The sequence below is a fragment of the Paenirhizobium cremeum genome (genome assembly GCF_047553425.1).
GTDB classification, from domain to species: Bacteria; Pseudomonadota; Alphaproteobacteria; order Rhizobiales; family Rhizobiaceae; genus Allorhizobium; species Allorhizobium cremeum.
The window spans coordinates 1,719,558-1,832,455 of the sequence record NZ_CP180217.1; the positions used below are offsets into that span (position 1 = coordinate 1,719,558).

Below are 112,898 nucleotides of genomic sequence, written 5' to 3' on the forward strand. Positions count from 1 at the left end.
GGCGCGAATGGCACCGGCGACGCGAGGAGGATCGCGCCCTCGAGGCGATGCCTTTCGATCTCAGGAAAGACCTCGGCTGGCCTGCCGGCGACACGGCGCGTCCGCGATCCCGTTAGTCACATTTGCGACAGGCCCGTTGCCCCGGACATGCCGCCAATGACGGATACGGGTGAAGGTTTTGCTTTGATCCCTGCGATCGCAGTCGAATTCCCGATGAATTTTCAGTCATCTGACGAAATTTCCCGGCCCGGGCGGAAATCTCCTTCCGCCCGGGCCGAACTTTGAAAAAATGTCGCGTTTCCGATGTCCCGTCGGAAAAACCGCCGCTTTTCGTCACTATGATGTCGCATATCGGCAACCGGAAAGCGCCGTTCCACGCAAGGAATGGGAAAAACGTGGGAACAATGGGCATCGACATGAACAAGCAGACCAAGAAGCGCTCGCTCGTCTTTTTTCTGGTACCGCATTTCACGCTTCTGCCTTTCGCAGGTGCGATTGAAACGCTGCGCATCGCCAACCGCATGCTCGGTTATTCCGCCTATGAATGGCGCCTTGCCTCGGTCGACGGGCAGAAGGTCTATTCGTCGAGCGGCATCGCCATGGAGGTCAATTCCTCGCTGGCCGACGAACGGCGCTTCCTCTCCGGCGAAAACCGCCCGAGCATGGCGATCGTCTGTTCCGGCATCTATGTCGAGGAATTCCACAACAAGTCGGTGAACGCCTGGCTGCGGGAAGCCTATAACCGCGGTTGCGCCGTCGGCAGCCTCTGTACCGGCGCCCATGTGCTGGCGCAGGCGGGGCTGCTCAACGGCAAACGCTGCGCCATCCACTGGGAGAACCTTCCCGGTTTCTCCGAAACCTTCCCGCAGGCGGAGGTCTATGCCGATCTCTATGAAGTCGACGGCAATCTCTACACCTGCGCCGGCGGCACGGCCTCGCTGGACATGATGCTGAACCTGATCGGCCAGGATTTCGGCGAGGGTCTCGTCAACCGCGTCTGCGAGCAGCACCTGACCGACCGCGTGCGCAGCGCCCATGACCGCCAGCGCCTGCCGCTGCGCGCCCGCCTCGGCGTACAGAACTCCAAGGTCCTGTCGATCATCGAGCTCATGGAAAACAATCTGTCGGAGCCGCTCTCCCTTCTGGAGATCGCCGATGATGCCGGCCTGTCGCGCCGTCAGATCGAGCGCCTGTTCCGCCAGGAGATGGGGCGCTCCCCCGCCCGCTACTATCTCGAGATCCGTCTCGACCGGGCCCGCCATCTGCTGGTCCAGTCGTCCATGCCGGTCGTCGAGGTGGCGGTCGCCTGCGGCTTCGTATCCGCCTCGCACTTCTCCAAGTGTTATCGCGAACTCTACAACCGTTCCCCCCAGCAGGAACGCGCCGAGCGCAAGCTGACCATGTCCACCAATCGCACGGGCGTCGTCGTCTGAGGTCGCAGCGCCTGCGGCGTCAAAGACCGCCGCCGGTAATCTCCTGGCCGTCAGGCGGCAGGATAACGGGATTTTCCGTCCCGATCCCGTCGACCACCGGCTGGGCGGTCGTGCCTTCGGCAATCGCCATCGGCCCCTGCGGCACGAGGATCTGCGGTGCGACCGGTTCCCTTGGCTCGGCGGACGGGGCCACGCCGAGTTCGGCGTCGATGTTGATGCCCTCGGCGGGAATGTCGTAAGCGCCTCCCGCCGGTGACGAAAGCGCTTCCGCGCCCGGCTCGGCTGGCGGCAATGCCATCCCCTCGCTCGACGTCATCTCCGTTTCGGCTGTCGCGCCACTGTCCAGGCCTGCGAGATTGGGCGTATCGAGATAGTCTATCGCCGCGCTGCCTTGGTTGCCGCGCACCGGTTCCGCCGCGTAAGCCACCGGCGATCCGGCGGGACCGAGCAGTTGCCTGCCGGCATCGACGTCCTGGACGCGGCCTTCGAGTTGCCGGTCGCTCGTGGCGGATCGCGTGGGATTGGCCGCAATGTCCTGGGGCGGCATGACGCGGTCGCCGGTGCACGAGGCAATGGCCGCGGCCGGCAGGAGGACCAACGCGGAACGTTGCAGAAAGGAAGACGCCATACCAAAATCCGTCTGCTTGAGCCTGAAACCGGCATGCACAGAGAATAGACGCGAGCCGTTAATGTTTCGTTTGGATTTTAGTCAATGGCGACCGGCTTTCGGCACGATTGCCGGAACCGATTCGGGAAATGGCGCTTCGGCGTCTCGAAGCCGCTGCGGCATTCCGGTCGGTTTTGGCGCTTGTGCAGCCCGCAGTCCCGTGCCTAGATCCGGTGCATGTCAATCCTTGCGCATAAGGGGGATCTTCCATGCCGGCTCCGCGTCTCGTCGCAGCTCTTGGCCTGCTCGTGTTCACTGCCCTGCCCGCCCTGTCCGCCGAGTGCGAAAGATGGAAGGCGGAGGTCTGGGACGTCGAGGGCGGCAGGGCGATGACCGCCCACGTCTGCGCCCCCGTGACGGACGGCGACCGGGAGGCGATGCTCTATCTGCAATGCGGCGAGCCGGGCATGCTGGCGCTGAGCTATGACGACGGCGGCCGGGGTGATCCGCCTGGCGGCAATCCCGAATGGAGCGGACCGGTCGTCATTTCCAGCGACGCCGGGAAACGCGAGGAAACCTTCGTCTACCAGGCCATGGACGGCACCCTTTTTCTCCCCTTGCCGCAGGACGGCCCGGTTCTCGCCATGGTGAAGAGCGGTTCTTCGATCACGCTCGCCCCGCGCGAACCCGCGTTCGGGACGCGGACCTTCACGCTCTCCGGCTCCTCTGCGGCGCTGGCGAAGCTTGCCTCGACCTGCCGGAGGAACTGATGTTCCGGAAAAACGAAAACCGCCGGCAGGGCCTCCCGCCGGCGGTCGATATCGGTCAGGCGTGTCAGGCTGCGTGACGCCGTCCTGTTCCTTCCGCACCCACCCGCAACCGTGACAGCAGTTCGCGCAGATGCCGGCTTTCCTCCGCCAGCGTCTGGCCGGCCGCCGAGGTCTCCTCGACCATGGCGGCGTTCTGCTGCGTCATCTGGTCCATATGGTTGACGGACGTGTTGATCTCCTGCAGCCCTGTCGCCTGTTCACGTGCCGCGGTCGCGATCGAAGCGACGTGGTCGTTGACCTCGTTGACCAGTTTCTCGATCTCGACCAGTGCTTCCCCGGTGGAGCGGACCAGCGTAACACCGTTCCCGACCTCGGCCGCCGAGTCGTGGATCAGCGTCTTGATCTCCTTCGCCGCATTGGCGGAACGCTGGGCAAGCTCCCGCACTTCCTGGGCGACGACCGCAAAGCCGCGGCCGGCTTCTCCGGCCCGGGCCGCCTCGACCCCGGCGTTGAGCGCCAGGAGGTTGGTCTGGAAGGCGATTTCGTCGATCACCGAGATGATCTGGTTGATCCGGTTGGACGAAGCCTCGATCCGCCCCATGGCATCGACGGCATTGCGCACGATCTCGCCGGAGCGGTTGGCGCTGAGCTTGGTTTCGCTCACCTTGTCGCGCGCCTCTGCGGCGCGTTCGGATGCGGTCCGGACGGTTGCCGTGATTTCGTCGAGCGCGGCGGCGGTCTCCTCCAGCGCGGCTGCCTGCTGCTCGGTCCGGCGCGACAGGTTGTTGGTTGCCTCGCTGATACCGCCCGCGTTCTCGCTGACGATGTCGCTGGTGTGGTTGATGGCGGAGATGACGCCGTTCAGCGCCGAGACCGCCCGGTTGAAGTCCTGCCGCAGCTTTTCGTAGTCAGCTCCGATATTGCCGACCTGCACCGTCAGGTCGCCTTCCGCTAGGCGTTCGAGAGCCGTGCCGATTTCGCCGATCGCGAGGTTCTGCCGGTCCGAGGCGCTGCGCAGCACGTTTTCGTTGTTCTGGCGTTCGGAATCCAGGTGAGCCTGCTGTTCTGCTTCCCGTTCGCGCAACTGAATACGCTCCCGAACGGATTCGCGAAGCACCAGCAGGGTGTCTGCCATGCCGCCGATCTCGTCCCTGCGGCCGGCATCGACGATCTCCGTGTCCACCCGTTCCTCGGCGATGTCGGCCATGGCCGCCTTCAGGCGGTTTACCGGCTTCACGACGCTGCGCACCACGGCATAGGCGCTTGCGACGACGATGACGACGCTTGCCAGGATAATGGCGCCGAACCACATGGCGTTCTTGTAGAACATCGCCTGCAGATCGTCCGCATAGACGCCCGTTCCGACGATCCAGCCCCAGGGAGCGAAGCCGACGACATGCGAGAATTTCTCGACCGGCGCCTCGGCACCGGGTTTCGGCCAGTAGTAATCGACATAACCCTCGCCCTTTTCCTTCACGATGCGGGCGAACTCGACAAAGATGCGCTTGCCGTTCGGATCCTGCATCGAGGACAGGTCCTTGCCGTTCAGTTCGGGCTTGATCGGATGCAGGACCATTCTGGCATCCGTGTCGTTGATCCACAGATAGCCATCCTTGCCGTAGCGCATCGCGCCGATCACCTCCTTGGCCTTGGCCTGGGCTTCGTCGCGGCTAAGTGTGCCGGCCTCCTCCATCTTGTGATACTTTGCAAACACGGCCAGAGCCGTCTGGTCGATCGATGCAAGTCCCGCGCGCCGCTCCGCCGCCAGCGTCTCGTAAGAGCGGAAAAGGCTGAATGTCAGCGTCGCGACGAGCACGCCAAGCGCCAGCGCCACAAGCAAATAGAGTCTGATGGAAATACCGAAATTTCTCATTGAAACGTCCCCCGAAAATGTATCGGAGATCGTTTCATCGTCAAATTACGAAATCTGTAAATTGGAATATGTGAATATTTGTAGGCAATAAATCATAGTCGCGGCGAGCGGTCGCTCTTCCATTGTATGGCGCCAGCATATCTCCTAGCCTGTATCTACGACGATTCCGCCGGGCGTCCCTCGCCGCCGGACCATATGCAAGACAGGAAAGCGAAAGATGAGCGGCGAAGCCAGGCCCACCGGCGAATTGACCTTGCGAACCCTTGCCATGCCGGCGGACGCCAATGCGGCCGGGGATATTTTCGGCGGCTGGGTCATGGCGCAGATGGACCTTGCCTCGGGCATCCGTGCCGCCGAGCGCGCGCACGGCCGCGTGGTCACTGCCGCAGTCCGGGAAATGGCCTTCGCGCTACCGGTCAAGATTGGCGACACCCTGTGCATCTATACCGACGTGACGAAGGTCGGACGCACGTCCATGACGCTTTCCGTCGAGGCCTGGGCGCAGCGCTATCTCACGCACACGCTTGAAAAGGTCACCGAGGCGACCTTCGTAATGGTCGCGCTCGATGGCGAAGGAAAACCGACACCCGTTCCGCCGGCCTGACCCGGAATCGGACGAAGCGCGGAGCCCGCAGCATCATAGCTCAGGCGCGGAAAATCAGGGCTGCACCGACCGCAATCAGCGCAAAGCCGAAAAAGTGGTTGATGGTGAGCGATTCCTTCAGCCAGAAGACCGAAAATCCGGAAAAGACCAGCAGTGTGATGACTTCCTGAATGGTCTTCAACTGCGCGGCCGAATAGACCTGCGCGCCGATCCGGTTTGCCGGAACCGCCAGGCAATATTCGAAGAAGGCGATCCCCCAGCTGATGAGGATGGCGCCAATCAGCGCCGAGCTGCGGAACTTGAGGTGTCCGTACCAGGCGAAGGTCATGAAGACGTTGGAGAGAGACAGCAGCACGATTGGCCAGACGGCGGCCGGATTGACGAATGACATGGAGTGACCCTGCAGAAGATGCGGTTGGTTTGACTGTCGCGTTCGTGGGAGAATCGAAGGCGCGACGGTTTGCATGAGACATGCAGCAATATGACAGCACGTCCAGTCTCGGTGATCGCGAGCGTTGTTCGTACCTACCCTAAAATTCGGTAGCGTACAAAAAAGGTCCCTTTGCGATCAATCGATTACCCCAAAAATGGGGTGGGCGGCCGTTAAATGAATCTTATCGGAATCGTGTCAGGATCATGGCCGGTTCTGATATTCAACGACTTTTTTGCTCATTTTCATTTTTCAACCGGATTGCCGCATTGACCCAGAACGCCAAGCCGATTGCTGCGAAGTTTCTGCCGGAGATCCGCAAGGCTCAGGCAACACACCTTGTTGAAGGACTGCCGGCCACCCTCTCCTTTAATGCCCTGATCTCGGCCTCGACAGCTGTCCTTGCCTTTATTGCCCACGGTGCCTCGCTCTCCGTATCCCTCTGGTTCGCCGTCCTGCTCGGTACGCTGGCCCTCCGTCTCGTTGCGTGCCGTAGGCTCCTGCGCTTTCACTGGATCGAGACCCGGCCCGAGTATGCCCTGCGGGTGCTCGTCGGGGGAGCGTTTCTTTCGGGTCTTGCCTGGGCGGCCCTTCCCTACTGCGTTCCGGGTTTCGATCTCTCCAATATCGGCGGATTGCTCATTCTCGTGATGATCGGCATTTCCGCCGGCTCGATTCTGCGCGGCATTGGCGACACCCGTGTGGCACTCACCTTCTCGCTTCCGATTCACCTCTCGATTCTCCTGGCCCTGCTCAACATTGGCGGCATCTTTTCCGCCCTCATGACCATCAACGTCCTCGGAATGATGCTGGTGATGATCCGCTCCAGCCGGTCGGCCGAGGCCGTCTTCATCAGCAATATTGTGAGCAAGCTCGAAGCGACGGAACTGGCCCAATCGCTCGCCATCGCCAATGACGAGATCCTGCAGCAGAACGCCCGTCTTGAGACGCTTGCAAATCGCGACACCACGACGGGTCTCGCCAATCGCATGTATTTCAACGGCCGGCTGCTCGGCGATATCGCCGAAGCCTCGGTAAAGGGAGGCGAGGTCGCGCTGCTGATCGTTGATCTCGACCGTTTCAAGTCCATCAACGACACGCTGGGCCATAGCGCCGGCGATGCGGTGCTGCGCGAGGTCGGTCGCCGCCTCAGCGAGATAGTCGGGAACGACGGACTGATCGCCCGCCTCGGCGGCGACGAATTCGCGGTCGTCACCACAGGCCCCGACGCATGCGATCGGGCCCTCGCCCATGCCGGTCGGCTGATCGAGGCGAGCGGTGCGCCGATCGCCTATGGCGGTGCGCAATCTGTCGTCGGGCTCAGCATGGGACTGGCCGCCTTTCCCACCCATGCGCAGAGCGCTGAGGAACTTCTCGCCTGCGCCGACATGGCTGTCTACGAGGCCAAGGCCAAGGGCCGCCGCCAACTTCAGGAATTCGATCCCGGCTTGAAGGAGCAGGCCGACCGGCTGCGGCTGATCGAGCAGGATCTCGAACAGGCCATTCTTTCCGGTCAGATCGAGGTCTGGTTCCAGCCTCAGGTGCGGCTGGACAGCAACGAAATCTCGGGCTTCGAGGCATTGGTGCGCTGGTATCACCCCCATATCGGCTTCATTTCTCCGCCGGAGATCATCTCCGCGGCCCAGTCCATGCACTTGGCCGAGAAGCTGACAGGCCATATCGCCGCCGCCGTATGCCGCATGCTCAACCGCCTTCCGGGACTGGGATTGCCGGACGCCACCGTTGCCCTCAACATTTCGCCGCGTGAATTCGCCCTCTATTCGGTCGCCGATATGCTGGAACTGGTCACATGCCAGCATGGCATCAACCCGGCCCGTCTGGAAATCGAGATCACCGAAGAGGCGATCCTCGACACCGAGGGAGCCGGCGAGCAGCTGAAGCGGCTGGAAACGGCCGGATACAAGCTTGCGGTCGATGATTTCGGCATGGGCCATTCCTCCCTCGCCTATCTCATCAGCCTGAAGATCGACCGGCTCAAGATCGACCGCAGCTTCGCCAGGGGCGTTGCCGGCTCCCGCGCCAATCAGGATCTCATCGCCGCCCTTGTCGGCCTTGGCTCTGCCCTGTCGCTCGACATCGTCATCGAGGGCGTCGAGACGGAGGAGGACGCCGCGATCCTCGGCATGCTCGGCTGCCGCATCGCCCAGGGCTATCACTTTGCCCGGCCGATGCCCGTGGAAAGCCTGCTCGGCTGGATTGCCGGCCACCGCGAACAGACCGCCGCCCGCAAGGCCGTCGCGTGAGTGTTCGATAGGATCGGTCTTCCCGCTGCCCGAGGGTTTTACCGCCGGCTTCCTCCTGCCAGCGTCGTGTCAGTTACCCGACTGGCCGTTGCTTTTTTGTTCCGGTTTTTCGGCCGCGCCCCCTTTCCTTTGGGGAACGGATTCTCCATATTCGCGGCATGGCCAGATCACCGAAGAATTCCCCGTCCCCTTCCGGTTTTGAAGAGGCGCCGCAGGCGTCGTTCGAGGGCGCTCCGCTTTCCGGCAGCGTTTCCGACTGGGTAAAGCAGCTCGAGGCCGAGGCGGAAGCCTCGACCGTGGAAAGCCAGCGCGAGATTGCCTCCAAGGCGGGCAAGCACCGCAAGAAGATCGAGATCGAGGCGCGCAAGCACGCCGAGAAAGTGGCGCTGGAGAAAACCCAGAAGACCGCCAGGAACACCACCGCGACGAAAACCTCCCGCGGCGTCTCCATCGGCGCCTCCTCCGATCCGAAGACCCGCGCCGCCGCCGGCCTCAATCCGGTTGCGGGCCTCGACGTTTCGCTGGAAGAGGCAGGCGCTTTGGCCAAGGGCGGCGTCACGGCCACCGTCGATGCGCTGGCAAAGCTGATCGAAAGCGGCAATCCGCTGTTCAAGCACGGCGAGATCTGGACGCCTCACCGTCCCGCGCGCCCGGAAAAGTCGGAAGGCGGAATCGCCATCCGCATGGTCTCTGACTACGCGCCGGCCGGCGACCAGCCGACGGCCATTCGCGACCTCGTCTCCGGCATCAAGGACGGCGAGCGTTCCCAGGTTCTGCTCGGCGTCACCGGCTCGGGCAAGACCTTCACCATGGCCAAGGTGATTGAGGAGACCCAGCGGCCTGCGGTGATCCTCGCACCCAACAAGACGCTGGCGGCCCAGCTCTATTCGGAGTTCAAGAACTTCTTCCCCGACAACGCGGTCGAATATTTCGTCTCCTACTACGACTACTACCAGCCCGAGGCCTATGTGCCGCGCTCGGACACCTATATCGAGAAGGAATCGTCGATCAACGAGCAGATCGACCGGATGCGCCACGCCGCCACCCGGGCCATCCTCGAGCGCGACGACTGCATCATCGTCGCCTCGGTCTCCTGCATCTACGGTATCGGCTCGGTCGAAACCTATACCGCCATGACCTTCCAGATGACCGTCGGCGACCGGCTCGACCAGCGCCAGCTTCTCGCCGACCTCGTGGCCCAGCAGTACAAGCGGCAGGACATCAATTTCACCCGCGGTTCCTTCCGGGTGCGCGGCGATACCATCGAGATCTTCCCGGCCCACCTTGAGGATGCCGCCTGGCGCATCTCGATGTTCGGCGACGAGATCGAGACCATCACCGAGTTCGACCCGCTGACCGGCAAGAAGACCGGCGACATGAAGTCGGTGAAGATCTACGCCAACTCCCACTACGTCACCCCCCGCCCGACGCTGAACGGCGCGATCAAGGCGATCAAGGACGAGCTGAAGCAGCGCCTCGCCGAGCTGGAAAAGGCCGGCCGCCTGCTGGAGGCCCAGCGCCTCGAACAGCGCACCCGCTATGACGTCGAAATGCTCGAGGCCACCGGCTCCTGCGCCGGCATCGAGAACTATTCGCGCTATCTCACCGGCCGCAAGCCGGGCGAGCCGCCGCCGACGCTGTTCGAATATATCCCCGATAACGCCCTGATCTTCATCGACGAATCCCACGTCACCATCCCGCAGATCGGCGGCATGTATCGCGGCGACTTCCGCCGCAAGGCGACGCTGGCCGAATACGGCTTCCGCCTGCCGTCGTGCATGGACAACCGCCCGCTGCGCTTCGAGGAATGGGACGCGATGCGCCCGCAGACGGTTGCCGTCTCCGCCACCCCCGGCGGCTGGGAAATGGAACAGGCCGGCGGCGTCTTCGCCGAACAGGTCATCCGCCCGACCGGCCTGATCGACCCGCCGGTCGAGGTCCGTTCGGCCAAGACCCAGGTCGACGACGTGCTCGGCGAGATCCGCGAGACGGCCCAGAAGGGCTACCGTACCCTCGTCACCGTGCTCACCAAGCGCATGGCCGAAGACCTCACCGAATACCTGCATGAACAGGGTGTCCGCGTCCGCTACATGCACTCGGACATCGATACGCTGGAGCGCATCGAGATCATCCGAGACCTGCGTCTCGGCGCCTTCGACGTGCTTGTTGGTATCAACCTGCTGCGCGAAGGTCTCGACATTCCCGAATGCGGCTTCGTCGCCATCCTCGATGCCGACAAGGAAGGCTTCCTGCGTTCGGAAACCTCGCTCATTCAGACCATCGGCCGCGCCGCGCGAAACGTCGACGGCAAGGTCATCCTCTATGCCGACCAGATCACCGGCTCGATGAAGCGGGCGATGGACGAGACCGCCCGTCGCCGCGAAAAGCAGATGGCCTACAATCTCGAACACGGCATCACGCCGGAATCGGTCAAGGCGAAGATTTCCGACATCCTCGACAGCGTCTACGAACGCGACCATGTCCGCGCCGACATCTCCGGCGTCGCCGGCAAGGGCTTTGCCGATGGCGGCCATCTGGTGGGCGCCAACCTGCAGGCCCATCTCAACGCGCTGGAAAAGCAGATGCGCGATGCCGCCGCCGACCTCGACTTCGAAAAGGCCGCCCGCCTGCGCGACGAGATCAAGCGCCTCAAGGCCGTCGAACTCGCAGCCATGGACGATCCCCTGTCGCGGGAGGAAGCCCAGGCCCAGGAAAAGGGCACCGGAAAGCCCAGGGGCAGCGCCTCCACTGGCTCCCTCGAAGCCGGCGATCCTGCACCGGATGACGCGACGGATGCCGCAAACGCGACGACCTTCCTCCCCCCTGTGGGGAGGGTTGGGGAGGCGAAACCCGACGAACCCCGCATCTCCCTCTCCGGCCGCTCGAAAACCGGCAGGCCGGAAGGCCGGGGCTCGTCCTACTTCGAAAAGCCCTCGCTCGACGACATGGGCCCCGGCACCGACATGGCCATCCCCGCCGGCAAATCGCTGTTCCGGAAGAGTGAGGAGCGGTCCGCGCAGCGGAGCAATCGATCCGGTGAATCGATTGCAGAGACGAACGCCCGGAGCCCAAGCGACGGGCCTAAGCGCTCCTTGTTTAGAAAGAATACTCTCGACGAAATGACAGTCGGCCGCACCGAAAAACCGGTCACCGGCAGGATTCCGGAGAAGCCGGCAGGCACGACCAGCTCCCTCTCCCATGTGGGGAGGGTTGGGGAAGGGAAACCCGACGACCCCCGCCCCATCATCCGCGCCAAGGCCGGCGTCGGCTCCTACGAGGACGAAGGCGACCAGAAACGCAAGAGCAGGACGAAGGGGAAGACGGGACGGCCGGGACGATGACAGCTTCTTGCTGCTCAGCTAGCGTCTGCAATCTGCTTCAGGCAGCTGCCAATTTGAGCGACTTGATGATCGAAATAAGTAACAGAAATTGTCATTTTATTTCTTAAATAGTAACCTGGAGAGGTAGACGATCTGGGAAGATTAGCGAAGTTCAAAACTTTCTTCTTAAAACTCGCCTTGCTCTCAGAACTGCGGTGTGCGATGTGATTTCTCACCGCATACGCCTGTCGAATCGACGCTTTTTGAACCTCCGTTAAGCTAACAAAAGGCCATCCATTTTTTAAATACACCTTGGCGATCTTTTCCATTTGCTCAACAGGCAGAAGTTGAAAGTATCGATTATTTCCTAGAAGCAGCCTTTCCGCCAACGCTCTATTTTGAGGGGCAAATATACTCCTAATTCTACCTTTTGAATCGTGTGCCATTATTAGATTCGTCTTCATCAACTCGACAAGCTCATTTTCAAAAGCAACGAATATGTTGAAGAACGACAATTCGTAGATTGCCTCAAGCTCAGTAACAGGGAGAACACCATCGGCTTGGAACTGGAGCTGCCGCGCGAGGAGCTTTCTCGCGCGCTTAACTTTCACCTGGAAGTTTTTTACGTGATCAGATGGCTGCATGCTGAAACAGAAAATCGGAAACAGACTTCTGGTTGCTTAGACGGTTAAAGCGACTTGCAAGTGCCACACTTACATTCTCCGGCAAATTGTTTCTGTTTTGAATTCGCTCTCCCACGTTGATAATCGCGCGAGCGCGCGCCTTGCTCAAGGGAATATCGGCATCCTCAAGCCTACGGACGAGATGAAACAGTTGCAGAAACATCGAAGAATTTGAATAAACGCTGGTGGCGACGTTTTCACCAAAGTTCGACTCGATTGAATGCATCACTGAGTGGAAGCGCTTTTCAACTTCGTCCTGCCGAGGAAAATCGTCATCATAATTCTTATAGTATTTTTCAATATTAGCTTGAGTTCTTTCGAAAAGACCATCGATCAGCGTTATCAGAAGGCTGCTGGTGAACTCAACTTCCTTCATTCTCGCTATTTCAATCTCCGAAAAAAGCTTCCACTCACGCCAACGGTTTAGATTCGAATGAGCCAGATCATAGCTAGCAATCTTGAAAGCTCCAAAGTATTCTGCGTTTCTCAACTCTTGATCATTGAGCTTCGATCCAGTCGAATTCATCCTAGCGAAAATGCTTAAGACCTCAGAATCGCTTGTATCGGTAGGGAGGACATGAACACTGAATTGATAAGATAGTATTCTTTTCTTTTGATGTGCATTTAAATCGGCGAAAAATTTACCGGATAGGTCGGTGTTGTGCTTTTTTTGTACAGTAAAATAGTCCCGCTCTCCCCGATCACTAAGGCAGTCAACGTCTACGTACGCGAGAAGGGTTCTCAATCTCTGCTGACCATCGACTACCTCCCTCACAGTCGAGAGGGTCTCGACGTCCGTGCGCTCTCGCAGGAATATGATCGGAACTGGTAAACCTCGGTAGACGGTATCGATGAAATAAGACTTCTGAGCCTTAGTCCATACGCTGCGCCTTTGAAAGCTGGGACTTAGTTCTAGCGCGGCTGCTTTTTGCCAACTCAGAAAATCAGCAAACGAAAATGTAGTGTGCTTGATGTCCCATTCTCTAATCATGTATCGCCTGTCTATCTTAGTGCATTCCGGTGGAACCGCCGGAGGCTAGCTGGTTATGGGATCATGGACAAGGATCTAGCGCTCAAACAAATCTTAGAATGTTGAAGGCAGAGGGTCCTGACATGTCATGTTAAGAGGATTCGAGAACGGCCTCAGTCAATGCGCATAACCCGGTCACACCTATCACCTACCCAATCGGAGGGACGTGCCTCAGAGGCACACCCACAAGCCGCCCACACCGTCGCGAACATCCAGACGACGGAACAAACAAAACGGCGGGAGCCCGAGCTACCCCCCTTCAATCAAACCGCTCGTCGATATGCTCGACGGTGTCGGAGACCATCGAGTCGATCACGACATGCGACAGCAGCGAGGGGCCGACGGCCCAGAGTGCCCGCATATGGTCCGTGTCCTCGTGGCGGCGATGCGCGGCTTCGCTGGTGAAGGCCTCCGCGAGAAGGATGCGGTCGGGGTGGCCCGGCATCGGTACGAGTTCGATATAATGGCAATCGGGGTCGAGGCGGCTCTTTTCCAGATGGTCCCGCGCCGCCTCCAGATAGGCCTCGCGTTTTCCCGGCTTCGTTTCGAAGAATCCGACAATCAGCTTCATGCTCTCCTCCTTCGCTCTGGCTGCAAGCGTGATCCCGATGGCGGCGGCTGGCAAGGGCAGCAATCTGCCGGTTCGATGAACGATGTCGGAGAGGAAGGCCTACCCCTTCACCACCCACTTCCCCAGCACGAACACCGCCACCCCAAGCCCGAAGAGCGGCCCGAGCACGCCGAAAAGCTCCGGGTCCTGCCAGGGCATAGGGATGCGGACATCGCGGCAGCCGGTCGTGTTCATGCCGCAGCCGAAGGCGGCAACCCAGTACCATCCCGCAATGGCGGCGGCCATGATGGCAAGACCCAGCGTCATCAGCCCGATCCTCAAGATGCGCATGCCATTTTCCTCCTGTGCCGCCTGCCCCGTTTTCGGCGCAGGCCGCCGGTCGCAAACCATGTTGCGGGTGGGATTGCTCCGAAGAACTAGCCTGTAATAACGGCAAGCGGCATAAATCGGGCGTCGGTGCGAACAGGCGCATCCTCCTTGGCCGTAACCGCGATCCCCGCTTTCCCGCAAAATCCCCGCCCTTATCTCCCGTGCCTACAATCCATCCGTTCCGTCGCGGATACACCGGGTGTGCGTGCCCGGCGAGGCGGAACCGGCGCTGAAAGGTTCGGGCGATCGCAGGCCCGGTCTTTCGGGGTCCGTGCAAACTGGTCTCCCTCCGGCGACGTGGGGACATGGGAAGGCCTCGGACGGCTGAACCCCATGTCGGCCCTGACGGCGCGCCGGACGCGCCTGCAAGGCGTCAGAGACCGGCGGTATCGGGTGGTCCCGGGCGTCCGGCGGTGAAAGCCGCAGCCCGACGGACGGAAACTCCTGGGAACCGCCGGAGCAGAGGGACCGACCGCGCGGATAAAAACCGCCGAACGGGGCGCCGGAAGGTGTCACATCTTTTTACTTTACGAGGCAGCTTCCAGCGCCCCGTCCGCATCCCCTTCGCCGAAAGGCCGAAAAGGGGAACCGAAATGAGGAGAACCACGGCGGGAGACCGCGCGTGAAGGTTTTGGCGCGTCCGGATGACGGACGGCCCTCCCCCCATCCGCAAGCCGGATCGACGCGAAGGAGCAAGGACATGACCGGGAATTCCGAAAACACCACCCCGGACGCCATCGCGCCCGACAATGCCGCCGAACCCGATCCGGTTCGTGACTGCATCGCCCTGATGACCGCTGACGCCCTCGGTATCTCCCGTATCTGCCTGCGGCGCGCCTGCCGCCGGCAGCGGCATTGCGGGGTCTGGTTGCCGGATTATGATGAGACCGATTGCGCCGCCTTGCTTACGGAACAGCAGCGCGCCCTTTACGATGCCTTGCGCGTCGAAGCCGAGGTCGTCATCAGACTGCTGATCGCCCACAGCCCCCTGCCGCCGCCCTCGCCCGATCCGGCTCAACGCTGGCTGCAGGAGGGGACGATGCGCATCGTCTTCGACACGCTCACCCGTTTCCACATCGAGCGCCCCCTGCTGCGGTTCCTGGCCAGGGACTGGCTGCGCCAGGAGCCCGCTTTGCTGCAGGGCGACATGCTGGAGCGTTTCGAGGCGCTGATGCGGATCGCCCGCGCTGAACCCGATCGGCCCGCGACGGAGGCCCCGTCCTGTCCCGATGAAACGATAGCCGCGAACACGCAACCGCCCGCCGGAGAATGCGTCGCGCCGCCCGGCCCGCCGTCAGCGGATGCATCGTGAAAACATCGGGATGGCGCGAGAGGCGCGCCGTTCTCCCCTCGCCCGCAATCGCGCCTATTCGGCGGCCTTGGGCAGAGGTTCCGGCTCCAGCTCGTAGGAATAGCCCTCGAGCATGGTATAGGCCCGCTCGATCGCCTCGATCTGCGTCTCGGCGGTGCGGATGGCGTCGGTGATGGATTGCGTGCGCGCCTTCAGCATGGAGCCGAGCACATCCGCCTCCGGCCGGCGGCCGATACGGTCGAGATGCTGGCGCACCCGGGCGCGATGGCGTTCCAGCTCGAGAATATGGAAGCGCGTCTTCAGGATGTCGTCGGTGAGCTTGCGGCGGAGCCCCGCCACGGGGTCGAAACTGCCGGGCTCGCGCTCGTCGAGGATCATGTCGTTGACCAGCGTTTCCAGCATCATCAGGCCCTTGAGATCGGCGGTATCGGCAAGCTGCGGGTCGTAGCCGGTGTCGTCATAGACCTTGCGCCGCACCGGGTCCTTGAGCAGTTCGTAGGACGCCGTCACCCTGGCGAAACGGTCGACATCGCCGCCGCCGTCGGGATGCTCGGTCTTGGCGATCTTGCGATAGGCGGCCTTGATCGCCGCGTCGTTCGCGTCGCGGGAAAGCCCGAGCAGCTGGTAGGGATCGATCACGGTGGCACCTGTCTTCGGCATTGCTAAATTTGCCCCCGCGCCTTCCTAGCCCGAAGGCGGGCGCTCATCAACCCCGAAGGCTCCTCGTCCGGCCCGTTCCTCCCCTCAAATGTCAATGGATTCAGTCGTTTGACCAAATGCAAACACGCAATGGCCCTGTTTTCGCCCTTGCCTTTTCGGTGGAAAACCCTTAATTCTCGCGTCGTTCGGGCATTAATGATCCCGGAGACTGGACCGATTGTAGTGACCGTGTCATGCGGTCTTTGGGGGCTTTCTCCCGCTGGTAGACGTTCTTTCCCCGTTATCGCGACTTCCGACTGGCCCTTTCGCGAAAGGGCATAAACGCCCTCGCTTCCGGTCCGCCGAAAGCGAGGATAGACAAAACTAAGGGACAAGGAACTTCTCCCATGGCCACCAAAGGCACTGTAAAATTCTTCAATCAGGACAAGGGCTTCGGCTTCATCACTCCGGATGGCGGCGCTAAGGACGTATTCGTCCACATCTCCGCTCTCCAGGCTTCCGGCATCCAGTCGATCAAGGACGGCCAGCAGGTCACCTTCGACACCGAGCCGGACCGCATGGGCAAGGGCCCGAAGGCCGTCAACATCCAGCTCGCCTGATTTGCGGGTTGCTTCCGGCTCAACCGGAAGCCTGAGATGAGACATGAAACGGTGTCCTTCGGGGCGCCGTTCGCATTTCCGGCTACTCGGCGGCCACCTGAACCTTCGGCCCGCCGGCGATGTCGACTGAAGCAAAAGCGGCCGCAATGACCTCCGGTCCGGCGCTCGCCCTCGTCGCATCGGTGGAAAGGATCTGCCGGTAGCGTCGCGCGCCTGCAAAGCCCTGGAACAGCCCGACCATGTGCCGCGTGACATGGGAAAGCCGTCCGCCATCCGCCATTACCCGTTCGGCATAGGCCATCATTGCGTCACGCACCGCGTGCCAATCCGGCTCCTGTGCCGGTTCGCCATAAATCTTCTCGTCCACGCCGGTCAGCATCGTGGCATTATGATAGCTGGCGCGTCCAAGCATCACCCCGTCCATCACCTCAAGATGCCGGGAGGCTGCCTCGAGGCTGTCGATACCGCCGTTGATGCCGAGGAAGACGTTGGGGTTTTCCCGCTTCATCCGGTAGACCAGCTCGTAGTCGAGCGGCGGGATTTCCCGGTTCTCCTTCGGGGAGAGCCCCTTCAGCCAGGCCTTGCGGGCATGGATCCAGATCGCATCCGCGCCGGCCCCGATCATCCGGGCGAGGAAATCCGGTAGAACCTCGGTCGGCTCCTGATCGTCCACCCCGATCCGGCATTTGACGGTGACCGGCACCGTCGCCACCTTTTTCATCGCGGCAGCGCAGCCCTCGACCACCTCGGGTGTCTGCATGAGACAAGCCCCGAACGTCCCCGACTGCACGCGGTCCGAGGGACAGCCGACATTGAGGTTGAACTCGTCATAGCCGTAGTCGGCCGCAATCCGCACGGCCTCGGAAAGCTTCGCCGGATCAGAACCGCCGAGTTGCAGCGCTACAGGATGCTCCTCGGGTGAAAAGCCGAGCAACCGGTCGCGGTGCCCGTGAATGATCGCATCCGCGACGACCATCTCGGTATAGAGCAACGCCCGCCCCGTCAGTTGCCGATGGAAATAGCGGCAGTGACGATCCGTCCAGTCGATCATGGGTGCAACCGCGAAGACTTTTCCGCGATTAAGATATTGATTTTTCATATTTTTCCAAAGTTGCACAAAACGCTATCTGCGTGTGCCGTAGGACATTTTGGAACACTCTCTATCACGATCAACCATTTGAATCCATTGAAAGCCCTTCTCAAGTCATTTCCCAACTGCACACGGATCTGCACAGATAAAGCAGGGGTGGATGCACATGAAAAACGAAATAATTCTAGGAAAAATCCGGCAGGCCGGTACTGCATACACCGAGGGTATCACCTTCGATTGAATGCCCTTTTCTTGCTTCTAGGAAGGTTTCGGCTTGGACCTGGTGAAAATTTTGAATCCGATCCCCGCCTCACCGCCTCGGTGTCGGGAAACATTTCGACCATTTTATCGACTGCGGCACCGAGGATCGCTGTACAGAATTCCAGAACCATCCCTAGCGCATCTCGATCGAAGCCATTTTCTAACCCGGTGCCGCGACCATTTGGCTCCATGCGATAGAATGTGAATGACAGCACATGAGTATATTGTGAAAGGTAATTCCAGAAAAAATCGTAGTCGGCTTGATCTAGACCTACAGCTTCAATCACCTCCTTTTGTGGCGTGATCATTATAAACTTGCCCGCTAACAGATCCTTCTTCAGCTTCGCATCTAGCGCCAAGAAATATGGAATTTCATTAAGCCTTGAAATAATTTCGTCAGCTTGTCCTTTGAGGCCATCAATTTCCTCGGAAGGCAATATATGCGGTAGGATCTTTATGCGCTTCAAGCAGTCGTATAGGTGCATTACGTTTATGAACGCGCGCTGTGTATCGATATCTGATGGTGCATCAGCCAGATATCTAAAAAGCAGATAGCCTTCTAATATTGAGCGCGCATGAGCGGCGACAGAAGAAACGTCCCAAGTCTCGAAGTCTTTTCTCACCCATCTGGAAATCGGTAGAGCACACATCATTGCCCGGGCGTGCGCACATATCCGTGTAAATACATGCGTACTGTAACCGACGGCGGGCATTTCCAGTCTTTGGGCGGCTGCCTGGCTAACAGCAATAGCCTCACAAACCACAGCGTCAAATTTTCGAAGCCTTTCACGGTAGTCGTCCCGCGATAACGTCCCACTCGCGTGATCCGCTGCGTCTTTCTCATTTTGCATAAAGCGCCCCAGCATCATCGTCTAATCTGTTAGAGATTATTCAACCATCTGGATGGCTGCACCAAATTTACACACGATTATACAAGCAAATAAAAAACCAATAAAAATCAATAACTTAAAAATCGTCTGTCCAGTCGATCATCGGCGCGACGGCAAAAACGGGAGCCTTGAAATAATTGCCACTTTCTTTTTTCTCAGGCGCCTGCAATCGTCTTTTCTCCGTTCGGTTCTCGCTCGCTCCGCGCCCGGTCCGTCGATTGCGGCGCGGTACCCGTGACAATCTCCCGACTGGAATCGTCATGGGCCAAATCAGGATGCGGTCAGGTTTGCTATCGCCGCGCCCAAGCCAAGGATGGCTGCATCGGCCGGATGCCACGCACACGGGGTTATGCGGCACGGCGTCACTTACCATGAGACGGGAACTTTTGATAGGCGGCTGCCAGCCCTGCGTGATCTCCAATACCGGCAAAGCGACACACGGCGTTGTTTTCCGGCCTGGGCACGCAGACCGGGCCCAGGCTGGAGCTTTCAGATCCGCACCCTCTTCAGGCGAAGCGCGTTGCCGATGACACTGACGGACGACAAAGCCATCGCTGCCGCGGCAATGATCGGCGACAGCAATACCCCGAAGGACGGATAGAGCAGTCCGGCGGCTATGGGAACGCCTGCGGCGTTGTAGACAAAGGCGAAGAACAGGTTCTGGCGGATATTCGCCATTGTGGCGCGGCTGAGTTGGCGAGCCCGGACGATACCCATCAGGTCTCCTTTCAGAAGCGTGATGCCGGCGCTCTCCATGGCGACGTCCGTCCCCGTTCCCATGGCGATCCCGACGTCAGCGGCCGCAAGAGCCGGGGCATCGTTCACGCCATCGCCCGCCATGGCGACGATCCGGCCTTCCTGCCTCAGGCGCGACACGATCTTGCTCTTGTCTTCCGGCAGGATTTCCGCCTCGACCTCGGCGATCCCGAGGCTGCGGGCGACGGCGACCGCCGTCGTCCTGTTGTCCCCCGTCAGCATGACGATGCGGATACCCTCGTCCGCCAGGGTTCTCAAGGCCTCCGGCGTCGTCGATTTAATGGGGTCCGCGATCGCGAACAGGCCTTCGATCCTTAGATCGGCAGCCATGAAGATGACCGTCGCGCCGTCGTCCCGCAGGTCTTCGGCGACAGATGCGAAGGTCGACACATCGATATCGTGTTCCTCCATGATCCTGTGGCTTCCGAGAACGATCCTTCGTCCCTCGACAAGTCCTGTCACGCCCTTGCCGACGGGGCTGTCGAAGTCTTCCGCGTCGCCGAGCGTCAATCCCCTCTCACGGGCGGCATTCACGATCGCGAGCGCCAGCGGGTGCTCGCTGGATCTTTCCAGCATGGCAGCGGTCCGCAGCACCTCCGTCTCGGACAATCCCGCAGCAGGAACGACCTTTGTCAGCCGGGGACGGCCCTCCGTGAGGGTGCCAGTCTTGTCCAGCACCAGGGTATCGACCTTCTCGCATCTTTCCAGCGCCTCGGCGTTCTTGATGAGCACGCCAAGGCTCGCGCCCCTTCCAACGCCGACCATGATCGACATCGGCGTCGCCAGTCCCAAAGCACAGGGGCAGGCAATGATGAGGACCGCGACTGCCGCGACGAGCCCGTGCGCGAAGCGCGGTTCCGGGCCCAGCGCAGACCAGACGAAGAACGATGCAAGAGCAACAAGGATGACGACCGGAACGAACCAGCCGGAAACCTGGTCAGCGAGACGCTGGATCGGCGCACGCGACCTTTGGGCGTCAGCCACCATCTTCACGATCTGGGAAAGCATGGTGTCGGCGCCGACATGAGCGGCTTCCATGACGAAGCCACCAGTCTGGTTCATGGTGCCGCCGATCAACCTCGATCCGGGTTCTTTTGTCACCGGCATGGATTCGCCCGTAATCATGGACTCGTCGACTGAGCTGCGTCCTTCCTTCAGCACTCCATCGACCGGCACTTTTTCACCGGGTCGAACGCGCAGCATGTCGCCGACCGCGACCGATTCGAGTGCCACGTCCTCATCGGCTCCGTCCGAGCGAACGCGTCGCGCGATCTTCGGTGCGAGATCGAGAAGCGCGCGAATGGCGCCCCCGGTCTGCTCGCGTGCGCGCAGTTCGAGAACCTGCCCCAGCAGAACGAGCACCGTGATGACGGCGGCAGCCTCGAAATAGACAGAAACCGATCCGTCGGACCCACGGAAAGTCGCTGGAAAGACGCCAGGCAGAACGGTTGCCGCGACACTGAAAATCCAGGCCACGCCCACGCCCATGGCGATGAGCGTGAACATGTTGAGATGGCGACTCACGAGCGAACGCCAGCCCCGTTCGAAAAACGGCCAGCCAGCCCACAATACGACAGGCGTCGCAAGTGCGAGCTGGATCCAGTTGGACGTCTGCGGCATCAGCACGCTGTGGAGATTGGCAAGATGTCCGCCCATCTCCAACGCCACCACCGGCAGGCTCAGGATCAACCCGATCCAGAACCGCCTGCTCATATCGGCATATTCTTCGCTGCCGTGCTCGCCGGTGGTGGGCATTTCGGGCTCGAGCGTCATTCCGCAGATGGGGCAGTTTCCGGGCTCGTTCTGCCGGATCTGCGGATGCATGGGGCATGTGTAGACCGTCCCCTTCGGCAATTTCCCGTGGGTTGTCATCGAAGGGGGCCGCGGGCCGGAGGCATGCGCGTGACGGTGGGGGTTCTCCCCGCCTTTATGGTCAGGCTGATGAATGTCTCGGTCTTCGCTCATACCAGCCTCCTCAGCCCGCCTTGCCATAGTCGACGAAAGTCATCATCCCGGCAGCCATGTGATAAAGATGGTGGCAGTGCAGCGGCCAGCGTCCCGGATTATTGGCATCGAACTCAATCGCAACCTGCGCCATGGGCGGGAGCATCACCGTATCCCGAACGGCGCCGTTGATGGCCATACCGTCGATTGCGGTCACCTGGAAATGATGACCATGGAGATGCATAGGATGGGCCATCATCGACATGTTGCGCATCGATATACGGACCCGCTGTCCTTCGACGATATCGAGCGGTCCTGAAGCATCGATCCCCCATGTGTAGGCTGCCATGTCGCCACCCAGCGTCAGATCGAAGTGCCGATCGGCCCGACGCACCGGAAGGGGCGAAAGGCTCTGCAGCCTCTGCTCCAGCGACAGGTCGAGAACCGGTCCCTTGTCGGCTCCCGACGTTTCGAGCTTTCCGACACGGGAACCCGCGGTTGCCAGAACAATGCCGGTCCTATCGACTGCCCCCTCGCGAAGCGCAAGAACCGGAAAGGCTCCTCCCTCTGCCGGCATGTTCAGTCGGATATCGGCTCTCTGGCCCATTGACAGAGGAAACCGCCGCGCGCGGACCGGCGCGACGTCCTGCCCGTCGACCGCAATGAGTTCACCTTCCAGCGGCCCGGTATCGATCGTGAACCCGGTCGCCGTCGCGCCATTGATGATGCGCAGCCTGACGCGCCCACCGCGCTCGACCCTGACGATCTCCGGATCGTCAAGGGTTCGGTCATTCGCCAGATAGGCGTCGTATTCGATATCGTTGAGATCCATGCCTGGCATGGACATCATTGGCATGCCGGAAGCCGTTCCACCGCCCATCTGGTGACCACCATGCATCATCATCATCGACGCCATGCCGCCATCGTCCGAGGGCATGGCGTGGGCGCCCCCGCCCGACTGGAGTTCGGACAGCAGCTCTTCAGGCGATCTGAAGGAAAAGTCGTGGAGAAGAACCACGACCTCCTGCTCGTCGCGAGCCCGGTCCTCGGCCGTGCGGACGATCAGGGGAGCCGCAAGCAGGTTCTGCTCCTGTAGTGTATGTGCATGCATCCAGTGGGTGCCGCCCTTGCCCGCCGGAAAATCGTAAGCCCGCGTTTCCTCCGGTTGCAGCAGCGCGGCCGGATTGCCGGGAACGCCGTCCATCGCCCAAGGCGGCGTCAGACCATGCCAATGGATCAGGGTCTCTTCATTCGTCTCGTTGCGCAAAAGAATGTTGAACGAGCTGTCGGCGTCTAAAACCAGTCCGGCCGCGCCGGTATTACCGGTCAGCCCGAAGACGGTTGCCGCCTTGCCTTTGACCTCCAGTATCCGCTTGCCGATAACCAGATCGCTGGGTCTCGAGCTTGCTGTCGCCAGCGCACTCCCCAAGGGTGACAAAGCCACAGAACCCATGGCGAGCGTTTTCAGAAATTCTCTCCGATACATGATATCTCTCTCGATCCCGGTCGCCGGAACGACCGTGCTGTTGACAGGAAATGTCCGCGCAATGCGCGTGCTGTCAGGCAGCGGATCGAGGAGGGTGTCGTCCCGGAGCGGGAGATTGGCCAGCCAGGCGGATCGTCGGTCCCAAGGCACCGGTCGTGCGATCGAAGATCGCGAGAACCGTGGCGATCGGATGCATCGGGGGAGCGCAGAGGCCGCACGCGCCTCGACAGCAGTCTCCGCGGGCCGCATCATGGTCCACGGCTCCATTGTCGGACGCGTGACGGTGAACGCCCGCCATCTCATCCGGTCCAGCGCAGAAATGCGAGGTGGCATGGGATTGCGCGGCAGAGAAAACGACGGCCATCGCCAGCGCGACCGCCACCGCTTTCAACCACCTCTGAAACCTGCAGGCCGCGCCCATTGACGTCTCTCGCTAACGACGATGCCACCATAGGCACCTTCCAGTTGGCCCGGATTGATTTCGGTCAACCGGGGCATAGACGATACAATGCACCTTCCTATCGTGGGAAGGTCAAGAGGCCTTTGAACCGGGTGCATGTCGAACTTCGAACCGGCAGTATCCGAAAATACGGGATCGCGCTTACAAACCAGTGACAATCGAATAAAAACAAGGAAGGACGAAAAAATCAGAGAAGGCCGAGTTCGGCGAGTTCCCGCTTCAGGTCTTCCGGCATCTCCTCGATATTGGCGCCGGATGCGCCGAGGTCGCGGGGGGCGGCGTCGGCTTCCAGATAGCGCCAGCCCTGGAACGGACGGCGAGGTGCTGGCGTCACCTCGATCACCTCCGGTCCGAGGATCAGTTCACAGCGCGAAATTCCATCGCCGCCGGTAAAGGTCTTGATGTCGAGAAGCTTCTGGCGCGCCGCCACCTGCCCCTTGATGATCCAGTAGAGCGAACCGCCGTCCAGCAACTCCTCAACGCGCTTCGGTACCATGCGCGTCACATGGCTGGAATGGGGCTCGAGACCCGCCGCAACCGCAATGAGCGCCCTCTCGGCCACCCAGTCACGAAGATCCTGAAGGGAGTCGGCGCCAACGCAGAGCTTGATGAGGTTGAGTGTCATGCCTGCGGTGATAATCCGATGACCGCCCACGTCAAGGGGCAGATGCAGAAGCAGACGGTGTCTCGTTCCGAAATGGGCGTAGGGATCATCTAAACAAGCGCGGCTTCGCTCCGCATTCCCGCACGCGTGGTAAAGCTGCCGGGCGGCAGGCCGACATGGCGGCGGAAGGCAGTGCTGAAGGTGCTGGCCGAGCTATAGCCGACCCGTCTCGCGACCTCGCCGAGCGCCACTTTTTCGCTGCGCAGCAGGTTCTTTGCGACGGTCATCCGCCATGCCAGCAGATATTCCATCGGCCGTAAGCCAATCATGCGGCTGAAACGGTCGAAGAAGGCCGAGCGGGACATGCCAGCCTGCCGGGCGAGGTCCGGCACCGTCCAAGCCCGTTCGATATCGCCATGCATACCGCGCAACGCGGCTGCTATCCGGGGATCGGCAAGACCGCGCAGGAGACCCGGCTGCGCTTCCTCAGTCGGCGCCGCCCGAAGCGCCTCGATCAGCAGGATTTCGACGAGCCTCTGGAGAATGAGGTCGCGGCCTATGTCTTCGCGTGCCGCCTCCTCGCCGAGCAGACACACCAGTTGCGTCAGCCGCCGCACCCCGCGGATGCGGATCATGCGCGGCAGAAGGGAGACGAACAGCCCGGCATCTTGCGCATCGAAGGAGAACCAGCCGCCGAACTGCCTGACATCGGGAGGCCCATCCTGCCGGCCGTGTCGGATTTCCCTATCTGGTGGCAGCACCGTTTTCGGATCGATGTGCAATGGCTGCGCAGGGTCGAGGCTGGACATCGTGAAGGATGGCGTAGCCGGTAGAAGCACGAAGTCGCCCTCCTCAAGGGTGACTGGCTGTTCTCCGCTGACGGCCAGACGGCATCGCCCCTCGATAACGGCGCAAAATCCCGGCTGACCGAAATCGGCGTAGCGCACCGCCCAGCGCCCCGCGCCGCTGATCCCTTTGGAGAACACGGCGCGTGGGCGGAGAAGCTGGATAACCTCGGTTAGTGGATCGGCCATATCGGACTTTTGCAAATGAAATACGGACTATTGATCGAAGATAGTCCTGATTATGTCGGGTACAAAGGTCTCGTCAACAGCGAAACCAGGAGACCATCATGAAGACCGTACTGATTACCGGCTGCTCGTCAGGCTATGGATTGGAAACCGCCCGTTACTTCCATGAAAAGGGCTGGAGTGTCATCGCCACCATGCGTGAGCCCCGCGAAGGCCTGCTGCCGACGTCAGAACGCCTCCGCCTGCTGCCGCTGGACGTAACTGACCCCGAGAGCATCTCGGCAGCCATTGAGAAGGCGGGGCCGATCGACGTTCTGGTGAACAATGCCGGGATCGGCGTCGTCGGCGCCTTCGAAGCCACGCCGATGGCCCATGTCCGCAAGGTCTTCGAGACCAACACCTTCGGCGTTATGGCCATGACACAGGCCGTCATCCCGCAGATGCGCGAGCGCCGGTCCGGCGTTATCGTCAACGTCACCTCGAGCGTGACCCTTGCGGCAATGCCGCTGGCTGCGGCCTATACAGCCAGCAAGCAGGCGATCGAAGGATTCACCGGGTCGCTGGCGCATGAACTGGCCGCCTTCGATATCCGCGCGAAGCTGGTGGAGCCGGGCTATGCGCCGACCACGCGGTTTGCGGCAAACACCGACATTCCTGTCATGGACCTGATCCCGGAATCCTATGCCGAATTCGCCGGACCGATCTTTGCCGGTTTCGCCAATCCGCCGCTGACGACAAGGGAAAGCGACGTAGCCGAGGCGATCTGGATGGCTGCCAACGACACTTCGGACAGGCTGCGTTATCCGGCAGGCGCTGACGCCGTGGCTCTGGCGAAGGTCGCCTGATCCTTGGGCAATCCTGCCCTTTCAGCCTCCGGCGGGCGCCGCTGCGGGCGCCATCAACATTCGACGACGTTGACGGCAAGGCCGCCGAGCGAGGTTTCCTTGTACTTCTCGTTCATGTCGTTGCCGGTCTGGCGCATGGTCTCGATCGCTGCGTCGAGCGGCACGAAATGTTGCCCGTCGCCCTTGAGCGCCAGCGAAGCGGCCGTGACCGCCTTCACCGCGCCGAGCGCATTGCGTTCGATGCACGGTACCTGCACAAGGCCGGCGACCGGGTCGCAAGTCATGCCGAGATGGTGTTCCAGCGCGATTTCCGCGGCGTTCTCGATCTGCTCCGGGCTTCCGCCCATGACCGCTGCAAGGCCGGCGGCCGCCATGGCGGAGGCCGAGCCCACCTCGCCCTGACAGCCGACTTCGGCGCCGGAGATCGAGGCGTTGTGCTTGATGATGCCGCCGACGGCTGCGGCGGTCAGCAGATAGTCGCGGATGCCGTTCTGGTCGGCATCGGGATGAAAATGCAAGTAGTAGCGGATGGTCGCCGGGATGACGCCGGCGGCACCATTGGTCGGGGCGGTAACGACGCGTCCGCCGGCCGCATTCTCCTCGTTGACGGCCATGGCGTAGACCGACAGCCAGTCATTGGCGAGCAGCGGATTCTGGCGATTGCTGCGCCATTCCTCCTGCAGCTTGTCGTGAATGGATCTTGCCCGCCGGCGCACGTTGAGCCCGCCCGGCAGCTTGCCTTCCTGCTTGAGCCCCCGGTCGATGCAACCGCTCATCGCATCCCAGATCCGGTCGAGGCCGGCATCGAGGCTTTGACGATCCATCACCGTTTCCTCGTTGGCGCGCTTCATCTGGGCAATCGTCAGGCCGGACCGCGCAGCCATGTCCAGCATCTCCCTGGCGGAGGAAAAGGGATAGGGCACCTTCCGGCCGCCACTGTTCTTTTTCGCCGCCTGCATGGCCGCAAGTTCGGTATCGGTGACGACGAACCCGCCGCCGATCGAATAATAGACCGTGGTCAGCAGCATGCGGCCGTCGCGGTCGAGCGCGGAAAAACGCATGCCGTTGGCATGGCCGGGCAGAGGAGTTTTCTTGTCGAAGACAAGATCGTCCTTGGGCTGGAAGGCATAGGCCGGATGACCCGGCGGTTGCAGCTTCCCGGTCTTTTCGACCTCTTCGACGATTGCATCCATGCGGTCGGGTTCGATGCTATCGGGCGCTTCGCCGGTAAGACCGATAATGACCGCCCTGCCCGTCCCGTGACCGATGCCGGTATAGGCCAGAGACCCGTGCAGGCTGACCTTCAGCGCCGCCACATGCGCCCCGTGCGGCCGCGGCCAACTGTCGGAAAGAATGAGGTCGAGGAAACGGTTCGCAGCGGTCATCGGCCCCATCGTATGGGAGCTCGAGGGCCCGACGCCGATCTTGAAAACATCGAATACCGAAAGAAACATGAGACTCCGACCCGCCCGCGCACAGATCCCTAGGCTTGCATGGCGCAGTCCTGGCGACCGCGACCCGATTCAGGATCAACCGATATATAGTGATTGAAAGCTAGAATATCACCGATGGCGAATGCGTCGGCGGACCGACATCGGCTTTCACCGTCGCGACATGCATGCCGCGCACCGAAAAGAAAACAGCGCGGGCTTTTGACCCGCGCTGTGAAAGAAAAACCGGATACGTCCGGTTCAGATGCTGCCAAAAAGATAAGCGAGGCAGAGAATGCCTGCAAATCCCATCAATGCACGAAATGTGACGCTCCAGCACGATTTCTGGATACTGTCTTCCATATAGGCTCCGCTTGTCATCCATGGTTGGCAGAAAGCCGTCCCCCGACCGCCTTCTTGACGTCGATCTATTAAAATTCGCCGGACTTCGCAACTGCAAAAAAGGCAAAACAAAGGCACCTTTGGCATGCCAGCCATGCTTTGGACGCATGGAGCTACGAAATATCAATAACTTGGCGTTGCGTTCATCTTCTTACGTCAATGAGCCGGCTGTCATATTTTTGTCGAAAGTCCTGACGCGCAACGCCGGCCTTGTGGAAAATCGCATCGTGCGCTTAAAACACTGCGAGGAATCGACCGGAGCTCCGCCATGACCCTTGCCGATTATTGCGCCCTGATCCTCTTTGCGGGTCTATGGATCGGTTACTCCTGGATCACCGGCCAGGCGCGCATCCTTTCGCGCAGCAGCCTGACCCAGGTCATGGCCGAACGCCGCCGTGCCTGGATCATGAATTCGCTGAAACGCGACCTGAAGATGATCGACACCCAGATCCTCGCCGGTCTTCAGAACGGTACGGCCTTCTTCGCCTCGACCTCGATCCTTGCGATCGGCGGCTGCTTTGCCCTTCTCGGACAAACCGACAAGGTGGACTCGGTGTTGAGGGACCTGCCCTTCGTCCTGCCGGGCGGACGCACGACCTTCGAGATCAAGGTTTTCGTGCTGACGGCAATCTTCGGCTATTCCTTCTTCAAGTTCGGCTGGTCCTATCGCCTCTTCAACTACTGCACCATCCTCTTCGGGGCGCTGCCCATGACGGAGGAAACGCGCAAGGACCCGGAGGCCGCGGAAAAGGCGGCAGAACTTGCCATCCGCATGAACATCATCGCCGCCAGCCATTTCAATGCGGGGCTCAGGGCGCTCTTCATGTCGATCGGCTATCTCGGCTGGTTCGCGAGCCCCTATCTCTTCATGGCCACGACGACGACGGTTTTCGTTGTGCTGATCCGGCGGCAGTTCTTCTCCGAGGCGCGGCTTGCGCTTCTGCAGGCGCCCGTGCCATGAAAAGGCCGCCTTTGGCGTCTCTGCCAAACGGGCGCCCTCGCCGCTCGTGCGGGGTGTTCCACCGACCAAGGATCACCAACTAGGGGCCACCCGACAAAGGGCGTCCGAACAGGCCCCCAAACAAGGGCCCAAACAAGGGATTGACCGTGCAGTCCTCCTCCGAGCGCACAGACGAAGCCTCGGCGCATCCCCGCATCGGCGCACTGGACGCCGCCCGCGGGATCGCGCTGATCGCCATGGCGACCTATCATTTCAGCTGGGACCTCGAATTCTTCGGCTATCTCGACCCGGGCACCTCGACACACGGCCCGTTGAAAATCTATGCGCGCTGCATCGCCTCGAGCTTCCTGTTCCTGGCCGGCTTCAGCCTCGTGCTCGCCCACTATCCGCACCTTCGCCTTCAGTCCTTCCTGAAGCGCCTCGGCGTCATTGTCGCGGCGGCACTCGCGATTACGGCCGCGACGGCCATCGCCACGCCGGACGGGCTGATCTTCTTCGGCATCCTCCACAGTATCGCGGCGGCGAGCCTGCTCGGCCTGCTTTTCCTCAGGGCGCCGCCACTTGTCACCATGGCCGCGGCGGCGGTCGTCATCGCCCTGCCGAACCATTACCGGTCGGAGCTCTTCGACGCCCCGTGGCTGCTCTTCCTCGGCCTTTCGGAACATCTGCCGCGTTCCAACGACTATGTGCCGCTGTTTCCCTGGAGCGGAGCCCTGCTGCTCGGCATCGCCGCCGCACGCATCGCCCGCGCTCGGGGTTGGCTGGAAACATTCGCCCGACTGCCGGAAGGCCCCCGCTGGCTGCGCTGGGCCGGGCGCCACAGCCTGATCGTCTACCTGGTGCACCAGCCGGTGCTGATCTCCATCGTCTATTTGATGTCGATCATTGTGCCGCCAGCGGAACCCGATCCTATTCAGTCCTATCTGGCGAGCTGTCAAACGGCCTGCCAGGCGGAGGGAAGCGAAGCGGGGCTATGTACCCGTTTCTGCTCCTGCACTCTCGACCGGTTGCAGGAACAGTCACTGCTGGCACCGCTCCAGTCCGGCGCAATCTTGCCGGATCAGGATGAGCGGATATTGAAGCTTGCGCGTGAGTGTTCAGCCATCGGTCAATGACGGGATCTGACCATGAATGCCTATCGATTGAAGCCGTTGCGGTATCCCTGGCCGCCGGTCCTCTATGCCCTGGCCATCGCACTGGCCTTCTTTGCCGATCGCTATGTCGGGATACTGCCGGCCGCGCGAGGCGACGGTTACTTCTTCATCACCGCAGGCGGGCTGCTGGTGGCGATCGCCATCGCCCTCGACCTTTGGGCGGTGAAGACCTTGCTGGATTGCCACACCACCGTTCTGCCCAATCGCTGCGCCCAGCGCTTGGTGACCACCGGACCGTTCCGCTTCACCCGCAATCCGATCTATCTCGGCTATACGCTGCTGACGGTCGCCTTCGGCCTGCTGACCGGCAATGCGTGGTTCTTCGTCGCCGCCATCACGGCCGCGGCCCTGACCACAACGGTTGCGATCCGCTGCGAGGAAATGCATCTTCTCGCGCGCTTCGGCGCCGATTTCGAACATTACTGCCAGCACACGCGGCGCTGGATCTGAGAGGAAGGCCGCGCTGCCGGGCAGCCAGCAGGTCAGGTGCCGACGCCGATCTCGACAAGGCGCGTAAGGCAGGCCTCTTCGGCATTGTCGAGTTCCGCCAGCGTCTCGTCGATATCGCGGCGCTTCTGGCGAAGCTCCTCGCGTTTCTCGTCGATGCGCTTCATCATCAGCTTCAGCTGACCGACCTCGCCCGGCGGCTCCTTGTAGACGTGGATAACTTCACGGATTTCGGCTATGGTGAAGCCGATCCGGCGTCCGCGCAGGATTTCCTGCAATAGTCGGCGGTCGGCTGCGCGATAAAGACGTGTCCGGCCACGGCGCTCCGGGTGGATCAAGCCCTCGTCTTCATAGAAGCGAAGCGTCCGGGTTGAAACGCCGAACTCACGTGTCAATTCTGTTATACTGTAATACTTCTTCACAACCGAACCGTTTCATTGGGGAAACGGTATAATATTGACTTTTACGTACAAGTCAATTTTGGTCGCTTCAGCTCGACATGAACCACCAGGTGGCAAGCCCGAGGAACGAGAAGAAACCCGTTGTGTCGGTGATCGCCGTCACAAATACCGCCGAGGAAACGGCTGGATCGGCCCCGGCCCGGTGCAACAGTATGGGGATCGTGATGCCGGCCATGGCGGCGGCGAACATGTTGATGAGCATGGCGGTGGTGATGAGGCCGCCGATCGAGACGTCCTGGAACCAGAGCGCCGCCACAGTGCCCACCAGACAGCCGAACAGCACGCCGTTGATGAGGCCGACGCCCGCCTCGCGCCGCGCCACGCGCCAGGCGTTGTGAATGTCGAGATTGCGGGTGGCAAGCGCCCTCACCGTCACCGTCATGGTCTGGGAGCCGGCATTGCCGCCCATGCCCGCCACAATCGGCATCAGGATGGCGAGCGCCACCACCTGCTCGATGGTCGCCTCGAACAGCGAGATGACGGAAGCAGAGACGAAGGCGGTGAAGAGGTTGACCGCGAGCCACGGAACGCGCGAGCGGGACGTCTCGACGACACTGTCCGACAGCTCTTCGTCGCCGACGCCGCCGAGGCGCATCAGGTCCTCCTCCGCCTCCTCCTGGATCACGTCGACCACGTCGTCGATGGTCAGCACACCGACCAGCCGCTCGTTCTCATCGACAACGGCAGCAGAAAGAAGGTCGTACTGCTCGAAGAGCTGGGCCGCCTCTTCCTGGTCCATCTCGGCCGGGATGGGATGGGTGGTCTCACGCATGATGGTTTCGACCTTCACCTGACGCTTGGTGCGCAGGATGCGGTCGAGATCGACGGTGCCGAGCAGCTTGAAGGTCGGATCGATGACGAAGATCTGCGTGAAGGTCTCCGGCAGGTCTTCCTCGTCGCGCATGTAGTCGATCGTCTGTCCGACCGTCCAGAACGGCGGAACGGCGACGAATTCGGTCTGCATGCGCCGGCCGGCCGAACTTTCGGGATAATCGAGAGCCCTGCGAAGACGCACCCGCTCGGTGAACGGCAGCTGGGCGAGAATTTCCTCCCGGTCCTCGTGATCGAGGTCTTCGAGAATGTAGACGGCATCATCCGAATCGAGATCGCCGATCGCCGCGGCGATCTGGGCATTGGGCAGATGCTCGACGATCTGCAGGCGGATCGCCTCGTCCACCTCGGTCAGCGCCGTCAGGTCGAAATCGTCGCCGAGCAGCCGTACCAGCGCGATGCGTTGATCGGGCTGGATCGCCTCGATCAGGTCACCGAGTTCCGATTCGTGCAGACGCGCAACATTCTGGCGCAGGAACAGAAGATCGCGATCGGCGATCGCCGCCCCGACCATGGCGAGAAAGTCGGAACGGATAGAACCGTCCTCCGCATAGATATCGGCGGCGTCGTCCTGAGCGGTGCGGATGCGGGTTTCTTCGCCGGTCTCCGTCATCTTAGCGCCCTCGTCTCGTTCTCATGGCTTGCCCGGCTTTCCGGCCGAAAAGGAGAATGGCGTCAAAAAACGCTTTGTCAACAACCGCATAGGCTCACCCTGAGGCGAACTGTGCAAATGCGAACGCTTCCTGCTAACCTATTGGCGGAACGAGGTCCAGCAATCCCCTGCAAGAGGCCTGAACACGTCCGGAGAAGGGTGACGCCCTGCCCCTTTTTTCAAGGAAATATCCAAGATGAGCATTCGCCCGATCGTCCGCTTTCCCGACCCTCGGCTGAAGACCCCGTGCCGGCCGGTCACCGTTTTCGATCCGGCCCTGAGACAACTGGCCGACGATCTCTACGAGACCATGAAGGCGGCACCCGGCGTTGGCATCACCGCCGCCCATATCGGCGAGCCGCTGCGCCTGGTGGTGCTCGATCTGCCTGAACTCGGCGGTCGGCGCGACTATGCCAATCCGGAAATCCTCTCCTTCTCGCCGGAAACCATGGAGCATGAGGAAGGCAGCGTTTCCATGCCGGGCGCCATCGAAACGGTCATACGCCCGAGGAGCGTCGAGATATGCTACGATGACCTCGACGGCTCGAAGCGAGCGGAAAGGCTGGAGGGGTTTCCGGCCATCTGCATGCAGCATGAAATCGACCAGCTCGACGGCATCTTCTGGCTTCAGCGCCTCTCCCGGCTGAAGCGGGAGCGCCTCGTCAGGAAATGGGAGAAGGGCCGGCCCTGATTTCGCCGCGACGGCCGAACCGAACGGCGAGCCATGCGTTTCGATAAAACCGGTCGGCAAGGAGGTCTCGATGGCAAACGGCAAGCGCAAGGACGAACTCTCCCGCGAGGAGGACTACCGCGAATTCGAGCAGCGCGATCTGGAGGACGGCTGGCCTTACGACGACGATTCGACGTCCGACACGGCACCGGTCGACAATACCGCCTATGGCGAGGACGGCGAAAATTCCGGCCGCAGGCGCCGCGAAGGATATGGAATCACCAACGCGGACCGGAACGGCAACGCACCTTTTTCGGAACGGCCCGAACTTCCCGAAACGGGAGACGAACGTGGAGTTGAAGACGACGACCAGCTCGAATCGGATATTGCCGCCGTGATCGAGAACGAGACGGACGTGAACCTCGATGCCATCGACATTCATGTGGAAGGCGGCGTGGTGACGCTTCGCGGCGAGGTCGACACGGTGACGGAGCGACGGCTGGTGGAGTTGAAGGTTCTCGGCGTCAAGGGCGTCCGGCGCGTTCGCAACCACATCAATACAATCGGCACAGACAGTCACATCCCCCGCGATGCCGAATGAGGACGCTCAAAAAGGAAAAGCCGGCTTGCCTTTCGGCGTGCCGGCTATCGAATTGATTTTCCGAAGAAAATGGTGCGGTCGAGAAGACTCGAACTTCCACGGGTTGCCCCACAGCGACCTCAACGCTGCGCGTCTACCAATTCCGCCACGACCGCATCGTGGTAGGGCCGACTTGCGTCGACGGGGGTGCATGTAGCAAAAGCATTTTGGGTGCACAAGAGCGTCGTGACAGTTTTTTGAATTTTCCTCCGGCGCCTGTTGATGGCCCTGTCCACGATGCCCTTGAAACGCCGCGTCTTTGTTGCCAAGTAGAGGAAAAATGAAGGCTTTTCCCATGCAGCGCACCGAAATCTCCACCGAAATGCACGCCATCGAGGGATCGCCGCCGGTCAGATGGCGCATTTCCGAGGGTCTCGTGCCCTATGATGTCGCGGTCGCCGAGATGGAGCGACAGGTTGCAGCGATTGCCGACGGTGAAGCCGACGAACTCGTCTGGCTGCTGGAACATCCGCCGCTCTATACGGCCGGCACCAGCGCCGACTCGGCCGATCTGATCGATCCCGACCGATTCCCGGTTTTTGCGACGGGGCGCGGCGGCGAATACACCTATCACGGTCCCGGCCAGCGGGTCGCCTATGTGATGCTGGACCTGAAACGCCGCCGCCAGGACGTCCGCGCCTATGTCGCGGCCCTCGAAGAAGTGGTCATCCGCACGCTGGAAAAGATGAATGTGCGGGGCGAACGCCGCGAGGACCGCGTCGGCGTATGGGTGCGCCGCCCGGAAAAGCCGCTTCTGCCAGATGGCACGATGGCGGAGGACAAGGTAGCCGCCCTCGGCATTCGCCTGCGCCGCTGGGTGAGCTTCCACGGACTGTCGATCAATGTCGACCCGGATCTCGGGCATTTCTCGGGTATCGTGCCCTGCGGAATCACCCAGTATGGCGTAACGAGCCTCGTCGACCTCGGCCTGCCGGTGATGATGGCGGACGTGGATATCCGCCTCAGGGAAGCCTTCGAGGAGGTCTTCGGCGAAACGGTGCGCGACGGTGCGCAGGAAATCGCTGCCTGACGGAACAGGCCCCGGCCGTTGAACCGCGACGCGGCTGCGATTTCACCGCGACGTTTCGATGTTCTCTCGCGACTCGCATCGTCGCGGAACCGGAGCACGCCTGTGTGTGGCATGCCCTCGACAAGCGGTCAGGCCTTGGCGGCGCAATTCAGCGCCTTTTCCTCTTCTTCGTAACGTTCGATCTGGCGCGAAAGCGACTGGATCAGCCGTCCGCATTCCTGGTGAAGCTGGTCGAGATGGGCAAGCTGCAATCGCATGGCCTCGAGCGGCAGCCGCCTGTCATGATCGTCCGGACCGATACCGACGCCGGTCATCAGCCACATCGGCGACACGCCGAGAATGCCGGCAAGGTTGAGAAGCCGTGTCGGCAGGGGCTCCGCCCGGTCCGCCTCCCAGCCGAGCAGGGTTTCGCTGGGAACCCCGAGTTGACCTGCGAGCACATCCGGACTGATGCCCGCCGCATCCCGGGCCGCCGAAAGCCGCCCGCCGAGCGTATCGTCGCTCGCATCGGGAAAAAGCGTCAGCCGATTGCCGGGAATGAGAATGTCCATGATATGCGTCTCCCTTCATCCGCAACGTGAGGCTGTCACCTACCCGTGGGGCGTAGTCTCCACGCCTCCGGCGCCACCCGGTTCAAGATATGGGCGATGCCGATGTTTTGCCACCCTGTCGCCGCCATCGGCTGGCGACAAGTCGCCATTTAGCCCCTTCGGCCGGTTCGCAACTTGATCTCGATCATCCCCCATGCTTCATGGTGGCTTTCCTGAAAGCCGTTGCCATGTCCCAGTCGAAGCCCCCATCCCTTCAGAACCCCGTGCAAGGCCAGAACCCCGTGCACGGCATGGCGCTGATGGCGATGTGCATGCTGATCCTGCCGTCGATGGATGCGATCGCCAAATATATGGCGACCTACGAAGGCATGTCGCCCGGCCAGGTCACGTTTTACCGTTTCTTCTTCCAGCTTGCCTGCACGCTTCCGCTGCTCTTCGCCCTGAATGGCTGGTCGGCATTGTCGGCGAAACGGCCCTGGCTCAATCTCCTGCGCGGCGTCCTGCACGGTGCAGCGAGCCTGATGTTCTTCATTGCAGTCAAATACATGCCGCTCGCCGACGTCTTTGCCATTTATTTCGTCGAGCCCTTCATCCTGACGGCGCTGTCGGCGCTCTTCCTCGGCGAAAAGGTCGGCTGGCGTCGCTGGCTCGCCATCGTCGTCGGCTTCGGCGGCGCCATGATCGTCATCCAGCCCAGCTATGAAATCTTCGGCCTGAAGGCGCTGCTGCCGGTCGCATGCGCCTTTCTCTTCGCGCTCTACATGTTCCTCAACCGCGCGGTCGGAAATGCCGATTCGCCGATGACCATGCAGACCATGGCGGGCCTCGGCGGCACGGCCCTGATGGCGGCGGCGCTGCTTGCCGGCAATCAGACGGGCGAAGCGGACTTCCATATATCGCTGCCGCAATCCTGGCTGGGACTTCTGCTGCTCGTTCTGCTGGGCACGATATCCGGCTACATTCATCTCCTGGTCGTGCGCGCCTTCCGCATGGCCCCGCTCTCGGTGCTGGCGCCGTTCCAGTATTTCGAGATCATCGCAGCGACTATTTTTGGCTATTGGCTTTTCGGGGATTTCCCGACTGTCTCGAAATGGGTCGGAATTTCAATCATCGTCGCCTCCGGACTGTTCATTCTCTGGCGCGAGCACACCAGAGCGCAAGAAAGCCAACAATTTGAACGATCTTCGTAAGGAGCGGCTAACCGCCCTTGTTGGCACATTGGAAACATGCCGTTGCTAGAAGCATCCTCGGTTTCATGATGAAACAGGGAAGAAAAGATGAGCGAATTTCGTCTCTCTTTTCCGGCAAATGTGATCGCCGGGAAGAACAGGCTATCGGCCGAAGACATTTTATTATTGCGAAAATATTCGTTCCCGTTGGGTATCCGGACCACCGACGATGTCGTGACATTGCTCGCGCTCAACAATTCCTGTCCCGACAAATGCGAGGAATGGAACAGCTTCTTCATCGAATCGCTGACCGCCTTCATCGTGGAGCATTGTTATCCGCAGGGCAGCCTCGACGACATCAATGTCGAATGGATGAAGTGTGTTCTTTCCACCGGCGGGACGATCGAGACACCGCTCGAACTCGCCGTGCTGTTGCACGTGATCGACGTTGTTCCCCATGTCCCGCCGTCGCTGCGGGTCTTCGCACTGGATCAATTGCGCATTGCCCTGGCCGAGAATGCCGGCGCGCTTTCCACCGAACGTTTCCCCTCGGACGGTATCACCGCCTATGATCTCGCCTATCTCGATCGGGTGCTGCGCAGCGCCTTCGACGGCGGCGTCCTGCGGCTGACCGAACGCGAGCGCGACGCCCTCCTCGCCATCGAGGCCGCGGCTTCGAAGGCTTCAAGTCATGTCCGCTGGCGCGATCTTCTGGCCTCAGCGGGACGAGACATCGCCTCTTCTCCGCGACCGACGACGGAGGACCTTTCGAACCGCTGGCTGAAGGTTCCGGATCACGTCTTCCTGGATGCCGAACAGGTTGCCTGACGCCGGATATCACCTGTATTTAACTGAAGTCATTTGAATTTTAGAGAATTCTTTTACCGCAAGCCAAGATTTCCTGCCTAGACTTTGCCTTTCGCAAAGGTGCGGCAGGCGCTTGCCGCGGGAGAAATCGGTGACCGCATTCCACACGGCCTTCCTGCTGCTCGGCCTCAATCTCGGACTGTTGTGGCTGCTGCTGGCAGCGCCGCTCGGCAGCCGCACGATCACCGTGCGCCGACACCTGAACAGGCGGGCCGAGGAGATCTGGGACATGGTCCGGCCCGGCGGCGGAATGGCGAAATGGCATCCCGCGATCCTGTCCAGCCGGCCGCTGGAGGGCACGCCCGATCGTCTCGAACTCTCCTATCGCCAGCCTGACAGGCAGGGCCACCCGGTTACCCGAATCCTTGCCGTGGACCGCACCGGCGTGACGGCGCAGGGCGAATTCCGCTGCGAACTGCGCATCGTGTCCGACAGCGCGCTCGACGCCGAATTCTGGTCCGCCTACCGCGAGGTGCGCCGCATCGCACCAGCCGAAGCCGGCTCGGCGATCGTCATCGAGCAGACGGACCGCTATCGCGGCCTGGCGGGTTACCTCTATCGCTACTTCACACTCCGCCGCGAGATAAGCGCACTGGAGGATTTTCTGGAGGGACGCAAACCCGTCGCCCACAAACGTTTCGAGCATCCGCTGATACAGACGGCGCTTGCCGTAATCTCCACGTTTCTGCTCTGGCCCTTCTTCGGCATGAATTCGAACGGCCTGATGATATCGGCCTTCCTGACACTGGTGATCGTCTTCCACGAGCTTGGCCACATAGTCGCCTATCGCGCCTTCGGCCATGAGAGCGCCCGGATGATCTTCGTGCCGCTGCTGGGCGGGATCGCCATCGGCGGGCGCCCCTATGACAGCCGGTTCGAGGTGGCGACCTGCGCGCTGATGGGCGCCGGCGTGTCGGCCTTTCTCGTGCCGATCCTGATCGCCGCCCATCAGTCCGGCTTGGAAGCCGGCCCGATTTTGGTTTTCCTGCTGATTCTCGGCGCCTTCAACCTCCTCAATCTCCTGCCGATGTACCGTTTCGATGGCGGGCAGATGTTGCGCCAGATATTCCGCGAGCCGAAGGCGCTGGCGCTCGCATCCTTCAGCGTGACCGGCGTCATCGTCTGGACGGGCTGGCGCATCGGCCTGCCGTCCCTTGCCCTGTTGGCCGCGCTGTCGGTCTTTACTCTGCTGAGTCTGATTCGCACCGGTAGGGCAAAGCCCCGGCATCGACTTGCCGCAATGTCCCCGCCCGAACAGCTGATGACGGGTTTCGGCCTTTACGCCGCACTGTCCATCCACGTCTACGCCGTCGTCTACGCCTGCGACCGTCTGTTCGGCTGACACGGGGGCATGACTGGTCAGGCGGGATTGACGGCTTGACAGGACGCCCGCCGGAGGCTCCAAGGGTGACATGGACAAGATCAATGCGCCCCTCCCCGCCGGCTATTCGCCGGTACCGCCCGGCATGCTTGCCAACGTCGTTACCTGCCTCGAAATGCGCGCACGTCCGCCGGTCAAGGCCGATCCTCCGGCGGGATCGCTGCGGCTGGAACGCTGGAGCGAACCGGATCTCGACGCTTACCGGGATCTCTTCCGGCGTATCGGCGAGGAATGGATGTGGACGTCACGGTTGGTCATGCCGGACGAGGACCTGAAGGCGATTCTCGAACATCCCGGGATCGAGGTTTTCGCCATGCGCGATGGCGAGAAGAGGGTTGGCCTCATGGAACTCGATTTCCGCAAGGAGGGCGAATGCGAACTGGTCTTCTTCGGGCTTGTGGCAGAGGCTATCGGCAACGGGGCCGGCAGGCTGATGATGAATGCCGCCATCGCCAATGCCTGGTCGAAGCCGATCGGCCGGTTCTGGGTTCATACCTGCCACTTCGACCATCCGGGCGCGGTCTCCTTCTACCAGCGCTCGGGCTTCGTGCCCTATGCCTTCTTCGTCGAAGTCAGTGAGGACCCTCGCCTCACCGGGCATATGCGCAGGGATGCCGCCGCGCATGTGCCGCTGATCGAGGCCCCGTGACATGGCGGTCGATGCCGCCGATTGACTTTTGACAGGCGCAGGAAAACCAGCACCACCCCTTGAGGCGGTCTACTGCGCATGCAACATACCGACACCATTCCGAATAAAGGGAGAAAGCGCCATGGACGTTCGCGCCGCAGTCGCCATACAGGCCGGAAAACCGCTTGAGATCATGACCGTACAGCTCGACGGCCCGCGTGCCGGCGAAGTGTTGATCGAGGTGAAGGCGACGGGGATCTGCCATACGGATGATTTCACGCTGTCGGGCGCCGATCCGGAAGGCCTGTTTCCGGCGATCCTCGGCCATGAGGGCGCGGGTATCGTCGTCGATGTCGGGCCGGGCGTCACCTCGGTGAAGAAGGGCGACCACGTCATCCCGCTCTACACGCCGGAATGCCGCGAATGCTATTCCTGCCTGTCGCGCAAGACCAATCTGTGCACCTCGATCCGCGCCACCCAGGGTCAGGGCCTGATGCCCGACGGCACCTCGCGCTTTTCCATCGGCAAGGACAAGATCCACCACTACATGGGCTGCTCGACCTTTTCGAACTTCACCGTGCTGCCGGAGATCGCCGTCGCCAAGGTCAATCCCGACGCCCCCTTCGACAAGATCTGCTACATCGGCTGCGGGGTGACCACCGGCATCGGCGCCGTCATCAACACCGCCAAGGTCGAAATCGGTTCGACGGCCATCGTCTTCGGCCTCGGCGGCATCGGCCTGAACGTGCTGCAGGGCCTGAGGCTTGCCGGCGCCGACATGATTATCGGCGTCGACATCAATCCGGACCGCAAGGCATGGGGCGAGAAGTTCGGCATGACGCATTTCGTCAATCCGAAGGAGATCGGCGACGACATCGTGCCCTATCTGGTCAACCTGACGAAGCGCAACGGCGACCTGATCGGCGGCGCCGACTACACCTTCGACTGCACCGGCAATACCAGAGTGATGCGCCAGGCGCTGGAAAGTGCCCATCGCGGCTGGGGCAAATCGGTCATCATCGGGGTCGCCGGCGCCGGCCAGGAGATCTCGACGCGGCCCTTCCAGCTCGTCACCGGCCGCCAGTGGATGGGCACGGCCTTCGGCGGCGCACGCGGCCGAACCGACGTGCCGAAAATCGTCGACTGGTACATGCAAGGCAAGATCCAGATCGACCCCATGATTACCCACACCATGCCGCTCGACGACATCAACAAGGGATTCGAACTCATGCACAAGGGTGAATCCATCCGCGGCGTCGTCGTCTATTGAAGGCCCTGCCCGCCTATACCGTCGATGTGCGGAGACTGGACCGGTTCTCCGCCATCGAACTTTATGACATGCTGAAAATGCGTGTCGACGTCTTTGTCGTCGAGCAGCAATGCGCCTATCCCGAACTCGACGGCAACGATCCCGAATGCCTGCACCTGCGCCTGATGAATGGTCCGGAACTTCTCGCCTGCGCCAGGCTTTGGCGACCGCAAGCGGACGCAAACCCGCGGATCGGCCGGGTGACGGTTTCACCTGAGCATCGGGGAAAACGTCTCGGCGAGGCGCTGATGCGGGAAGCGATCTGCGAATGCGAGAAGGCCTATCCGGACGAACCGATCGAGCTTTCCGCCCAGGCGCACCTGCAGCGCTTCTACGGCTCGTTCGGTTTCAGGCCGATCTCCGATGAATATCTCGAGGACGGAATCCCGCATGTCGACATGTTGAGGGATCAACGATGATCTATGTCGATGCCGACGCCTGTCCGGTGAAGCCGGAAATCCTGAAAGTCGCCGAGCGACACGGACTGGAAGTGACATTCGTTGCCAATTCCGGCCTTCGCCCCTCGCGCGATCCGATGGTGAAAAACGTCATCGTCTCCAACGGGTTCGATGCCGCCGACGACTGGATCGCCGAACGGGCCGGCCCCGGTGACATCGTCGTTACGGCCGACGTGCCGCTGGCCGGTCGCTGCGTCGCCGCCGGTGCGCAGGTGACCGGACCGACCGGCAGGGTCTTCGACGCCACGAATATCGGCATGGCCACCGCCATGCGGGACCTCGGCGCGCATCTGCGCGAAACCGGCGAAAGCAAGGGTTACAATGCCGCCTTCTCGCCGCGCGACCGCTCCGCCTTTCTCGAAACGCTTGACCGGCTCTGCCGCAGGGTCAAGAAATGACAGAACGTCTTTAGGAAAATGGCGATGAAGCAGGGAGGAAAGCGATACGGCATCGACCGGCGGCATCGGCCGTTCGTCATCGCCCTGTTGCTGGCGTTGGTCACTCTGCCGATCACCATACCGCTCGTTCCCGGCTTCACGGTGGAAATTGCGGCCATCGTCTTTTTCCTCGGCTATCTCTCGCAGATCGCCCGCCGCATGCCGGCGCTGACCGCTGCCCATTTCAGGGCAAGTGCCGAGGTTGATGACGCCCCGGCGCTTGCCATCATCGCGGTGACGCTGCTTGCCGTTGCTGTCACCGTCATTTCGCTGTTTCTGGCGCTCAACCATGTGACAGCCTCGACCGGCTGGACCCTCGGGCTTGCCTTCTGCTCGGTCATTCTCGGCTGGATGACAATCCACACCATGGCCGCGATGCACTATGCCCATCTTTTCTGGCGCCCGGAGAGCACGGAGGAAGGCGCGGACAACCGTGGCGGACTGGAGTTTCCCGGCACCGAAGAACCAAGCGGCTGGGACTTTCTGTATTTCTCCTTCGTCATCGGCATGACCGCCCAGACTTCAGACACCGAGATCACCACGACACACATGCGGCGCATCAACCTGCTGCATGCGATCGTTTCCTATTTTTTCAACACCGTGCTTGTCGCCGCCGCCGTGAATGCCGCGGTTTCACTGGCAGGCTGATCTGCTGCATCAGAGGTATTGTCATGAAAATCATCTCCCAGAACACCGCCTTCGACGGCATGCAGGGCGTCTTTTCCCACGACTCCGAGGCTTGCCGGTGCGAGATGACCTTTGCCGTCTTCGTACCGCCGCAGGCGATCAAGGAAAAGCGGCCGGTCCTCTGGTATCTCTCGGGCCTCACCTGCACCCATGCCAACGTCATGGAAAAAGGCGAGTATCGCCGCATGGCTTCCGAACTCGGCCTCATCATCGTCTGCCCCGACACCAGCCCGCGCGGCAACGACGTGCCGGACGAACTGACCAACTGGAAGATGGGCAAGGGCGCGGGCATGTATCTCGATGCGACCGAAAAACCCTGGTCCGAGAACTACCAGATGTACACCTACATCACGCAGGAACTGCCGGCGCTGGTCGCCGAACACTTCCGCGTCGATATGGACCGGCAGGGCATCTTCGGCCACTCGATGGGCGGCCATGGCGCCATGACCATCGCGCTGAAGAACCCCGCAACCTACAGGAGCTGTTCGGCGTTTGCGCCGATCGTCAGCCCCTCGACGGCCGACTGGACGCCCGACGCCTTCACCAAGTATCTCGGCGAGGATCAGGCCGCATGGCGGCCCTACGACGCCTGCGCGCTGGTCGAGGACGGCGCGCGCTTCCCGGAATTCCTGATCGATCAGGGCAAGGCCGACAGCTTCCTCGAAACCGGCCTGAAGCCCTGGCTGTTCGAAGAGGCGATCAAGGGCACGGACATCGGCCTGACGCTCCGGATGCACGAGCGCTACGACCACTCTTATTTCTTCATCTCCACCTTCATGGACGATCACCTGAAGTGGCACGCCGAGCGCCTCGGCTAAGCCGGCTTCACCTGTCAGACAAAAAGGGCGGCCGCGAGCCGCGCTTTCCTTTCAAAGCCTGCGATAGACGAACCAGTCGAAATCGGCGGGCTTTGCGCGCCCGCTGATATCGAAGGCGAACATGCCGACAAACGCGCCGGTGAAGGAGCCATGTTCTCCGCGCCCGCCCTCGTCTGAGACCACGCCGGCATCGAGCGCCGGGCCGATCGACTGCCAGCGATCCTCACCGGCCGCGCGCCAGAAGAATTGCGCCGCGTTGTCGATGACCTCCAGGGCGAGATCGAGCGCTCCCTCCGGCACCGGAATGCTATGGCCTGCCGGAAACTCCAGTCGTCCTTCCGGATAATCGCCGAGGCAGGATAGGATCGTCAGGACACGGCCGAGCTTTTCATTCAGCGTCATCCCCAGCGCGTGGAACTTGTGGCGATTATAATAATGAGTCAGTCCGGCGACCTGCTGATAGGTGTCCGGGTCGAATTCGACCCTCGTCTCGGCCCGGAAGCAATGATCCTCCTGCCGCCGGGCGACGAGCGACTGCTCGAACCAGGAACCGATGCTTTCGCGTCCGAAGAGCCGAAGATGTCCGGGGCGTCGCGTCAGGCTGAAGAGACGGTAGGGTTCTGGGGTTCTGAGCCACTGGAACTCTTCCGGCAGTTTCACGCCATGGAAATCGCTTCGGACGATTTCCGGACGTTCGCTCCGGGTCACCGTAAAGGGCGCCTCGACGCTGACCGCGGGTACCGGGCCGCCATCGGCGAGATAGAGCCAGCCGTCATCCCGCCAGACGCATTTCTGGATCGCCGTTTCGCGGCCGAGCGTGCATCTCCGCAACGGAGGAAGCGGCCGTCCGCAAAGATGGGTGTGATAGGCCTCGCCTTCCGGCGTTTCGACATATTGGCCGTGCCCTGCCCTCTGCAACGTTGCCTGCGGGTGGTCCTTCGCGGTGATGAGATGCACCTGCGGATGCGTCTCATAGGGGCCGTCGATCGTCCGGGACCGCGCCATGGTTACGGCATGGTCGTAGCCCGTGCCGCCCTCGGCCGTCGTGAGATAGTACCAGCCGTCGCGCTTGAAGAGATGCGGTCCCTCCACCAGCCCGAGCGGGCTCCCCGCGAAGATGTTCTTTACCGGCCCCGTGAGCGTCTTCGAGACCGGGTCCCATTCCTGCAGCAGGATACCGTCGAAGGCCGGGTGTTTGGGCGAACCGCCATAGCTTTCGGACCGGTGGTTCCACTGCATGTTGAGGAACCACTTGCGTCCGTCGTCGTCATGGAAAAGCGAGGGGTCGAAACCGGAAGAGTTCACATAGACCGGATCGGACCATTCCCCATCGATCGAGGACGACGTCACGATGTAGTTGTGGGCGTCCTTGAAGTTACCGTCGAAGCGTTTGACGTCGGTATAGACCAGCCAGAACAGGCCGTCGGAAAACGACAGGCAGGGCGCCCATATACCGCAGCTGTCCGGATTGCCGCGCATGTCGAGCTGGCTTGCCCGCTCCAGCGGGCGCCGCACGAGCCGCCAGTTCGCCAGATCCCGCGAATGATGAATCTGCACGCCCGGATACCACTCGAAGGTCGAGGTGGCGATGTAGTAGTCCTCTCCGACCCGGCAGATCGACGGGTCCGGGTTGAAACCCGGCAGGATGGGGTTCAGGATCATGCATTCTCCTCCAAAATCGCGAGACCCCCTCTGGCCCACCGACAGAGGGGGTATCCAGTCACAGCTTTATTTCTTCCGTCTCGGCGGCCCTTTGCGCTCGGCCGACGCCGCCCAGATATTGATGTCGGCGTCTCTGGCGTAGACATCGATCTCGGCCAGTTCCGCCTCGGAAAACGCACTGTTTTCCAGAGCCTTGACGCAGTCCTCCACCTGCTCCGGCCGCGACGCGCCGATCAGCGCCGAGGTGATCCGCCCGCCCCTGAGCACCCAGGCGAGCGCCATCTGCGCAAGCGTCTGTCCCCGCCGTTCGGCGATGGCGTTGAGCGCGCGGATATTTTCGAGGTTGCGCTCGTTGAGGAAGGCCGGATCGAGCGAACGGTCGAGCGCTGCGCGGCTGCCGGCCGGAATGCCGCCGAGATATTTCGATGTCAGCATGCCCTGGGCAAGCGGCGAGAAGACGATTGCGCCGACACCCAGTTCCTCCAGCGTGTCGACGAGGCCGTCCTCCTCGATCCAGCGGTTTATCATCGAATAGCTCGGCTGGTGGATGAGGAGCGGCGTGCCGAGCGATTTCAATATGTCGTATGCGGCACGCGTCCGGTTCGAATTATAGGAGGAAATGCCGATGTAAAGCGCCCTGCCCGAGCGCACGATGTGATCGAGCGCCGCACAGGTTTCCTCGAGCGGTGTGTCGGGATCGAAGCGGTGGGAATAGAAGATGTCGACGTAATCGAGGCCGAGCCGCTTGAGGCTCTGGTCGCAGGATGAAATGAGATATTTCCGGCTGCCCCATTCGCCATAGGGACCCGGCCACATGTGATATCCGGCCTTGGTCGATATGACCATTTCGTCCCTCAGACCGGCGAAATCTGTTTTCAGGATTTCGCCAAAGGCCTGTTCGGAGGCGCCGCCGGGCGGGCCGTAATTGTTGGCGAGGTCGAAATGGGTAATGCCGAGATCGAAAGCTTTCCGGCAGATCGCCTGCTTGGTGACGTGCGGTGTCTCGACGCCGAAATTCTGCCAGAGCCCGAGCGATATCGCCGGTAGTTTGAGGCCGCTCCTGCCGCAGCGATTATAGGTCATCCGCTCGTAGCGGTTCTCGGCCGGTTGCCAGATCATGAAGGTCTCTCCAAATGCAATACTCGTTGCCGCAGGACACAGGGCCCAGACTGGCCTGCCGGCTCCCCCCACAAGCGGGGAGAAACCGTGGGGATGCGGCATTTCCCCAGGAGCGTGAGCTTAACCCAGCCATCCGGGAAATCCATCGTCGGGCGCGCCTACGCCCCTCCCCTTGTGGAGAGGGTTAGGGAAAGGAAATCACCGCAGCAGCGCCTGCGCCTCCTCGATACCGAGCGCCACTGGCTGGGTGCAGGTGGTCGAAAGGGTGACGAACTCACCCGTCTCGCCGGATTTCAGGATGGAGGTCATGACATCGACGCCATGCAGCGCGCGGTCGAGCGAGCAGCGGGCATCCCGGCCATCGAGAATCGCCACGGCCATGTCCGCAAGGCCGGCCGTACGGTAGTTGGCGCGCGGCCCTTGCGGGCTCTCCTGGTTGTCGATGCCGAAGGGATGGTCCCAGGCGTCCAGGGGCGCAATGTTCTTGTCGCGGCCGGAAGCTTCCACCTTGCCGCCGAAGAAATTCGGATCAGGCACATAGAGCGAGCCGTCCGTGCCGTAGAGTTCCATGTTGCCGTGGCGGTGGGACCAGACGTCCCAGCTTGCCGAGAGCGTGACCGTCGCGCCGTTTGCGAACTCCAGGAGCGCGTGGATGTTGGTGGGTGTCCTGACGGGGATCACCTCGCCGGCGCGCGGCTGGCTGGTGATGGTGCGCGTTTCCGAGGCCATGGAAGTAAGCGCCGCCACCCGCTTCACCGGCCCGATCAGGTTGATGAGATTGGCGATGTAGTAAGGTCCGAGGTCGAGGATCGGCCCGCCGCCCGGCAGGAAGAAGAAGTCCGGATTCGGATGCCACATCTCCATGCCGGGGCTCATCACATGGCAGGTGCCCGAAGTGACGCGGCCGATTCCACCGTCATCGATGAACTTGCGGGCAAGCTGATGGGAGCCGCCGAGGAAGGTATCGGGCGCGCAGCCCACCGAAAGCCCCTTTTCCTTGGCGATCCGGCGGAGTTCCTCGCCGGCCGACAGGCTGAGCACCAACGGTTTTTCCGAGTAGACATGCTTGCCCGCCTCCAGGATACGCTTGGAGACGGCGTAATGTGCATCCGGGATCGTCAGGTTGACGACGATGTCGAGCTCGTCGTTCGCCAGCAGTTCGTCCAGTGTCTGCGCCTTGACGCCGTATTCCTCCGCCCTGATTTCCGCGGCGTTCATGTTGAGGTCGCTGCAGGCCAGCACCTTCAGCCCCTTGAAGAGCGGGGCAAGTGAAAAATAGGTGGTCGAGATATTGCCGCATCCGATGATGCCGACGCCGAGTTCGCGTGCCATGGGAGTATCCTGAGAGTCCGGGTGTCAGTAGGTTTTGAAGGCATCGATGGAACGCGCGATCAGGCGGCCGATGTCCTTCGGATTGTCATGTTCGAGAATATAATGGGCCACACCATAGGGCCTGAGCGCCGCCATGAGATCCTTCCATGGTACGGTACCGTGCCCGACATCCGCCCATCCGTCCTCATCGGTATTGGTACCCGCCGCGGCGATGTCCTTGACGTGGACGGCGGTGATCCGTTTGCCGTAGCTCTCAATCCAGGCAAATGGATCGGCCTTGCCGCGGATGATCCAGGCGATGTCTGCCTCCCAGGAGAGTTCCGGCCCGCCGGCGAAGATCTGCTCCTGGGGCGTCGAGCCATCCGGGAGCGTCGCGAATTCGAAATCGTGATTGTGCCAGCCGAAGACCAGACCGGCATCACGGAACGGCTTGCCCGCCTCCTGCAGGCGCTTGCCGAAGGTGAACCAGCCGACCTCGTCCTTCGGCCGGGCATCCGGCATGAGATAGGGGCAATAAACGGCCTCGATCCCGAGCGCCTTGACGATCTTCAATGCCCTGCCAGCATCGCCTTCGAGCATATCGAGACCGAAATGGCCGGTCGGCATGGTGAGCCCATTCGTATCGAGTTCCGCACGGAGCTTGTCGAGACCGGTATCGTCGAGCGAGGCATACATCGCGCCATAGCCTTCCACATGGGTGTAGCCGGCTTCTGAGAGTTGCGGAAAGATCGCGGAAAAAGGTTGGAAATTGCGGGCGCTGTAAAGCTGGAAACCAAGCTTGGTCATGGGGTTATTCCTCTTATTGCTGGGCTGGACCTTGAGAGTGCCGCGCCCGGTTCTGTGTAAAATCGTTCAGCCGGCTGAGTGGCTGCCCTGAAGGTCGTAGACGGTAATTCCCGGAAGCGCGCCGGCGGCGAGCGGCACGGACGGCTTGAAGACGATGCGGCGCATCTCGCCGGCGTGGAGGTCGAAGGCATTGTCGGAAAACCGACCGCCGACATCCGCTTCCAGCATGACGAACAAGGCGAGGCCTTGCGCGCTGACGGCGATTTCGAAGGAACCGCCTCCCGTCTCGGTGACCGCGGTCTCGAGACCGGCCGGCCTGAGCTCCAGCGCCTTGTAGGTGTCGGTAACGTAGTGCCCCTCGCCGGTCATGCCGTTCGATGCCGTGAAGCTCCAGGCGAGAAGGCAGTCGACGGGAATGTCCGTTTCCTCGATTTCGACCAATGTTCCCGCCCGGTCCGGCGGGCAGATGCCACTTGTGCTCCGGAGTGGAATGCGTTCACCGCCCAGTGTCAGGGCAAACAGCGTCAGGTCGATTGCGACCGGATCGGCCGTGTCGTTGACCATGGAGATTGCGATGCGAGTGCCGTCGGCGGCCGGAATGGCCGCGACGTTGACCGGCTGGAAGAACCGGCGCGCCATGTAGTGCATCGCCTTCCAGCCGCCGCCATAGTCGAGGCTCGACCAGGAGGCGACCGGCCAGGTGTCGTTAAGCTGCCAGTAGAGCGTGCCCATGCAATGGGGTTTCAGCGAGCGCCAGTAATCGACGGCCGTGCGGATCGCCAGTCCCTGCTGGATCTGCGAGAGATAGACGAATCTGGAAAAATCGCTCGGGAAACGGAAATAGCGGAACATGGTGCCGGCGATCCGCTCGTTGCCGCCGGCATTCTTCTGGTGAAGCTCGATCACCGGGGAGGCTATGTTGAGGTCGGCCTCCTCCGCAAACCCGCGGATAACCGGCAGCGACGTATAGGACTGGAAGCCGAACTCGGAGCAGAAGCGCGGCTTGACGCTGCGGTAATTGTCGAACGACTTGTTCTCGTGCCAGACCGACCAGTTATGCATGTCGCCGGAGCCGTCTGCATGCCAGGCGTCGCCGTAATCGAGATAGCCGGATGCGGGGCTCGACGGCCACCAGATGGCCTGTGGAAACGCCTTCTTCACGCCCTGTTCGATCGTCCGGTTGAGCCTGTCATAGGCGACGAGATAGCGGTCGCGGTTCCTGACCGATTCCGGGAACCAGGTGAGAGCGCCCACCAGTTCGTTGTCGCCGCACCAGAGTGCGATGGACGGATGCGAGGAAAGTCGCCGGACCTGATAATCGACCTCCTGGGCGACGTTCGACAGGAAATCCTCGCTGCACGGATAAAGGTTGCAGGCAAACATGAAGTCCTGCCAGACCATGAGGCCGAGACGGTCGCAAAGATCGTAGAACCAGTCGGCCTCGTAGAAACCTCCGCCCCAGACGCGGATCATGTTCATGTTGGCTTCGACGGCCGAGTTCAGGAGGTCTTCCGTCTTGTCCCTGTCCGTGCGCGAATAAAGTGCGTCGGCCGGTATCCAGTTGGCGCCGCGGCAGAAAATTTCCCGGCCGTTGATCCGGAAGGCAAAGCGGCTGCCGGCCTCGTCCGCATCGGTCAGGAGTTCGATGGTCCGAAGCCCGATCTGCCGGGTGACGGTCTCGCCGGGAATGTCGATGACGAGAGCGTAAAGCGCCTGCTCGCCGCTGCCCGCCGGCCACCAGAGCCTGGGGCTTTCGACATGAAAGACATGGCTGATCCGGGTCTCCCCCGCGGCAATGCCGCAATCGAGCCTCACTCTTTCGCCGGCGAATTCGAAATGGACGGGCACGACGGCCGGCTCGGCCGAAAACAGCGTCAGCGTGACATGAAGATCAACACCGCCGTCTTCGAGGTGAACCTGCTCGGTTTCGACATGTTCGATCCGCGCGGGATCGAGCCTCTTTAACGCGATCGTGCCGTAAAGGCCGAGCGGTGCGACGGCGATATTCCAGTCCCAGCCGAAATGGCACTGCGGCTTGCGCAGCATGTTGCCGTTCGGGATCGGTGAATTGCCGTCATGATAGGGAATGTAGAAAGGCTGCCGCGCCTGCCGTTCGGCACCGGCTGCAATGCTCGAATGGAAATGAATTCGAATGCGGTTTTCGCCGGGTTCGATTGCCTCGGAGACATCGGGCCGGTAACGGCGGAAGCAGTTGTCAGCCGAAAGAACCGGCACGTCGTTGACGAACACGACGGCCACCGTGTCGAGATAGTCGATGTCGAGATACCAGTTGCCTTCCGCACGATCGACGAAGAAGGATCGTTCCACCGACCACTCCCGCTCGGCAACCCACTGCACAGCCTCCTCGTTGCGGCCGAAATACGGATCGGAAATGATCCCCGCCGCCTGCAGGGCCGAATGAACGTCGCCGGGCAGCACGATCGTCGCCGAATGTTCGCCGTCGGCCGAGGAAAGCCGCCATTCGCCTGAGAGGTCGAGCTTGAAATCTGATTTGTCCGTCATGCTTCTGATCTCAAAGATATGCTGGGCGGGTTCGCCCGTTTTCACGAAACGTACGCCCTGCCCCTCATCCACCCGCCGGCACCTTCTCCCTGTCTGAACGGGTGGAGGGGGTATGGGTCACGGGCAGATCCGACCACGGCCGTTCAAATCCGCTCCTCCGTGCCGGCGTCGAAAAGCGAGGCGACGTTCATGTCGAAGCCGAGGCGCACCTTCGTGCCCGGCCTGTAACGACGGGTGCCCGCCGTCCGGACCGAAATGACGTGGCCGGCATGTTTCAGCCAGAGCAGGTTATCGGCTCCCATCGGCTCCTCGATGTCGACGGTCGCCTCGTGAAGCTCGGCGCCTTGAGGCACGTCCTCGTCGAGCATGATGTGTTCCGGCCTGACCCCCAGCACGACCTTGCGGCCCGCGTTAAGCGGAGCGCCCGCCTCGTAGCCAGCGAGAGAGAAATCGACCCCGCCCGTGGTGAAGGCCACCCGGCCCCCGCGGTCGACAAGTTCTCCACGGAAGAAGTTCATCGGCGGCGAACCGATGAAGCCGGCGACGAACAGGTTCTTCGGTCGGTTGTAGATCACCATGGGATCGTCGAGCTGCTGGATCACGCCGCTCTTCATGATGGCGATGCGATCCGCCAGCGTCAGCGCCTCGATCTGGTCGTGGGTGACGTAGATCATCGTGTTCTTCAGCGACTGGTGCAGCCGCTTGATCTCCACGCGCAATTCGGAACGCAGCTTGGCGTCGAGGTTCGACAGCGGCTCGTCGAACAGGAAGACATCGACATCGCGCACCAGCGCCCGGCCGATCGCGACGCGCTGGCGCTGGCCGCCGGATAGCGCTGCCGGCTTGCGGTCGAGCAATTGCTGGATCTGCAGGATCTCGGCGGCGCGCGCCACCTTTTCCCGGATCTTCTCCGCCGGCACCTTGGCGACCCTGAGACCGAAGGAAAGGTTCTTCTCCACGCTCATCTGCGGATAGAGCGCATAGGACTGGAAAACCATGCCGATTCCGCGGTCCTTGGGTTCCTCCCAGGTGACGTTGCGGTCCTTGATGAAAATCTGCCCGTCGGTCGGTTCCAGCAGACCGGCGATGCAGTTGAGCAGGGTCGACTTCCCGCAGCCGGATGACCCCAGCAGCACGAGAAACTCGCCGTCCCGGATGTCGAGATTGAGGTTCTGCAGCACGTTGACCGCGCCGAAACTCAAAGACAGATCCTTGATCGATACACTGTAGGACATATGCACTTAACCCTTCACTGCGCCGGCGGCGATGCCGCGGACGAAAAGCCGGCCGGACACGAAATAGACGATGAGCGGGACCGCGCCGGTCAGCAGCGTGGCAGCCATGTTGACGTTGTATTCCTTCACCCCCTGAACGGAGTTGACGATGTTGTTGAGCTGGACCGTCATCGGGTAATATTCCGGCCGGGTGAACACGACGCCGAACAGGAAGTCGTTCCAGATGCCCGTCACCTGCAGGATCATCGCGACGACGAAAATCGGCAGCGACATCGGCAGCATGATGCGGAAATAGATCTGCCAGAAGCCCGCTCCGTCGATGCGCGCCGCCTTGAACAGCTCTTCGGGCAAGGAGGTGAAGTAGTTGCGGAAGAGCAGCGTCAGGATCGGCATGCCGAAAATGGTGTGCACGATGACGAGGCCGCCCAGCGAACCGTAAAGCCCGATCTCGCGCAGCACGATGACAATCGGATAGATCATCACCTGATAGGGGATGAAGGCACCGACGATCAGGATGGTGAAGAAGAAATCCGCCCCCTTGAAGCGCCAGTTGGCGAGCGCGTAGCCGTTGACCGAGGCGATCAGGATCGAGATTAGCGTCGAGGGGACGGTGATCCTCACCGAGTTCCAGAAGCCGCGTGAAAGGCCGTCGCAATTGAGGCCGGTGCAGGCCGTCGCCCAGGCCTTGACCCAGGGCTCGAACGTAATCTCGACCGGCGGCGAGAAGATATTGCCGAGCCTGATTTCCGGCATGCCCTTCAAGGATGTGACCACCATCACATAAAGCGGCAACAGGTAATAGGCCGCCGCCACGAACAGCGTGCCATAGATCATGATGTTGCGCGGAGAAAGCAGGCGACGGGGTCTGGCACCGCGCGGCCCTGCCTGAAGCCGGTCGGACACCGGCTCCGTTCCGGCGGCGATTGCGTTGAGGGAACCGGTGTCAGCCACGCTTCCTTCCTCCGAATTCGAGATAGGCCCAGGGAACGATGATGATCGCCACGGTGACCAACATCATGGTGGAGGCGGCGAACCCCTGCCCCAGATTCTGCGCCTGAAACATGTAGTCGTAGACGTATTTCGCCGGCACTTCGGAAGCGATGCCCGGTCCGCCGCTGGTTTGCGCGACGACGAGGTCGTAGACCCGCACGATGCCGCTCGCGATGATGACCAGCGTGGTGATAAAGACCGGCCGCATCATCGGGATCACGATGAAGAGATAGGTTTTCCAGATCGGGATGCCGTCGACCCGCGACGCCTTCCAGATGTCCTCGTCGATGCCGCGCAGCCCGGCCAGCAGCAGGCACATGACGAGACCCGTCCCCTGCCAGAGACCGGCGATCAGCACCCCATAGATGACGATGTCGGAATTATAGAGCGGATCGAAGGTGAAGCTCGTCCAGCCGAGGCTGCGGACCACGGACTGGATGCCGAATTCCGGATTGAGCACCCATTGCCAGACGAGCCCCGTCACAATGAAGGACAGCGCGAACGGATAGAGGAAGATCGTCCGGAAGGCATTTTCGAAGCGGATTTTCTGGTCCATCAGCGCCGCGAGCACGAAGCCGATGACGAGGCTGAAGATCAGCGTGAAGATGCCGTAGATCGCCAGGTTTTCGATCGAGACAAGCCAGCGGGGTGCCGCCCACAAACGCTCATACTGCTCTATCCCGACGAATTTCAGCCGCGGCAAGAGCTTCGAATTGGTGAACGAATAGACGATCGTCCAGATCGTGCCCCCGAGAAAGATGACGAGAGCGGTCAGGACCATCGGAATGGAAGCAATCTTGGAATTGAGATTGCGCAACAAATGATTGGGACGTCCCGGACGTCCCCGGTTCGCCGATTGGCCCGTCGAATGGCCGTTCATGGGTCACTCCTTCTTCGTGATCCAGCACTCCCCGCAGGACGAAATCCGCAAAACACCAGGTTTCCGGTCCGTCATGCAGGTACGATCCGCAAGGCATCTTATCCCGGATGGCAAACCCGGCGCGGGTCTTGCCGCCCGCGCCGGATGTCTCGGGAGAATGCGATCAGTCGGCCGAAGCGATGATATCCACGAAGCGCTTCTGCGCATCTTCCGGCGTCATCGACGGATTGGCGAAGAATTCGGAGAACAGGTCCTCCTTCTGCTTCTGGCTGTCCGCCGACAGGAGCTGGTCCGTCCACTGGATCACGTCGCCCTTGGCAAGGATATCGAGACCCTTCTTCATGCAGTCGTTGGCAGCGGCAAGATCGACGTCGCCGCGCACCGGCAGAGACCCCTTCTTCAGGTTGAAGGCAACCTGCGTCGCCGGTGCGACCAGCGTCGAAGCGAGAGCTTCCTGGGCCTTGGCTTTCTCTTCGTCCTTCAAGAGCGGGAAGTAGAAAGCGTCCCCGCCGGTGGCGATGACGGGATTGACGCCGAGGCCCGGCAGGCAGGTATAGTCCTTGCCGGCAACCTTGCCGGCGAGCGCGAACTCGCCCTGCGCCCAGTCGCCCATGATCTGGCCGCCGGCCTTGCCGGTGATGACCATGTTCGTCGCCTGGTTCCAGTCCTGAACATTGGTGCCCTTCGACATGCGGCGTGCATCGTCCGCTGCCTTGAAGACCTTGGCGATCTCCGGTCCCGCCGCGACGTCCGCATCCTTGTCCCCGAACACCTTCAGGAAGGTGTCCTTGCCGGCAAGCGCAAGAAACAAGACGTCGAAGGCGCCGTTCGACTGCCAGGGCTGACCGCCAACGGCGAGCGGCACGATGCCGGCCTTTTCGAGCGCCGGTGCGGCCGCGACGAATTCGTCCCAGTTGTTGGGAACCGCGACACCGGCCTTGCTGAAGGCCTCGTTGGAAAGCCAGAGCCACTGCCAGGAATGGATATTGACCGGCGCGCAATAGATCTTGCCGTCGATGGTGCAGCTGTCGAGCAGGCTTGCCGGACGGATGATTTCCTTCCAGTTTTCCTTGGTCGCCACATCCGTGAGATCGCGCATCAGGCCTGACTGGACGAGTTCTTCCGCCTGACGGCCGTGGTTGAACTGGGTGGCGCCCATCGGATCGCCTCCGGTGATGCGGCTCACCATGATCGGCCGCGCCGTTCCGCCGGAGCCGGCGATGGCGCCATCGACCCATTTATTGCCGGTGGCATCGAAGGCCTTGGCGAGTTCGGCGACCGCCGCGGCCTCGCCACCGGACGTCCACCAATGGGTAACCTCGAGATCGGCGGCCTGGACGGCGCCCAGAGGCAGCACCACGCTTGCGGCCAGAAACGCCGCGACGCTACGAAAATTCATGAGTCTCCTCCCTCACTGAAACGTTGCCGTAAAAATCTATTCGAATCAATTTAACCACGCAACCGGCGCAAACGATTTTTATTTTCTTCATGATTTTTTCTACCTATGAGGGAATGAAATCTCATCCCATTTCAGGGATATCGATCTCTCGCGACGCTCAGAGAAAGTTGGAAGGAAAACGATAGCTTACCATAATTAGGCGCAGTACCGCGGATTATCTTATTGCGTCGCACGCCGAACCCTTCGCTGCAGCGCAACCTTAGAGAGCTGAAATGCAACCGCACTTAAAAGTTGCTGCAGCATCGCATTGCAGCATGGAAATCGCTCGACAAATGAACTGTAACGTTACAGATTTCGACTGGAACTTCATCGTTCAGAGAATGAGGATGCGTTTGCAGTCGTCGATAAGGTAACTATACTGCCCGAAGGGGCAGTGACGGGGACAGCATGAAAAACGGAAATGAAAGAGCCGTCTCGGCTCTTGCGGCAGAGACCAAGGAGCGACCCACTCTCAAGACCATTGCCTTCATGACAGGATTGGGTATCACCACCGTCTCCCGCGCCCTGAAGGATGCTCCCGACATCGGCGCGGAAACCAAGGAACGCGTGCGTGCCGTCGCCCGCCAGCTCGGCTATCAGCCCAACAGGGCCGGCGTCCGCCTGCGCACCGGCAAGACCAATGTCATTGCGCTGGTCCTGAGCATCGACGAGGAGATCATGGGGTTCTCGAGCCAGATGGTCTTCGGCATTTCGGAAGTCCTGTCCGGCACACCCTATCATATCGTCGTGACGCCGCATTCCCACAGCAAGGACCCGATGCTGCCGGTGCGTTATATTCTCGATACCGGTTCGGCGGATGGCGTCATCATCTCCCGGATCGAGCCGGACGATCCGCGCGTTCGGCTGCTCGTCGAGCAGAACATGCCGTTCGCCACCCACGGCCGCACGGATTGCGGACTGGTGCATCCCTATCACGATTTCGACAACGAGGCCTTTTCCCGGCAGGCCGTGGAACGTCTGGTCGCACGCGGCCGCCGTCGCATCGCCCTGCTCCAGCCCCCGAGCAAGCTTACCTATTATACCCATACCCGCGAGGGCTTTCTTTCCGCGCTTCATCGCTTCGGCGCACAGGAAATACCGCTGCGGGTCACCATCGACTCGCCCCTGCCGGACATTCGTAACGCCATCGAAGCGCTGATGCGTTCCGATGACGCGCCCGACGGCATCGTCTGTTCCGCCGGCAGCGCCGCCGTTGCGGTGAATGCCGGCATCGAGGCGGCGGGAAAACGTGTCGGGAGTGATGTCGACCTCGTATCGAAACAGGCGATCCCGATCCTCAACTGGATAAGGCCCGAAATCATCACGGCCTTCGAGGATGTTCGCCAGGCCGGCCGCGAACTGGCAAAAGCCGTGATCGCGTGTATCGACGGCGCTGCTCCTGAGGATCTTCAGAGCATTAGCCTGCCTGTCTGGCCCGACGCCGAAAGATGAATGACAGGAACGGGCCCACGGGTTTCGTTTCCCGATAGCCCTTCCGGCATTACCGGCAGATGCCCGGAAAAAGCCCGAGCACCGCGACGGGACGAATGGACGCCCTTGTTCGCAACGGGAACCGGCTCGATGCCGGTTCTCGCATGCAGTGACTGTTCGCTGGGCTTGCCTTACGCAGCGCCTGCGCCGCTGCCCCACGGGCCGTGATGGATATCCTTGCCGTCGGTGCGGTCGAAACCGTGGGCGCCGAAGAAATCGCGCTGCGCCTGGATAAGGTTCGCCGTGCCGCGAGACTGCCGGTAGGCGTCGAAATAAGTGAGCGCCGAGGCGAGCGCGGGAACCGGTAGCCCGGCGGATACGGCTGCGGCAACGACGCGGCGAAGCGAGGGCAGGCTTTCCTTGACCATGGCCGAGAAGGCCGGCGTAACGATCAGATTGGCGGCATCCGGCATCGCCGTGAAAGCGCGGGTAATCTCATCGAGGAACTGCGAGCGGATGATGCAACCCGCCCGCCAGATCTTCGCGATGGTCGGCATGGGCAGCGCCCAGCCGAACTCCTTGCTGGCGGCGGCCATGACCGCAAAGCCCTGCGCGTAAGCCGCGATCTTCGCGGCGAAGAGCGCAAGCTCCAGGTCGTTTTCCAGATTGCCGCCGGAAAGCGCAAAGGGAAGCTTTTCCGTTCCGAACAGGGCTTCCGCCGCTTCGCGCTCGGATTTCATCGAGGAAAGGCTGCGGGCAGCGACCGCCGCTTCAATGGCGGTCGCCGGAATGCCCATCTGCTGCGCCTCGATCACCGACCACTTGCCCGTGCCCTTCTGGCCGGCCTTGTCGAGAATGACGTCAACCATGGGAGCGCCGGTCGCCGGATCTGCAGCCGTCAGCACCTTTTCGGTAATCTCGATCAGGTAGGAATTGAGCCGGCCCTTGTTCCAGCCGCCAAAGATCGAGCCGATCTCGGTTGCGTCCTTGCCGAGCCCGTCGCGCAGGATTCCGTAGATCTCGGCGATCATCTGCATGTCGGCATATTCGATGCCGTTATGGATGGTCTTGACGAAGTGGCCGGCGCCATTCGGGCCGAGCCATGCGCAGCACGGATCGTTCTCGTATTTCGCGGCAATCGAGGTGAGTACCGACTCGACGCGCGCATAGGATTCCGGCGTGCCGCCGACCATGATCGAAGGGCCGTGACGCGCACCCTCCTCACCGCCGGAAACACCCATGCCGATGAAGGTGAGCCCCGTGCCAGAAAGCCGCTCGAAGCGCGCCATGGTATCGCGGAAATTGGCGTTACCGGCGTCGATCATGATGTCGCCACCCGAAAGATGGGGCATCAAGGCATCGATCTGCTCGTCCACGGCATCGCCGGCCTTAATCATGATGATGATCGGGCGCGGCGGCCGGATGGCCGCGACGAACTCCTCGATCGTATGGCAGGCGACGATCTGGCCTGCAAGCGGACCGGCTTCACCGAGAAATTCGTCGGTGCGCGCGGTCGTCCGGTTGAAGACGGCGATCCTGTTGCCCTTTTCGGCGATGTTGAGCGCCAGATTGGAACCCATGACGCCAAGCCCGATCAGTCCGATTTCCGCCTGCTGCATTTCCTGCTCCGATTCAAAACGATTGAAATTCAAATCGGCCTGTTTTGGCACTCCTTCATTGCGGGAGCAAGAACGATCGGCGGTAAAAGATTCGTGCGTGGAGGCACGGAGCCGTCAGTTCTCTGGGCGGTCGTCGGCATCATCGAGCACACGCCATGCCGCGCCTTCCAGATCCTCGTACTGGCCGCTCTTCAGCGACCAGAGGAAGGCGAACAGTCCCAGCCCGCCGAGAAACAGGGCGATCGGGATCAGGTAGATCAGCATGTTCATGATGCAAGCCTTGCATTCGGAGCCGGGAAACCCGCGGCCGGCTGGGATGCCTCTCCCTCGGAGCGCAGGTTGAGCCGGTTCAGCCGAAGCGCATTGACAACGACGATGATCGACGAGGTGGACATGGCGACCGCAGCGATCAGCGGCGTCGCATAACCCAGAATGGCAATCGGAACGGCGATGACATTGTAGCCGATGGCGAGAGCGAAATTCTCGCGTATGAGACGGCCGGCGCGGCGCGACGCCTCGATGGAGAAGCCAACCGCCTCGAGACCGGGGCGCATGAATACGAAGTCAGCCGCCTGCCGGCCGACATCGGCGGCCGTTGCCGGCGCGATCGAGACATGGGCGGCGGCGAGCGCCGGCGCATCGTTGATGCCATCCCCGACCATCAGCAGCCTGTGGCCATCCGCCTGTACGGAAGCGCAGAATTCCGCCTTTTCGCGCGGTGCAAGCTCAGCCTTCCAGTTGTCGATGCCGAGCCTTTTGGCAAGCGCGCCGACGACGGCGGCCCGGTCGCCCGAGAGGATGCCGATGGAATAGCCCTGTTTCTTCAGGAGCGCGATGGCAGCCTCGGCACCGGGACGCAGCGTATCCTCGAAACGGAAGGCTTGAAGTTCACGTCCGTCGAGCGACAGCACCACCTCCGAGAAAGCGTGATCGGCGGACGCGTCGGCAGTCCCGTCGCAGGCAAACTTGCGGCTGCCCAGCCGATAGATCCCTTCCGCGGCCCGGGTTTCGACCCCGGCACCCGGAATTTCCGTAACCGTCTCGAAGATCCTCGCCGGAACGGTTGCCGCCCGCCACAATGCGTCGGAAAGCGGATGGCGCGAATGGGCGGCAAGCCCTGCGGCGATGGCAAAGGCATTGCCGTCGATCCCGGTCGCATCGATCAGCCGCGGCTTGCCGAGCGTCAACGTCCCCGTCTTGTCGAAGGCGATCGTATCGATCTCGGCCAGCCGTTCCATGGCGGAACCGTCCTTGACCATGACCCCCGATTTGAACAGGCGTCCCGCGGCAACGACCTGCACCACCGGCACGGCAAGGCCGAGCGCGCAGGGGCAGGTAATGATGAGAACCGCAACAGCCACCAGCAGCGCATGCTTCCAGTCGCCGTCATAAAAGCCCCAGGAAAGGAAGGTGACGAAGGCGGTCAGGTGCACGGCAGGCGAATAGAACTGTGCGGCGCGGTCGGCGATGCGGCGATAACGCGCCCTGCCCCCTTCGGCGGCTTCCATCAGGTTGATGACTTCCGCCAGGAAGGAGTTCTTCGCCGTCGCCGTCGCCTGGATTACCAGGGAGCCGGTGAGGCTGAGCGTACCGGCCTGCACGACGTCGCCCGTCGTCACCTGCTGCGGCGCACTTTCGCCGTTGACGATCGAAACGTCCATGTCGCTGGCGCCGGACAGGATGATGCCGTCCACGGGCACGCGCTCACCGGGCGAAACGGCTACCCTGTCGCCCACCCGGATCTCCTCCAGCGCCCGGTAGTCGCGCGAACCGTCTTCGGCAACCACCATGGCGCCGCGCGGGCTGAGCCGTGCCAGGCCGCTGATGGCGGACCGCGCCCGGTCGCGCATCATGTGATCCAGCGTGCGGCCGATCAGCAGGAAGAAGAGAAGCGATGCCGTTGCGTCGAACCAGGCGTGTTCGCCGTGATTGATCGTCTCCCAAAGCGAGATGAAATAGGAAAGCGTGATGCCGATGGCGATCGGCACATCCATGTTGGTGCGCCCGTGCCGGATGGCGTTCCAGGCCGACTGATAGAAGAACCGACCGGCATAGATCAGCGCCGGCGCGGCGATCATTGCCGAAATCCAGTGGAACATGTCGCGGGTGGCTGCGTCCGCTCCGGACCATACGGAGACCGACAGCAGCATGATATTGGCGGCCGCAAATCCCGATACGGCAACAGCGCGGATCAACTGGTTGCGCAACGCGTCGGAGGCGACCTCGGCCGAGGTGAAAAGATGGGACTCGTAACCGGTCGAGGCGATGGCGCGAGCGATGCTGACGGGGTCGGTGGGCTGCCCCTCCACCTCGTCCTTCCACACGACCGAGACACGTTTCGTCGAGAGATTGACGCGCGCCCTCTGCACTTCGGGAAGCGCCTTGAGCACGCCCTCGATCGTCGTGATGCAGGTGCCGCAATGCACCGCCGGCACGCTCAGATCGACCTGATGCAGACCATCACCCAGGTCCCGGCTGGAAAGCCGCAATTCCTCCGAACTCGGCAGGGCATGCCCTGCCCGTTCGATTTCGAGCGCCCCTTCGGTGCCGGCTGCGCAGCAGCTCATTTCTGTTCTCCAATGACCGCGATGCGGTTGGCCTCGTGCATGACGAGCCTGCCATCCTTGACGGCCTTCATCTCGACGATCCAATGGCCGTGGGCGACCTCATGGTCCGCGACGTAGAGACCGTTTCCGGCCGGAACGAGCGTCACCGTGAAGTCCTGCTTCTCGCCGACCGGGCGCTTGAAATGCGCCGTGACCTCATCGGCGATCACCGGCTGGTCGCCCGGAAGCGTCAGCGTATAGGCGATCCTGCCGGCCTTGACCTCAAGCTTGCTCTTGATACCGGTCGCGAGCATGTCGCGGATCGCCGCTGCCTTGCCGTTGAACTCCTGGCTGGCGATGTAGGTATTCTGCACCACCAGACCGCTCCATGTCGATGAAGCATAGTAAGCCATCGTCATGTTGACCGTGATGATGGTTCCAAAGAACGCTACCAGAATGGCGAACATATGCCAGCCGGTGAAAACGAAACCGGTCTTCTCGTTGCCTGCGACAGTCATCTCTTCTTCACTCCGGGCCCGATGAAGACGGCCTTGTATGAATTTTCCTCACCTCCGGCCGCATCCTTGACGGTGAAGCGGAAGTGCTCGGATTCCCACGCCACCTGATCGCCCGGCAGCGTGACGAACACCTTGAGCGTGGTGGCCTCGTCCGGCTCGACGGAGACGGAGAAGGAACGAACCTCCTCGGCCGACACGCCGTTGACCTTCATGGTGGCGTCAGGCAACCCCTCGAGCGATACCACGATATTGCGAGGCTCGGGGATCATGTTCAAGATGCGAAGCGTATATCCGTTACGGATCGAGCCGTTGGACTCGAGAACATACTGCGGATTGCGGTCATGCAGCACGTTGAGCTCCAGCCGGTCGCGACTGAGCAGCGCAACGAGAAGACCGATCCCGACGGCCGACCAGACGCCCATGTAGAGCAGCGTGCGTGCCCTGAAGATGATCCGCCAGTTGAAATGCCGGACCTTGTCGCTGAAGGAGCCGTCGGGCTTGCGAACGTTGAGCGGGTTGATCGAAGTCGTGCCGTTGGCCGTCGCCATCGCCATGTTCGACTGATACTCGTCGAGCGTCGCATAGGCGATGAGCCCGCGTGGCTTGCCGATCTTGTCCATGACGCCGTCGCAGGCGTCGATGCAGAGCGCGCAGGTGATACATTCGAGCTGCTGCCCGTCGCGAATGTCGATGCCCATGGGACAGACGGCGACGCAGGCATTGCAATCGACGCAATCGCCGACGATCTCGCCTGCCGCAGCAGCCTTCTTGGCATGCCGAGAACGAGGCTCGCCCCGCCAGTCGTTATAGGTGACGACCAGCGAATTCTCGTCGAGCATCGCCGCCTGGATACGCGGCCAGGGACACATGTAGATGCAGACCTGCTCGCGCATCAGGCCGCCGAACAGATAGGTCGTGGCGGTCAGGATGGCGACGGTCATATAGGCGACCGGCTGGGCCTCCCCGGTCACGACGTCCATGAGAAGCGTCGGCGCATCGGCGAAATAGAAGATCCAGGCACCGCCGGTGGCAACGCCGATCGCGATCCAGATCGCATGCTTCGAAATGCGCTTCCAGATCTTGTCGAAGGTCCAGGGCGCGTTCTCGAGCTTCATGCGAGCGTTTCGATCCCCTTCGATGGCCCGCTCCACCACCAGGAACAGGTCGACCCAGACCGTCTGGGGACAGGTATAACCGCACCAGGCGCGGCCGACCGCCGAGGTGACGAGAAAGAGCCCGAACCCCGCCATGACCAGCAAGCCGGCGACGAAGAAGAATTCCTGCGGCCAGATCTCGATGAAGAAGAAGTAGAAACGACGATGCGCGAGGTCGATCAGCACCGCCTGGTCGGGAGCGAATTCACCGCGGTCCCAGCGCAGCCACGGGGTGAGATAATAAATACCGAGAGTGACGAACATCACCAGCCACTTGAACTGGCGGAAACGCCCCTCCGCCCTCTTCGGGAAGATCTTCTTGCGCGCTTCATAGAGAGGCCGGCGCGTCTTGGCCGACATCACCGCCTCGGCTTCCAGGCGTTCGACTTCCGCGGGCTCGCCCGCCTTTCCCTTGTCAGCATGCAGATTCATCGGAGACCTCGTTGTTTAGTGTTTCTTCTCCCATTTGGCATGATAACTCGCCTTGACTTATATCAAGCAGCGGCGAAGCGTCGCAATTCATATGAAAAACACTATGTCAAGAGGCGCCTGCTTCCGAAATCATAGCAGAAATTGACGTTTTACAGACAAGATCACGAGCCGCCCCGATGGCCAGCGACAAAAAACCACGCCCCGGTGGGCGTGGTTCGATAGACGTGGTCCCCTGGACAAGATGGCAGAGGCTGCGGCGGTGCGGAATTGCCCGCCTCCGCCACAGCTTCCGGGATTTATTCGCCGCCACCCAGCGAGTGGACGTAGACCGTCAGTTCCTTAACCGTGGCGTCGCCGAGGCGGGCGCTCCAGGCCGGCATGACGCCATGCTTCGGATTGGCGATCTGCTGTGCGATTTCGGCCTCGCCATTGACCTTCAACCAGATCGCGTCCGCGAGATTCGGCGCACCGAAGTCGCGGCCGCCCTTGGCGTCTTCGCCATGGCACGAAGCGCAGTTGTCAGCGAAGACCTGCTTGCCGGGCTCGACCAGGGAAGCATCCGAGGGCGTACCAGTCAGACTTACGACATAGGCCGCCACCTGCTTGACCTGCTCGGGCTCGATAACGTCGGCGAAAGCCGGCATTTCCGAAACGCGGGTCTCCGGATCGCTTTCATAGCGGATACCATGGGCGATGGTGGTGTAGAGCGAGTCGAGATCCCCGCCCCACAGCCAGTCGTCGTCGTTGAGGTTCGGATAGCCGATGCCGCCGGCAGCGCCCGAACCGTGGCAGGGCGTGCAGTTGACCTTGAAGGCAGCAGCACCGCCGGCCGTCGCGAACTGGGCAAGTTCCGGATCGGCAACGATCTCGGCGAGCGGGAGGGCTGCAATCTTCTCGACGAAGACCGCCTGGGCGGCCTTGGCATCGCTGAGTTCCGCAGCCACCTGTGCGCGGCTGGAAAAGCCGAGCATGCCCTTGGTGTTTTCCTTCAGGAGCGGCCAGGCCGGATAGGCGATCGTATAGCCGATCGCCCACAGGATGGTGGCGTAGAAGGTATAAACCCACCAGCGCGGCATCGGGTTGTTCAGTTCGCGGATGCCATCCCACTCGTGGCCAGTGGTTTCGACGCCACTGATTTCGTCAATATGTTTTTGTGCCATCTCTTAGTCCTCCTTGAGAGGGATGCTTGCCGCTTCGTCGGCCGGTTTCTTTCCGCCGGGCCGGAAGGTGAACACGACGACGCCCACGAAGAACAACGTCATGCCCAGCAGGCCCCAGCTGTCTGCGAAGTGGCGCATGGCCGTATAGGTTTCCATGTGCCCCTCCTCAGCGGTAACCGGTCGCGTCGTCGTAGGTCGAGAAGTCGACGAGCGTACCGAGCATCTGGAGGTAGGCAACCAGCGCATCCATCTCGGTGAGCTGTGCCGGATTGCCATCGAAGTCGCCGACCTTGGCCTTCGGATAGCGGGCGAGCAATGCCGTCGTATCCGCGTTCGGATCGGCCTGGGCGGCAAGATCCGCAGCACCGTTCTCGATCATTTCGTCGGTGTACGGCACACCGACGGTCCTGTTGGCCTTGAGGTCCATCGAAACGTCGGTGACCTTGAGCGGCGTCGTCTTCAGGAACGCATAGCTCGGCATGATCGATTCCGGGACCACGTCACGCGGTTCCGTCAGGTGCTGCACGTGCCACTCGTTCGAGTAGCGGTCGCCGACGCGGGCGAGATCGGGACCCGTCCGCTTCGAGCCCCACTGGAACGGATGATCGTACATCGATTCCGCGGCGAGCGAGTAATGGCCGTAGCGCTCCACCTCGTCGCGGAAGGGCCGGATCATCTGGCTGTGACAGACGTAGCAGCCTTCACGGACGTAGATGTTGCGGCCTGCGAGTTCCAGCGGCGAGTAAGGCCGCATTCCCTCGACCTTCTCGATGGTGTTCTCGAGATAGAACAGCGGAGCGATTTCCACGATGCCGCCGATGGTGACGACCAGCAGGGAACCGAGGAACAGAAGGCTCGTGTTCTTCTCGAGGATTGCGTGTTTATCAAGAATGGACATGAAAGCCTTCCTTCTTATTCAGCCGGCTGGACGGCGGCGGGAACGGTGGAGCCCGGGATCGGAGCTTCCTGACGTTCGTAACCGAGGATCGTCATCAGCACGTTATAGGCCATGACGAGACCACCCAGGAGGTACAGGCCACCGCCAACGGCGCGCAGGACGTAGTACGGGAACATGGCTGCGACCGTTTCTGCGAACGAATAGACCAGGAAGCCCTGATTGTCGTATTCGCGCCACATCAGGCCCTGCTGGATACCGGCAACCCACAGAACGGCGGCGTAGATGACGATGCCGAGAGTTGCGAGCCAGAAATGCCAGTTGACGAGACGCAGCGAGTAGAGACGGTTGCGGTTCCACAGCTTGGGCGTCAGGTAGTAGACGGCGCCGAAGGTAATCATGCCGACCCAGCCGAGAGCGCCGGAATGGACGTGACCGATGGTCCAGTCGGTGTAGTGGCTGAGCGAGTTGACGGCCTTGATCGACATCATCGGTCCTTCGAAGGTCGACATGCCGTAGAAGGCGATGGCGATAACCATCATGCGGATGATCGGATCAGTACGGATCTTGTCCCATGCGCCCGAAAGCGTCATCAGGCCGTTAATCATGCCACCCCACGAGGGCATCCACAGCATGATGGAGAAGACCATGCCGAGCGTCTGGGCCCAGTCAGGCAGCGCCGTATAGTGCAGATGGTGCGGGCCTGCCCAGATATACATGAAGATCAGCGCCCAGAAGTGGATGATCGACAGGCGGTAGGAATAGACCGGACGACCCGACTGCTTGGGCACGAAATAGTACATCATGCCGAGGAAGCCCGCGGTGAGGAAGAAGCCCACGGCGTTGTGGCCGTACCACCACTGGGTCAGCGCGTCCTGTACGCCCGAGAAGAGCGAGTAGCTCTTGTAACCCAGGAACGAGACCGGCATCGACAGGTTGTTGACGATGTGCAGCATCGCGATGGTGACGATGAAGGACAGGTAGAACCAGTTCGCAACGTAGATGTGCGATTCCTTGCGGGTGAAGATCGTGCCGATGAAGGCGATCAGATAGGCGACCCAGACAACGGTCAGCCAGAGATCGACATACCATTCCGGCTCAGCATACTCGCGTCCCTCGGTAATGCCCAGCAGATAGCCCGTTGCGGCCATCACGATGAAGAGGTTGTAGCCCCAGAACACGAACCAGCCGAGCGAGCCGCCGAACAGCCGCTGGCGCGAGGTGCGCTGTACCACATAGAAGGACGTCGCGATCAGCGCGTTGCCACCGAAGGCGAAAATGACCGCGGACGTATGCAGCGGACGCATGCGGCCAAAATTAAACCACGGTTCGATGTTCAGGTCCGGGTATGCCAGCTGGAGGGCAACCACGACGCCGACGAGGAAGCCGACCACGCCCCAGAACACCGTGGCGACGACGCCGTACTTGACGACTTCGTCAAAATACTCGGACTTGATCTGGGCGGCAGTCTTGGCGCTTACGGGTGCGAACTGCATCCGTCGCAGCATGACGATCGTGCCGGCAGTGAGCACGAAGAACGCAACCCACATATGGGTCGCGAACAGGCTGTCATAGGCGAAAGCCGCCCCGAGCAGCGCGGCGAAGGCGAGGACCGCCATCACCATTGTTTCTAACGTGTAATTCATTGTTGGAATCCCCCAACGGCTTGCTGATCATTCACAGGGATCGTCTCGTCTCTTGCGAGCAGATTCCTCCTGCGTCGTGTGCAGAATTCGCATTCAAGACGAGAAGACACCTTGATCCAAATCAATGCAAGGGGAAGCTCTTTTGGGAAAAGTCGCATCATCGCCCGGTTGCATCGCGCTCGACAGGGGAAGAGCGCCAGATCCCTTGCAGCGGGGCGAAAGGGGACGGCTGGAACACGAAGCAACTGCATACGCGACGTATCGACGCGCCGGAGAAAGCGGACCATGCACGCAAAAACGCCAAAGAACGATCCGGTCAACGGAAAAGGCCCCTTCCCGCCGGTCAACGTGCTGACGGAGGATCAACGTAGCCTTGCCTGGCTCCGCAAGGCGCATGAGGAGCAACTCGCGCTCTGCACCGAACTTGAGGAGATCGCCGATTCGCTTCCGGCCAGCATCAACCGGCAGAAATGCATCTACGCCGCCAAGGCGCTTGGTCCGCTGATAAAGGGCGTGCATCACTACGAAGAGACCGTTCTCTATCCCTGGCTGGAGGCGACCGCCTCCCAGGCCCCGCGCATGCACGACACGCTGGACCGCCTGAAATTCGAGCATTTCGAGGATGAGTGTTTTGCCGAGGAACTGACGGACGCGCTGTTGAAACTCGGCTCCGGCCTGCCCGTCAACATGGAGGCCGTCGGCTATATGCTGCGCGGCTTTTTCGAAGGCATGCGACGCCACATCGCCTTCGAGCGGGAATACCTGCTGCTGCAGTTCCAGGACGACGCGATCGTCCCCGGCCGCAACTGATCCGGAACCGAGGGTCTCCGCCAGCCCGTCCGGTCTTCGGACGTTCTCAGGCGGCGATTTCCCCGGCCGCTCCCACGCCGTCGGTCAGCATCATCACCGCCCCGACCACCTCGTCGCGCGGCGTTCGCAGCGGCGTCAACCGGTAGCGCAGCAGGCCGCGCCTGCCCTCGTCCCGGCGAAGATAGGTATGATCGACCTGCTCGCCCGCGAAGCACCGGTCGAGATTTCGCTCGATGGCGCCGGCTCCGTCCGCATCGCCGAGAAAATCGAAGATCCTGCGGCCGACAAGCTCGAGCGGCGTGCGCCCCAAAAAGTTCGCATGGGCGGGATTGGCATAGAGATAGCGGTAATCGAGCGTCACCACCGCGACGCGATCCGGCAGATTGTTCAGGATGGACTCGTTGAGAAGATCGTCCCCGTCCGCCTCCAGCGGTCTCGGTGCAACCGCCGGGACATCGCCGCCCGCCATCGCCTCGGAACCGAAATACCTGTCGAGCAGGACAGAAAGGGTCGCGGCATGCCTGAGCACACAGGACCGGTCGTCCGCATCTTCGCGGATCAGGTTGCCGACAAAGCGCAACTGAAGCTGGATCTCCCTCATGTCCGCCGCCCGGTAGTTCACGACGGCGGAAATCAACGGGTCGAGTTCCCGGTCGAGCAGGCGCACAAGATGATCGTCGCCGACACGGATTGCCTGCTGAAGCTGTACGCTCTTCATGGAAACCGCCTCGAACAGCGGCAGCAGATCATCCTGACGGGAGTCGTTTGCAGTCAACTTGCACCACTCCTTAACTGCACCGCCGGGCCGGCAGCGATGCTCATGAAATACAACCAAAGGTCTCATTTTCTTTCGAGCGAGTTAACATGAATGTATCTCACATTCAACTACTTAACTTTCAGGTATTGCCCTCTGTCCGACGGCGACCAAGCAAGAAGAACCCGGATTGAAAACGCGTTTGCAACGTTACAGTCGCGCATTCGCGACAAATGCGATTGCGTTGCAAAGGCGGATGCGGGCGGCAAGCTGCTGATTTAGGCTAAAGATTCTTCTTGATATTCCAGCGGTCGTGATACCAGAGCCATTGCTCCGGATATTCCCGCACCCAGGATTCGACCTTGTCGTTGAGATACTGGGCGGTGGCCTGCACGTCGATACGGCCGTCCTTGTCACGCGGAAGCTCGACCTTCGGCTCGATTTCCAGCCGGTAGCGGTTGTTCGGCAGGCGGATGCAGCGGGCCGGATAGACCTCGCAACCGAATTGCCGCACAAGTTTGGCGAGCAATGGATTGGTTCGGACGTCACGGCCGAAGAAGGTCGTCGGCTGCCCCTTCTTGAATTTCTGGTCGACCAGGATGCCAACGCCGGCACCCGCTTCGAGCTGGCGGGCAAGCTGGAACGAAGAGCCGGCATGAGAGGGAACGAGATTGCCCATGCGAGCGCGCCGGAAGTCGAAGACCATGTCGGCGATATAGGGGTTGTTCGGCGGGCGGAACAGCACCGTCACATAGAGGCCGAAGGCGGCGCCGGCCACCGGCAGCATCTCGAAATTGCCGGTATGGCCGGTGAAGACGATAAACGGACGCGGATTTTCCAGGAGGTCGATGAAAATCGGAACGCCTGAAACCTCCACACGGCCCTCGCCCTGGCGTTCGGGATCGAAATCGAAAAGCTCATCGAGAAAGACATATTCCGCAAGCTGCCGGCCCATATGCCCCCAGGCGTCGGTCGCGATCCTGTCGATCTCGGCCGCGCTCTTTTCCGGAAAGGCATTGCGGAGATTGGTGAGCATCAGCTTGTGACGCGATGTCTTCGGCCCGATGAAACGGACCACCCGGTCGGCAGCATTGATCGCCGCATCGGCGGGCAGGAGTTTCAGCACCTGCAGTAAGACAAGCACCAGCTTCGCCACCAGCCATTGCGGAAAGCGGCGAAACGCCAGAACGATCTTGGTGATGAGCGGCCTCAAAGGTCAGTCCATCTTGAGGACGATCTTGCCGAATACCTGCCGTCCTTCCATACGGACGAGCGCACGGTCGATGTCCTCGAGGCCGACTTCCGTGTCGATGACCGGATGCACGATGCCGCGCGCCATCTTCTGCATGGCGTTCGCCATGTTTTCCATGCGGCAGCCGAAGGAGCCGAGCAGCTTCAACTGCTGCTGGAACAGCATCATCAGGTTCATGTCGGTCGAAACGCCGGAGGTCGAGCCGCAGGTGACGAGACGCCCGCCGCGCTTGAGGCAGAGCATGGAGCCCGCCCAGGTATCCTTGCCGACATGCTCAAACACGACGTCGACGCCCTTCTTCTTGGTCAGCTTGCGCACGGCGCCTTCGAAGCGGTCGGTGCGGTAGTTGATGACGTGATCGGCGCCAAGCGCCTTGGCCCGCTCGATCTTGTCGTCCGAGCCGACGGTGGTGATGACGGTGCAGCCGATCTTCTTGGCGAGCTGGATGGCGGCCGTGCCGATGCCCGAGCCTCCGGCATGCACCAGAATGGTCTCGCCGGGTTCAAGCTTGGCGTTGTCGAACAGCATGTGCTCGACGGTGCCGAAGGTGACCGGGGCAAGGGCTGCGGCAACCGCATCGATGCCCGGAGGCGCCGGCACGAGCTGGCGAGCCGGAATGTTCATCTTTTCCTGCGCGAAGCCGTCGAGGTGGAAACCATGCACGCCGCCGACATGTTCGCAAAGGTTGTCGCGACCTTCGCGGCAGGGCTTGCAGAGACCGCAGACGCGCGCGCCATAGACGGACACGAGCTGACCCGGCAGAACGTTGGAAACGCCCGGGCCGATCGCCTCGACCACGCCGGCTGCCTCCGCGCCGATGGTCAGCGGCATCTTGCGTTTGGCAAAGGCCATGCCGCGCCAGCCCCAGACGTCGATATGGTTGAGCGCGACGGCCTTGACGCGCAACGTCACCTCGCCCGGGCCCGGCGCTTCCGGTTCCGGCAGATCCACGATTTCAAGCTTGCGGTCTTCAACGAGCTGGAGTGCGCGCATAAGGTCTATCCTCGCGCCCTAAGGGCGTTCTTATCTGGTAACGGGACGATGATCCGTCGCTTAAGCCGGTTCACGCGTCATGACAAGGCTGGCGTTCTGCCCGCCGAAGCCGAAGGAGTTCGACAGCACGACCGAAACATCGGCCGACCGCTTCACGTTCGGCACCACGTCGAGAACGATCGTCGGATCGGGATTGACGTAGTTGATGGTCGGCGGAAGCGTTCCCGTCAGCATGGTCTGGATCGAGAACACGGCCTCGACCGCGCCTGCGGCCGTCAGCGTGTGACCGATCATCGACTTGTTGGACGAAACCGGAATCCGGTCCTTCAGCCGCTCGCCGAAGACGGAGAGCATCGCGCCGTATTCCATCTTGTCGTTTTCCGGCGTCGACGTGCCGTGGGCATTGATATAACCCACCGCCTCTTCCGAAAGACCCGCATCCTCGAGAGCCGCCCGGATCGTGGCAATAGCCGGTCCGCCGTCCGGCGAGGAGCGCGTGCGGTGGAAATGGTCGGCCTTCTCGCCGCAACCCTTCATGATGCCGAGCACCTTGGCGCCACGAGCGACAGCTGCTTCAAGGGATTCCAGCACCAGCGTCGCTGCACCTTCGGCGATAACGAAACCGTCGCGGTCCTTGCTGAACGGCTTCGATGCCTTTTCCGGCGGATCGTTCTGGGTGGAGAGAGCCGAGAGCAACGCGAAGCGGATCAGGGCTTCCGCGCCGACCGAACCATCGGTCGCAACCGTCAGCGCCCGTTCCGTCCGGCCCTGGCGGATAGCCTCGACGCCAAGCTGGATTGCCGTAGCTCCCGAAGCACACGCGGTCGAAAGCGTCACCGGCAACCCGCGCGTACCGAAGCGGTCGGCAAGCCGTTCGGAAATGGAACCGAACTGCACGGCTTCGAGGAAGACCGGATCGGCCTTGGCGCGCATGGCCGCCAGAAGGCGATGATAGGCGTGGCCCTGATTGTCTTCAGGCGGCGTGCGTTCCGCGAGATTGAAACGGTCGTCCCACTCCGGCTCGACCGGCGGGGCGGCAAGGAAGAGAGGACCGTCGAAATCACCGGAAAGACCCGCCTGGGCCAGCGCCTCGATGGTCGTTTCGCGCGCCATGGCATAGGAGCGCTCGACGGCGTTGACGGCCGGAAGCTCGATGAAATCCACGGTGCCGCTGATGCGGGTATTCAGGCCCTCGGTGGGGAAACGCGAGATCTTGTGGATGCCGGAGACGCCGCCGGTCAGCTTTTCCCAGTTGTCGGCGAGCCCCTGCCCGAGCGAGGTGATGACGCCCATGCCCGTTACGGCGATGATCGGGCGGCCGAGATGGTCCTTGAAACGCGATTCCGTCATGATCCTATCTCCTCACGCTTCGGCCGAAAGATGCGCCATGCCTTCGCCGCGCACATATCCGACCGTCGTCACCACGGCATCCGTCGCCGGTTTTGCCATGACGCCCTCATTCTTCTCATCGAACGACGGCACAACCGCTTTTGTATCGAGTGCAAGGGCGGCAAGAGCGAGGCCGAGCGGAAACTGCGCTTCAAGCGCGTGACCGGTCACACCGCCGAAACCGCGTAGCGCGGCTCCCGGAAAGGCTTCTTGCAGAACCGTCTTTTCCCGGCCGGAAAGATCGACCATGCCGCTCGCGCCCGAAAGGACGAGCGTACCCTCTCCGGCGCCTGCGGCGACGGACGACGCCATGCGCTTCATGCGCTTTTCGAGCCCGCCATCCTCGCGCCGGCCGCGGTCGCCCTCGATGGCGTCGATCGAGGCATAGATATGGGCGCCGCGCGCTTCCGCATGAGCGCGCGACTCAAGCATCAGGAATGCGCCGACGGTGCCGAGCACCATGCCGCCGCCGTGACCTGGCTGGCGCTGCCAGAGCGGCCGCCACTCACCGGTGGCATGCGCCTGGATGCCTTCGACCAGCAGGAAAATGTCGTCGCGGTCGGCAATGAATGCACCGCCGACGAGCGTATGGGTCGACTGACCGGCCTGGATGCGGGCAAACGCCGTCTCGACGGCGGAAATGCCGGCGGCTTCCTCGCCCATGAAGGTGCGCGAGGAACCGGTGACCTTGTGAACGATAGAGATGTTCCCGGCCATCAGGTTGGAAAGCTGCGCGAGGAAAAGCGTCGGGCGCAGCTCGGTGGTGAGCTTTTCGTTGACCAGTTGGGCGCGATCGTTGCGCTTAAGCCCTTCGTCGACGATCAGCGTATCGACGTTGATATCGCGCTCGCCGCCACCGGCCGCAACGATCATGTCCATGGTCGAGCACGCCTCGGCATTGTCCTTCAGGCCGGCATCGTCGAGCGCGAGACCCGCCGCATAGACGCCGAGCCGCTGCCAGTTCTCCATCTGGCGCTGATCGCCCCGCTTGGCAATCTGCTGCGACCAGTCGATCTCGGGCATGGGGTGAACCGGATACGGCTTGAACTTCTCCGTCTCGACGACGGGAGCCGGGGCGCCGGCTGCCGAAAGCAGCGCGATATGAGGCTCCTTGCCGGTTCCATGGCACGTGACGATGCCGATCCCGGTAATCACCACGTCATTCGGTTTCTTGACCATCTTCAATCCTCTCGCCGGATCGGGTCCGGCGCAGCGGGCGGCGGCATACAGCCGGCCCGCATCCATCAAAAACGACCGGCCACCCGGAAATGCACTATCGGGCGGCGGCAATGGCCTCAATGAGGCCGATTTCGGTGGCACGCTTGCGCACGATGTCGGCAAGCGGCACTTCGCTGAACGGCATGGTCCTGAGCTTGAGCTGCGCGTCGCAGACCTTCTTGCCCTCGGACGAAATCTTCGCCTTGGTCACCGCAAAGCCGGAGCCGTCGTGTTCCAACTGCGCCTCGATGTCAAGCACCGCGCCCGGTTCGACGAAGGTGCGCATCTTGGCGCCGTCGACCGACATCAGGAAGGGCATGGCGGAAAAGTCCTTGACCGCGAGAAGCAGCATGCCCGACGCCTGCGCCATGGTTTCGATCAGGAGAACGCCGGGAACGAGCGGCATGCCGGGAAAGTGCCCTTCGAAAACGGGGCTCGACTGCGGCACGACCGACCTTGCCTTAAGCAGGGAAAGGCCGAGGTCCACCGCCTCGACCTTGTCGATCATCTGGAAATATTCAAGCAGCATCGGAAACCTCCGCCCTAGAGCGTCGCACGTCCATAAGGACGCGCAAACAACGCTCTAACATCTTGATTTTGCGCATCTAACTCTCCGAAAATCGAATCCGATTTTCGGACCGATGCGCCAAGGCGGATCAGCCCTTGGCTGCCCTCAGTTCGTCGATCTTGGCACAGAGGTTCTTCAGCACGAAATACTCTTCGGTGGAAACCTTGCCTTCGTTGACTTCCTGCGTCCACTGCTCAAGCGGGATCTTGATGCCGAATTCCTTGTCGATCGCGAAAACGATGTCGAGGAAATCGAGGCTGTCGATGCCGAGGTCGTCGATCGTATGGCTTTCCGGCGTAATCGTTTCGCGGTCGATTTCGCTCGTCTCAGCGATGATGTCGGCAACTTTGTCGAATGTAGCGGTCACGCCATTTACCTCATATGTCGAAAATCTGTGTTCCACATAGGGAAAACCATTCTAAAAGCCAATGGCAAGTTTCACCAATCGCGAAATTTGCACGCAAGGTGTTGCTCAACTCAAACAGCGATGGAGTGGCGGCCCTTGCCGTTGGCGAGATAGCTGTCGAACACCGCCGCAACGCTGCGGGCAAAGGGCTTCCCCGCCTCCGTGAGTCGGAAATCGTCGCCGGCGATCTCGCAGATACCGTCGCTGTTGCCGGCGCAGAACGCCCGCGCCTCGGCGATCACCGCTTCGCCGGTCCGGGGAAAGAGCGCCCTGACGGTATCGAACGAGAAACCGAAGCGGCACATGATCTGCTCGATCACGTGGGCGCGCAGCCGGTCGTCCTCGCTGAGTTCGATCCCGCGCACCACGGCGAGCCCGTCCGCATCGGCCAGCCGCTCGTATTCTCCCGTCGCCGGCATGTTCTGCACATAGCCCTGCGGGAGCTGTCCGATCGAGGATGCGCCAAGCCCGATCAGGGCCTCCGCCGCGTCGTCGGTATAGCCCTGAAAGTTGCGGTGGAGCTTTCCGGCGCGCGCTGCGACCGCGAGCCTGTCGTCGGGCCGGGCGAAGTGGTCGATGCCGATCGGCTCGTAACCGGCCTCGATCAGCATGTCCGCCGCCCTCGTCATCTGCCGGAAACGCTCCTCGACATCCGGTAACGCATCTTCGGGAATCATCGTCTGGTGCTTCTTCATCCACGGCACATGCGCATAGCCGAACAGCGCGATCCGGTCCGGGGAAAGCGAAATGATGTCGCCCACCGTCGTTTCGAGCGTCCCGATCGTCTGATAGGGCAGTCCGTAGAGAATATCGCAATTGACGGAATGAACGCCCCTCGCCCTGACGGCATCGACCACCGATTTCGTCTGCTCGAAGGTCTGGATACGGTTGATGGTCTTTTGCACCTTGGGATTGAAATCCTGCACGCCGAGGCTGGCGCGCGTCATGCCGATGGCGGCGAGCGCATCGTAGCGGGGCTCATCGAGGTCGTTCGGGTCCATCTCGACGCTGATTTCGACATTGTCACCGAAGGCAAAGGCATCGCGCAGAGCCTTCATGAGGTCGACCATATCCTCGGGCGCGACCATGGTCGGCGAGCCCCCGCCGAAATGGACCGCCGAAACCTTGGCTTCGCGGCTGACGAGGCCGCCGACCCTGGCGATCTCGCGCTTCAGCGACGCAAGATAGGTCGCGATCGGCTCGTATTTCAGGGTATGCTTGGTGTGACAGGCACAGAACCAGCACAACCGGTCGCAATAGGGAATATGGAGATATAGCGACAGATCCTGCCCTGACCCGAGTTCGCCAAGCCACTGCGCATATTTGCCGCAGTCGATACTTTCGTTGAAATGGGGCGCCGTGGGATAGCTCGTATAGCGGGGAACAGCGCCGGAATACTTGGCCAGAAGGGAAGTTTGCATGAATTTATCCGCATTTTGGACAGGATCGGGACCCTTCCCTGATACGCTCGGTCGCAGTCCCTGCCTTTGACTTCGATCAATTTGCTGGTAGATTAACGACAAGAGTTCAACTAGAACTCGCTGGCCTTCGGGCAGGCTGCTGCGTGGTGAACCTGCGCCGACGGCCGGGGTTTTGGCGCAGCACAGGATCTGCTGGAAATGGACGTACTTAAAAGAACGACAGGCGAATGCGAGGCCCCCATGGTCTGCCGAGCCTGCGAAGCACGTCACGGAGGGGTCTGTGCCGCCTTGAGCACCGCGCAGCTTTCCGAACTCAACAAGCACTCAACCCGGCGCAAAATTGAGGCGGGCGAGGAAGTTATCGGCCAGGGCGAGCGTGTCTCGAGCTACAGCAACATCCTGAACGGCGTGGTCAAGCTGTCGAAGATGATGGCAGACGGCCGTCAGCAGATCGTCGGCCTGCAATTCGCCCCCGATTTCCTCGGTCGTCCCTTCCTCGGCGAAAGCACCATCACCGCGGAAGCTGCGACCGACACGGAAATCTGCACCTTCCCGCGTCCCTTGATCGACCGCATGGTCGGCGAAGCGCCAGATCTCGAACGCAAGCTGCACGTGCAGTCGCTGAAGGAGCTGGACGAGGCGCGCGACTGGATGCTGACCCTCGGCCGCAAGACCGCCCAGGAGAAGGTCGCGAGCTTCCTCTATCTGATCGCCACCCACATCGATCCCGAAAGCGGCAACGCATCGACCTTCGACCTGCCGCTGTCGCGCGCCGACATCGCCGACTTCCTGGGCCTTACCATCGAGACGGTCAGCCGCCAGATGACCAAGCTGCGCAAGGACGGCATCATCGTCATCGAGAACAATCGTCATGTGGTCGTTCCCGATCTCAATCGCCTGCGCTATGCAGCCGGCAACGACTGATCGCAGCCGGCCTTCGACCATCAAACGATTCAAGTAATGGCGCGCTGCCCGGCCTTACCGGGTAATGACGATGCGCGTATTGCTGAGGCCATTCGCCGTCGCCATCGAGAAGAAGCGCGCCGCATTGTCCGGATGCAGGCGTATGCAGCCGTGGGACGCCGGCGAGCCGAGCCGCTTCAGGTCGTAGGTGGCGTGAACCGCATACCCGCCCTTGAAGAAGATCGCGAACGGCATCGGCGCATTGTCGTATTTGCGCGAACGATGATTCTTCGACGCCCATTTGGCGCTGTAGCTGCCGACCGGCGTGACATAGCCCTTGCGCGCCGTGGAGACCTTCCAGCGATATTTCACGAAACCGTTCTGCGAAACGGTCATTGTTTGCGTCGAAATATTGATTCTCGCCGTGAGCATGCCGGCTTCCGCCAGAACCGGAGCGAATTGCAGGGAAAGAAAGGCCGAAGCCGCGATAAGCATTTTACGCATCATGTCCCCCGTCGATTTCCTGTTTCCCAGGATTTTTACAGGGAGAGACACTAATGGAAGGCTTGTTATATCCGGTTAAGCTGAAGAGCTAAGAGAAGATTAAGCGGAACGGGTCTCACAGCACTTCGATCTACAGTGTGGCGATAAGGGCCAGCAGCGCGGTAAGACCGATAAGGACGTGGCAGGCGGCATAGAAAACCTTCACGCCATCCTCAATGTCCGCCGCCGTCGCCACCGCGCGGCCCGCGCCGTTTATCATCGGTTCGCTGACCCTCTCACCGCCATAGATGCGCGGCCCGGTCAACTGGATATCGAGCGCGCCGGCCATGGCTGCTTCAGGCCAACCGGAATTCGGCGAGCGGTGCAGCCCGGCATCCCTGAGCGCAACGGAGAGCGAGCGCCTGGCGGCAGTGACGCCTCTGACGAAAAGCGTCGCAAACGCAATGGCAAAGGCTGACAGCCGCGCCGCCGGCCAGTTGGCGAGATCGTCGAGCCGGGCCGAAGCCCAGCCGAAGTCGCGGTATTTCTCGTTCTTATGGCCGATCATCGAATCGGCGGTGTTCAGCATCTTGTAGGCAAGGATTCCCGGCAGACCGAGGACGGCATACCAGAAGGCCGGCGCCACGACGCCATCGGCAAAATTCTCGGCAAGGCTTTCGATGGCCGCGCGGCAGATCGCCGGCGCGTCGAGTGTCGCGGGATCGCGTCCGACGATCAGCGAGACGGCCCGTCGCCCGCCTTCGAGACCATTGACCCTCAAGCCCAGGGCGACAGCGCCAACGTGATCGGCAAGGCTCTTTTGCGCCAAGAGCACGGCGACCATCAAAACTTCGAGAACGAAGCCCAGCCGACCGAAGGCCGCAAAAAGCCCCTCCAGAATCCCGCCGGCGAAAAGCGACAGGCAAAGCAAAGCCACAATCGTGATGATGCCGTTTCGCCGCCGGATCGGATCAGGTGTCCCGGAACGGTTGAAGTTCCGATCGCAAAAGGCAATCGCCTTGCCGAACACCACGACGGGATGTGGCACGCGCGCCCAGAGCCGTGGTGGGTCACCGACGACACGGTCAATGAGAAGGGCAAGCGCAAGCGCGGCAAGCATGGAAGCGTGCATCATCGCCTCCACGCCTTCAATGCCTGCGCCAGACGCCTGTCGGCATCCTCGTCAGGCGCAAGTCCGATCCGCAGCCATGTCGGCGCATAATCGAAGGCGCGGGTCAGGATGTGCGCTTGGCAAAGATGTTCGTGAAGTGCCGCCGCCTTCTCTTCCTCCACGAGCGCAAAGAGATCGGTGCCTCCGCTGACGCGCAGACCCGCATCGGCAAGCACGGCACCGAGCGCCGCCCGCCGCATGACAATCCGCTCCCGGATGCCGTCCGTCCCGCCGGAAAGCAGTGAGGCGGCCACAGAAAGCGCCGGCCCGGAAACGGCCCATGGCCCAAGCCGGCTCTCCATCCCCTCGAGGATTTCAGGCGCGGCAACCACGAAACCGAGACGAATGCCGGCCATGCCGAAAAACTTGCCGAAAGAGCGGAAGACGATGAGGTTCGGGTGGTCCATCACCTTGCCGGCGACGCTGACCTCCGGCAGGCAGTCGCCGAACGCCTCATCGACCACCAGCAGTCCGCCGACGTTAGACAGGTGCTCCGCGACCGCCAGCAGTTCCTCAGGCTGAAAGATCCTGCCCGTCGGATTGTTCGGATTGACCGCCACGACAAGACCATGCCGACCGTCCACGTCATCGAGACCGGCGATCCGCTCGACCGGCCGCCCTTCTGCCTCGAAAACACGACCGTATTCGCCATAGGTGGGTGACAGGATGGCGACCGGCCTTTCGCTGGCAAAGAGGCGCGGCAGCATCTGAATTGCCGACTGCGTACCCGGCACAGGCAAAGGCAGGACGTCCCCCGTCCGGTAGAAGACTTGGGCAGCCCGCCGCGCATCGCGTTCAAGGTGGCGATCCGGCAGACGATGCCAGGCGCGAAGCGCCACTTCCGGCAAGGCGGGCGGGCATGGGTTAAGGCCGGTGGAAAGATCCAGCCAGTCTTCCGTCCGGCCACCGAAACGCGCCGCAGCAGCCGTGATGCCACCGCCATGAATGACAGGTCCGCTCATGCCACGGCGCTCGCAAGATCGATCAGATGCATATAGGAGCCGGCGACATTTCCGCGCTGCAGCCCCACCTGCCCCAGATCGGCGCCCAGCGCATCCTCGACGGCAAACAGGCGATCGGCCTCCCCCTCGGACACGATGGAAGCGTAGTGAAATTCATGCGCCGACATCGGAGCCGTGAAGAAATCCGTCAACGGGACCAGCGACCGGTAACCCAGATGGCGCTTGCGCTCGGCATAACTCGTGACGACAGGAAGGAGGCCAAGCATCTCGTGGCTTGCACCATTGCCATCAACCAGGGCCTCACCGAGTGTCATGTAGCCGCCGCACTCGCCATAGATCTTCACCCCGCGAGCCTCAGCGGCCCGCATGCCGGTCCGGAAGGCGGACGCCGAGGAAAGCGTGCCCGCATGCAGTTCCGGATAACCGCCCGGCAGATAGATCGCATCGGCCTCGACGGGCGGGGCTTCGTCGGCAAGGGGCGAGAAGAACGAAATCTCCGCGCCGCGCCGGCGCCAGCCGAGCAGCATATGCTCGTAGCAGAAGGCAAAGGCGACATCGCGCGCGACGGCGATCTTCTGGCCAAGCGGCGGAAGGCGATCGATATTGGCCTCCGAGGGGCGGGCGGGAATGTGGCGCGCGCTGCGCATGATCGCATCGAGATCGCACCCAGCCTCGACGGTCGTGGCCGCCCTGTCGATGAAGGCTTCCAATTCCCCATGTTCGCCGGCCTGCACGAGGCCGAGATGCCGCTCGGGCAGATGAAGCGAGGCATCGGAGCGGACGACGCCCATCACAGGCATGCGGATACCGCCAAGCGCCTCGCGCAGCATCGTCTCGTGCCGGTCGCTGCCGACCCGGTTGAGGATCACCCCGACGACGCGGGTATCGATGCGGAAATTGGCGAATCCGCTCACCAGCGCCGCAATCGAATGGGATGCCTTGGCGCAATCGACCACGAGGACGATGGACAGCCCGAGGATCGACGCCAGATCCGCCGCCGAACCGCGACCGTCGGCTGCGCCGTCGAACAGGCCCATCATGGCCTCGATCACCAGATCCTTGCCCCCAAAACGGTGGATGGCGGCATTGGCGAGCAGCAATTCGCTGCGCATGCCCCAGGGATCGAAATTGAGACAGACCTCGCCGCTTGCCGCGGCATGAAACGCCGGATCGATGTAGTCGGGGCCCGCCTTGCCTGGGGCGATCGCATAGCCGTTCCGTTTCAGCGCCCGGAGCAGCCCGAGCGTCACCGTCGTCTTGCCCGCGCCGGAAGACGGCGCTGCGATCAGAAGCCCGCTCATGCGCTGTCCTTCCGGTGGCGGTCGGCAAACGGATCGGTAAGCAACGCGCGCCCGGACAAAGCGCCGAGCCAGTCGAGCGAAGGCCGAAGGCGCACCACCTCACCGACCACGACAATGGCTGGCGGCTCGAGACCGGAGGCGGCGACATCTTCGACCGCACGCCCGAGCGTCGTCTCCAGCACTTTCTGCGAGGGCGTGGCCGCATCGCAGACAAAGGCGACCGGCTCATCGGGCGAGCGCCCGGCGGCCATCAGGTTAGCGCTGATCGCGGCGATGTGTTTCATCGCCATGTACATGACGATGACGGGCGAGCCTCGGCCGATCGCCTCCCAGTCGATCCGGTCCGGGACGACGCCGGAGGAATCATGCCCGGTCAGGAAGGTGACGGCATGATTGATTTCGCGATGCGTGACGGGAATACCGGCATAGGCAAGGCCGCCGATGCCTGCCGTAATGCCGGGCACGATGCGGAACGGCACGCCATGCTCGATCAGTGTCAACGCCTCCTCGCCGCCACGGCCGAAGACGAAGGGGTCGCCGCCCTTGAGACGAAGAACCTTGCGGCCCTCTCTGGCAAGCTCCACCAACCGCAGCGAAATGTCGCGCTGTTTTGCGGAAGGCTTGCCGCCGCGCTTGCCTGCATATTCGAGTTCAGCGCCGGGACGCGCGAGCTTCAGGCAATCCTCGTTGACCAGCGCGTCATGAACGATCACATCCGCTTCGCTGAGAGCCTTTGCCGCAAGCAGCGTCAGCAGACCGGGATCGCCCGGTCCCGCGCCCGCCAGCCAGACATGGCCGGGCATCATCGAAGGCAGGTCGGAAAAGGGATCGAAACTCATGGCCTTGCTCTATGCTTCGCATGACGAAATTGCAATCGGAGAAGCCGTTCGCAAAGCTTTCGGTCGAGCCCGCGAGCGCCTATAACGAACCCATGACCGAACCCGCAGACCCCGCACCGAATGTTCCCCCGGAAGGTCGTGCCGAGCGCCCAGAAGGTTCCTTGCGCACCGGCTGGACGACGGGAGCCTGCGCCACGGCCGCGACCAAGGCGGCTTTGACGGCGCTGATAACCGGCGAATTCCCCGATCCCGTCACGATCCGCCTGCCGCGCGGCGAGGAGCCGGCCTTCGTGCTCGCCTTTGAAACCCTTGGCGAGGGTTACGCAATGGCCGGCATCGTCAAGGATGCCGGAGACGATCCGGATGTCACTCATGGTGCAACGGTAATCGCCTCCGTGCGCCCCTTGCCGCCCGGAAGCGGTATCCGCTTTGCTGCCGGCGACGGAGTTGGCACGGTAACCCGTCCCGGCCTGCCGATCGCGGTCGGGGAGGCCGCGATCAATCCGGTTCCGCGTTCGATGATGTCGGCGGAGGTCACCGCGCTCTGTTCACAATACGGGCTTCCGGGTGACGTCGAGATCACCGTTTCCATCCCAGGCGGAGACGAGATCGCCCGCCAGACCTGGAACCCCCGCCTCGGCATTGTCGGCGGCCTCTCCATTCTCGGCACCACCGGCGTCGTCCATCCATTCTCCTGCGCCGCCTGGATTCATTCGATCCACCGCGGAATCGACGTCGCCCGCGCCGAAGGCATCACTCATGTTCTCGGTGCCACCGGCTCCACATCGGAAAAGACCGCCCAGCAGCTGCACGGACTGCCTGATGGTGCCCTGCTCGACATGGGGGATTTCGCCGGCGGTCTCCTGAAATATCTGCGCGCCCATCCCGTTCCGCGCCTCACCATCGCCGGCGGTTTCGCCAAGATGGCGAAGCTTGCCCAAGGCGCGCTCGATCTCCATTCCTCACGCAGTCAGATCGACAATAACTTCTTTCTTTCAATGTCTTGCACTGAAAATCTCGACAAGTCTCTCAGAAACCGGATTCAAGCCGCCAATACAGCTCTGGAAGTATTTGAGATAACGAAAGAAAATGGGATCGATCTGGCGAACCCCATCGCCGACGCCGCACGTCGGACCGCCATGGCAACGCTCCGTGGGGCACCGGTCGAGGTCGATATCGTCGTCACCGATCGACAAGGCGGTATCATTGGCCGGGCACCCTGACATGGTCGAGAGAGTCCTGATTCTGGGAGGCACGGCGGAAGCCGCCGATCTCGCGACCAAGCTGGTTGCGGAGGGAAAGGTGGATGTCCTGACGTCACTCGCCGGCCGCACGGCAAACCCCGCCCCGATTGCCGGCACTGTCCGCATCGGGGGCTTCGGCGGGGCTGAGGGGCTTGCAAGTTTTCTCGCGCAAAACCGCATCGACCGGGTGATCGACGCCACCCATCCCTTCGCAACCCGCATTTCGGAAAACGCCCGCATCGCCTGTCGAGCCGTCGGCATCCCACTGGAACGCCTCGACCGGCCATCCTGGACACGCAGCGAGCATGACGACTGGACCGAAGTGGAGACGCTGGAGCAGGCGGCCGCTGCCCTGCCGTCCACCGCCCGCGCCTTCCTCGCGCTCGGCCGTCAGCACCTGGTCGCTTTCAAAGGGCGCGACGACTGCCACTTCGTCATCCGCATGGTCGATCCTCCGCCGGAGCCGATGGCCTTTCGGAGTTTCGATCTGATCCTCGGCAAACCCTCGAGCGACCCGCAGGCCGAGGCGGATCTTCTCAGCCGGCACGGCATCACCCACCTCGTCTGCCGCAACTCCGGTGGGAACGCCGGTTATGGCAAGATCCTGGCGGCGCGGCAGCTCGGCCTTCCGGTCATCATTCTGAAACGCTGATCCTGCCTCGCAACATCCGCCGCCGCGCAAACGCGGCGACAAGACGTCATCGATCCGCACGGCAGAGGACCGGGAGCAAGGGCAGCGGGCCGGAGAGCCTTCTCAGTCTTCCTTCACGCTGACGATCGCGTCATGGATGACCTTCAGAACCGCTCCGGAATCGATATCGACGCAGACCTTCTGGCTCGGCAGATTGTCCCAGTCGCTTGGACCGAAACCGCGCGTATCCGGCTTCTGGATCGTCGCACCGTCGGCAATGCCGCCACAGACGACGCGCACGGAACCCGATCGGGTCGTGAAGAGCTCCGGTGCCACCACATAGACGCAGGCGCAGCTGTCATGCACCACCATGCCATCGGGCACGCGGCTCTCGTAGAACTTGATGTAGAACTGCGAGAGATCGAACAGCAGCCGGGCGCGGCTGGAGCCTGCCGCATCGCGGATGTCGGCAAGCTGCTGACGGGTCATCACCGTCTTCGTCGTCACGTCGAGACCGACAATGACCACCGGCCAGCTTGCGGTGAACACCATGTCGGCGGCTTCCGGATCGCCATGGATATTGGCCTCGGCAGCGGGCGTCACATTGCCGTTGATATCGAAGGCCCCGCCCATGACGACGACTTCCTTGACCAGAGAAACGATCTCGGGATCTTCCTTCAAGGCGTTGGCAAGATTGGTCATCCGGCCAACCGCCACCAGCGTCACCTCACCCGGATTGGCCCGGATGGTGTCCACGATAAAGCGATGGGCCGGCCGCGGATCGACCGGAAGGTCTATACTCTCGGGCACGCCGATATTGCCGAGACCGTCATCGCCATGGATGTACTTCGGCGGCTCGTGGGAAACGCGATGCGGGATGAAGGTCTCGCCGGCACCGCGCGCCACAGGTGCATCGATCTTCCACTCGCGCTTGAGGAACAACGCATTGCGCGTTGTCGTCTCGATGGTCGCGTTACCGAAGACCGTGGTCACACCAAGAAGATCGATCTCCTGATGATGATGAAGGAAGAGCAGCGCCATGGCGTCATCGACGCCCGGATCTGTATCGAAAATGACCTTGTGCATGAAATCCGCCGAATTGCGTTTTGGAAGGAATGCGAAGCCGTTGTCTTAGAGCAATTCCAGCAAAAGTGTGAAGCGGTTTTGCGTCAGGAATTGCGCCGAAACAAAGAGATAGAGCAGAATCCGACCGGAGTGAAACGAGGATCGACAAGATTATGCTCGAAGATTTGCCGATGTCGCGCCAACCGGCTCAGTTGCCCGATTGGGCGAATTCGGCCATCAGGCCGGGAAAGTCCTCCATCGGCGGAAATTTCGGGTAGCTGTGCCGCGCCGGCGTTTCAGCCCAGGGCAGCTTCTCGCTGGTGTAGCTTTCGATGAAAGGACGGAAACCGCCGAAATCATCGAGAAGTGCTGAACGTATGTTGACGAAGGGTCCCATGCCATCGAAACGCGTGAACATCCAGCTCATGCAATGGGGGCAGAAGAAATGCCGCAGATCTCCGTGCAGCCCGCCGATCTCCGGCTCGAGGCCGGAAACCTCGAACGCTTCCAGCGGATAGAGCGAACTCAGTGAAAACGCGCTCGACGTCATCTTCTGGCACCCCGTGCAGTGGCAGGCCATCGTCATCATCGGCCTGCCCTTCACTTTGAGCATCACCTGCCCGCAACGGCAACTGCCCTCCGTAACACCGTCCTTTTCCGACATGGCGTTCCTCCCTTTCAACAATGACGATTGGCCAGTTCTCGTACCCGGTCGGCAGCCCGGGTATGATCCCGGCGCCTGATGAAATCGACGGCGCGCGGTCGGGGATCGTGGAGATACTGGTCAGGCCCCAGCATCTTGCGCGCGTTCAACTGTTCGGTGTCGAGCGCGTCGAAATCGACATCTTCGATAACGCTGCTCCAGCCGGGGCTGTGCGCAGACCAGCCCTTGCGGTGATGCGCCAGAAGGCGGTCGCGCAACGAATAGCCGTGAAAATCGAAAGCGATGAGGCCGTTTGTCACATACATGTGCCCGCCGGCGAAGCCTTCCACGGGAATGATGCGCTCGGCATGAAAGCCCTGAAGCGGCGGATTCTGAAGATAAACGCCCGCAAGGATATGGCATGCGCCATAGCCGAAAAAGATGCGGTCAGGCAGTGCCCACCGCCTCACCGGGTCCTTCTTGATTCCGCGCTTGAGGATGTACATGCGGGAAGGCTACAGCTTTGACCGCCGCGGTCAACGGCGACCAGACCGGTTACTTTGCAGCCTTCTTTTTCTTCTTGCCGACATTCCTCAGCACGTGGCTGAAATCGGAATTGTAAAGGTCGCTGTCGCGGAATTCGACATGGCCGAACACCCTGCCGATCATGATGAGGGCCGTGCGCGTGATTTTCGCCTTGCGCACCTCCTCCGCCATGTCCTTCAGCGTTGTGCGGATGAAAAGCTCGTCCGGCCAGGTCGAGCGATAGGCCACGACAACGGGGCAATCCTCGCCGTAATAGGGCGCAAGCGTATCGCGGACATGGGCGAGATTGCGGATGGAGAGATGAATGGCAAGTGTCGCCCGCGACTTGCCGAGGATCTCCAGCGTCTCGAATTCCGGCATTGAGGATGCCTTCATTTCGGTCCGCGTGATGATGATCGTCTGAGCGATCTCGGGCAGCGTCAGCTCCGTCTTGAGCCGTGCGGCGGTCGCGGCAAAGGCAGGAACGCCCGGCACGACGTCATAGGGAATGCCGAGCGCATCGAGCCTGCGCATCTGTTCGGCGATGGCCCCGTAGATCGACGGATCGCCGGAATGCACCCGCGCCACATCCTCGCCACGCGCATGCGCGGCTTCGATCTCGGCGATGATCTCGTCGAGATGCATCGGCGCCGTGTCCTTGACGATCGCTCCCTCCGGAGCGGCCCTGACGGTTTCCTCCGGCACCAGCGAACCGGCATAGAGACACACCGGGCACCGCTCGATGAGCCTCAGCCCCCGCACGGTAATGAGATCAGGTGCACCGGGACCGGCGCCGATGAAATAGACGGTCATGCTGTCATCCTTGTCAGTATTCGAGGTCTGTCCCGCGGCAGACGAATGAAGATTCGGACCTCACTCGGCCGCGCCCTTCATCCCCGTATCCGATTTTCCGGAATAGCCGCGCGGCGTGTAGACCCAGGTCTTGCCGTCGCCCGTGGTCACCGTGCGGCTCTCCGACGAGCCCACCACCACGACGGTCAGCATGTCGACGTCATCGACATTGAGTTCGCCGAGCGGAACCGTGCGGACATGTTCGCCGGGCCGGCCGAGATTGGTGGCAAGGATCACCGGCGTGTCGGCCGGGCGGTATTCCAGCAGTCTGTCGCGCGCCCAGGCGAGCTGCGTGCGGCGCTTCATCGACACCGGATTGTAGAAGGCGATGACGAAATCGCCCTCACCGGCAGCCTTCACGCGCCGCTGGATATGCTCCCAGGGCGTCAGCAGGTCAGAGAGCGAGATGGTGCAGAAATCGTGGCCGAGAGGCGCGCCGATGCGGGCCGCCGCCGCCTGCAGCGCGGAAATCCCGGGCGAGACCTGCACGTCGATCCGGCTCGCGGCATCCGTAATCCCGCCCTTGTCGAAAAGTTCGAACACCAGCGTCGCCATGGCATAGATGCCCGCGTCGCCGGAGCAGACCAGCGCCACCGTCTTGCCCTCGCCGGCAAGCTCCATGGCATGCACGACGCGCGCCTCCTCCTTGCCGAGATCGAAATCGTGTCGGGCCTTTCCACAGGCAAGCGGTCCGAGCAGGTCGAGATAAAGCGAATAGCCGACAAGATCTGTCGAGGCGGCGACCATGGCCGAGACCTCAGGCGAGCGCCACTGGTCAGCACCGGGGCCGATGCCGACCACATAGAGCGTGCCACGCGCCCGTCCTACAGCATCGGCTTCCACGATACCGGTGGAACGGGCAATAGCGGCGGTCGCCCCCTTCGATTTGATCTTGGCCAGAATGAGTTCGCTATCTGCACCGGCCGCTGCCAGCGCCGCACCTTCGGCGACACCATGGCACCCGACCTCGGCGAAAACGATATCCGATGGGTTCTTCAGCCTCGGAGCCTCTTCCTCCAGCCTTGCAGCGCTGAAGAACCGCGCCGGTACACCGAAATGCGCAGCAACCGCATGGATCGCGCGTTCGTCGGCCTTGAGATCGATCGAGGCTACCGCTGCGAGGCTCTGGCGGGCGAGGCCGCTTTCCTCAAGCGCCTGTTCGGCGAGCGCGATTGCCTCCTCCGTCGAGGCATTCCGTTCGCAGCCCATGCCGAGCACCAGGGTTTCAGGATGATAGACGAGTTCAAGCGAGCTTGCCGTCTTCGGCTCGTCGGTGACCGTCAACGTCACCTTGCCGTCTTCAGCGAAAGGAATCCGCGAGGAGGAAAGCCACGACGCATTGCCCTGCAGCTTTGCGGAAGCGCCGGCAACCAGCTCCGCCATCACCGCCTTGGCGTTTTCCGGATTGGCAAGCACATAGCCGGCCGGCGGCTCATCGAGGGCAAGACCGAATTTCAGGTCGCCCGCCGTGGTGATCGCCGCGCGGCAGTTGAGGCCGTCAGCGATCCGCCGCGCCAGATCATTGCCGCCATGATGACCGCCGAGCAGCGGCACGACCGAGGCGCCGTCCTGCGAAACAGCGACGACCGGCGGCTCTGCATGCTTGTCGGCAAGCAGCGGCGCGAGGATGCGTACCAGCGCGCCGCAGGCCATGACGGCGACGACCGGCCGACCGGCGGCAAACAGCGCCGCGATGTGGGTCTTCGTGTCGTCGAACGGGACGTCGGCACCGGTGGTTCGGGCTTCGGCCCCATGCAGCTCACCGCCGATGGCGAGCGCGATCTTGCGTCCGATATCATGGCCGGCCTGCGACAGGATGACGACGGCGGGTTTCTGGGCAATGGTCATGGGATCATTCCGTTGCAGCGGCGGTCCGGGCATTCCAGCCCTCCCCGCCCTTGTATATGAGGATCATCGAGAAATAGGGAGCGGTGATCTCGGTGACATCGGCGAGCGGCAACACGCGCTGCTCGGCAAGGCTGACGCGTTCGACATAGCCGGCGCACGACGTCAGCCCCATCGCCTCGATCAGCGCGCGGATGCGGGCGAAATGCCGCCCAACCTTGATGATGGCGACAGCACCCGCCGCTTCGATCCGCGCCTGCATGATATCGTCGTCGAGCGGCCCCGGCACGATGCTGAGCACATCGTTTCGCGCCGCAAGCGGTCGACCGAGTGCCGCAGCAGCAGCCATCATCGACGAAACCCCCGGCACGATCTCGGTCTCGTAGCGGCCGGACAGCCGTTCGAACAAATACATGAAGGAGCCGTAGAAGAAGGGGTCGCCCTCGCACAGCACCGCCACGTCGGAACCGGCGTCGAGATGGCGCGCCAGCGTCTCCGCCGCCCCGTCGTAAACCTCCTGCGCCGGGAAACGCTCGACCCGCATCGGCACGATGATGGGCACTTCCAGCTGATGCGCGCCGATATAGGGCGCAGCAATCTGCCGGGCAAAACTCGGACCGGTATCCGGCGCGGGATACGCAATGACCGGCGCGCCCGTCAGAATGCGGTGCGCCTTCAGCGTAATGAGTTCCGGATCGCCGGGCCCGAGCCCGAGGCCATAGAGTTTACCGGTCATGCCGCCTCTCCCTTCGTCACCGACCAGATCGTTACCGGCATCAGCGACTTCCATCCGCAATAACGCCCGACGGGAGCTGCGCGCGAGACCTGCAGACGAACGAGTTCGCCGCCATGGATACCGCGAAGCTCGGCAAGCCTCGCCTCGCCTTCGATGGTCACGGCGTTGGCGACAAGCCGCCCACCCGCAGGCAAGGCCTCCCAGCAGGCCTCGAACAGGCCTTCATGGGTAATGCCGCCGCCGATGAAAACGGCATCGGGCGCGTCAAGGCCGGCGAGCCCCTCCGGCGCCCTCGCCTCGACGATATCGAGATCCGGCAGGCCGAGTGCGTCGGCATTCTCGCGGATCATCGCCACCCTTTCAGGTTTTTCCTCGATGGCGATGGCGCGGGCGCCGAGCCCGATCCGCATCCATTCGAGCGCGATCGAACCGCAGCCCGCGCCCACATCCCACAGCAATCCATGCGGAAAGGGTTGCAGGATGGAGAGCGTCACCGCTCGTATCTCCCGCTTGGTCAGTTGCCCGTCATGGCGGAAGGTATCGTCTGGAAGGCCTGCCACAGGCGAGACCAGAGGCGAATCCGAAACGCAGTCGATCGCCAGCGTGTTGAACTCCGCGATTTCAGGCTGCGTCCCCAGAAGATCCGCAGCGGTCATGGCGAAGATCCGCTCGCGGTCACCGCCCATATGCTCCAGAACGGTCAGAACGGAATTGCCAAAGCCGCGCTCCACCATCAGCGCCGCTGCACCCAGCACCGTTTCCGCCCCGGCGGTGAGCGCCAGGATACGGTGCCGGGGCATCAGGTGCCGGTTGAGGGAGGCAAGCGGACGGCCATGCAGTGAAATCGTCGCCACCGACTGCAGCGGCCAGCCGAGCCGGGCGGCGGCAAGCGAAAAGGCCGAAGGCGACGGCAGCACATAGATTTCGCTCGCGCGCACATAACGCCTAAGCGTCGCGCCGATACCGAAATGCATGGGATCGCCGGTGGCGAGAATGGTGACGGGCGAACCGCGCAGCTTCAAAATCTCGCGCAAGGTCTCGCGAAAACCGCCGCTCCAGTTGAGGATGCGCTTGAGTGCGGGCAAGGCGCCGCCGTCGATCACGGCATCGAGCCGCTCGCCGAGTACCAGTGTTTCCGTCTGCCAGATGATCGATTGCGCCTCCGGCGTCAGGCTTTCAAGGCCGTTGTCTCCGACGCCGATGATGGTCAGCCACGGTTCAGTCATTGGCGTTTCAGTCATTGGCGCCGAGCCCTCCCGCAAGCGCGTTGACGGCGGCGGACGCCATGGCCGAACCGCCCCGCCGCCCGCGAACCGCAATGAACGGCACGCCGCGGCTGTCCTCGACCAGTGCCTCCTTGCTCTCCGCTGCGCCGACGAACCCGACCGGAAGGCCGAGAATCAACGCCGGTTTCGGCGCCCCCTGGTCGATGAGTTCCAGAAGCCGGAAAAGCGCTGTCGGCGCATTGCCGATGGCGACCACCGCCCCGGCAAGCCTGTCGCCCCAGAGGTCGACCTGCGCGGCGGAACGCGTATTGCCGATTTCAGTCGCCTTCGGCCTCACCCGCTCATCGTTCAAAAGGCAGATGACCTCGTTCTCCGCCGGAAGCAGCCGCCGGATAATACCGTGGCGAACCATTTCTACGTCGCAGAAAACCGGCGCACCGGCAGCCAGTGCCGCAGCCCCCGCCTCGAACGCCCCATCCGAGAACGCGATATCGCCGGCAAGGTCCGTCATGCCGCAGGCATGGATCAGCCGGATCGCCAGCGTCTCCATCCCACCGGAAAAGCGCGATAAATCCGCTTCCCGGCGAATCGTCTCGAAGGACTGCCGATAGATCTCCGTGGGATCGCGGATGTAGTCGAATGAGACGCTCAGCGGACACCCCTGTCTGGATTGGAAGCCATCACTTCTTCTTCATAGAATTCGGCCCGAGCGGATGGTCCGCATGCGGGTAAGGCGCATGGTGATGATGGTGGTGCCCGTGATCGTGCGAATGACCATCGTCATGATCGTGCCGGTGGCCATGATCCGCATGGTCGTGATGGCCATGGTGTTCATGGTGTTGATGGTGTTGATGGTGGTCATGGTCGTGATGATGGTGATGCCCGCAGCCGCAATTCGGGCCATGTTCGTGAACCGCGGGCTTTCCGCTCGATGGCGCATTCATCACCGCCTCCAGCCCCACATCGGGTGCGGCATTCAGGAGGTGGCCGTATTTTCCGCCGAGCGTGGTCGAGGCGCCATAGTCGAAGGCGGGCTCCAGATCGTTCGGCTCCGCATGGCTGTGCACCGGTGTCCACGGCAGCCCGTGCTCTCTGCAGAATTCCGGATCGCGGCAAGATGCATCGCAATCGCCGCCGCACGGACAGTCTTCGAGACCGCCGCCGATGCCCTCGACGTGATGGTGATGGCTTTCCTGCGGCTGGCCGAGATCCGCCTCGAAGCCGAGAACCTGCTCCCGGTACTTGCACATCTGGCAGTTCATCAGGGCGGCGCCCTCGAGGATTTCCCCGACGCGATCCTGGAAGGCGTCCAGCACGAGCGGATGGTCGTTGAGATAGCTCGCCTTGACGAACTGGATGTCCGGATACCGCTCGGCAACAACGTCGGTATAGCTGTAGATGCGCTTCACCAACACGCCGGTGAACAGGAAATAAGGGAAGACGATGATGCGCTTGTAGCCGAGCCGGGCGGCATGTTCGAGGCCCGGCTCGACCAGCGGGAAGGTCACGCCGGAATAGCAGGTTTCGCCCCAGCCGAAGCCCATTCCCTCCCAGAGCATGCGCATAACCTTGGTCGCGTTGGAATTGGCGTCCGGATCGGACGAGCCGCGCCCCACCACCATCAGCAGCGTTTCGTGCTTGTCGATGAAGCCAAGCGTTTTGTTCGCCTCGTCGACGGCCTCCTGGATGCGGTCCCCGGCGGCGCGGATCATCTTGAGGTCAATGCCGAGTTCGCGCCCGTAGGTGATGACCATGCCGGGATTCTGCGCCTGATAGGTGTTGAGCACCGAGGGAATGTCGTTCTTGGCGTGTCCGGCGGCAAACAGCATGCCCGGAACGGCCAGAACCCGCGTCACGCCTTCAGCCCGCAGCTTGTCGAGGCCGGCTGAGATCACCGGATTGCAGAACTCCAGATAGCCGTATTCAACCGGCATGTCGGGATTGCGTTCGCGCAAGGCTTCCGCGATCACCGCGAATTCGCGCGCTGCGTTCTGGTTGCGGCTACCGTGTCCGCAAACCATGATTCCAAGCTTTTCCGTCATGAGACAAGGCCTCTCTGCTTCGTTGTCGTTCATGTACGAAGCGCCGGAACCGCGCGTTGCGGTTCTCTGGCCTTGGGGACAGCTCCGGAATTGGCCCCCTGATTGGGTCAGCCGCACCGGACTATTTCCAGCCTGTCGAACAGGCGCCGTCGCACATGAGACAGAGCTTTATCGAAGGCGACATGACCGGTCAAACCCGTTTGCGCCGGATTGTGTGGAGGATGCGCCGAAGAGCCCGGCATTCGCCCCGCGACATGTTGCCCCGACCGGCGGTTTGGTGCATGACGGGACGTCCCGCCGCAGCCGCACTACAGGATCATCGTGGTCGATCTCGCACTCCAGAGCCTGGCGCTTCTCTTCGTTGCCGCCTTCATCGCCGGTTTCATCGATTCGATTGCAGGCGGCGGCGGCCTGATTACCATTCCCGCCATGCTGATTGCCGGCATTCCGCCGCTCGAAACGCTCGGAACCAACAAGCTGCAGTCGATGTTCGGCGCCGGTTCCGCGACGATCGCCTATGCCCGGCGCGGCCATGTCGACCTGAAAGCACAATTGCCGATGGCGGTCATGGCGGTGTTTGGCGGTGCAATCGGCGCCGTCATCGCGACCGTCGTTCCCGCGGACGTCCTGAGGGCAGCCATGCCGTTCCTGCTGGTTGCCATCGCGCTTTACTTCGCGCTGAAGCCCAACCTTCATGACGAGGACCGCCACCAGCGCATCACGCCCTTCGTCTTCGGGCTGACCTTCGTACCGCTGATCGGCTTGTATGACGGCGTTTTCGGTCCCGGAACCGGCTCCTTCTTCATGCTCGCCTTCGTCTCGCTTGCGGGCTTCGGCGTGCTCAAGGCAACCGCCCACACCAAGCTTTTGAACCTCGGCTCGAACGTCGGGGCCTTCCTCGTTTTCGTGGCCAGCGGCGTGGTGCTCTGGAAGGTCGGCCTGCTGATGGGTCTTGGCCAGTTCCTCGGCGCACAGGCCGGATCGCGGCTCGCCATGCGGATCGGGGCACGACTCATCAAGCCGCTCCTGATCGTCACCTGCATTGCGCTCGCCACGAAACTCCTCGCCGACCCCGGCAATCCGGTAAGGGTGTGGATCGGGTACTGACACGCCAGCGGGTTTCGCCGCAACAAAGCGCTTGAACCTCTAGTGACTGCAGACTTTAGGATAACGGCACAATCCGATCCGGAGTCCCCAACGCATGTCCCTGCCAGAGCTTCTTTTCCCGGCTACCGCCATTATCGTGGTCATGGCAACGCTCGTGTCCGCGCTCCAGTTCCACCGACTGACCGGTCGCTCACCGGTGGTGTTGAAGTCGAGCGACGACGCTCTCGGCTTCTCGACCCGCCTGTTCCGCATCCTGATCGTCGCCATCCTTGCGGAGGTCACCCTCATCAGCCTCTGGCAGGAGCAGCATGACCGGATACTGGGACGCGTCCCCGTTCTGGACGGCCCGGTATTTCAGATCGCCGGTATCGTCCTGTGGACCCTTGGCGGGGCTCTCATCATGCTGGCGCAGTGGCAGATGGGCCGTTCCTGGAGGATCGGGATAGACAGCAGCGAGACCCCGCGCCTTGTCAACACCGGCCTTTTCGCAGCCTCACGCAACCCGATCTATCTCGGAATGGTCACGGGCCTTTCCGGCCTTGCTCTCGTCTCGCCGGAAGCGCTGTCCTTCGCCATCCTCGTCGCCACCTGGGTATCGTTGTCCTATCAGATCCGCATGGAGGAGGCTTTCCTCGAACAATCGATCGGTCAACCCTATCTGGATTACCGCAAGCGGGTGCGCAGGTGGCTTTGAAGGCTTAGCTCAGGTTCATCAGAATTCCACGCCGATCTGCGCCTTGATACCCGAGCGGAAGGGATGCTTGACCAGTTCCATCTCGGTCACGAGATCGGCGATTTCGACCAGTTCGTCCTTGGCGTTGCGACCTGTCAGCACGACATGGGTCATCTCCGGCTTCTCCGTCTTCAGGAACTCCACAACATCGGCGATATCGATGTAATCGTAGCGGATGGCGATATTGATCTCGTCCAGCAGCACCATGGAATAGGATGGGTCGCGGATCAGTTCCTTCGCCTTTTCCCAGGCGGCCTTCGCCATGGCGATGTCGCGCGCCTTGTCCTGCGTCTCCCAGGTGAAGCCCTCGCCCATGGTGTGGAATGCGCAGAGATCGCTGAAATGTTTGAGGATCAGGTCCCGCTCGCCGGTCGACATCGCCCCCTTGATGAACTGTACCACCGCACATTTCTTTCCATGCGCGATGTGGCGGAAAATCATGCCGAAGGCGGCCGACGACTTGCCCTTGCCCTTGCCGGTATGGACGATGACGAGGCCCTTTTCGCCCGTCTTGGTGGCCATGATCTTCTCACGCGCCGCCTTCTTCTTCGCCATCTTCTCGGCGTGGCGAAGAAGATCGGCGGGCGACGAGCCTTCAAGTTCCTCGGTCATGGTTCCTGTACTCCATTCATCGTTTCGGCTCCGCTACCGGAGAGCCGGGAAAGATCGAACATCGCCGAATTGCTCTTCGGCGTCCACAACCTGCGATCGATCGCCTCGATCAATCGTTCGGCCAGTTCCTTGAGCGCCGGGGCATTCTTCTCGGCCATGAAATCGCGGACCCGCTCATCCACGATAAAGGCCTGATAGACCGCCTCGAAATGGTGGTCGCGCACGGCACCCGTCGTCGCGGCGAAGGCGAACATGTAATCGACCGTCGCGGTAATCTCGAAGGCGCCCTTGTAGCCATGCCGCATCACCCCCTCGATCCATTTCGGATTGACGACACGGGCGCGCACGACACGGCCGATCTCTTCCTCGAGGCTGCGGATCACCGGCTTTTCCGGTCGCGAATGGTCGTTGTGATAAACGGTCGGGCGATGGCCCGCGACATGCTCGATGGCCGCCGTCATGCCGCCCTCGAACTGGTAGTAGTCGTCGCTGTCCAGAAGGTCGTGTTCGCGGTTGTCCTGGTTCTGCACCACCGCCTGCACCCGGCGAAGCCGTTCCTCGAACAGGCCGCGCTCGGCCTTTCCCTCGACATCGGCGCCGTAGGCGTAACCGCCCCAGACGAGATAGGCTTCGGCCAGATCGCCCCGCCGCTCCCAGCCCTTCTCGTCGATCAGCGCCTGCAGGCCGGCACCGTACGCGCCCGGTTTCGAGCCGAACACCCGATAGCCAGCGCGGCGGGCAGCCGCCTTCTCGTCCAGCCCCTCTGCAAGGAGCTGTTCCGTCTCGGCCTTCACCCGCGCCGCAATCGGATTGTCGCCTTCATCCTCTTCGAGCGAGGCGACCGCCCGGACGGCCTTGTCGAACAGCGCGATCTGCTCGGGAAAGGCATCGCGGAAAAAGCCGGAAATACGGAGCGTCACGTCGACGCGCGGACGGCCGAGAATCGCCGGCGGAATGATCTCGTAGCCTGTGACCCGTCGCGAGGCCATGTCCCAAATCGGTTTTACGCCGATCAGGGCGAGCGCCTGCGCGATATCGTCTCCGCCGGTGCGCATGTTGGAGGTGCCCCAGGCCGTCAGTCCGAACGACAAAGGCCATTCGCCATGGTCCTGCACGTAACGCGCAATCAGCAGTTCCGCCGACTTCTTGCCAAGCTCATAGGCCGCAGGGGTCGGAACCGCGCGGCTGTCGACCGAATATAAATTGCGTCCCGTCGGCAGAACGTCGGGCCGGCCGCGCGTCGGCGCACCCGAGGGACCGGGTGGCACGAAACCTCCGGCAAGCCCGGTCAACAGTCCCTCGATCTCGGCCCTGCCCGATTTGACCACGGCAGGTCTCAGCCGTGTTTGAATTTCCTCGAGCACCGCGCGCGTCTGCCACCAATCGGATGGGCATTCGACCTCGCCCGCCACCAGCTTCGCCGCCAGCAGTTCGATGCGCTCGACCGTGTCGCCCCTGGTCCGCCATGGCTGCTCGGTGAGATCGGCCAGAATGTCCGGCCTTGCCCCGGTCCATGGATCGGACATCACGCAATCGAGGGGGTCGAAGGATAGCTCGCCATCCCCCGCAATCGCCCGCTGCAAGCTCTGGTCACCACCCTCGCCCAGCCCGCGCGGCACCCGCGCCAGCGCCACGGTCAGGTCAGTAAGCAACCGCCCCTCCGGCGCAAGGCCGAAGATGTGCAGCCCGTCGCGGATCTGCATTTCCTTGAGGTCGCAGAGATAGGCGTCGAGCTTTTCGAGCGCGGCCTCCTCGGCCTCGCCCTTCGCAATGCCGGCGTCCTGGTCCAGCCCGATATCGGCGACAAGATCGAGGATCTGCTTCTTCAGGAGCTTCAACCGCCGCGGATCTCCGCCCGAGGCCTCGTAATACTCATCGACCAGCGCTTCCAGATCCTTGAGCGGCCCGTAACTCTCCGCCCGCGTCAGCGGCGGCGTCAGATGGTCGATGATGACGGCCGATGTCCGTCGCTTCGCCTGCGTTCCCTCGCCGGGATCGTTGACGATGAACGGATAGAGATGCGGCAAGGCCCCGAACACCGCCTCCGGATAGCAGTTTTCCGAAAGCGCCAGCGCCTTGCCCGGTAGCCATTCGAGATTGCCATGCTTGCCCATGTGGACAACGGCATGGGCGTCGAAGGCTCCGCGCAGATAGGCATAGAAGGCGAGATAGCCGTGCGGCGGCACAAGGTCAGGAGAATGGTAGGTTTCCTTCGGATCGATATTGTAGCCGCGCGCCGGCTGGATACCGACGAGCACGTTGCCAAAGCGCGACAGCGGCAGCGCAAAACGCCCGTCGAGAAAGAAAGGATCGGCCTCCGGCCCACCCCAACGCGCCGTTACCTCGTTCCGAACCTTTACTGGAAGACTTTCAAAGAAACCTATGTAATTATTCAGTGATATGACTTCGCGGATTTGCCGTCCGTCGTTTGCCGCATTGGTCGGCCCCGCCATCAGATGCGCCATCAGCGCGTCGCCATCATGGGGCAAATCGCCCACCGCATATCCGGCCGCATTCATCGCCTTGAGCACTTCCATGGTGCCGGCGGGTGTGTCGAGCCCGACCCCGTTGCCGAGCCTTCCGTCGCGGTTCGGATAGTTCGCCATCACGATCGCCACCCGCCGATCTGCGGCTGCGGTGTTGCGCAGCCGCGCCCAGTTGGCGGCCAGCTTCGCGACGAAGGCAGCACGACCGGCATTCGGCTCATGGGTGACGATATTGGTCTCGACCCGCGCATCGAAGCGCGCCGCCGCCTTGAACGAGACCGCCCGCGTCATCACCCGGCCATCGACCTCCGGCAGCGCCACGCTCATGGCAAGATCGCGCGCCGAAAGCCCCTGCGACGATTGCTCCCACGCCTCGCGCGACGAGCTGGAAAACAGCGTCTGCAGCACCACCGCGCCGGTCTCGTCCAGCACGGTGGAGGCACGCTCGCTGCCCGGAGCAGAGACCGCAAAGCCTGTGGCGTTCAATACGACATCGGGCGAAGCCTCGGCAAAGATACGCCTGAGCGTCTCGACCGAAACCGCATCCTTGAGGCTGGAGACGAACACCGGCAAGGCCGTCAGCCCCTCGGCGCGCAACGCATCGATCATCGCCTCGACCGGCCGTGTCTCGCCGCTCTGCACGAGGGCGCGGTAGAAACAAATGGCGGCAATCGGCTTGGCCACGCGCCCGGCTGCAGTACCCCCCTCTGGCCTGCCGGCAGACATCCCACCCGAGAAAGCGTCAGCTCCGACGGCCTCCCGCCATTCCTCGACCCCGATCACACCTCTGCCCGGCCACCAGATCCCGGCCTTCAGCAAAGGCGCAGCCGGCTGCGGTCTCTCGCAAAAGCCGATGAGCGACATGGCGTAATCGACAAAGGCGGACGCATTCGTCGCGCCCCCCTCCACCAGATAGGACCAGAGCGCGTCGAGATCCTCCGCCTTGACAGTCGAGAAGGCGGAAAGCCCCTCATCCGGCTTGTCATCGCCAGGGAGGACGGCAATGACCGCTCCCGACCGACGGACGCAGGCATTGAGCGCCTCCAGCGCGTAGTGAAAATAGCTCGCGCCGCCGAGCGCCCGGATGACGATCAGCTTCGCATGCCGCGCGGTCCGCTCGACATAGGTATCGACCGACATCGGATGCTTGAGCTGCATCAGGCTGGCCAGCCGCACGCTCGGACCGCCCGTCCGCCCCGCAACAGCGGTCGCAATCGCGGCAAGCTCGGTATCGGCGGCGGAAAGGAAGAGGATATCGCCCGGCGTCTGGCCGAGGTCTATCGCCTCCTCGCCATCGCTGATCGAACCTTTCTGGGCTAGCAGCAGGTGCATCAGTGTTGTCCTAAAGGGAGCAGCGTCATCGGCGGCTAAGGCCTTACGAAGCCGCCTTTTCGACAGCCTCCGCCACTGCGCCGTAATCCCATTCGTGCAGGCCGATGACCACCAAACGCGTCTCGCGCGTCTCGCCGGCCGCCCAGGGACGGTCGAAATAGGTGTCCACCCGCGAGCCAACGGCCTGGATGACGAGGCGCATCGGTTTGCCGGGCACGTCGATGAAGCCCTTGAGGCGCAGCACGTCATGCGTTGCGATCACATCCTTCAGCCGCTCGACGAAACCGGCCGGATCGGCAATCGGCGGAAGCTTCATCACGAAGCTTTCGAATTCGTCGTGGTCGTGATGATGGTCGTGGGCCTCGCCGCTTTCATGCAGCGCCTCATGTTCCAGTTCGTGATGCGACTTGCGGTTCTCGATGTCGTCTTCGGTGCCGACGCCGAGACCGAGCAGGACGAGCGCCGGCACATCGCCGTTCTTCGCCTCGATCAGGGTCGGCTTGCGCGCGATCCGCTCGGCCACCTCCGCCCTCACGCGGGCCACGCCCTCGCCGTCCAGAAGGTCGGTCTTGTTGAGCACGATCAGGTCGGCGCAGGTGAGCTGATCCTCGAACAGTTCCTCGATGGGGCTGTCGTGGTCGAGGCTGTCGTCGGCCTCGCGCATGGCATCGACGCGGTCGTGATCGTCGGCGAAACGGCCGGCGGCGACCGCCGCGCTGTCGACCACCGTCACCACGCCGTCGACGGTTACCCGCGTGCGGATGTCCGGCCAGTTGAAGGCGGCGACCAGCGGCTGCGGCAGGGCAAGACCGGACGTCTCGATGACGATGTGGTCGGGTTTCACGTCGCGCTCGAGAAGCTTTTGCATGGTCGGCACGAAGTCGTCGGCGACCGTGCAGCAGATGCAGCCATTGGTGAGCTCGATGATATCGTCCTCGGTACAATTTTCCGCGCCGCAGCCCTTCAGCACCTCGCCATCGACACCGAGATCGCCGAACTCGTTGATAATCAACGCGATCTTCTTGCCGCCTGCATTCATCAGCATGTTGCGGATGATGGTGGTCTTGCCGGCGCCGAGAAAGCCGGTGATGACGGTTGCAGGGATCTTTTGCTGCAGCATGGTTCAACCCTTCATTTTCAGCGGCAGTCCGGCCGCGACGAAATAGACGTCGGTCGCCGATTGCGCGACCAGTTGGTGAAGGCGGCCGGCATGATCGCGAAACTCGCGCGCCATGCGGTTCTCGGGCACGATGCCGAGGCCGACTTCGTTGGAAACGAGGATCAGGCGGCAGGAGAGGCCGGCAACGGCGGCGGCAAGCTCCGATGAGCGTGCCGCGACATCCTCTTCCGCCATCATCAGATTGGTGACCCAGAGCGTCAGGCAATCGACCAGCACGACGCGATCCGAACCGTCGATCCGGCGCAGCAGGCCGACGATATCGACGGGTTCCTCATGGGTCGTCCAGCCGTCGCCCCGGTCGGCGCGATGCTTGGCGATCCGCTCGCGCATCTCGTCGTCATAGGCGCGGCCCGTCGCGACATAATGCCGGCCGAGGCCCGAACCCGTGGCCAGCCCCTCGGCAAAGCGCGATTTACCGGAGCGTGCGCCGCCGAGCACAAGGATAGATGATCCCCGTACCGTCATCGCTTGAGGCCGCTGCCGCAGGACGAAACCATGGGCAGGCATTCGAGCCGGCCGTCATCCCCAATGGTAAGAAATCGCAACGCACCGACCATATCCCAGGGCGCGCACCCCGGGAGCAATATGCAATGCGCCAATGCGCGGGATCTGGAGACCCCGCTTCTGGATGACGTCGCCACGACAACCTCCGTGCTGGCAACAAGGGGTATCCTCCCCTGTGAAGGTTGGGCCAATGCCCGGCACGGTTGGCAGGTCTCCTGGCTCGCGGGTCGTGGCGCTCGTTGCGCCAGCGGATATTCCTCACCTTCCCGAGGGATCGATGCTGTGCGAAAGGGGACGATTCGTAGATAATAGAGGCGTCCGCCCTGGCTGATCGCGCAGCCCCTCAGTGGCTTTTCCGGCTCCCCTTTCTTCCGGACCGGCCGCACCATGCGACCGTCATCCAGCGAAAAATGGCACCGGACGGAATACCCTCGCCGCTCTACAGTCGCGGGGTCGGCTGCGATGGACGGTCCCGGTCTGGGTCACCGTTGTCGCATTCCCTTTTGCTTTTCAATCCGCCTGCAGGCGGACATGAAAACCATCCGTAATCAATTTGATTAGGCCCGGTTCCGGGCAAAGTCAATCGCGGTCGGCGCCAGCCCGGCGCGGGCAATCGGGTGCCGGAAGGGCGCCGGCCCGTCAGGGCCGGGCCGAACCCTTGCCGAGCGTCACCGTGCCGCTGGCACCGTCTTCGGGATAAGACTTGCCGGGCGTCGCGGTCGGAGGAGCGGCCGGAGGCTCCGGCATCGCCGGCACGACAGCTTCAGGCGGATCGCTGACGAGCCTTGTCATCATCGTGCGCGGTGGGCGCACAAGCTTGCGCAGCGAGGGATTGACCAGCGAGAAGGCAAAACGGACACGGGCGGAAATTTCTTCGGCAAGGCTTTCCTCCGCCATGCCGGGCGCATCGGTCGAACCGTTGACATTGAACGTGCCCTCCGCGACGGGCTCGCCGGTCTCCAGCGAAACGGCCGTCGCCGTGAAGCGGGCATTGGGAATGCCACGACGGGCGCCGAAGCCCGTCCCGACCTCCTCGATCCGCACCAGGATCGCCACACGCTGGGCGCCGGCCGGCGGACGCGTCGCCGCGATAGCCGCTGACACGCGGCGGTCAACCCCTCTGATGACACCCAGTGGCACGCCGGCATCCGCCATGACGGTCACCTCGCGCACATAGTAGACGAGCGGCCTTGTGATCGGCCGCCCCTGGAAAATGCTGCAGGATGCAAGCGCCGCCAGAAGCAGCAGCGCAAAGCTGAACCTGAAGATCCGTGCAAGCATGTGAAACGTCCCGGCCGATGATTCCCTGTCAGCGGCAGGATTTCACTTTTATGGTTAGCGAGCGGTTAATTCGCGAGCCGCAGGGCCGCAAACAAGGCGGTTGCGGCAACCATTTCCTCGAAGCGTTTGGCGCGTCGAACCTGCGCCTCGGCGTCCACGCCCCAATGCTCGTCCGTCCAGTCCTCGTCGAGATGGGCGAGCGCCCAGATCTCGTCGCGGCCGAGCCGCCCATGGGCAAATGCGAGCGCCAGAAGCGCCGAGCCGGTCAACGTGGTGACGACATGCAGGCAGGCAAGTTCGATCGGACTTGAAAAGGCCCTCAGCGCGCCGGCATAGGCTGAGACCGCCTCGGCCGGCTGCTCCTGATGCATGATGCCTTCCGCAAGGATGAATCGCGCGCCATGAACCGAAGCCGCCCAGTCGATCACCGGGTCCCAGCGCTCCGCCTGACGCGCGACGAGTTCCTGCGGTCCGTCGGCGCGGTAGCACAGCATGTCGGTGCCGCTGAAGCGGACGATATCGGCAAAGACCTCTTCCTCCTGCCCGACGATCGCATCGATCGCCGTATTGGCAAGCCGGGTCGCCGGCATCGTCGCCGGATCGATCTCCTGCGTCTGCGCCCGCCACTCGTTCGCCACCAGTTCGGCGGCGGCCTGCGTCGGAAGGCGCAGAACGTTCCTGGCCGGCGTCTTCACCGTGCGACCATCGAGACGAACGGCAAAACCGCCCTCCTCCGGCTCCACGGAAACCGTCTCGTAGAACCGCTTGGCAAGCGGTCGCTTCATCTGGATCTGGGCGCGGCGCACCGGATCGGCATCGCTGGGTTCGGGCCCAAGGTCGCTCAGAATATCACGCATGGTCATTTATCCCTGATGGATGTAGCTCAGGATGGTCTCCGGCCGGTCGACCACCGCATCCGCGCCCGCCTGCCAGAGTTCGTCGACCGAGGCATAGCCCCAGGAGACGCCGATGGCGGTCGCGCCTGCGGCCTTCGCCATCTGCATGTCGTAGACGGCATCGCCGATGACGACCGTATCCGACGGCGCAATCCCCGTCTCGGCGCAGCATTCGCTGACCATGGCGGGGTTCGGCTTGGACGGGCAATCGTCCGCCGTGCGGGAAACGAAGAAATGAGGCGCAAAACCGTGCGTTTCAAGAACGAGATCGAGGCCGCGACGCGATTTGCCGGTGACCGCGCCGATCAGGACGTCCTCGCGCGCGACAAGCGATGCGATCAGCGGCTCGATACCGTCGAACAGCGGTTCGCGATATTCGAGATCTTTTCGGACGACGGTGAAGAGGCTCTTGTAGTGCGCCGCCATCTGAACCGCTTCGTCATCGGCATGGACCTTGCCCTGCAGGCGCGCGATCGCGATATCCAGCGTCAGTCCGATGATGCTCTTGGTCGCCTCAACCGCGGGGGCGGTCTGCGAAAACGCCTCGAAGGTACGACGCATGGTCTCGTGGATCAGGCCGACGCTATCGACCAGCGTTCCGTCACAGTCGAAAAGCACCAGTTTCATTGCGCGTCTCTCACTCGTCTTCGTCCTTGTCGCCGTCTTCCTGGTTGAAGCCGAGCAGGTTCCAGCTTTGCACCATGTGCGGCGGCAGCGGCGCCGTGACCTTCAGCCGCCCGCCGGAGGGGTGCGGAATGTCGATATGGCGGGCATGCAGGTGCAGCCGCTTCTGGACACCACCGGGAAAATCCCAGTTGGGATCGTCGATGAAGTATTTGGGGTCGCCGATGATCGGGTGGCCGATATGCAGCGCATGCACACGCAACTGGTGGGTACGTCCCGTATAGGGCTCCATTTCCAGCCAGGCGAGCCGCTGTGCGGCGGTGTCGATCACCCGGTAGAAGGAAACGGCGTGATCCGCCCCCTCTTCGCCATGCTTGGCGACCCGCATGCGGTCTCCGTCCGGCGTCGGTTCCTTGACGAGCCATGTGGAAATCTTGTCCTCATGCTTGCGCGGCACGCCCTTCACCAGCGACCAGTAGGTCTTCTTGGTGTCGCGTTCGCGGAAGGCCGCCGTCAGCTTCTGCGCCGCACCGCGGGTGCGCGCCACGACGAGAACGCCGGAGGTATCCCGGTCGAGACGGTGCACCAGGCGCGGTTTTTCGCCCTTCTTGCTGGTCCAGGCGTCGAGCATCTTGTCGATGTGCCGCGAGACGCCGGAACCTCCCTGCACCGCAAGACCCGCCGGCTTGTTCAGCACGAACACCTTGTCGTCCTCATGCAGCAACATGCGCGCCAGCAATTCGCCGTCCTCGGCATGCCTGAGATCATGCCCGGCGATCGGACCGGTCTTCGCACCCTTGGCATCGACGTCGAGCGGCGGAATGCGCACCACCTGCCCCGGCTGCACGCGGCTGTCGCTCTTCACCCGGCCACCGTCCACCCGGATCTGCCCGGAGCGCAGGAGCTTCTGCAGGGCGCCGAATCCGAGCCCGGGGAAATGCACCTTGAACCAGCGGTCGACCCGCATGCCCGCCTCGTCGGCGTCCACGGTGATGTGTTCGATGCCTGCCATTGAGTATGTCTTCCGGTGGTTCTGGCGTCTGATACGCGACTGTCGTTCTCGAAAGCGCTTTAGAGCATTTCGATTGAAGATGGAAACAGGAAAACCGGAACCGGCCCCGTTAGAGCATGGAGCGCATCAGGAACATGCCGGCAACCGTCGCCGCCAGGGAGACAACGACGCTTGCGACAAGATAGACCAGGGAACTGAGGGCAGCCCCCCGTTCGAAGAGCGACACGGCATCGAGCGCAAAGGCGGAAAAGGTGGTGAAACCGCCGAGAAAACCGGTAATCAGCAGCAGCCGGAGATCGGTGGAGGCTCCGAAGCGCGCAACGATCAGTTCCGCCAGCACCCCGATGCCGAAAGAGCCGACCACATTGACCGTCAGCGTTCCCCACGGGAAAGAGGGCCCGAGCAGCCTCAGCGCCCCGACCCCCACGAGATAACGGCAAACGGAACCGACGGCGCCACCGGCAGCCACGAGCAGGATTTGCATCATGACTGTGTCTTAGCCTCCGGCCGGCCCGGCGTCCAGTCCCCGGCCGGCGACCCGGCGCTTACGCCCTGGCGGCGGCCAGGAACTCGCCGGTAAAGGCCTGCAATGCTGCCCAGTCGGTAAACTCGTGAATCTGCCGGGTATCGGTCGGCGCGCCCTCGCGCTCGGCAAGGCGCTTCGCCATCCAACGCTTGAAGAAGTCGTATTCGGTGTAGCGCAGCGCGCCCGCCGCATGGTGCACCATGCCCGGCACCCAACCGGTCTCAGCCATCAGCGCATCCGGGAAATGCATCGCCTCCTCGCGCTCCTCCTCGAATTCGCTGCGGATGAACAGCGAGACGGAGACGAACGCGCTCGGCACGCTCTTCAGCCAGTCTTTCTCGCGTCGGACGAAATCGACGAACGGCGCCGGATACCGCCCCCCATGGATCGGGGCGCAGAGGATCGCCGCCTGCGGATGATCGACGCCGAATTCCGCGCCCGTCACCACGTTGAACAGCACGGCCCGATCGCCGCCCTTCTCGATCTGCGCGGCAATGGTCTCGGCGATCTTGCGCGACTGGCCCTCGATGCTGACGTAGCCGACCAGGATAATCATGTCTCACTCCCCTCCCTTTGAAATCCATGGCGAACCCGAGATGAGGATAGGGATGTTATCCGTCAAAATGATTACGCCAATTTTCGAATTCTGTCGAAAAATGACAGATTGCGATGCAATTGCAAGCGCCGCCTGACCGACGCGTCAAGACATCGCGCCGCCTTTCGATGTCGTCGCGGGCCCACCGTACAATAGCGATTTCTTGCATATCCGATAAAGCAGGGGCTTTAGGCGGCATTTTAATAGAAACGCCTCGTTTTATTTAAAGAAGAAACTACGAGATACGGATATTATCATCCGCTAAACGAGTTTTGGTGAACGATATGACCCAGGTTGTTACAGTTTCGGCAAATACAGCCGCATATGCAATGGAAGCAATAAAGCCGCCGCAAAGGGTTGCTCGCAGCACCTATGTCGAGGACTATGCTCGCCAGGTGGCGGAGCAGGCCGAGAATACCAATGACTTCGCCCTGCGTGCACTTGCCAATATTGCACAGCCCCCCGCACTCGCGCTGTTTTTCCTGACGGCGGGCGAGCGCCGGATCGAGCAGGCATCGCTCAAGGAGACGATCGAGGCCTATATGAGTTCGGCCGCCTGAGCGATACCGCCACCGAACAAAGGCTTTGCATGTCGAAGGCCGCGCCCGTTACGGGGACGCGGCCTTGTTTTAAGCGGACCCGCCGGCTTACTTGCCCTTGGCCGGGCCAACCGGAAGCACGATATCGACGGTTCCCGCCTTCTCGAAGGTCAGCTTGACCGGCACGCTACCGCCCTCGGCAAAGGGTTGCTTTACCTCGAAGAACATCATGTGCAGCCCGCCGGGCTTCAGTTCGACGGTCTGGCCGGCCGGAACCGGAATGCCGTCATTCAGCTGGCGCATCTTCATCACATCGTTGACCATCGCCATCTCGTGCAATTCGACGCGGCCTGCGACCGGCGATTCTGCGGAGATCAGCCGGTCATCCCCGGAACCGCCGTTCTTGATAGTGACGAACCCGCCGCCGACCGGCTGACCGGGCAGCATGGCCTTGGTGAAGGCTGCCGACAGCTCGATATCGCCGACCTTCACGACCTCCATTGTGCCGGGATTGGCGCCGGCCATGCCGGAACCGTCCATTGCGCCATGTCCCTGCATATGACCCTGCATGTCGTGGCCTGCCATGCCCGGCATGGCATCGTCGCCGGCGGCGATCTTGAGCACCGGTGCCGGACTTTTCAGCGAATGCGGGTCAACGCCGGGTCCGGCGATCTCGTCCCAGGCGACCTTGCCGTCCTTGCCGCACAGTTGAACCACCTTGAAGGGAAGCCCGCCGCCGGCCTCGACGCCGCTCACCTTGCCGCGGATCGCGAAGGTGTCATAAAACTCGTCAGGCAGTTCCCCGCCCTTCCAGCGGATTTCGAGCGGCCCGGAAGAAACCTTCTTGCCGTGATCGTCGTAGGTCTTCTGGTAGTCGCCCGTGACGACATCCAGCTGCCAGCCCGGTTTCGGCTGCGGCTTGGCAAAGACGAAACCCTCCGGCAGCTTGACCTGCACCTCGTTGGTCGCCTTACCGTCGCAACCGTGCGGGATCTGCAGTACGGCCACAACATAGGATTCCGGCTTCACCGGCTCGTTGGCAAACGTGGCATGCGCGAAGGCCCCGCCTGCATGGAGAGTTGCGAGAGCGGCAGCGCCGAGCGAAAACAGTTTTTTCATGTCTGGTCTCCTGACCGGCGCGCCCATTCATCCTTCGGGCTGAGGCCGGCTATGTGCCTGTGACGGCGTGGGGTTTGTCGTTGAAAGCGAATGCGATCAGGAGACGACAGGAGGTGCGCGCGAGCGTGGTCGCTCGACCGCCTGCTGGACGAGATGAGCGACTTCGGGCTTCTGCGCGTTGTAAAGGCTCGGAAAGCTGGAAAGCAGCCAGGCGCCGGCTTCGGGCTGCGGCAGCAGCGTCGATCCGGCCAGCACACAGGCTTCGCAATAAAGCGTCGCCGAAGGATGTTTGATCGCCGAATCGCTCAAGCAGATGTCGGCATAAGTGCCATCGGGCAGAACGAGCGCGGCGGTCTCGATGGCAGCCGCCATCACCTGCGGCGGCTTGTGGGCGAGACCAAGCGACAGGATAGCGATCGCGCACAGCATGCGCGTCAACAATGTCGCTCTCCACATCCCCTTTGTCATGGCCCTACCGCTCCTCGGCGTCCTGATTAGCCGGAATCGCCTACCAAGGCAAAACCGAAATTCCTGTGCGACAATTGGAACCCGAAACGCCCCGCTGAAGTTTGTCCTGAACCAAACATCTTTGAGAAAACGGCGAGGTTTCCCGTCGAAATGGAAGGAGAACAGCCATGCCGGCAAAATCCCAGGCCCAGCAGCGTGCAGCCGGTGCCGCTCTTGCCGCCAAGCGCGGCGAAATGCCGAAGGGCAAGCTCAAGGGCGCGTCCCGCGAAATGTTCAAGTCGATGACCGAAAAGGAGTTGGAAGACTTCGCCAGCACAAAGCACAAGAACCTTCCGGAGCACAAAGACTGACCGACGCAGCATCGGGTCATCCCCGGAACGAGTTGCGGCGCGACAAAAAATTGACTGAGAACGACACTGGCCTCTTGCCAAGCGACCCGTGTCCCCGATAATGCAGAACTACCTTGTAGGGAGAAACCGGTTCGATCCGGTGCCGAAGGAGCAACCGCCCCGGAAACTCTCAGGCCAAAGGACCACAAGGTCTCGACTGAACTCTGGAGAGAGCCCACCCGCAAGGGGGCACGCCGAAGGGATAACAATCTCAGGCAAAAGGACAGAGGGGGCTCATGAACCGGCACAACCGTGCCATGATCTGAGCCGGCGCGTCAGCGCCCAGAATGGAGGCCTTCTTGGATCCGTCCCAGCCCCACAACTTGCCCCTCAAGCGGACGCCGCTTTTCGATCTTCATGTCGAGCTTGGAGCCCGCATGGTGCCGTTCGCCGGCTATGAGATGCCGGTGCAGTATCCGGCCGGCGTTCTGAAGGAACATCTTTACACCCGCAGCCAGTGCGGCCTGTTCGACGTCTCCCACATGGGCCAGGTCCTGGTTCGCGCCAAGTCCGGACGTTACGAGGACGCGGCGCTCGCGTTGGAACGCCTGGTTCCCGTCGACATCCTCGGGCTCAAGCCGGGGCGTCAGCGCTACGGCTTCTTCACCGACGAGAAGGGCGGAATCCTCGACGACCTGATGATTACCAACCGCGGCGACCATCTGCTGGTCGTCGTCAACGCCGCCTGCAAGGATCAGGATGTGGCCCATATGCGCGCCGGTCTCGCCGACATATGCGACGTCACCCTGCTCGACGACCGGGCGCTGCTTGCGCTCCAGGGGCCCAAGGCCGAAAAGGTGATCGCCGAGCTCTGGGCGGGCATCGTCCAGATGAAGTTCATGGATGTGCGCGACCTTTCGCTCCATGACGTCGACTGCATCGTCTCGCGCTCCGGCTATTCCGGCGAGGACGGCTTCGAAATCTCCGTTCCGGCCGATAGGGCCGTGGAGATCGCCAAGGCGCTGATCGACCACCCCGAATGCGAACCGATCGGGCTTGGCGCCCGCGACAGCCTCCGGCTGGAAGCCGGTCTTTGTCTTTATGGCAACGACATCGACACCACCACGTCGCCCGTCGAGGCCGGCCTCGAATGGGCGATACAGAAGACCCGCCGCAAGGGCGGTGAGCGCGAAGGCGGCTTCCCCGGTGCCTCCCGCATTCTCGCCGAACTCGAAAACGGCACGGCCCGCCGCCGCGTCGGTCTGAAGCCGCAGGGCAAGGCCCCGGTCCGCCCGCCGTCAGATCTCTTCTCCGATTCCGAAGGCAAGAACCGCATCGGCCACGTGACCTCCGGCGGCTTCGGCCCCAGCGTCGAAAGCCCTGTTGCCATGGGCTACGTGCCGGCGGAACTCGCCGAACCGGGCGCCGAACTCTTCGCCGAGGTGCGCGGCAAGTACCTGCCTGTCACCGTCGCGGCACTTCCCTTCATCACCCCGACCTACAAACGCTGACCCCTCCCTGGAGAGAGAACCAATGCTGAAATTCACCGCAGAACACGAATGGCTGAAGATCGAGGGCGATGTAGCGACGGTGGGCATCACCCGCCATGCCGCCGAACAGCTCGGCGACCTCGTCTTCGTCGAGCTTCCCGAGGTCGGCGCAACCTTCGACAAGAACGGCGAAGCCGCCACCGTCGAGAGCGTGAAGGCTGCGTCCGAAGTCTATTGTCCGCTTGACGGCGAAGTGACCGAAATCAACCAGGCGATCGTCGACGACCCGTCGCTCGTCAACTCCGATCCGGAAGGGGCGGCCTGGTTCTTCAAGCTGAAGCTCAAGAACGTCTCGGATGCCGATGCCCTGCTTGATGAAGCCGCCTACAAAGAGCTGATCGCATGACCACGCCCGTCGAATTCCAGTTCACCGACTACCAGCCCTACGACTTCGCCAACCGTCGCCATATCGGCCCCTCGCCTGCCGAAATGACGGATATGCTGAAGCTCATCGGCTACCCTTCCCTCGATGCCTTGATCGATGCGACAGTACCCGGCTCGATCCGCCAGAAAGCGCCCCTCGTCTGGGGCGCCGCCATGACGGAACGCGAGGCGCTCGACACGCTGCGTGACATCGCCAACCGCAACAAGGTGCTGACCTCGCTCATCGGTCAGGGCTATTACGGCACGATCACACCGCCGGTCATCCAGCGCAACATCCTGGAAAACCCGGCCTGGTACACGGCCTACACGCCTTACCAGCCCGAGATTTCGCAAGGCCGTCTCGAGGCGCTGCTGAACTTCCAGACGATGATTACGGACCTCACAGGTCTCGACGTCGCCAACGCCTCCCTGCTGGACGAAGCGACCGCCGCCGCCGAGGCCATGGCGCTTTCCGAACGTACCGCCAAGTCGAAGGCCAAGGCCTTCTTCGTCGATAAGCACTGCCACCCGCAGACCATCGCCGTCATCGAGACGCGCGCAGCCCCGCTCGGCTGGCAGGTCATCGTCGGCGATCCCTTTGCCGATCTCGACCCGACCGAGGTCTTCGGTGCGATCTTCCAGTATCCCGGCACCTATGGCCATGCGCGCGACTTCTCCGGCCTGATCGCCCGCCTGCACCAGACCGGCGCAATTGCAACGCTCGCCGCCGATCCGCTGGCGCTGACGTTGCTGAAGTCCCCCGGCGAAATGGGCGCCGATATCGCCATCGGCTCGACCCAGCGCTTCGGCGTTCCGGTCGGTTATGGCGGTCCGCATGCCGCCTATATGGCCGTCAAGGATGCGATCAAGCGCTCCATGCCGGGCCGCCTCGTCGGCGTCTCCGTCGATGCCCGTGGCAACCGTGCCTACCGCCTGTCGCTGCAGACCCGCGAACAGCATATCCGCCGAGAAAAGGCGACCTCCAACATCTGCACGGCGCAGGTGCTTCTCGCCGTCATGGCCTCCATGTATGCCGTTTTCCATGGACCGGATGGCCTGAAGGCAATCGCCCAGCAGGTGCACCAAAAGGCCGTTCTGATGGCCAAGGGCCTGGAAAAGCTCGGCTACAGGATCGAGCCGGAAACCTTCTTCGACACCATCACCGTCGAGGTCGGCCACATGCAGGGCCTCATCCTGCGCGCGGCCGTCGCCGAAGGCGTCAACCTGCGCAAGGTCGGCAACACGAAGATCGGCATGTCGCTCGACGAGCGCACCCGTCCCGCAACGCTTGAAGCCGTCTGGCGGGCCTTCGGCGGCAATTTCGCGGTCGCCGACTTCACCCCGGAATACCGGTTGCCGAAGGATCTGGTCCGCGCCAGCGATTACCTGACCCACCCGATCTTCCATATGAACCGTGCCGAAAGCGAGATGACGCGCTATATCCGCCGTCTCTCCGACCGCGACCTCGCGCTCGACCGGGCAATGATCCCGCTCGGCTCCTGCACGATGAAGCTCAATGCCACGGCGGAAATGCTGCCAATCACCTGGCCGGAATTTTCCGAGATCCATCCCTTCGCACCCGCCGATCAGGCTCAGGGTTACAGGCAGATGATCGACGACCTGATCGAGAAGCTCTGTGCCGTCACCGGCTACGACGCCTTCTCGATGCAGCCGAATTCCGGCGCGCAGGGTGAATATGCGGGCCTGCTCACCATCCGCAACTATCACCTCTCGCGCGGCGACAGTCACCGGACGGTCTGCCTGATCCCGACTTCCGCCCACGGCACCAACCCCGCTTCCGCGCACATGGCCGGCATGACGGTCGTGCCGGTCAAGGCGAAGGACAACGGTGACGTCGACCTCGACGATTTCCGCGCCAGGGCCGAGCAATATGCCGACACGCTGTCGTGCTGCATGATTACCTACCCCTCGACCCATGGCGTATTCGAGGAGACGGTGCGGGAGATCTGCGAGATCACCCACAGGCACGGCGGCCAGGTCTATCTCGACGGCGCCAACATGAACGCCATGGTCGGCCTTGCCCGTCCCGGCGACATCGGCTCCGACGTCAGCCACCTCAACCTGCACAAGACCTTCTGCATCCCGCATGGCGGCGGCGGTCCGGGCATGGGGCCGATCGGCGTCAAGGCGCATCTGGCGGCTTTCCTGCCGGGTCACGTCGAGACCGACGGCCGCCCGGGTGCGGTGTCGGCGGCACCCTATGGCTCGCCCTCGATCCTGCCGATCTCCTGGTCCTACTGCCTGATGATGGGCGGCGAAGGCCTGACGCAGGCGACCAAGGTCGCGATCCTCAACGCCAACTACATCGCCGCACGGCTGAAGGGCGCCTATGAAGTGCTCTACAAGTCCGAGGCCGGCCGCGTGGCGCATGAGTGCATCGTCGACACCCGCCCGCTTGCGGCCTCAGCCGGCGTCACCGTCGACGACATCGCCAAGCGGCTGATCGACTGCGGCTTCCACGCCCCGACCATGAGCTGGCCGGTCGCCGGAACCCTGATGATCGAACCGACGGAAAGCGAGACCAAGGCTGAGATCGATCGCTTCTGCGACGCCATGCTGGCGATCCGCGAGGAGGCCCGCGCCATCGAGGAAGGCCGGATGGACAAGGACGACAACCCGCTGAAGAATGCCCCCCACACGGTGGAGGACCTCGTCGGCGAATGGAACCGGCCCTACAGCCGGGAACAGGCCTGCTTCCCGCCCGGCGCCTTCCGCGTGGACAAGTACTGGTCGCCGGTCAACCGCGTCGACAACGTCTACGGCGACCGCAACCTCGTCTGCACCTGCCCGCCGATGAGCGAATACGCGGAAGCGGCCGAATAAGCGAAAATCGTCCAGGAGGGCGCGGTTCCTGCCGCGCCCTTCGACGTCTCAAAACGTCATTCCTGTGCTCGTCACAGGAATCCAGCCAGCCCAAGTCCCTGGGCTGAAGGAACTCGCAAACCACTGGACGCCGATCGGGTGATGACGGAGCAAGACCCGTCCCGTTTCGATACACGCGCCAGCCATTCCGAGCGGATCGCTAACCCTGCCCCTTCAACCTTTGCTAAACCGCGCCTTGTAGAACCATCCCATCCGAATTTTCGAGGATGGACGAGCAATGGGCATTTCGGCAGTTCTGAATATCGCAGCCTCAGGCCTGCAGGCGAATACCAGGCGCCTTGCCGCCACTGCCAACAATGTCGCAAATGCCGCGACCCCCGGCTACAATCGCCTCGAAACCAGCCTCACCAGCCAGCCTTATGGCGGCGTATCGGCAAGCGTCTCCCCATCGAACAGCACGACCTTCGACGACGCCTCCAATGTCGATCTAGGCTCCGAACTCATCGACATGAAGACCGCCGAAATCGGCTACAAGGCCAACGCCGCCGTCTTCGAAACCGGCGCCGACCTCTGGGATGTGTTGATGAGCATCAAGAAGGATTGAGGTTCGCGTCGCCCCTTCTCTCGGGCCTTAGACCAACCCCTCGACACCCAGCGCTTCCGCCGTGATCCAGAACACCGCATCCTGGGACTCGGCCGTTTCCAGCCAGACGAATTCCAGATGCGGGAATTCCTCCTCGAGGATTTCGCGGCCCGAGCCGATCTCGCAGATCATTCCGCCGCCCGGATTGAGGTGGTCGGCGGCCTCGTTGAGAATTCTCCTGACGAGCTCGAGACCGTCCTCCCCACCGTCATGGGCCATCGCCGGTTCGGCGAGGAACTCCGCCGGATAGCCCTCCATCGCGGCATGATCCACATAGGGCGGATTGGTGATGATGAGGTCGTACTTGCGTCCTACAAGCGGCTCGAACAGATCGCCCTCGAACAGGCTTACCTGATCCTCGACCTCATGTTCCCTGAGATTAAGCTTGGCGACATCAAGCGCATCGGCCGAAAGATCAACCGCGTCGACTGCCGCATTCGGCAGGAATTTGGCGGCGAGGACCGCAAGGCAACCCGAACCGGTGCAGATATCGACGGCGCTTTCCACCGCCATCGGATCGGGCAAAAAGGACGAGCCCTGCGGATTGAGGTATTCGGAAAACAGGATCTGCCCGATATGCGAGCGCGGCACGATCACCCGTTCGTCCACATGGAACCGCACGCCCTGGATATAGG

108 protein-coding genes, 1 tRNA gene and 2 riboswitches (2 of these 111 cut by a window edge) are annotated in these 112,898 nt (G+C 62.1%); of the genes, 37 read left to right on the plus strand and 72 right to left on the minus strand.

Annotation, left to right across the window (positions count from 1 at the left end):
- Together ACLBKR_RS08670 and ACLBKR_RS08675 are read left to right on the plus strand one after the other, a co-directional pair.
- Positions 1-116, plus strand: the 3' portion of a protein-coding gene (locus tag ACLBKR_RS08670; protein ID WP_414901413.1) for a hypothetical protein. 100 nt of this gene lie to the left of the window's left edge; the window shows 116 of its 216 coding nt (coding positions 101-216); its start codon lies beyond the left edge, outside the window; the stop codon is at positions 114-116.
- Between the two features lie 300 nt (positions 117-416).
- Positions 417-1,433, plus strand: a complete 1,017-nt coding sequence (locus ACLBKR_RS08675; protein WP_414901415.1) for a GlxA family transcriptional regulator — start codon at positions 417-419, stop codon at positions 1,431-1,433.
- Positions 1,434-1,452: 19 nt separating this feature from the next.
- On the opposite strand, the gene ACLBKR_RS08680 is transcribed toward ACLBKR_RS08675, so the two are convergent.
- Entirely contained in the window at positions 1,453-2,061 is a 609-nt protein-coding gene (locus tag ACLBKR_RS08680) for a hypothetical protein (RefSeq protein ID WP_414901417.1), read from the minus strand.
- 248 nt (positions 2,062-2,309) lie between these two features.
- Here ACLBKR_RS08680 and ACLBKR_RS08685 point away from each other — a divergent pair, with 248 nt between their 5' ends.
- Positions 2,310-2,810: a hypothetical protein gene (locus ACLBKR_RS08685; RefSeq protein WP_414901419.1), complete on the plus strand. Its 501-nt coding sequence runs from the start codon at positions 2,310-2,312 to the stop codon at positions 2,808-2,810.
- 64 nt (positions 2,811-2,874) lie between these two features.
- On the opposite strand, the gene ACLBKR_RS08690 is transcribed toward ACLBKR_RS08685, so the two are convergent.
- Complete coding sequence (locus ACLBKR_RS08690) at positions 2,875-4,683, minus strand: methyl-accepting chemotaxis protein (RefSeq protein ID WP_113443750.1); 1,809 nt, start codon at positions 4,681-4,683, stop codon at positions 2,875-2,877.
- A 217-nt stretch (positions 4,684-4,900) separates the two neighbouring features.
- On the opposite strand from ACLBKR_RS08690, the gene ACLBKR_RS08695 reads away from it, so the two are divergent.
- Entirely contained in the window at positions 4,901-5,287 is a 387-nt protein-coding gene (locus ACLBKR_RS08695; RefSeq protein WP_112831392.1) for an acyl-CoA thioesterase, read from the plus strand.
- Positions 5,288-5,327: 40 nt separating this feature from the next.
- Here ACLBKR_RS08695 and ACLBKR_RS08700 read toward each other — a convergent pair whose 3' ends face one another.
- Positions 5,328-5,678 (minus strand): DMT family protein, encoded by a 351-nt coding sequence (locus tag ACLBKR_RS08700; RefSeq protein ID WP_113341064.1) that lies wholly within the window; start codon positions 5,676-5,678, stop codon positions 5,328-5,330.
- 308 nt (positions 5,679-5,986) lie between these two features.
- On the opposite strand from ACLBKR_RS08700, the gene ACLBKR_RS08705 reads away from it, so the two are divergent.
- Positions 5,987-7,981 carry a putative bifunctional diguanylate cyclase/phosphodiesterase gene (locus ACLBKR_RS08705; RefSeq protein WP_414901422.1) on the plus strand — a complete coding sequence of 665 codons (1,995 nt, stop codon included), beginning with the start codon at positions 5,987-5,989 and terminating at the stop codon, positions 7,979-7,981.
- 158 nt (positions 7,982-8,139) lie between these two features.
- Entirely contained in the window at positions 8,140-11,322 is a 3,183-nt protein-coding gene (gene uvrB, locus ACLBKR_RS08710; RefSeq protein WP_414901424.1) for an excinuclease ABC subunit UvrB, read from the plus strand.
- Positions 11,323-11,336: 14 nt separating this feature from the next.
- On the opposite strand, the gene ACLBKR_RS08715 is transcribed toward uvrB, so the two are convergent.
- The 4 genes from ACLBKR_RS08715 to ACLBKR_RS08730 form a co-directional block, all read right to left on the minus strand.
- Positions 11,337-11,912, minus strand: a complete 576-nt coding sequence (locus ACLBKR_RS08715) for a hypothetical protein (RefSeq protein ID WP_414901426.1) — start codon at positions 11,910-11,912, stop codon at positions 11,337-11,339.
- A 19-nt stretch (positions 11,913-11,931) separates the two neighbouring features.
- Positions 11,932-12,975, minus strand: a complete 1,044-nt coding sequence (locus ACLBKR_RS08720) for a DUF262 domain-containing protein (RefSeq protein ID WP_414901427.1) — start codon at positions 12,973-12,975, stop codon at positions 11,932-11,934.
- A gap of 298 nt (positions 12,976-13,273) precedes the next feature.
- Complete coding sequence (locus ACLBKR_RS08725; RefSeq protein WP_414901429.1) at positions 13,274-13,585, minus strand: putative quinol monooxygenase; 312 nt, start codon at positions 13,583-13,585, stop codon at positions 13,274-13,276.
- A gap of 99 nt (positions 13,586-13,684) precedes the next feature.
- A complete protein-coding gene (locus tag ACLBKR_RS08730) occupies positions 13,685-13,915 on the minus strand; it encodes a hypothetical protein (protein ID WP_414901431.1) in 231 nt (76 codons plus the stop codon).
- Between the two features lie 739 nt (positions 13,916-14,654).
- Here ACLBKR_RS08730 and ACLBKR_RS08735 point away from each other — a divergent pair.
- Positions 14,655-15,266 (plus strand): hypothetical protein, encoded by a 612-nt coding sequence (locus tag ACLBKR_RS08735; protein WP_414901432.1) that lies wholly within the window; start codon positions 14,655-14,657, stop codon positions 15,264-15,266.
- A 54-nt stretch (positions 15,267-15,320) separates the two neighbouring features.
- On the opposite strand, the gene ACLBKR_RS08740 is transcribed toward ACLBKR_RS08735, so the two are convergent.
- On the minus strand, positions 15,321-15,926 hold the full coding sequence (locus ACLBKR_RS08740) for a J domain-containing protein (RefSeq protein WP_414901434.1): 606 nt from the start codon (positions 15,924-15,926) through the stop codon (positions 15,321-15,323).
- A 386-nt stretch (positions 15,927-16,312) separates the two neighbouring features.
- Here ACLBKR_RS08740 and ACLBKR_RS08745 point away from each other — a divergent pair, with 386 nt between their 5' ends.
- Positions 16,313-16,525 carry a cold-shock protein gene (locus tag ACLBKR_RS08745; RefSeq protein ID WP_112831377.1) on the plus strand — a complete coding sequence of 71 codons (213 nt, stop codon included), beginning with the start codon at positions 16,313-16,315 and terminating at the stop codon, positions 16,523-16,525.
- A gap of 82 nt (positions 16,526-16,607) precedes the next feature.
- On the opposite strand, the gene dusA is transcribed toward ACLBKR_RS08745, so the two are convergent.
- From dusA to ACLBKR_RS08775, 6 genes are all read right to left on the minus strand, one after another.
- Positions 16,608-17,624, minus strand: a complete 1,017-nt coding sequence (dusA, locus tag ACLBKR_RS08750; RefSeq protein WP_414901437.1) for a tRNA dihydrouridine(20/20a) synthase DusA — start codon at positions 17,622-17,624, stop codon at positions 16,608-16,610.
- Positions 17,625-17,842: 218 nt separating this feature from the next.
- On the minus strand, positions 17,843-18,745 hold the full coding sequence (locus tag ACLBKR_RS08755) for a DUF5677 domain-containing protein (protein ID WP_414901439.1): 903 nt from the start codon (positions 18,743-18,745) through the stop codon (positions 17,843-17,845).
- 510 nt (positions 18,746-19,255) lie between these two features.
- On the minus strand, positions 19,256-21,394 hold the full coding sequence (locus ACLBKR_RS08760) for a copper-transporting P-type ATPase (RefSeq protein ID WP_414901759.1): 2,139 nt from the start codon (positions 21,392-21,394) through the stop codon (positions 19,256-19,258).
- Between the two features lie 103 nt (positions 21,395-21,497).
- Positions 21,498-22,952, minus strand: coding sequence for a multicopper oxidase domain-containing protein (locus ACLBKR_RS08765; RefSeq protein WP_113438588.1), 1,455 nt, complete (start codon positions 22,950-22,952; stop codon positions 21,498-21,500).
- Between the two features lie 647 nt (positions 22,953-23,599).
- Positions 23,600-24,037, minus strand: coding sequence for a DUF1489 family protein (locus ACLBKR_RS08770; RefSeq protein ID WP_112831388.1), 438 nt, complete (start codon positions 24,035-24,037; stop codon positions 23,600-23,602).
- Between the two features lie 89 nt (positions 24,038-24,126).
- On the minus strand, positions 24,127-25,050 hold the full coding sequence (locus tag ACLBKR_RS08775; RefSeq protein ID WP_113448584.1) for an AraC family transcriptional regulator: 924 nt from the start codon (positions 25,048-25,050) through the stop codon (positions 24,127-24,129).
- Between the two features lie 98 nt (positions 25,051-25,148).
- Here ACLBKR_RS08775 and ACLBKR_RS08780 point away from each other — a divergent pair, with 98 nt between their 5' ends.
- Positions 25,149-25,892, plus strand: coding sequence for an SDR family oxidoreductase (locus tag ACLBKR_RS08780; RefSeq protein ID WP_112831374.1), 744 nt, complete (start codon positions 25,149-25,151; stop codon positions 25,890-25,892).
- 53 nt (positions 25,893-25,945) lie between these two features.
- On the opposite strand, the gene ACLBKR_RS08785 is transcribed toward ACLBKR_RS08780, so the two are convergent.
- Positions 25,946-27,346: an L-serine ammonia-lyase gene (locus ACLBKR_RS08785; protein ID WP_113426747.1), complete on the minus strand. Its 1,401-nt coding sequence runs from the start codon at positions 27,344-27,346 to the stop codon at positions 25,946-25,948.
- Between the two features lie 646 nt (positions 27,347-27,992).
- Here ACLBKR_RS08785 and ACLBKR_RS08790 point away from each other — a divergent pair.
- The 3 genes from ACLBKR_RS08790 (at position 27,993) to ACLBKR_RS08800 (ending at position 30,289) form a co-directional block, all read left to right on the plus strand.
- Positions 27,993-28,685, plus strand: a complete 693-nt coding sequence (locus ACLBKR_RS08790; RefSeq protein WP_113426746.1) for a DUF599 family protein — start codon at positions 27,993-27,995, stop codon at positions 28,683-28,685.
- A 146-nt stretch (positions 28,686-28,831) separates the two neighbouring features.
- On the plus strand, positions 28,832-29,800 hold the full coding sequence (locus ACLBKR_RS08795; RefSeq protein WP_244714215.1) for a DUF1624 domain-containing protein: 969 nt from the start codon (positions 28,832-28,834) through the stop codon (positions 29,798-29,800).
- A gap of 12 nt (positions 29,801-29,812) precedes the next feature.
- Entirely contained in the window at positions 29,813-30,289 is a 477-nt protein-coding gene (locus ACLBKR_RS08800) for a methyltransferase family protein (RefSeq protein WP_112831371.1), read from the plus strand.
- A 32-nt stretch (positions 30,290-30,321) separates the two neighbouring features.
- On the opposite strand, the gene ACLBKR_RS08805 is transcribed toward ACLBKR_RS08800, so the two are convergent.
- On the minus strand, positions 30,322-30,708 hold the full coding sequence (locus tag ACLBKR_RS08805; protein ID WP_112831370.1) for a MerR family transcriptional regulator: 387 nt from the start codon (positions 30,706-30,708) through the stop codon (positions 30,322-30,324).
- A gap of 67 nt (positions 30,709-30,775) precedes the next feature.
- The gene (gene mgtE / locus ACLBKR_RS08810) at positions 30,776-32,191 is read right to left on the minus strand and encodes a magnesium transporter (RefSeq protein ID WP_113426745.1); all 1,416 of its coding nucleotides are present in this window, start codon (positions 32,189-32,191) and stop codon (positions 30,776-30,778) included.
- Between the two features lie 235 nt (positions 32,192-32,426).
- Between mgtE and ACLBKR_RS08815 the strand changes: the two genes are divergently transcribed.
- Together ACLBKR_RS08815 and ACLBKR_RS08820 are read left to right on the plus strand one after the other, a co-directional pair.
- Complete coding sequence (locus ACLBKR_RS08815) at positions 32,427-32,921, plus strand: peptide deformylase (protein WP_113426744.1); 495 nt, start codon at positions 32,427-32,429, stop codon at positions 32,919-32,921.
- 70 nt (positions 32,922-32,991) lie between these two features.
- Entirely contained in the window at positions 32,992-33,501 is a 510-nt protein-coding gene (locus tag ACLBKR_RS08820; protein WP_414901445.1) for a BON domain-containing protein, read from the plus strand.
- A gap of 70 nt (positions 33,502-33,571) precedes the next feature.
- Here the strand turns inward: ACLBKR_RS08820 and ACLBKR_RS08825 are convergent.
- Positions 33,572-33,656: transfer RNA gene (locus ACLBKR_RS08825), tRNA-Leu, on the minus strand.
- A gap of 179 nt (positions 33,657-33,835) precedes the next feature.
- On the opposite strand from ACLBKR_RS08825, the gene lipB reads away from it, so the two are divergent.
- Entirely contained in the window at positions 33,836-34,570 is a 735-nt protein-coding gene (gene lipB / locus ACLBKR_RS08830; RefSeq protein ID WP_112831386.1) for a lipoyl(octanoyl) transferase LipB, read from the plus strand.
- A 128-nt stretch (positions 34,571-34,698) separates the two neighbouring features.
- On the opposite strand, the gene ACLBKR_RS08835 is transcribed toward lipB, so the two are convergent.
- The gene (locus ACLBKR_RS08835; protein ID WP_112831366.1) at positions 34,699-35,121 is read right to left on the minus strand and encodes a helix-turn-helix domain-containing protein; all 423 of its coding nucleotides are present in this window, start codon (positions 35,119-35,121) and stop codon (positions 34,699-34,701) included.
- Between the two features lie 227 nt (positions 35,122-35,348).
- Between ACLBKR_RS08835 and ACLBKR_RS08840 the strand changes: the two genes are divergently transcribed.
- The 9 genes from ACLBKR_RS08840 to fghA all read left to right on the plus strand — a co-directional run bounded on the left by ACLBKR_RS08840 (position 35,349) and on the right by fghA (position 42,875).
- Positions 35,349-36,311 carry a DMT family transporter gene (locus tag ACLBKR_RS08840; RefSeq protein WP_113339677.1) on the plus strand — a complete coding sequence of 321 codons (963 nt, stop codon included), beginning with the start codon at positions 35,349-35,351 and terminating at the stop codon, positions 36,309-36,311.
- An 87-nt stretch (positions 36,312-36,398) separates the two neighbouring features.
- Positions 36,399-37,118 (plus strand): hypothetical protein, encoded by a 720-nt coding sequence (locus ACLBKR_RS08845; RefSeq protein ID WP_414901448.1) that lies wholly within the window; start codon positions 36,399-36,401, stop codon positions 37,116-37,118.
- A 130-nt stretch (positions 37,119-37,248) separates the two neighbouring features.
- A complete protein-coding gene (locus ACLBKR_RS08850) occupies positions 37,249-38,499 on the plus strand; it encodes a hypothetical protein (RefSeq protein WP_414901450.1) in 1,251 nt (416 codons plus the stop codon).
- Positions 38,500-38,569: 70 nt separating this feature from the next.
- Positions 38,570-39,187, plus strand: a complete 618-nt coding sequence (locus ACLBKR_RS08855) for a GNAT family N-acetyltransferase (RefSeq protein WP_113443736.1) — start codon at positions 38,570-38,572, stop codon at positions 39,185-39,187.
- Between the two features lie 121 nt (positions 39,188-39,308).
- Complete coding sequence (locus ACLBKR_RS08860) at positions 39,309-40,436, plus strand: S-(hydroxymethyl)glutathione dehydrogenase/class III alcohol dehydrogenase (protein WP_414901452.1); 1,128 nt, start codon at positions 39,309-39,311, stop codon at positions 40,434-40,436.
- Positions 40,433-40,894 (plus strand): GNAT family N-acetyltransferase, encoded by a 462-nt coding sequence (locus ACLBKR_RS08865; protein ID WP_244709041.1) that lies wholly within the window; start codon positions 40,433-40,435, stop codon positions 40,892-40,894. The genes ACLBKR_RS08860 and ACLBKR_RS08865 overlap by 4 nt, the downstream gene beginning before the upstream one ends.
- Complete coding sequence (locus ACLBKR_RS08870; protein ID WP_113439679.1) at positions 40,891-41,331, plus strand: YaiI/YqxD family protein; 441 nt, start codon at positions 40,891-40,893, stop codon at positions 41,329-41,331. Before ACLBKR_RS08865 ends, ACLBKR_RS08870 begins: the two co-directional genes overlap by 4 nt.
- A gap of 24 nt (positions 41,332-41,355) precedes the next feature.
- Positions 41,356-42,018 carry a DUF1345 domain-containing protein gene (locus tag ACLBKR_RS08875; RefSeq protein WP_112831896.1) on the plus strand — a complete coding sequence of 221 codons (663 nt, stop codon included), beginning with the start codon at positions 41,356-41,358 and terminating at the stop codon, positions 42,016-42,018.
- A 23-nt stretch (positions 42,019-42,041) separates the two neighbouring features.
- On the plus strand, positions 42,042-42,875 hold the full coding sequence (gene fghA, locus ACLBKR_RS08880) for an S-formylglutathione hydrolase (RefSeq protein ID WP_113486816.1): 834 nt from the start codon (positions 42,042-42,044) through the stop codon (positions 42,873-42,875).
- A gap of 51 nt (positions 42,876-42,926) precedes the next feature.
- On the opposite strand, the gene ACLBKR_RS08885 is transcribed toward fghA, so the two are convergent.
- The 9 genes from ACLBKR_RS08885 to ACLBKR_RS08925 all read right to left on the minus strand — a co-directional run bounded on the left by ACLBKR_RS08885 (position 42,927) and on the right by ACLBKR_RS08925 (position 54,801).
- On the minus strand, positions 42,927-44,537 hold the full coding sequence (locus tag ACLBKR_RS08885; RefSeq protein ID WP_113424807.1) for a glycoside hydrolase family 43 protein: 1,611 nt from the start codon (positions 44,535-44,537) through the stop codon (positions 42,927-42,929).
- Between the two features lie 66 nt (positions 44,538-44,603).
- The gene (mgrA, locus tag ACLBKR_RS08890; protein WP_113424808.1) at positions 44,604-45,656 is read right to left on the minus strand and encodes an L-glyceraldehyde 3-phosphate reductase; all 1,053 of its coding nucleotides are present in this window, start codon (positions 45,654-45,656) and stop codon (positions 44,604-44,606) included.
- 198 nt (positions 45,657-45,854) lie between these two features.
- A complete protein-coding gene (locus tag ACLBKR_RS08895; RefSeq protein ID WP_113424810.1) occupies positions 45,855-46,988 on the minus strand; it encodes a Gfo/Idh/MocA family protein in 1,134 nt (377 codons plus the stop codon).
- A 24-nt stretch (positions 46,989-47,012) separates the two neighbouring features.
- Positions 47,013-47,774 (minus strand): sugar phosphate isomerase/epimerase family protein, encoded by a 762-nt coding sequence (locus ACLBKR_RS08900; protein ID WP_414901457.1) that lies wholly within the window; start codon positions 47,772-47,774, stop codon positions 47,013-47,015.
- A 66-nt stretch (positions 47,775-47,840) separates the two neighbouring features.
- Positions 47,841-50,297, minus strand: a complete 2,457-nt coding sequence (locus ACLBKR_RS08905; protein ID WP_414901459.1) for a beta-mannosidase — start codon at positions 50,295-50,297, stop codon at positions 47,841-47,843.
- A 143-nt stretch (positions 50,298-50,440) separates the two neighbouring features.
- Positions 50,441-51,532 (minus strand): ABC transporter ATP-binding protein, encoded by a 1,092-nt coding sequence (locus ACLBKR_RS08910; protein ID WP_113340272.1) that lies wholly within the window; start codon positions 51,530-51,532, stop codon positions 50,441-50,443.
- Positions 51,533-51,538: 6 nt separating this feature from the next.
- The gene (locus ACLBKR_RS08915; RefSeq protein ID WP_113340271.1) at positions 51,539-52,483 is read right to left on the minus strand and encodes a carbohydrate ABC transporter permease; all 945 of its coding nucleotides are present in this window, start codon (positions 52,481-52,483) and stop codon (positions 51,539-51,541) included.
- Entirely contained in the window at positions 52,476-53,402 is a 927-nt protein-coding gene (locus ACLBKR_RS08920; protein ID WP_112831904.1) for a carbohydrate ABC transporter permease, read from the minus strand. Before ACLBKR_RS08920 ends, ACLBKR_RS08915 begins: the two co-directional genes overlap by 8 nt.
- Before the next feature lie 163 nt (positions 53,403-53,565).
- Positions 53,566-54,801 carry an ABC transporter substrate-binding protein gene (locus tag ACLBKR_RS08925; RefSeq protein WP_113340270.1) on the minus strand — a complete coding sequence of 412 codons (1,236 nt, stop codon included), beginning with the start codon at positions 54,799-54,801 and terminating at the stop codon, positions 53,566-53,568.
- 447 nt (positions 54,802-55,248) lie between these two features.
- On the opposite strand from ACLBKR_RS08925, the gene ACLBKR_RS08930 reads away from it, so the two are divergent.
- Positions 55,249-56,292 (plus strand): LacI family transcriptional regulator, encoded by a 1,044-nt coding sequence (locus tag ACLBKR_RS08930; RefSeq protein ID WP_113340269.1) that lies wholly within the window; start codon positions 55,249-55,251, stop codon positions 56,290-56,292.
- A 170-nt stretch (positions 56,293-56,462) separates the two neighbouring features.
- Here the strand turns inward: ACLBKR_RS08930 and gndA are convergent, their stop codons facing one another.
- The 9 genes from gndA to ccoN form a co-directional block, all read right to left on the minus strand.
- Positions 56,463-57,890, minus strand: coding sequence for an NADP-dependent phosphogluconate dehydrogenase (gndA, locus tag ACLBKR_RS08935; RefSeq protein ID WP_113425067.1), 1,428 nt, complete (start codon positions 57,888-57,890; stop codon positions 56,463-56,465).
- Positions 57,891-58,004: 114 nt separating this feature from the next.
- Positions 58,005-58,160, minus strand: a complete 156-nt coding sequence (ccoS, locus tag ACLBKR_RS08940; protein ID WP_112831907.1) for a cbb3-type cytochrome oxidase assembly protein CcoS — start codon at positions 58,158-58,160, stop codon at positions 58,005-58,007.
- Positions 58,157-60,457, minus strand: a complete 2,301-nt coding sequence (locus ACLBKR_RS08945; protein ID WP_414901463.1) for a cation-translocating P-type ATPase — start codon at positions 60,455-60,457, stop codon at positions 58,157-58,159. Before ACLBKR_RS08945 ends, ccoS begins: the two co-directional genes overlap by 4 nt.
- Positions 60,454-60,954 carry a FixH family protein gene (locus ACLBKR_RS08950; protein WP_113448534.1) on the minus strand — a complete coding sequence of 167 codons (501 nt, stop codon included), beginning with the start codon at positions 60,952-60,954 and terminating at the stop codon, positions 60,454-60,456. The genes ACLBKR_RS08945 and ACLBKR_RS08950 overlap by 4 nt, the downstream gene beginning before the upstream one ends.
- Complete coding sequence (ccoG, locus tag ACLBKR_RS08955) at positions 60,951-62,540, minus strand: cytochrome c oxidase accessory protein CcoG (RefSeq protein ID WP_113448533.1); 1,590 nt, start codon at positions 62,538-62,540, stop codon at positions 60,951-60,953. Before ccoG ends, ACLBKR_RS08950 begins: the two co-directional genes overlap by 4 nt.
- Before the next feature lie 296 nt (positions 62,541-62,836).
- The gene (gene ccoP, locus ACLBKR_RS08960) at positions 62,837-63,700 is read right to left on the minus strand and encodes a cytochrome-c oxidase, cbb3-type subunit III (RefSeq protein WP_112831911.1); all 864 of its coding nucleotides are present in this window, start codon (positions 63,698-63,700) and stop codon (positions 62,837-62,839) included.
- 3 nt (positions 63,701-63,703) lie between these two features.
- A complete protein-coding gene (locus ACLBKR_RS08965) occupies positions 63,704-63,856 on the minus strand; it encodes a cbb3-type cytochrome c oxidase subunit 3 (RefSeq protein ID WP_112831912.1) in 153 nt (50 codons plus the stop codon).
- 10 nt (positions 63,857-63,866) lie between these two features.
- Entirely contained in the window at positions 63,867-64,598 is a 732-nt protein-coding gene (gene ccoO, locus ACLBKR_RS08970) for a cytochrome-c oxidase, cbb3-type subunit II (RefSeq protein WP_112831913.1), read from the minus strand.
- Between the two features lie 14 nt (positions 64,599-64,612).
- Positions 64,613-66,241: a cytochrome-c oxidase, cbb3-type subunit I gene (ccoN, locus tag ACLBKR_RS08975; protein WP_112831914.1), complete on the minus strand. Its 1,629-nt coding sequence runs from the start codon at positions 66,239-66,241 to the stop codon at positions 64,613-64,615.
- Between the two features lie 285 nt (positions 66,242-66,526).
- Here ccoN and ACLBKR_RS08980 point away from each other — a divergent pair, with 285 nt between their 5' ends.
- Positions 66,527-67,051 carry a hemerythrin domain-containing protein gene (locus tag ACLBKR_RS08980; RefSeq protein ID WP_113486821.1) on the plus strand — a complete coding sequence of 175 codons (525 nt, stop codon included), beginning with the start codon at positions 66,527-66,529 and terminating at the stop codon, positions 67,049-67,051.
- 46 nt (positions 67,052-67,097) lie between these two features.
- On the opposite strand, the gene ACLBKR_RS08985 is transcribed toward ACLBKR_RS08980, so the two are convergent.
- From ACLBKR_RS08985 to hemN, 8 genes are all read right to left on the minus strand, one after another.
- The gene (locus ACLBKR_RS08985) at positions 67,098-67,826 is read right to left on the minus strand and encodes a PAS domain-containing protein (protein WP_113424820.1); all 729 of its coding nucleotides are present in this window, start codon (positions 67,824-67,826) and stop codon (positions 67,098-67,100) included.
- 262 nt (positions 67,827-68,088) lie between these two features.
- The gene (locus tag ACLBKR_RS08990; RefSeq protein ID WP_113340264.1) at positions 68,089-69,018 is read right to left on the minus strand and encodes a lipid A biosynthesis lauroyl acyltransferase; all 930 of its coding nucleotides are present in this window, start codon (positions 69,016-69,018) and stop codon (positions 68,089-68,091) included.
- Between the two features lie 3 nt (positions 69,019-69,021).
- Positions 69,022-70,050, minus strand: a complete 1,029-nt coding sequence (locus tag ACLBKR_RS08995) for a zinc-binding dehydrogenase (RefSeq protein ID WP_112831918.1) — start codon at positions 70,048-70,050, stop codon at positions 69,022-69,024.
- A 60-nt stretch (positions 70,051-70,110) separates the two neighbouring features.
- Positions 70,111-71,400, minus strand: coding sequence for a beta-ketoacyl-ACP synthase (locus tag ACLBKR_RS09000; protein ID WP_113340263.1), 1,290 nt, complete (start codon positions 71,398-71,400; stop codon positions 70,111-70,113).
- 12 nt (positions 71,401-71,412) lie between these two features.
- Positions 71,413-72,618 (minus strand): beta-ketoacyl-ACP synthase, encoded by a 1,206-nt coding sequence (locus ACLBKR_RS09005; protein WP_113425068.1) that lies wholly within the window; start codon positions 72,616-72,618, stop codon positions 71,413-71,415.
- Positions 72,619-72,712: 94 nt separating this feature from the next.
- On the minus strand, positions 72,713-73,186 hold the full coding sequence (locus ACLBKR_RS09010; protein WP_414901470.1) for a 3-hydroxyacyl-ACP dehydratase FabZ family protein: 474 nt from the start codon (positions 73,184-73,186) through the stop codon (positions 72,713-72,715).
- A gap of 127 nt (positions 73,187-73,313) precedes the next feature.
- Positions 73,314-73,592, minus strand: a complete 279-nt coding sequence (locus ACLBKR_RS09015) for an acyl carrier protein (protein ID WP_003502893.1) — start codon at positions 73,590-73,592, stop codon at positions 73,314-73,316.
- 110 nt (positions 73,593-73,702) lie between these two features.
- Positions 73,703-75,052 (minus strand): oxygen-independent coproporphyrinogen III oxidase, encoded by a 1,350-nt coding sequence (gene hemN, locus ACLBKR_RS09020; RefSeq protein WP_414901473.1) that lies wholly within the window; start codon positions 75,050-75,052, stop codon positions 73,703-73,705.
- 198 nt (positions 75,053-75,250) lie between these two features.
- Here hemN and ACLBKR_RS09025 point away from each other — a divergent pair, with 198 nt between their 5' ends.
- Complete coding sequence (locus tag ACLBKR_RS09025) at positions 75,251-75,976, plus strand: Crp/Fnr family transcriptional regulator (protein WP_113340260.1); 726 nt, start codon at positions 75,251-75,253, stop codon at positions 75,974-75,976.
- Between the two features lie 54 nt (positions 75,977-76,030).
- Here ACLBKR_RS09025 and ACLBKR_RS09030 read toward each other — a convergent pair whose 3' ends face one another.
- From ACLBKR_RS09030 to cobA, 5 genes are all read right to left on the minus strand, one after another.
- Complete coding sequence (locus ACLBKR_RS09030; RefSeq protein ID WP_414901476.1) at positions 76,031-76,462, minus strand: L,D-transpeptidase; 432 nt, start codon at positions 76,460-76,462, stop codon at positions 76,031-76,033.
- A gap of 127 nt (positions 76,463-76,589) precedes the next feature.
- Positions 76,590-77,570, minus strand: a complete 981-nt coding sequence (gene cbiB, locus ACLBKR_RS09035; RefSeq protein ID WP_414901478.1) for an adenosylcobinamide-phosphate synthase CbiB — start codon at positions 77,568-77,570, stop codon at positions 76,590-76,592.
- Positions 77,570-78,571 (minus strand): threonine-phosphate decarboxylase CobD, encoded by a 1,002-nt coding sequence (gene cobD / locus ACLBKR_RS09040; protein WP_113443355.1) that lies wholly within the window; start codon positions 78,569-78,571, stop codon positions 77,570-77,572. Before cobD ends, cbiB begins: the two co-directional genes overlap by 1 nt.
- Positions 78,568-79,872, minus strand: coding sequence for a cobyrinate a,c-diamide synthase (locus ACLBKR_RS09045; protein ID WP_113443356.1), 1,305 nt, complete (start codon positions 79,870-79,872; stop codon positions 78,568-78,570). The genes cobD and ACLBKR_RS09045 overlap by 4 nt, the downstream gene beginning before the upstream one ends.
- Complete coding sequence (gene cobA / locus ACLBKR_RS09050) at positions 79,869-80,711, minus strand: uroporphyrinogen-III C-methyltransferase (protein WP_113443357.1); 843 nt, start codon at positions 80,709-80,711, stop codon at positions 79,869-79,871. The genes ACLBKR_RS09045 and cobA overlap by 4 nt, the downstream gene beginning before the upstream one ends.
- Before the next feature lie 92 nt (positions 80,712-80,803).
- On the opposite strand from cobA, the gene ACLBKR_RS09055 reads away from it, so the two are divergent.
- Both ACLBKR_RS09055 and ACLBKR_RS09060 read left to right on the plus strand, forming a co-directional pair.
- On the plus strand, positions 80,804-81,934 hold the full coding sequence (locus tag ACLBKR_RS09055; RefSeq protein WP_414901481.1) for a cobalt-precorrin-5B (C(1))-methyltransferase: 1,131 nt from the start codon (positions 80,804-80,806) through the stop codon (positions 81,932-81,934).
- A gap of 1 nt (position 81,935) precedes the next feature.
- Positions 81,936-82,607: a cobalt-precorrin-6A reductase gene (locus ACLBKR_RS09060; RefSeq protein ID WP_414901483.1), complete on the plus strand. Its 672-nt coding sequence runs from the start codon at positions 81,936-81,938 to the stop codon at positions 82,605-82,607.
- A gap of 102 nt (positions 82,608-82,709) precedes the next feature.
- Here the strand turns inward: ACLBKR_RS09060 and ACLBKR_RS09065 are convergent, their stop codons facing one another.
- From ACLBKR_RS09065 to ACLBKR_RS09105, 9 genes are all read right to left on the minus strand, one after another.
- Positions 82,710-83,672: a nucleoside hydrolase gene (locus tag ACLBKR_RS09065; protein ID WP_414901485.1), complete on the minus strand. Its 963-nt coding sequence runs from the start codon at positions 83,670-83,672 to the stop codon at positions 82,710-82,712.
- A 187-nt stretch (positions 83,673-83,859) separates the two neighbouring features.
- A complete protein-coding gene (locus ACLBKR_RS09070; protein ID WP_414901487.1) occupies positions 83,860-84,315 on the minus strand; it encodes a GFA family protein in 456 nt (151 codons plus the stop codon).
- Between the two features lie 14 nt (positions 84,316-84,329).
- Positions 84,330-84,800, minus strand: a complete 471-nt coding sequence (locus ACLBKR_RS09075; protein WP_414901489.1) for a hypothetical protein — start codon at positions 84,798-84,800, stop codon at positions 84,330-84,332.
- A gap of 49 nt (positions 84,801-84,849) precedes the next feature.
- A complete protein-coding gene (cobM, locus tag ACLBKR_RS09080; protein WP_414901491.1) occupies positions 84,850-85,632 on the minus strand; it encodes a precorrin-4 C(11)-methyltransferase in 783 nt (260 codons plus the stop codon).
- Between the two features lie 60 nt (positions 85,633-85,692).
- Positions 85,693-87,519 (minus strand): precorrin-3B C(17)-methyltransferase, encoded by a 1,827-nt coding sequence (cobJ, locus tag ACLBKR_RS09085; RefSeq protein ID WP_414901493.1) that lies wholly within the window; start codon positions 87,517-87,519, stop codon positions 85,693-85,695.
- Positions 87,520-87,523: 4 nt separating this feature from the next.
- Entirely contained in the window at positions 87,524-88,252 is a 729-nt protein-coding gene (gene cobI, locus ACLBKR_RS09090; RefSeq protein ID WP_113443361.1) for a precorrin-2 C(20)-methyltransferase, read from the minus strand.
- Positions 88,249-89,493 (minus strand): precorrin-6y C5,15-methyltransferase (decarboxylating) subunit CbiE, encoded by a 1,245-nt coding sequence (cbiE, locus tag ACLBKR_RS09095; protein ID WP_113437645.1) that lies wholly within the window; start codon positions 89,491-89,493, stop codon positions 88,249-88,251. The genes cobI and cbiE overlap by 4 nt, the downstream gene beginning before the upstream one ends.
- The gene (locus ACLBKR_RS09100) at positions 89,486-90,130 is read right to left on the minus strand and encodes a precorrin-8X methylmutase (protein WP_113450862.1); all 645 of its coding nucleotides are present in this window, start codon (positions 90,128-90,130) and stop codon (positions 89,486-89,488) included. Before ACLBKR_RS09100 ends, cbiE begins: the two co-directional genes overlap by 8 nt.
- Before the next feature lie 28 nt (positions 90,131-90,158).
- Complete coding sequence (locus ACLBKR_RS09105) at positions 90,159-91,520, minus strand: sirohydrochlorin chelatase (RefSeq protein WP_414901496.1); 1,362 nt, start codon at positions 91,518-91,520, stop codon at positions 90,159-90,161.
- Positions 91,521-91,841: 321 nt separating this feature from the next.
- On the opposite strand from ACLBKR_RS09105, the gene ACLBKR_RS09110 reads away from it, so the two are divergent.
- Together ACLBKR_RS09110 and ACLBKR_RS09115 are read left to right on the plus strand one after the other, a co-directional pair.
- Complete coding sequence (locus ACLBKR_RS09110; RefSeq protein ID WP_113448519.1) at positions 91,842-92,627, plus strand: TSUP family transporter; 786 nt, start codon at positions 91,842-91,844, stop codon at positions 92,625-92,627.
- A gap of 94 nt (positions 92,628-92,721) precedes the next feature.
- Complete coding sequence (locus ACLBKR_RS09115; protein ID WP_113448518.1) at positions 92,722-93,321, plus strand: methyltransferase family protein; 600 nt, start codon at positions 92,722-92,724, stop codon at positions 93,319-93,321.
- Positions 93,322-93,339: 18 nt separating this feature from the next.
- Here the strand turns inward: ACLBKR_RS09115 and cobO are convergent, their stop codons facing one another.
- From cobO to ACLBKR_RS09165, 10 genes are all read right to left on the minus strand, one after another.
- Positions 93,340-93,972 (minus strand): cob(I)yrinic acid a,c-diamide adenosyltransferase, encoded by a 633-nt coding sequence (gene cobO / locus ACLBKR_RS09120; protein ID WP_112831940.1) that lies wholly within the window; start codon positions 93,970-93,972, stop codon positions 93,340-93,342.
- Entirely contained in the window at positions 93,969-97,790 is a 3,822-nt protein-coding gene (gene cobN / locus ACLBKR_RS09125; protein ID WP_414901499.1) for a cobaltochelatase subunit CobN, read from the minus strand. Before cobN ends, cobO begins: the two co-directional genes overlap by 4 nt.
- A 43-nt stretch (positions 97,791-97,833) precedes the next feature.
- Positions 97,834-98,910, minus strand: coding sequence for a cobalamin biosynthesis protein CobW (gene cobW, locus ACLBKR_RS09130; RefSeq protein ID WP_113448516.1), 1,077 nt, complete (start codon positions 98,908-98,910; stop codon positions 97,834-97,836).
- Between the two features lie 3 nt (positions 98,911-98,913).
- Positions 98,914-99,435, minus strand: a complete 522-nt coding sequence (cobU, locus tag ACLBKR_RS09135) for a bifunctional adenosylcobinamide kinase/adenosylcobinamide-phosphate guanylyltransferase (protein WP_113448515.1) — start codon at positions 99,433-99,435, stop codon at positions 98,914-98,916.
- 226 nt (positions 99,436-99,661) lie between these two features.
- Positions 99,662-100,032: riboswitch (cobalamin riboswitch) on the minus strand.
- A gap of 81 nt (positions 100,033-100,113) precedes the next feature.
- Complete coding sequence (locus ACLBKR_RS09140; protein WP_113448514.1) at positions 100,114-100,755, minus strand: hypothetical protein; 642 nt, start codon at positions 100,753-100,755, stop codon at positions 100,114-100,116.
- A 65-nt stretch (positions 100,756-100,820) separates the two neighbouring features.
- Entirely contained in the window at positions 100,821-101,612 is a 792-nt protein-coding gene (locus tag ACLBKR_RS09145) for an ATP12 family chaperone protein (protein WP_113486950.1), read from the minus strand.
- A 6-nt stretch (positions 101,613-101,618) separates the two neighbouring features.
- Entirely contained in the window at positions 101,619-102,278 is a 660-nt protein-coding gene (locus tag ACLBKR_RS09150) for an HAD-IA family hydrolase (RefSeq protein ID WP_112828238.1), read from the minus strand.
- A 10-nt stretch (positions 102,279-102,288) separates the two neighbouring features.
- The gene (locus ACLBKR_RS09155; RefSeq protein ID WP_113448513.1) at positions 102,289-103,287 is read right to left on the minus strand and encodes an RluA family pseudouridine synthase; all 999 of its coding nucleotides are present in this window, start codon (positions 103,285-103,287) and stop codon (positions 102,289-102,291) included.
- Positions 103,288-103,396: 109 nt separating this feature from the next.
- Positions 103,397-103,774, minus strand: a complete 378-nt coding sequence (crcB, locus tag ACLBKR_RS09160) for a fluoride efflux transporter CrcB (protein ID WP_112828236.1) — start codon at positions 103,772-103,774, stop codon at positions 103,397-103,399.
- A 58-nt stretch (positions 103,775-103,832) separates the two neighbouring features.
- Complete coding sequence (locus ACLBKR_RS09165) at positions 103,833-104,369, minus strand: flavodoxin domain-containing protein (RefSeq protein WP_113443367.1); 537 nt, start codon at positions 104,367-104,369, stop codon at positions 103,833-103,835.
- 368 nt (positions 104,370-104,737) lie between these two features.
- Here ACLBKR_RS09165 and ACLBKR_RS09170 point away from each other — a divergent pair, with 368 nt between their 5' ends.
- Entirely contained in the window at positions 104,738-104,968 is a 231-nt protein-coding gene (locus tag ACLBKR_RS09170; RefSeq protein ID WP_414901504.1) for a hypothetical protein, read from the plus strand.
- A gap of 87 nt (positions 104,969-105,055) precedes the next feature.
- Here ACLBKR_RS09170 and ACLBKR_RS09175 read toward each other — a convergent pair whose 3' ends face one another.
- Both ACLBKR_RS09175 and ACLBKR_RS09180 read right to left on the minus strand, forming a co-directional pair.
- On the minus strand, positions 105,056-106,066 hold the full coding sequence (locus ACLBKR_RS09175; RefSeq protein ID WP_113448512.1) for a copper chaperone PCu(A)C: 1,011 nt from the start codon (positions 106,064-106,066) through the stop codon (positions 105,056-105,058).
- 96 nt (positions 106,067-106,162) lie between these two features.
- A complete protein-coding gene (locus ACLBKR_RS09180; RefSeq protein ID WP_162708181.1) occupies positions 106,163-106,534 on the minus strand; it encodes a hypothetical protein in 372 nt (123 codons plus the stop codon).
- A 167-nt stretch (positions 106,535-106,701) separates the two neighbouring features.
- Here ACLBKR_RS09180 and ACLBKR_RS09185 point away from each other — a divergent pair, with 167 nt between their 5' ends.
- The 5 genes from ACLBKR_RS09185 (at position 106,702) to ACLBKR_RS09205 (ending at position 112,224) form a co-directional block, all read left to right on the plus strand.
- On the plus strand, positions 106,702-106,884 hold the full coding sequence (locus tag ACLBKR_RS09185) for a DUF3008 family protein (RefSeq protein WP_112828232.1): 183 nt from the start codon (positions 106,702-106,704) through the stop codon (positions 106,882-106,884).
- A 106-nt stretch (positions 106,885-106,990) separates the two neighbouring features.
- Positions 106,991-107,079: riboswitch (glycine riboswitch) on the plus strand.
- Between the two features lie 131 nt (positions 107,080-107,210).
- A complete protein-coding gene (gcvT, locus tag ACLBKR_RS09190; RefSeq protein ID WP_113439648.1) occupies positions 107,211-108,374 on the plus strand; it encodes a glycine cleavage system aminomethyltransferase GcvT in 1,164 nt (387 codons plus the stop codon).
- Positions 108,375-108,396: 22 nt separating this feature from the next.
- The gene (gene gcvH, locus ACLBKR_RS09195; RefSeq protein WP_112828230.1) at positions 108,397-108,759 is read left to right on the plus strand and encodes a glycine cleavage system protein GcvH; all 363 of its coding nucleotides are present in this window, start codon (positions 108,397-108,399) and stop codon (positions 108,757-108,759) included.
- Positions 108,756-111,620: an aminomethyl-transferring glycine dehydrogenase gene (gene gcvP, locus ACLBKR_RS09200; protein ID WP_414901508.1), complete on the plus strand. Its 2,865-nt coding sequence runs from the start codon at positions 108,756-108,758 to the stop codon at positions 111,618-111,620. Before gcvH ends, gcvP begins: the two co-directional genes overlap by 4 nt.
- A gap of 277 nt (positions 111,621-111,897) precedes the next feature.
- Complete coding sequence (locus ACLBKR_RS09205) at positions 111,898-112,224, plus strand: flagellar basal body protein (RefSeq protein ID WP_112828228.1); 327 nt, start codon at positions 111,898-111,900, stop codon at positions 112,222-112,224.
- A 27-nt stretch (positions 112,225-112,251) separates the two neighbouring features.
- On the opposite strand, the gene prmB is transcribed toward ACLBKR_RS09205, so the two are convergent.
- A protein-coding gene (prmB, locus tag ACLBKR_RS09210) for a 50S ribosomal protein L3 N(5)-glutamine methyltransferase (RefSeq protein ID WP_414901510.1) crosses the window boundary here: on the minus strand, positions 112,252-112,898 show its 3' portion. Its footprint extends 283 nt past the window's final position; only the last 647 of its 930 coding nucleotides appear in the window; its start codon lies off the right edge, out of view; the stop codon is at positions 112,252-112,254.

What these genes read in the sequence shown, in the direction of transcription:
- ACLBKR_RS08675 (WP_414901415.1), top strand. Translation starts at nt 417, where the DNA reads ATGAACAAGCAGACCAAGAAGCGCTCGCTCGTCTTTTTTCTGGTACCG.
- ACLBKR_RS08680 (WP_414901417.1), bottom strand. Translation starts at nt 2,061, where the DNA reads ATGGCGTCTTCCTTTCTGCAACGTTCCGCGTTGGTCCTCCTGCCGGCC.
- ACLBKR_RS08685 (WP_414901419.1), top strand. Translation starts at nt 2,310, where the DNA reads ATGCCGGCTCCGCGTCTCGTCGCAGCTCTTGGCCTGCTCGTGTTCACT.
- ACLBKR_RS08690 (WP_113443750.1), bottom strand. Translation starts at nt 4,683, where the DNA reads ATGAGAAATTTCGGTATTTCCATCAGACTCTATTTGCTTGTGGCGCTG.
- ACLBKR_RS08695 (WP_112831392.1), top strand. Translation starts at nt 4,901, where the DNA reads ATGAGCGGCGAAGCCAGGCCCACCGGCGAATTGACCTTGCGAACCCTT.
- ACLBKR_RS08700 (WP_113341064.1), bottom strand. Translation starts at nt 5,678, where the DNA reads ATGTCATTCGTCAATCCGGCCGCCGTCTGGCCAATCGTGCTGCTGTCT.
- uvrB (WP_414901424.1), top strand. Translation starts at nt 8,140, where the DNA reads ATGGCCAGATCACCGAAGAATTCCCCGTCCCCTTCCGGTTTTGAAGAG.
- ACLBKR_RS08720 (WP_414901427.1), bottom strand. Translation starts at nt 12,975, where the DNA reads ATGATTAGAGAATGGGACATCAAGCACACTACATTTTCGTTTGCTGAT.
- ACLBKR_RS08725 (WP_414901429.1), bottom strand. Translation starts at nt 13,585, where the DNA reads ATGAAGCTGATTGTCGGATTCTTCGAAACGAAGCCGGGAAAACGCGAG.
- ACLBKR_RS08730 (WP_414901431.1), bottom strand. Translation starts at nt 13,915, where the DNA reads ATGCGCATCTTGAGGATCGGGCTGATGACGCTGGGTCTTGCCATCATG.
- ACLBKR_RS08735 (WP_414901432.1), top strand. Translation starts at nt 14,655, where the DNA reads ATGACCGGGAATTCCGAAAACACCACCCCGGACGCCATCGCGCCCGAC.
- ACLBKR_RS08740 (WP_414901434.1), bottom strand. Translation starts at nt 15,926, where the DNA reads ATGCCGAAGACAGGTGCCACCGTGATCGATCCCTACCAGCTGCTCGGG.
- ACLBKR_RS08745 (WP_112831377.1), top strand. Translation starts at nt 16,313, where the DNA reads ATGGCCACCAAAGGCACTGTAAAATTCTTCAATCAGGACAAGGGCTTC.
- dusA (WP_414901437.1), bottom strand. Translation starts at nt 17,624, where the DNA reads ATGAAAAATCAATATCTTAATCGCGGAAAAGTCTTCGCGGTTGCACCC.
- ACLBKR_RS08755 (WP_414901439.1), bottom strand. Translation starts at nt 18,745, where the DNA reads ATGATGCTGGGGCGCTTTATGCAAAATGAGAAAGACGCAGCGGATCAC.
- ACLBKR_RS08760 (WP_414901759.1), bottom strand. Translation starts at nt 21,394, where the DNA reads ATGACAACCCACGGGAAATTGCCGAAGGGGACGGTCTACACATGCCCC.
- ACLBKR_RS08765 (WP_113438588.1), bottom strand. Translation starts at nt 22,952, where the DNA reads ATGTATCGGAGAGAATTTCTGAAAACGCTCGCCATGGGTTCTGTGGCT.
- ACLBKR_RS08770 (WP_112831388.1), bottom strand. Translation starts at nt 24,037, where the DNA reads ATGACACTCAACCTCATCAAGCTCTGCGTTGGCGCCGACTCCCTTCAG.
- ACLBKR_RS08775 (WP_113448584.1), bottom strand. Translation starts at nt 25,050, where the DNA reads ATGGCCGATCCACTAACCGAGGTTATCCAGCTTCTCCGCCCACGCGCC.
- ACLBKR_RS08780 (WP_112831374.1), top strand. Translation starts at nt 25,149, where the DNA reads ATGAAGACCGTACTGATTACCGGCTGCTCGTCAGGCTATGGATTGGAA.
- ACLBKR_RS08785 (WP_113426747.1), bottom strand. Translation starts at nt 27,346, where the DNA reads ATGTTTCTTTCGGTATTCGATGTTTTCAAGATCGGCGTCGGGCCCTCG.
- ACLBKR_RS08790 (WP_113426746.1), top strand. Translation starts at nt 27,993, where the DNA reads ATGACCCTTGCCGATTATTGCGCCCTGATCCTCTTTGCGGGTCTATGG.
- ACLBKR_RS08800 (WP_112831371.1), top strand. Translation starts at nt 29,813, where the DNA reads ATGAATGCCTATCGATTGAAGCCGTTGCGGTATCCCTGGCCGCCGGTC.
- mgtE (WP_113426745.1), bottom strand. Translation starts at nt 32,191, where the DNA reads ATGACGGAGACCGGCGAAGAAACCCGCATCCGCACCGCTCAGGACGAC.
- ACLBKR_RS08815 (WP_113426744.1), top strand. Translation starts at nt 32,427, where the DNA reads ATGAGCATTCGCCCGATCGTCCGCTTTCCCGACCCTCGGCTGAAGACC.
- ACLBKR_RS08820 (WP_414901445.1), top strand. Translation starts at nt 32,992, where the DNA reads ATGGCAAACGGCAAGCGCAAGGACGAACTCTCCCGCGAGGAGGACTAC.
- lipB (WP_112831386.1), top strand. Translation starts at nt 33,836, where the DNA reads ATGCAGCGCACCGAAATCTCCACCGAAATGCACGCCATCGAGGGATCG.
- ACLBKR_RS08835 (WP_112831366.1), bottom strand. Translation starts at nt 35,121, where the DNA reads ATGGACATTCTCATTCCCGGCAATCGGCTGACGCTTTTTCCCGATGCG.
- ACLBKR_RS08840 (WP_113339677.1), top strand. Translation starts at nt 35,349, where the DNA reads ATGTCCCAGTCGAAGCCCCCATCCCTTCAGAACCCCGTGCAAGGCCAG.
- ACLBKR_RS08845 (WP_414901448.1), top strand. Translation starts at nt 36,399, where the DNA reads ATGAGCGAATTTCGTCTCTCTTTTCCGGCAAATGTGATCGCCGGGAAG.
- ACLBKR_RS08855 (WP_113443736.1), top strand. Translation starts at nt 38,570, where the DNA reads ATGGACAAGATCAATGCGCCCCTCCCCGCCGGCTATTCGCCGGTACCG.
- ACLBKR_RS08860 (WP_414901452.1), top strand. Translation starts at nt 39,309, where the DNA reads ATGGACGTTCGCGCCGCAGTCGCCATACAGGCCGGAAAACCGCTTGAG.
- ACLBKR_RS08870 (WP_113439679.1), top strand. Translation starts at nt 40,891, where the DNA reads ATGATCTATGTCGATGCCGACGCCTGTCCGGTGAAGCCGGAAATCCTG.
- ACLBKR_RS08875 (WP_112831896.1), top strand. Translation starts at nt 41,356, where the DNA reads ATGAAGCAGGGAGGAAAGCGATACGGCATCGACCGGCGGCATCGGCCG.
- fghA (WP_113486816.1), top strand. Translation starts at nt 42,042, where the DNA reads ATGAAAATCATCTCCCAGAACACCGCCTTCGACGGCATGCAGGGCGTC.
- ACLBKR_RS08885 (WP_113424807.1), bottom strand. Translation starts at nt 44,537, where the DNA reads ATGATCCTGAACCCCATCCTGCCGGGTTTCAACCCGGACCCGTCGATC.
- mgrA (WP_113424808.1), bottom strand. Translation starts at nt 45,656, where the DNA reads ATGATCTGGCAACCGGCCGAGAACCGCTACGAGCGGATGACCTATAAT.
- ACLBKR_RS08895 (WP_113424810.1), bottom strand. Translation starts at nt 46,988, where the DNA reads ATGGCACGCGAACTCGGCGTCGGCATCATCGGATGCGGCAATATCTCG.
- ACLBKR_RS08900 (WP_414901457.1), bottom strand. Translation starts at nt 47,774, where the DNA reads ATGACCAAGCTTGGTTTCCAGCTTTACAGCGCCCGCAATTTCCAACCT.
- ACLBKR_RS08905 (WP_414901459.1), bottom strand. Translation starts at nt 50,297, where the DNA reads ATGACGGACAAATCAGATTTCAAGCTCGACCTCTCAGGCGAATGGCGG.
- ACLBKR_RS08910 (WP_113340272.1), bottom strand. Translation starts at nt 51,532, where the DNA reads ATGTCCTACAGTGTATCGATCAAGGATCTGTCTTTGAGTTTCGGCGCG.
- ACLBKR_RS08920 (WP_112831904.1), bottom strand. Translation starts at nt 53,402, where the DNA reads ATGAACGGCCATTCGACGGGCCAATCGGCGAACCGGGGACGTCCGGGA.
- ACLBKR_RS08925 (WP_113340270.1), bottom strand. Translation starts at nt 54,801, where the DNA reads ATGAATTTTCGTAGCGTCGCGGCGTTTCTGGCCGCAAGCGTGGTGCTG.
- ACLBKR_RS08930 (WP_113340269.1), top strand. Translation starts at nt 55,249, where the DNA reads ATGAAAAACGGAAATGAAAGAGCCGTCTCGGCTCTTGCGGCAGAGACC.
- gndA (WP_113425067.1), bottom strand. Translation starts at nt 57,890, where the DNA reads ATGCAGCAGGCGGAAATCGGACTGATCGGGCTTGGCGTCATGGGTTCC.
- ccoS (WP_112831907.1), bottom strand. Translation starts at nt 58,160, where the DNA reads ATGAACATGCTGATCTACCTGATCCCGATCGCCCTGTTTCTCGGCGGG.
- ACLBKR_RS08945 (WP_414901463.1), bottom strand. Translation starts at nt 60,457, where the DNA reads ATGAGCTGCTGCGCAGCCGGCACCGAAGGGGCGCTCGAAATCGAACGG.
- ACLBKR_RS08950 (WP_113448534.1), bottom strand. Translation starts at nt 60,954, where the DNA reads ATGACTGTCGCAGGCAACGAGAAGACCGGTTTCGTTTTCACCGGCTGG.
- ccoG (WP_113448533.1), bottom strand. Translation starts at nt 62,540, where the DNA reads ATGAATCTGCATGCTGACAAGGGAAAGGCGGGCGAGCCCGCGGAAGTC.
- ccoP (WP_112831911.1), bottom strand. Translation starts at nt 63,700, where the DNA reads ATGGCACAAAAACATATTGACGAAATCAGTGGCGTCGAAACCACTGGC.
- ACLBKR_RS08965 (WP_112831912.1), bottom strand. Translation starts at nt 63,856, where the DNA reads ATGGAAACCTATACGGCCATGCGCCACTTCGCAGACAGCTGGGGCCTG.
- ccoO (WP_112831913.1), bottom strand. Translation starts at nt 64,598, where the DNA reads ATGTCCATTCTTGATAAACACGCAATCCTCGAGAAGAACACGAGCCTT.
- ccoN (WP_112831914.1), bottom strand. Translation starts at nt 66,241, where the DNA reads ATGAATTACACGTTAGAAACAATGGTGATGGCGGTCCTCGCCTTCGCC.
- ACLBKR_RS08980 (WP_113486821.1), top strand. Translation starts at nt 66,527, where the DNA reads ATGCACGCAAAAACGCCAAAGAACGATCCGGTCAACGGAAAAGGCCCC.
- ACLBKR_RS08995 (WP_112831918.1), bottom strand. Translation starts at nt 70,050, where the DNA reads ATGCGCGCACTCCAGCTCGTTGAAGACCGCAAGCTTGAAATCGTGGAT.
- ACLBKR_RS09000 (WP_113340263.1), bottom strand. Translation starts at nt 71,400, where the DNA reads ATGACGGAATCGCGTTTCAAGGACCATCTCGGCCGCCCGATCATCGCC.
- ACLBKR_RS09005 (WP_113425068.1), bottom strand. Translation starts at nt 72,618, where the DNA reads ATGGTCAAGAAACCGAATGACGTGGTGATTACCGGGATCGGCATCGTC.
- ACLBKR_RS09010 (WP_414901470.1), bottom strand. Translation starts at nt 73,186, where the DNA reads ATGCTGCTTGAATATTTCCAGATGATCGACAAGGTCGAGGCGGTGGAC.
- hemN (WP_414901473.1), bottom strand. Translation starts at nt 75,052, where the DNA reads ATGCAAACTTCCCTTCTGGCCAAGTATTCCGGCGCTGTTCCCCGCTAT.
- ACLBKR_RS09025 (WP_113340260.1), top strand. Translation starts at nt 75,251, where the DNA reads ATGGACGTACTTAAAAGAACGACAGGCGAATGCGAGGCCCCCATGGTC.
- ACLBKR_RS09030 (WP_414901476.1), bottom strand. Translation starts at nt 76,462, where the DNA reads ATGATGCGTAAAATGCTTATCGCGGCTTCGGCCTTTCTTTCCCTGCAA.
- cbiB (WP_414901478.1), bottom strand. Translation starts at nt 77,570, where the DNA reads ATGCACGCTTCCATGCTTGCCGCGCTTGCGCTTGCCCTTCTCATTGAC.
- cobD (WP_113443355.1), bottom strand. Translation starts at nt 78,571, where the DNA reads ATGAGCGGACCTGTCATTCATGGCGGTGGCATCACGGCTGCTGCGGCG.
- ACLBKR_RS09045 (WP_113443356.1), bottom strand. Translation starts at nt 79,872, where the DNA reads ATGAGCGGGCTTCTGATCGCAGCGCCGTCTTCCGGCGCGGGCAAGACG.
- cobA (WP_113443357.1), bottom strand. Translation starts at nt 80,711, where the DNA reads ATGAGTTTCGATCCCTTTTCCGACCTGCCTTCGATGATGCCCGGCCAT.
- ACLBKR_RS09055 (WP_414901481.1), top strand. Translation starts at nt 80,804, where the DNA reads ATGACCGAACCCGCAGACCCCGCACCGAATGTTCCCCCGGAAGGTCGT.
- ACLBKR_RS09060 (WP_414901483.1), top strand. Translation starts at nt 81,936, where the DNA reads ATGGTCGAGAGAGTCCTGATTCTGGGAGGCACGGCGGAAGCCGCCGAT.
- ACLBKR_RS09065 (WP_414901485.1), bottom strand. Translation starts at nt 83,672, where the DNA reads ATGCACAAGGTCATTTTCGATACAGATCCGGGCGTCGATGACGCCATG.
- ACLBKR_RS09070 (WP_414901487.1), bottom strand. Translation starts at nt 84,315, where the DNA reads ATGTCGGAAAAGGACGGTGTTACGGAGGGCAGTTGCCGTTGCGGGCAG.
- ACLBKR_RS09075 (WP_414901489.1), bottom strand. Translation starts at nt 84,800, where the DNA reads ATGTACATCCTCAAGCGCGGAATCAAGAAGGACCCGGTGAGGCGGTGG.
- cobM (WP_414901491.1), bottom strand. Translation starts at nt 85,632, where the DNA reads ATGACCGTCTATTTCATCGGCGCCGGTCCCGGTGCACCTGATCTCATT.
- cobJ (WP_414901493.1), bottom strand. Translation starts at nt 87,519, where the DNA reads ATGACCATTGCCCAGAAACCCGCCGTCGTCATCCTGTCGCAGGCCGGC.
- cobI (WP_113443361.1), bottom strand. Translation starts at nt 88,252, where the DNA reads ATGACCGGTAAACTCTATGGCCTCGGGCTCGGGCCCGGCGATCCGGAA.
- cbiE (WP_113437645.1), bottom strand. Translation starts at nt 89,493, where the DNA reads ATGACTGAAACGCCAATGACTGAACCGTGGCTGACCATCATCGGCGTC.
- ACLBKR_RS09105 (WP_414901496.1), bottom strand. Translation starts at nt 91,520, where the DNA reads ATGACGGAAAAGCTTGGAATCATGGTTTGCGGACACGGTAGCCGCAAC.
- ACLBKR_RS09115 (WP_113448518.1), top strand. Translation starts at nt 92,722, where the DNA reads ATGTCCCTGCCAGAGCTTCTTTTCCCGGCTACCGCCATTATCGTGGTC.
- cobO (WP_112831940.1), bottom strand. Translation starts at nt 93,972, where the DNA reads ATGACCGAGGAACTTGAAGGCTCGTCGCCCGCCGATCTTCTTCGCCAC.
- cobN (WP_414901499.1), bottom strand. Translation starts at nt 97,790, where the DNA reads ATGCACCTGCTGCTAGCCCAGAAAGGTTCGATCAGCGATGGCGAGGAG.
- cobW (WP_113448516.1), bottom strand. Translation starts at nt 98,910, where the DNA reads ATGCTGCAGCAAAAGATCCCTGCAACCGTCATCACCGGCTTTCTCGGC.
- cobU (WP_113448515.1), bottom strand. Translation starts at nt 99,435, where the DNA reads ATGACGGTACGGGGATCATCTATCCTTGTGCTCGGCGGCGCACGCTCC.
- ACLBKR_RS09140 (WP_113448514.1), bottom strand. Translation starts at nt 100,755, where the DNA reads ATGCTTGCACGGATCTTCAGGTTCAGCTTTGCGCTGCTGCTTCTGGCG.
- ACLBKR_RS09145 (WP_113486950.1), bottom strand. Translation starts at nt 101,612, where the DNA reads ATGCGTGATATTCTGAGCGACCTTGGGCCCGAACCCAGCGATGCCGAT.
- ACLBKR_RS09150 (WP_112828238.1), bottom strand. Translation starts at nt 102,278, where the DNA reads ATGAAACTGGTGCTTTTCGACTGTGACGGAACGCTGGTCGATAGCGTC.
- ACLBKR_RS09155 (WP_113448513.1), bottom strand. Translation starts at nt 103,287, where the DNA reads ATGGCAGGCATCGAACACATCACCGTGGACGCCGACGAGGCGGGCATG.
- crcB (WP_112828236.1), bottom strand. Translation starts at nt 103,774, where the DNA reads ATGATGCAAATCCTGCTCGTGGCTGCCGGTGGCGCCGTCGGTTCCGTT.
- ACLBKR_RS09165 (WP_113443367.1), bottom strand. Translation starts at nt 104,369, where the DNA reads ATGATTATCCTGGTCGGCTACGTCAGCATCGAGGGCCAGTCGCGCAAG.
- ACLBKR_RS09170 (WP_414901504.1), top strand. Translation starts at nt 104,738, where the DNA reads ATGGAAGCAATAAAGCCGCCGCAAAGGGTTGCTCGCAGCACCTATGTC.
- ACLBKR_RS09175 (WP_113448512.1), bottom strand. Translation starts at nt 106,066, where the DNA reads ATGAAAAAACTGTTTTCGCTCGGCGCTGCCGCTCTCGCAACTCTCCAT.
- ACLBKR_RS09180 (WP_162708181.1), bottom strand. Translation starts at nt 106,534, where the DNA reads ATGACAAAGGGGATGTGGAGAGCGACATTGTTGACGCGCATGCTGTGC.
- ACLBKR_RS09185 (WP_112828232.1), top strand. Translation starts at nt 106,702, where the DNA reads ATGCCGGCAAAATCCCAGGCCCAGCAGCGTGCAGCCGGTGCCGCTCTT.
- gcvT (WP_113439648.1), top strand. Translation starts at nt 107,211, where the DNA reads ATGGAGGCCTTCTTGGATCCGTCCCAGCCCCACAACTTGCCCCTCAAG.
- gcvH (WP_112828230.1), top strand. Translation starts at nt 108,397, where the DNA reads ATGCTGAAATTCACCGCAGAACACGAATGGCTGAAGATCGAGGGCGAT.
- gcvP (WP_414901508.1), top strand. Translation starts at nt 108,756, where the DNA reads ATGACCACGCCCGTCGAATTCCAGTTCACCGACTACCAGCCCTACGAC.
- ACLBKR_RS09205 (WP_112828228.1), top strand. Translation starts at nt 111,898, where the DNA reads ATGGGCATTTCGGCAGTTCTGAATATCGCAGCCTCAGGCCTGCAGGCG.